Annotated in this window: 100 protein-coding genes; 70 read left to right on the top strand and 30 right to left on the bottom strand. The window is 57.6% G+C overall.

What is annotated here, in order from left to right:
• Together AACR14_RS06830 and AACR14_RS06825 are read left to right on the top strand one after the other, a co-directional pair.
• Positions 1-327, top strand: a 327-nt coding sequence (locus AACR14_RS06830) for an alanine racemase C-terminal domain-containing protein (protein ID WP_019445614.1), incomplete at its 5' end; no start/stop codon positions are given.
• On the top strand, positions 327-746 hold the full coding sequence (locus AACR14_RS06825) for a secondary thiamine-phosphate synthase enzyme YjbQ (RefSeq protein WP_005335267.1): 420 nt from the start codon (positions 327-329) through the stop codon (positions 744-746). The genes AACR14_RS06830 and AACR14_RS06825, both read left to right, overlap by 1 nt.
• 95 nt (positions 747-841) lie before the next feature.
• On the opposite strand, the gene pepE is transcribed toward AACR14_RS06825, so the two are convergent.
• From pepE to AACR14_RS06810, 3 genes are all read right to left on the bottom strand, one after another.
• The gene (gene pepE, locus AACR14_RS06820; protein ID WP_019445613.1) at positions 842-1,567 is read right to left on the bottom strand and encodes a dipeptidase PepE; all 726 of its coding nucleotides are present in this window, start codon (positions 1,565-1,567) and stop codon (positions 842-844) included.
• Positions 1,568-1,800: 233 nt separating this feature from the next.
• The gene (locus AACR14_RS06815; RefSeq protein WP_019445612.1) at positions 1,801-3,171 is read right to left on the bottom strand and encodes an endonuclease/exonuclease/phosphatase family protein; all 1,371 of its coding nucleotides are present in this window, start codon (positions 3,169-3,171) and stop codon (positions 1,801-1,803) included.
• Positions 3,172-3,401: 230 nt separating this feature from the next.
• Positions 3,402-4,190, bottom strand: coding sequence for a heme ABC transporter ATP-binding protein (locus AACR14_RS06810; RefSeq protein ID WP_019445611.1), 789 nt, complete (start codon positions 4,188-4,190; stop codon positions 3,402-3,404).
• A 93-nt stretch (positions 4,191-4,283) separates the two neighbouring features.
• Between AACR14_RS06810 and znuA the strand changes: the two genes are divergently transcribed.
• Together znuA and AACR14_RS06800 are read left to right on the top strand one after the other, a co-directional pair.
• Positions 4,284-5,216 carry a zinc ABC transporter substrate-binding protein ZnuA gene (znuA, locus tag AACR14_RS06805; protein ID WP_019445610.1) on the top strand — a complete coding sequence of 311 codons (933 nt, stop codon included), beginning with the start codon at positions 4,284-4,286 and terminating at the stop codon, positions 5,214-5,216.
• 67 nt (positions 5,217-5,283) lie between these two features.
• Positions 5,284-5,958, top strand: coding sequence for a transglutaminase-like cysteine peptidase (locus AACR14_RS06800; protein WP_005335848.1), 675 nt, complete (start codon positions 5,284-5,286; stop codon positions 5,956-5,958).
• Here AACR14_RS06800 and AACR14_RS06795 read toward each other — a convergent pair.
• A complete protein-coding gene (locus AACR14_RS06795) occupies positions 5,953-6,894 on the bottom strand; it encodes a TAXI family TRAP transporter solute-binding subunit (protein ID WP_019445609.1) in 942 nt (313 codons plus the stop codon). The two genes, AACR14_RS06800 and AACR14_RS06795, sit on opposite strands and share 6 nt — an antisense overlap.
• A complete protein-coding gene (locus AACR14_RS06790) occupies positions 6,891-8,189 on the bottom strand; it encodes a LapD/MoxY N-terminal periplasmic domain-containing protein (protein ID WP_019445608.1) in 1,299 nt (432 codons plus the stop codon). Before AACR14_RS06790 ends, AACR14_RS06795 begins: the two co-directional genes overlap by 4 nt.
• Positions 8,190-8,449: 260 nt before the next feature.
• Here AACR14_RS06790 and mepM point away from each other — a divergent pair, with 260 nt between their 5' ends.
• On the top strand, positions 8,450-9,787 hold the full coding sequence (gene mepM / locus AACR14_RS06785; protein ID WP_019445607.1) for a murein DD-endopeptidase MepM: 1,338 nt from the start codon (positions 8,450-8,452) through the stop codon (positions 9,785-9,787).
• Between the two features lie 71 nt (positions 9,788-9,858).
• Here mepM and AACR14_RS06780 read toward each other — a convergent pair whose 3' ends face one another.
• Positions 9,859-10,803, bottom strand: a complete 945-nt coding sequence (locus AACR14_RS06780) for a D-2-hydroxyacid dehydrogenase (protein ID WP_005363043.1) — start codon at positions 10,801-10,803, stop codon at positions 9,859-9,861.
• Between the two features lie 162 nt (positions 10,804-10,965).
• Here AACR14_RS06780 and AACR14_RS06775 point away from each other — a divergent pair, with 162 nt between their 5' ends.
• From AACR14_RS06775 to AACR14_RS06755, 5 genes are all read left to right on the top strand, one after another.
• Positions 10,966-11,547, top strand: a complete 582-nt coding sequence (locus tag AACR14_RS06775; RefSeq protein WP_005335839.1) for a YjaG family protein — start codon at positions 10,966-10,968, stop codon at positions 11,545-11,547.
• Between the two features lie 139 nt (positions 11,548-11,686).
• Entirely contained in the window at positions 11,687-12,250 is a 564-nt protein-coding gene (locus AACR14_RS06770) for an NnrU family protein (protein WP_005340331.1), read from the top strand.
• 58 nt (positions 12,251-12,308) lie between these two features.
• On the top strand, positions 12,309-12,845 hold the full coding sequence (locus AACR14_RS06765) for a glutathione peroxidase (protein WP_019445606.1): 537 nt from the start codon (positions 12,309-12,311) through the stop codon (positions 12,843-12,845).
• Positions 12,846-12,927: 82 nt separating this feature from the next.
• On the top strand, positions 12,928-13,863 hold the full coding sequence (locus AACR14_RS06760) for a LysR family transcriptional regulator (RefSeq protein ID WP_005340335.1): 936 nt from the start codon (positions 12,928-12,930) through the stop codon (positions 13,861-13,863).
• 182 nt (positions 13,864-14,045) lie between these two features.
• The gene (locus tag AACR14_RS06755; RefSeq protein ID WP_005348874.1) at positions 14,046-15,242 is read left to right on the top strand and encodes a NupC/NupG family nucleoside CNT transporter; all 1,197 of its coding nucleotides are present in this window, start codon (positions 14,046-14,048) and stop codon (positions 15,240-15,242) included.
• 101 nt (positions 15,243-15,343) lie between these two features.
• Here AACR14_RS06755 and AACR14_RS06750 read toward each other — a convergent pair whose 3' ends face one another.
• The 5 genes from AACR14_RS06750 to AACR14_RS06730 form a co-directional block, all read right to left on the bottom strand.
• Positions 15,344-15,763, bottom strand: coding sequence for a DUF4426 domain-containing protein (locus tag AACR14_RS06750; protein WP_019445605.1), 420 nt, complete (start codon positions 15,761-15,763; stop codon positions 15,344-15,346).
• 43 nt (positions 15,764-15,806) lie between these two features.
• Positions 15,807-16,109: a DUF167 family protein YggU gene (gene yggU / locus AACR14_RS06745; protein ID WP_005340341.1), complete on the bottom strand. Its 303-nt coding sequence runs from the start codon at positions 16,107-16,109 to the stop codon at positions 15,807-15,809.
• A complete protein-coding gene (locus tag AACR14_RS06740; protein WP_005341416.1) occupies positions 16,109-16,660 on the bottom strand; it encodes a YggT family protein in 552 nt (183 codons plus the stop codon). The genes yggU and AACR14_RS06740 overlap by 1 nt, the downstream gene beginning before the upstream one ends.
• An 11-nt stretch (positions 16,661-16,671) precedes the next feature.
• Positions 16,672-17,496, bottom strand: coding sequence for a pyrroline-5-carboxylate reductase (proC, locus tag AACR14_RS06735; protein ID WP_019445604.1), 825 nt, complete (start codon positions 17,494-17,496; stop codon positions 16,672-16,674).
• 142 nt (positions 17,497-17,638) lie between these two features.
• Positions 17,639-18,340 (bottom strand): YggS family pyridoxal phosphate-dependent enzyme, encoded by a 702-nt coding sequence (locus AACR14_RS06730; RefSeq protein WP_019445603.1) that lies wholly within the window; start codon positions 18,338-18,340, stop codon positions 17,639-17,641.
• A 39-nt stretch (positions 18,341-18,379) separates the two neighbouring features.
• On the opposite strand from AACR14_RS06730, the gene tapT reads away from it, so the two are divergent.
• The 4 genes from tapT (at position 18,380) to AACR14_RS06710 (ending at position 21,993) form a co-directional block, all read left to right on the top strand.
• Complete coding sequence (tapT, locus tag AACR14_RS06725) at positions 18,380-19,414, top strand: type IVa pilus ATPase TapT (protein WP_005340354.1); 1,035 nt, start codon at positions 18,380-18,382, stop codon at positions 19,412-19,414.
• A gap of 28 nt (positions 19,415-19,442) precedes the next feature.
• Positions 19,443-20,552: a type IVa pilus ATPase TapU gene (tapU, locus tag AACR14_RS06720; RefSeq protein ID WP_005357951.1), complete on the top strand. Its 1,110-nt coding sequence runs from the start codon at positions 19,443-19,445 to the stop codon at positions 20,550-20,552.
• A gap of 47 nt (positions 20,553-20,599) precedes the next feature.
• The gene (gene yaaA, locus AACR14_RS06715) at positions 20,600-21,373 is read left to right on the top strand and encodes a peroxide stress protein YaaA (RefSeq protein WP_019445601.1); all 774 of its coding nucleotides are present in this window, start codon (positions 20,600-20,602) and stop codon (positions 21,371-21,373) included.
• Positions 21,374-21,567: 194 nt separating this feature from the next.
• Positions 21,568-21,993: a hypothetical protein gene (locus tag AACR14_RS06710; protein ID WP_005340360.1), complete on the top strand. Its 426-nt coding sequence runs from the start codon at positions 21,568-21,570 to the stop codon at positions 21,991-21,993.
• A 360-nt stretch (positions 21,994-22,353) separates the two neighbouring features.
• Here AACR14_RS06710 and AACR14_RS06705 read toward each other — a convergent pair whose 3' ends face one another.
• Together AACR14_RS06705 and arfB are read right to left on the bottom strand one after the other, a co-directional pair.
• Positions 22,354-22,845: a methylated-DNA--[protein]-cysteine S-methyltransferase gene (locus AACR14_RS06705; protein ID WP_019445600.1), complete on the bottom strand. Its 492-nt coding sequence runs from the start codon at positions 22,843-22,845 to the stop codon at positions 22,354-22,356.
• Between the two features lie 29 nt (positions 22,846-22,874).
• Entirely contained in the window at positions 22,875-23,291 is a 417-nt protein-coding gene (gene arfB, locus AACR14_RS06700; RefSeq protein WP_019445599.1) for an alternative ribosome rescue aminoacyl-tRNA hydrolase ArfB, read from the bottom strand.
• A gap of 201 nt (positions 23,292-23,492) precedes the next feature.
• Here arfB and glnK point away from each other — a divergent pair, with 201 nt between their 5' ends.
• The 5 genes from glnK (at position 23,493) to AACR14_RS06675 (ending at position 28,889) form a co-directional block, all read left to right on the top strand.
• Entirely contained in the window at positions 23,493-23,831 is a 339-nt protein-coding gene (glnK, locus tag AACR14_RS06695) for a P-II family nitrogen regulator (protein WP_005341406.1), read from the top strand.
• A gap of 258 nt (positions 23,832-24,089) precedes the next feature.
• Positions 24,090-25,097, top strand: a complete 1,008-nt coding sequence (locus AACR14_RS06690; RefSeq protein ID WP_019445598.1) for a Fe(3+) ABC transporter substrate-binding protein — start codon at positions 24,090-24,092, stop codon at positions 25,095-25,097.
• 40 nt (positions 25,098-25,137) lie between these two features.
• On the top strand, positions 25,138-26,763 hold the full coding sequence (locus AACR14_RS06685; RefSeq protein WP_019445597.1) for an ABC transporter permease: 1,626 nt from the start codon (positions 25,138-25,140) through the stop codon (positions 26,761-26,763).
• An 82-nt stretch (positions 26,764-26,845) separates the two neighbouring features.
• Entirely contained in the window at positions 26,846-27,880 is a 1,035-nt protein-coding gene (locus tag AACR14_RS06680; RefSeq protein ID WP_019445596.1) for an ABC transporter ATP-binding protein, read from the top strand.
• A 103-nt stretch (positions 27,881-27,983) separates the two neighbouring features.
• Positions 27,984-28,889 (top strand): Dyp-type peroxidase, encoded by a 906-nt coding sequence (locus AACR14_RS06675; protein WP_019445595.1) that lies wholly within the window; start codon positions 27,984-27,986, stop codon positions 28,887-28,889.
• A 90-nt stretch (positions 28,890-28,979) separates the two neighbouring features.
• Here the strand turns inward: AACR14_RS06675 and argR are convergent, their stop codons facing one another.
• Positions 28,980-29,450, bottom strand: a complete 471-nt coding sequence (gene argR / locus AACR14_RS06670; protein WP_005340378.1) for a transcriptional regulator ArgR — start codon at positions 29,448-29,450, stop codon at positions 28,980-28,982.
• 201 nt (positions 29,451-29,651) lie between these two features.
• On the opposite strand from argR, the gene AACR14_RS06665 reads away from it, so the two are divergent.
• The 6 genes from AACR14_RS06665 (at position 29,652) to AACR14_RS06640 (ending at position 34,611) form a co-directional block, all read left to right on the top strand.
• Positions 29,652-30,392 carry an ATP-binding cassette domain-containing protein gene (locus tag AACR14_RS06665; protein WP_005357971.1) on the top strand — a complete coding sequence of 247 codons (741 nt, stop codon included), beginning with the start codon at positions 29,652-29,654 and terminating at the stop codon, positions 30,390-30,392.
• A gap of 24 nt (positions 30,393-30,416) precedes the next feature.
• A complete protein-coding gene (locus AACR14_RS06660) occupies positions 30,417-31,154 on the top strand; it encodes a transporter substrate-binding domain-containing protein (RefSeq protein WP_019445594.1) in 738 nt (245 codons plus the stop codon).
• A gap of 3 nt (positions 31,155-31,157) precedes the next feature.
• On the top strand, positions 31,158-31,808 hold the full coding sequence (gene artQ, locus AACR14_RS06655; protein ID WP_019445593.1) for an arginine ABC transporter permease ArtQ: 651 nt from the start codon (positions 31,158-31,160) through the stop codon (positions 31,806-31,808).
• A 3-nt stretch (positions 31,809-31,811) separates the two neighbouring features.
• Positions 31,812-32,474, top strand: a complete 663-nt coding sequence (gene artM / locus AACR14_RS06650; protein WP_005348902.1) for an arginine ABC transporter permease ArtM — start codon at positions 31,812-31,814, stop codon at positions 32,472-32,474.
• Positions 32,475-32,695: 221 nt separating this feature from the next.
• The gene (gene mdh / locus AACR14_RS06645; RefSeq protein WP_019445592.1) at positions 32,696-33,631 is read left to right on the top strand and encodes a malate dehydrogenase; all 936 of its coding nucleotides are present in this window, start codon (positions 32,696-32,698) and stop codon (positions 33,629-33,631) included.
• A 395-nt stretch (positions 33,632-34,026) separates the two neighbouring features.
• Positions 34,027-34,611 carry a tetratricopeptide repeat protein gene (locus AACR14_RS06640; protein WP_026034955.1) on the top strand — a complete coding sequence of 195 codons (585 nt, stop codon included), beginning with the start codon at positions 34,027-34,029 and terminating at the stop codon, positions 34,609-34,611.
• A gap of 99 nt (positions 34,612-34,710) precedes the next feature.
• Here the strand turns inward: AACR14_RS06640 and hmpA are convergent, their stop codons facing one another.
• Positions 34,711-35,904 (bottom strand): NO-inducible flavohemoprotein, encoded by a 1,194-nt coding sequence (gene hmpA, locus AACR14_RS06635; protein ID WP_019445590.1) that lies wholly within the window; start codon positions 35,902-35,904, stop codon positions 34,711-34,713.
• A gap of 111 nt (positions 35,905-36,015) precedes the next feature.
• Between hmpA and AACR14_RS06630 the strand changes: the two genes are divergently transcribed.
• Positions 36,016-36,492, top strand: a complete 477-nt coding sequence (locus AACR14_RS06630) for an Rrf2 family transcriptional regulator (RefSeq protein WP_019445589.1) — start codon at positions 36,016-36,018, stop codon at positions 36,490-36,492.
• A gap of 40 nt (positions 36,493-36,532) precedes the next feature.
• Here the strand turns inward: AACR14_RS06630 and AACR14_RS06625 are convergent, their stop codons facing one another.
• Together AACR14_RS06625 and AACR14_RS06620 are read right to left on the bottom strand one after the other, a co-directional pair.
• Positions 36,533-37,813 carry an HlyC/CorC family transporter gene (locus tag AACR14_RS06625; RefSeq protein WP_019445588.1) on the bottom strand — a complete coding sequence of 427 codons (1,281 nt, stop codon included), beginning with the start codon at positions 37,811-37,813 and terminating at the stop codon, positions 36,533-36,535.
• A gap of 42 nt (positions 37,814-37,855) precedes the next feature.
• Positions 37,856-38,644, bottom strand: coding sequence for a cytochrome C assembly family protein (locus AACR14_RS06620; protein ID WP_041201851.1), 789 nt, complete (start codon positions 38,642-38,644; stop codon positions 37,856-37,858).
• Positions 38,645-38,846: 202 nt separating this feature from the next.
• Between AACR14_RS06620 and ffh the strand changes: the two genes are divergently transcribed.
• The 5 genes from ffh (at position 38,847) to rplS (ending at position 42,359) form a co-directional block, all read left to right on the top strand.
• Entirely contained in the window at positions 38,847-40,223 is a 1,377-nt protein-coding gene (gene ffh, locus AACR14_RS06615) for a signal recognition particle protein (protein ID WP_019445586.1), read from the top strand.
• A 177-nt stretch (positions 40,224-40,400) separates the two neighbouring features.
• Positions 40,401-40,649: a 30S ribosomal protein S16 gene (rpsP, locus tag AACR14_RS06610; protein WP_005340392.1), complete on the top strand. Its 249-nt coding sequence runs from the start codon at positions 40,401-40,403 to the stop codon at positions 40,647-40,649.
• A 24-nt stretch (positions 40,650-40,673) separates the two neighbouring features.
• Positions 40,674-41,195 (top strand): ribosome maturation factor RimM, encoded by a 522-nt coding sequence (gene rimM, locus AACR14_RS06605; protein ID WP_019445585.1) that lies wholly within the window; start codon positions 40,674-40,676, stop codon positions 41,193-41,195.
• 34 nt (positions 41,196-41,229) lie between these two features.
• Positions 41,230-41,979 (top strand): tRNA (guanosine(37)-N1)-methyltransferase TrmD, encoded by a 750-nt coding sequence (gene trmD, locus AACR14_RS06600; protein ID WP_005340400.1) that lies wholly within the window; start codon positions 41,230-41,232, stop codon positions 41,977-41,979.
• Positions 41,980-42,011: 32 nt separating this feature from the next.
• Positions 42,012-42,359, top strand: coding sequence for a 50S ribosomal protein L19 (gene rplS / locus AACR14_RS06595; RefSeq protein WP_005313505.1), 348 nt, complete (start codon positions 42,012-42,014; stop codon positions 42,357-42,359).
• A gap of 108 nt (positions 42,360-42,467) precedes the next feature.
• Here rplS and AACR14_RS06590 read toward each other — a convergent pair whose 3' ends face one another.
• Both AACR14_RS06590 and mutH read right to left on the bottom strand, forming a co-directional pair.
• Positions 42,468-42,791, bottom strand: coding sequence for an isoamylase early set domain-containing protein (locus tag AACR14_RS06590; RefSeq protein ID WP_019445584.1), 324 nt, complete (start codon positions 42,789-42,791; stop codon positions 42,468-42,470).
• Positions 42,792-42,871: 80 nt separating this feature from the next.
• Positions 42,872-43,546: a DNA mismatch repair endonuclease MutH gene (gene mutH, locus AACR14_RS06585; RefSeq protein WP_019445583.1), complete on the bottom strand. Its 675-nt coding sequence runs from the start codon at positions 43,544-43,546 to the stop codon at positions 42,872-42,874.
• Between the two features lie 733 nt (positions 43,547-44,279).
• Between mutH and rppH the strand changes: the two genes are divergently transcribed.
• The 8 genes from rppH (at position 44,280) to AACR14_RS06545 (ending at position 51,878) form a co-directional block, all read left to right on the top strand.
• On the top strand, positions 44,280-44,807 hold the full coding sequence (gene rppH, locus AACR14_RS06580; RefSeq protein ID WP_005340421.1) for an RNA pyrophosphohydrolase: 528 nt from the start codon (positions 44,280-44,282) through the stop codon (positions 44,805-44,807).
• 14 nt (positions 44,808-44,821) lie between these two features.
• Positions 44,822-47,101: a phosphoenolpyruvate--protein phosphotransferase gene (gene ptsP, locus AACR14_RS06575; RefSeq protein ID WP_005340422.1), complete on the top strand. Its 2,280-nt coding sequence runs from the start codon at positions 44,822-44,824 to the stop codon at positions 47,099-47,101.
• 67 nt (positions 47,102-47,168) lie between these two features.
• A complete protein-coding gene (lgt, locus tag AACR14_RS06570; protein WP_041201849.1) occupies positions 47,169-47,993 on the top strand; it encodes a prolipoprotein diacylglyceryl transferase in 825 nt (274 codons plus the stop codon).
• A complete protein-coding gene (gene thyA / locus AACR14_RS06565) occupies positions 47,993-48,787 on the top strand; it encodes a thymidylate synthase (protein WP_019445582.1) in 795 nt (264 codons plus the stop codon). Before lgt ends, thyA begins: the two co-directional genes overlap by 1 nt.
• A gap of 223 nt (positions 48,788-49,010) precedes the next feature.
• Entirely contained in the window at positions 49,011-50,201 is a 1,191-nt protein-coding gene (gene nhaA, locus AACR14_RS06560) for a Na+/H+ antiporter NhaA (RefSeq protein WP_005358003.1), read from the top strand.
• A complete protein-coding gene (locus tag AACR14_RS06555; RefSeq protein WP_019445581.1) occupies positions 50,198-50,605 on the top strand; it encodes a hypothetical protein in 408 nt (135 codons plus the stop codon). Before nhaA ends, AACR14_RS06555 begins: the two co-directional genes overlap by 4 nt.
• A complete protein-coding gene (nhaR, locus tag AACR14_RS06550; RefSeq protein ID WP_005340434.1) occupies positions 50,592-51,524 on the top strand; it encodes a transcriptional activator NhaR in 933 nt (310 codons plus the stop codon). The genes AACR14_RS06555 and nhaR overlap by 14 nt, the downstream gene beginning before the upstream one ends.
• 51 nt (positions 51,525-51,575) lie before the next feature.
• A complete protein-coding gene (locus AACR14_RS06545) occupies positions 51,576-51,878 on the top strand; it encodes an ArsR/SmtB family transcription factor (RefSeq protein ID WP_005348924.1) in 303 nt (100 codons plus the stop codon).
• Positions 51,879-51,927: 49 nt separating this feature from the next.
• On the opposite strand, the gene rpsT is transcribed toward AACR14_RS06545, so the two are convergent.
• Positions 51,928-52,191, bottom strand: coding sequence for a 30S ribosomal protein S20 (rpsT, locus tag AACR14_RS06540; protein WP_005308808.1), 264 nt, complete (start codon positions 52,189-52,191; stop codon positions 51,928-51,930).
• A 191-nt stretch (positions 52,192-52,382) separates the two neighbouring features.
• Here rpsT and murJ point away from each other — a divergent pair, with 191 nt between their 5' ends.
• The 12 genes from murJ to tapY2 all read left to right on the top strand — a co-directional run bounded on the left by murJ (position 52,383) and on the right by tapY2 (position 66,277).
• A complete protein-coding gene (gene murJ, locus AACR14_RS06535; RefSeq protein ID WP_026034954.1) occupies positions 52,383-53,945 on the top strand; it encodes a murein biosynthesis integral membrane protein MurJ in 1,563 nt (520 codons plus the stop codon).
• Positions 53,946-54,099: 154 nt separating this feature from the next.
• Positions 54,100-55,074, top strand: coding sequence for a bifunctional riboflavin kinase/FAD synthetase (gene ribF, locus AACR14_RS06530; RefSeq protein ID WP_019445579.1), 975 nt, complete (start codon positions 54,100-54,102; stop codon positions 55,072-55,074).
• On the top strand, positions 55,074-57,935 hold the full coding sequence (gene ileS, locus AACR14_RS06525; RefSeq protein ID WP_019445578.1) for an isoleucine--tRNA ligase: 2,862 nt from the start codon (positions 55,074-55,076) through the stop codon (positions 57,933-57,935). The genes ribF and ileS overlap by 1 nt, the downstream gene beginning before the upstream one ends.
• On the top strand, positions 57,935-58,432 hold the full coding sequence (gene lspA, locus AACR14_RS06520; protein WP_019445577.1) for a signal peptidase II: 498 nt from the start codon (positions 57,935-57,937) through the stop codon (positions 58,430-58,432). Before ileS ends, lspA begins: the two co-directional genes overlap by 1 nt.
• On the top strand, positions 58,429-58,881 hold the full coding sequence (gene fkpB, locus AACR14_RS06515) for an FKBP-type peptidyl-prolyl cis-trans isomerase (RefSeq protein ID WP_005341354.1): 453 nt from the start codon (positions 58,429-58,431) through the stop codon (positions 58,879-58,881). The genes lspA and fkpB overlap by 4 nt, the downstream gene beginning before the upstream one ends.
• Positions 58,881-59,816 (top strand): 4-hydroxy-3-methylbut-2-enyl diphosphate reductase, encoded by a 936-nt coding sequence (ispH, locus tag AACR14_RS06510; RefSeq protein ID WP_019445576.1) that lies wholly within the window; start codon positions 58,881-58,883, stop codon positions 59,814-59,816. Before fkpB ends, ispH begins: the two co-directional genes overlap by 1 nt.
• Positions 59,817-59,926: 110 nt before the next feature.
• The gene (locus AACR14_RS06505; RefSeq protein ID WP_019445575.1) at positions 59,927-60,331 is read left to right on the top strand and encodes a type IV pilin protein; all 405 of its coding nucleotides are present in this window, start codon (positions 59,927-59,929) and stop codon (positions 60,329-60,331) included.
• 2 nt (positions 60,332-60,333) lie between these two features.
• A complete protein-coding gene (gene pilV, locus AACR14_RS06500; RefSeq protein ID WP_005348939.1) occupies positions 60,334-60,903 on the top strand; it encodes a type IV pilus modification protein PilV in 570 nt (189 codons plus the stop codon).
• On the top strand, positions 60,900-61,895 hold the full coding sequence (locus AACR14_RS06495) for a PilW family protein (RefSeq protein ID WP_019445574.1): 996 nt from the start codon (positions 60,900-60,902) through the stop codon (positions 61,893-61,895). Before pilV ends, AACR14_RS06495 begins: the two co-directional genes overlap by 4 nt.
• Complete coding sequence (gene tppD, locus AACR14_RS06490) at positions 61,892-62,326, top strand: type IVa pilus pseudopilin TppD (RefSeq protein ID WP_083851939.1); 435 nt, start codon at positions 61,892-61,894, stop codon at positions 62,324-62,326. Before AACR14_RS06495 ends, tppD begins: the two co-directional genes overlap by 4 nt.
• Positions 62,327-62,336: 10 nt before the next feature.
• Complete coding sequence (locus AACR14_RS06485; protein ID WP_019445573.1) at positions 62,337-65,999, top strand: pilus assembly protein; 3,663 nt, start codon at positions 62,337-62,339, stop codon at positions 65,997-65,999.
• Positions 65,996-66,277, top strand: coding sequence for a type IVa secretion system protein TapY2 (tapY2, locus tag AACR14_RS06480; protein ID WP_019445572.1), 282 nt, complete (start codon positions 65,996-65,998; stop codon positions 66,275-66,277). Before AACR14_RS06485 ends, tapY2 begins: the two co-directional genes overlap by 4 nt.
• Positions 66,278-66,304: 27 nt before the next feature.
• Here tapY2 and AACR14_RS06475 read toward each other — a convergent pair whose 3' ends face one another.
• Together AACR14_RS06475 and AACR14_RS06470 are read right to left on the bottom strand one after the other, a co-directional pair.
• Positions 66,305-66,832, bottom strand: a complete 528-nt coding sequence (locus tag AACR14_RS06475) for a GspH/FimT family protein (protein WP_019445571.1) — start codon at positions 66,830-66,832, stop codon at positions 66,305-66,307.
• A gap of 98 nt (positions 66,833-66,930) precedes the next feature.
• Entirely contained in the window at positions 66,931-67,449 is a 519-nt protein-coding gene (locus AACR14_RS06470; RefSeq protein ID WP_019445570.1) for a GspH/FimT family pseudopilin, read from the bottom strand.
• Positions 67,450-67,595: 146 nt separating this feature from the next.
• Here AACR14_RS06470 and AACR14_RS06465 point away from each other — a divergent pair, with 146 nt between their 5' ends.
• From AACR14_RS06465 to luxS, 4 genes are all read left to right on the top strand, one after another.
• Positions 67,596-69,218: an NAD+ synthase gene (locus tag AACR14_RS06465; RefSeq protein WP_019445569.1), complete on the top strand. Its 1,623-nt coding sequence runs from the start codon at positions 67,596-67,598 to the stop codon at positions 69,216-69,218.
• Positions 69,219-69,227: 9 nt separating this feature from the next.
• The gene (glnB, locus tag AACR14_RS06460) at positions 69,228-69,566 is read left to right on the top strand and encodes a nitrogen regulatory protein P-II (protein WP_005308848.1); all 339 of its coding nucleotides are present in this window, start codon (positions 69,228-69,230) and stop codon (positions 69,564-69,566) included.
• Positions 69,567-69,627: 61 nt separating this feature from the next.
• Positions 69,628-70,221: a transglycosylase SLT domain-containing protein gene (locus tag AACR14_RS06455; RefSeq protein WP_272942506.1), complete on the top strand. Its 594-nt coding sequence runs from the start codon at positions 69,628-69,630 to the stop codon at positions 70,219-70,221.
• An 18-nt stretch (positions 70,222-70,239) separates the two neighbouring features.
• The gene (luxS, locus tag AACR14_RS06450) at positions 70,240-70,749 is read left to right on the top strand and encodes an S-ribosylhomocysteine lyase (RefSeq protein ID WP_011704660.1); all 510 of its coding nucleotides are present in this window, start codon (positions 70,240-70,242) and stop codon (positions 70,747-70,749) included.
• Between the two features lie 325 nt (positions 70,750-71,074).
• Here luxS and tppF read toward each other — a convergent pair whose 3' ends face one another.
• Positions 71,075-71,689: a type IVa pilus pseudopilin TppF gene (gene tppF, locus AACR14_RS06440; protein WP_026034953.1), complete on the bottom strand. Its 615-nt coding sequence runs from the start codon at positions 71,687-71,689 to the stop codon at positions 71,075-71,077.
• A 41-nt stretch (positions 71,690-71,730) separates the two neighbouring features.
• Here tppF and AACR14_RS06435 point away from each other — a divergent pair, with 41 nt between their 5' ends.
• The 7 genes from AACR14_RS06435 (at position 71,731) to deoD (ending at position 78,952) form a co-directional block, all read left to right on the top strand.
• Positions 71,731-72,504 carry a TatD family hydrolase gene (locus AACR14_RS06435; RefSeq protein WP_019445566.1) on the top strand — a complete coding sequence of 258 codons (774 nt, stop codon included), beginning with the start codon at positions 71,731-71,733 and terminating at the stop codon, positions 72,502-72,504.
• Positions 72,505-72,726: 222 nt separating this feature from the next.
• Positions 72,727-74,001, top strand: coding sequence for a NupC/NupG family nucleoside CNT transporter (locus AACR14_RS06430; RefSeq protein ID WP_019445565.1), 1,275 nt, complete (start codon positions 72,727-72,729; stop codon positions 73,999-74,001).
• Between the two features lie 125 nt (positions 74,002-74,126).
• Positions 74,127-74,297 carry a XapX domain-containing protein gene (locus AACR14_RS06425; protein WP_005340467.1) on the top strand — a complete coding sequence of 57 codons (171 nt, stop codon included), beginning with the start codon at positions 74,127-74,129 and terminating at the stop codon, positions 74,295-74,297.
• A 424-nt stretch (positions 74,298-74,721) separates the two neighbouring features.
• The gene (deoC, locus tag AACR14_RS06420) at positions 74,722-75,495 is read left to right on the top strand and encodes a deoxyribose-phosphate aldolase (protein WP_019445564.1); all 774 of its coding nucleotides are present in this window, start codon (positions 74,722-74,724) and stop codon (positions 75,493-75,495) included.
• Positions 75,496-75,604: 109 nt separating this feature from the next.
• On the top strand, positions 75,605-76,936 hold the full coding sequence (gene deoA, locus AACR14_RS06415) for a thymidine phosphorylase (protein WP_019445563.1): 1,332 nt from the start codon (positions 75,605-75,607) through the stop codon (positions 76,934-76,936).
• A 14-nt stretch (positions 76,937-76,950) separates the two neighbouring features.
• Positions 76,951-78,159 carry a phosphopentomutase gene (locus AACR14_RS06410; RefSeq protein WP_019445562.1) on the top strand — a complete coding sequence of 403 codons (1,209 nt, stop codon included), beginning with the start codon at positions 76,951-76,953 and terminating at the stop codon, positions 78,157-78,159.
• Positions 78,160-78,235: 76 nt separating this feature from the next.
• Positions 78,236-78,952: a purine-nucleoside phosphorylase gene (deoD, locus tag AACR14_RS06405; RefSeq protein WP_005340471.1), complete on the top strand. Its 717-nt coding sequence runs from the start codon at positions 78,236-78,238 to the stop codon at positions 78,950-78,952.
• Between the two features lie 67 nt (positions 78,953-79,019).
• Here deoD and AACR14_RS06400 read toward each other — a convergent pair whose 3' ends face one another.
• The gene (locus AACR14_RS06400; RefSeq protein WP_005340472.1) at positions 79,020-79,640 is read right to left on the bottom strand and encodes an AhpA/YtjB family protein; all 621 of its coding nucleotides are present in this window, start codon (positions 79,638-79,640) and stop codon (positions 79,020-79,022) included.
• Positions 79,641-79,760: 120 nt separating this feature from the next.
• Between AACR14_RS06400 and serB the strand changes: the two genes are divergently transcribed.
• Both serB and AACR14_RS06390 read left to right on the top strand, forming a co-directional pair.
• Positions 79,761-80,771, top strand: a complete 1,011-nt coding sequence (gene serB, locus AACR14_RS06395; protein WP_019445561.1) for a phosphoserine phosphatase SerB — start codon at positions 79,761-79,763, stop codon at positions 80,769-80,771.
• Between the two features lie 28 nt (positions 80,772-80,799).
• Positions 80,800-81,705 carry an alpha/beta hydrolase family protein gene (locus AACR14_RS06390; protein WP_019445560.1) on the top strand — a complete coding sequence of 302 codons (906 nt, stop codon included), beginning with the start codon at positions 80,800-80,802 and terminating at the stop codon, positions 81,703-81,705.
• Between the two features lie 55 nt (positions 81,706-81,760).
• Here AACR14_RS06390 and AACR14_RS06385 read toward each other — a convergent pair whose 3' ends face one another.
• Positions 81,761-84,139 (bottom strand): PilZ domain-containing protein, encoded by a 2,379-nt coding sequence (locus AACR14_RS06385; RefSeq protein ID WP_019445559.1) that lies wholly within the window; start codon positions 84,137-84,139, stop codon positions 81,761-81,763.
• Between the two features lie 100 nt (positions 84,140-84,239).
• Here AACR14_RS06385 and radA point away from each other — a divergent pair, with 100 nt between their 5' ends.
• Positions 84,240-85,607, top strand: coding sequence for a DNA repair protein RadA (gene radA / locus AACR14_RS06380; protein ID WP_005340481.1), 1,368 nt, complete (start codon positions 84,240-84,242; stop codon positions 85,605-85,607).
• An 81-nt stretch (positions 85,608-85,688) separates the two neighbouring features.
• Here the strand turns inward: radA and AACR14_RS06375 are convergent, their stop codons facing one another.
• Positions 85,689-86,069 carry a PilZ domain-containing protein gene (locus AACR14_RS06375; RefSeq protein ID WP_005340482.1) on the bottom strand — a complete coding sequence of 127 codons (381 nt, stop codon included), beginning with the start codon at positions 86,067-86,069 and terminating at the stop codon, positions 85,689-85,691.
• Positions 86,070-86,169: 100 nt separating this feature from the next.
• Complete coding sequence (locus AACR14_RS06370; protein WP_005348975.1) at positions 86,170-86,652, bottom strand: Rsd/AlgQ family anti-sigma factor; 483 nt, start codon at positions 86,650-86,652, stop codon at positions 86,170-86,172.
• Between the two features lie 337 nt (positions 86,653-86,989).
• On the opposite strand from AACR14_RS06370, the gene hupA reads away from it, so the two are divergent.
• A complete protein-coding gene (gene hupA / locus AACR14_RS06365) occupies positions 86,990-87,262 on the top strand; it encodes a nucleoid-associated protein HU-alpha (RefSeq protein ID WP_005340484.1) in 273 nt (90 codons plus the stop codon).
• 127 nt (positions 87,263-87,389) lie between these two features.
• Here hupA and AACR14_RS06360 read toward each other — a convergent pair whose 3' ends face one another.
• The 3 genes from AACR14_RS06360 to AACR14_RS06350 all read right to left on the bottom strand — a co-directional run bounded on the left by AACR14_RS06360 (position 87,390) and on the right by AACR14_RS06350 (position 90,190).
• On the bottom strand, positions 87,390-87,833 hold the full coding sequence (locus tag AACR14_RS06360; RefSeq protein WP_019445558.1) for a PACE efflux transporter: 444 nt from the start codon (positions 87,831-87,833) through the stop codon (positions 87,390-87,392).
• A 164-nt stretch (positions 87,834-87,997) separates the two neighbouring features.
• A complete protein-coding gene (locus AACR14_RS06355; protein ID WP_019445557.1) occupies positions 87,998-88,855 on the bottom strand; it encodes a hypothetical protein in 858 nt (285 codons plus the stop codon).
• A 111-nt stretch (positions 88,856-88,966) separates the two neighbouring features.
• Positions 88,967-90,190, bottom strand: coding sequence for an Nramp family divalent metal transporter (locus AACR14_RS06350; protein WP_019445556.1), 1,224 nt, complete (start codon positions 90,188-90,190; stop codon positions 88,967-88,969).
• A gap of 237 nt (positions 90,191-90,427) precedes the next feature.
• Between AACR14_RS06350 and rpsF the strand changes: the two genes are divergently transcribed.
• From rpsF to AACR14_RS06330, 4 genes are all read left to right on the top strand, one after another.
• A complete protein-coding gene (gene rpsF, locus AACR14_RS06345) occupies positions 90,428-90,814 on the top strand; it encodes a 30S ribosomal protein S6 (RefSeq protein WP_005308887.1) in 387 nt (128 codons plus the stop codon).
• 30 nt (positions 90,815-90,844) lie between these two features.
• Positions 90,845-91,075, top strand: a complete 231-nt coding sequence (rpsR, locus tag AACR14_RS06340) for a 30S ribosomal protein S18 (RefSeq protein ID WP_005308890.1) — start codon at positions 90,845-90,847, stop codon at positions 91,073-91,075.
• Between the two features lie 52 nt (positions 91,076-91,127).
• Positions 91,128-91,574: a 50S ribosomal protein L9 gene (gene rplI, locus AACR14_RS06335; protein WP_005340490.1), complete on the top strand. Its 447-nt coding sequence runs from the start codon at positions 91,128-91,130 to the stop codon at positions 91,572-91,574.
• 101 nt (positions 91,575-91,675) lie between these two features.
• Positions 91,676-92,177 (top strand): ferredoxin--NADP reductase (locus AACR14_RS06330; protein WP_019445555.1); only part of this gene is annotated, 502 nt, incomplete at its 3' end.

The following is a 92,177-nucleotide window of genomic DNA, read 5'->3' as shown; positions in this document are numbered from 1 at the left end:
GAGCCGGTGGGCTACGGCGCCAACTGGGTGGCGGATCGCGATACCCGGCTCGGCGTGATTGCCATCGGCTACGGTGACGGCTATCCGCGCATGGCGCCCAATGGCACTTCCGTGCTGATCAACGGCCGCATCGTGCCGCTGGTGGGGCGTGTCTCCATGGATATGAGCACGGTGGATCTGGGGCCCGGCGCCACCGACAAGGCCGGCGACGAGGCGGTACTGTGGGGCGAGGGGTTGCCGGTGGAGCGGGTGGCCGACGAGATTGGCACCATCCCCTACGAGCTCATCACCAAGCTCACCTCCCGCGTCTTTATGGAGTACGTCTGATGTGGCAGCAGTGCCTGCTGACGTTGAAGCCCCGTTCGCGGGGCTTTCATCTGGTGACGGACGAGCTGGTGGCCAAACTGCCGATGCTGGCGGATTACCGAGTCGGCATGGCGCACCTGCTGCTGCAACACACCTCCGCCTCGCTCACCCTCAACGAGAACTGCGACCCCAGCGTGCGCAGCGATATGGAGGCTCATCTGCACCGGCTGGCGCCGGAGGATGCCCCCTACTATCGCCACACCTATGAGGGGGCGGATGACATGCCTGCCCACATCAAATCCTCCCTGCTCGGGGTGAGCCTGCTACTGCCGATCCGTGACGGTCAGCTGGCACTTGGCACCTGGCAGGGGATCTGGCTTGGCGAACATCGCGTCGATGGTGGCGCCCGTAAGGTGCTGGTGACCCTGCAGGGTGAGTAATCAGACTGCAACCAGCTGAAAGATGAAGATAAAAAAGAGGGATGGCGCCGAGCCATCCCTCTTTTGTTTGCCAGTAGTGAAGCGCTCTGCGTGACTCAGCCGACCTTGAAGGGGGTCAACTCGGCCAGCGGGGAGGCGTCCATAAAGGCTTGCGGCTCCTGGCCGTGTTTGAAGATCTTGAAGTCCTGATCGCGGGCGCTCCAGTACTCAACGGTATCGCCGCTGATCTGCAGCAGGCTCGCTTCGCGCAGGGCCACCACATATTCGCTCGGGTTGATGGCGCAGAACTCTGCCAGACGCTCGTCGCGGGTCTCGCCCATGTGGCCGCTGATGCTGGCGTCCAGATAGTGCGGGTTGATCTGCAGCGGGAACAGGCCCAGCGCGGGCAGCACGGCGGCGTTGCAGACCGGCATGTCGTTGGTGGTGCGGATGCTCGGGGTCGCCACATTACAACCTGCGCTCCAGCCCACATAGGGGACGCCACGTTCGCGCACGGCACGCTGAATCGGCACGATCAGGCCGTTTTCATGCAGCATTTGGTTGAGGCGCCAGGTATTGCCGCCGCTGATAAAGATGGCGTCGGCCTGATTGACGGCCGCGACCGGATCGTCGAAGTGGTGAATGCTGATGGTCTCGATCCCGAGGCTCTCGGTAAGTTCGTTGGCGCGGGCATCCCAGTCGCTGCGGATCACCGCGTAGGGGATGAGCAGGATGCGCTTGACCTGTTTGCGAGCCAGCAGGCTTTGAACCCGATCTCGGGCCCAGCCGAGCAGACCCGGAAATTCGTTGGCTTTACCGTTGCTAAGCAGAAGCAGTTCCATCAAATCGTTCCTCAAAAAGTGAAAGCGGAGGAGGGAGGGCCACCGGATCCGCCGTGCGGCCGGATGGCAAGAGCGGGCATGCTACCACCATTGGCGAGGTGGTTCTGTGATCGCGAGGCCCATTCAACTGTTATGGATGGGGGATGCCATGCCAAGCGGTGGATTAATGAGCCGTGGTCAACGCGCCACCCCTCGCCAATAAAAGACCCCGCCGCAGCGGGGTCATGGCAGAGTTAGTCGAGTTTGAGATCGACCCACACCATGCGGTGATCCGAACTGACTCCCTTGGCGATGCCGAGTTTCGCATCATAGACCAGGTGATAACCGGCCTCGAAGCTGGCAGGCCAGAAGACGCCGCTTTTGACCGCGTTGAGGTTGGCGGAGGGGATGACGTGATCCAGCTGCAGCACGCTGGAGTTGGTGATCCGTTCCGGGTTGGGGCGATTGAGGTTGCGTTTGCAGTCGGTCCCCTTGCTGACACACTCCGGACCCCCTTCGCTGACCGGGATCAGGGTGCCATTGGTGATGGCCTGATTCATCAGCGGGTTGTTTAGCAGATCCTGAATGGCGGTCAGGTCACCGTCACCGGTGAGCGGATCGGCGTTGAGATCCCCGGCGATGACGAACTTGGCATTTTTGGCCAGGCCACCCTTGGTGCCCTTGTCATCGGTCATGTAGTTGAGCCCCTTGACGTAGTCGTTCCAGAAGGCGATCTCGGCGCGGTTGTGCTTGATATTGTGGCGAGCCGCATTGTTTCCGATAGGGGGCGTTGGGTGGGAGATCAGGAAGTGGATCACCTCCTCACCCTTTGCAGTCTTGATCCGCAGCGGCACATCGGCGTGGTTCTTGGAAGAGAGTGGGAACTGTTGCCACACCTCATCGGCATACCAGGCATCGCCACATTCACGGTACGGATTTTTGATACCGTTCTTGTCGAAGAGTTTTTTGCAGTCGTCAATAATGGGGTTCTTCTCGCCAGGCATATCCTTCCACTTGAAGTTCTGGAAGGTGCGGATCTGCTTGGTGTCGATAGGGTATTTCGACATCACCGCCATAGCGTACTGACCGTGATATTGGCCATAGCCCCAGGCATCTTCTGGTCCACTGTTGACCTTGCCATCCAGATTGAGGTCATAACCGCTCATCAGGCCGGTGTTGGTGGCGAAATTCTGCATCACCGGATAGCTGATGGCCGTCACCTCTGCGTGCTGGGCGTGAGCCAGATAGTTGTCGTTGAAGGCTTTCAGATCGGCGGTGCTCTCGCCTTTGCCGTCGTTGTCGAACTCGTTGAGCAGGAACACATCCGGGCGAGTGCGCTGGATGATCTCCGCCACGTTGCGGATCTGCTGCACGTTCTTGGCTTTGGTTTCCGTGGCGCCGCTCAGGCTCCCTTCGGCGAGGCGGGCCAGCAGGGCGTCCTGTTCGGTGCGGGTCAAGGCCAGCTCACCGGTCAGCATACCGGCGGCAGTGCGATCAAAAGAGAGGTTGAAGGTGGCAAAACGAACCATGGGATCTGCTGCCTTTGAGTCGTTGTCGCTGTTGCAGCCTGCCAGCATCCCGAGGGAGATGGCAGCGGCCAGTAGGGTCTTGTTGATATTTTTCATTGTAATTGTTCCGTAGCATCAATGAGTTATGCCTTCTGTGAGGCGGCGCCATTATAAGTAGACGGCGATGCTGCGGGGATTTTGCCTGAGTAAAGTGTGAGGATATTCACACCACATATCTGGCGATGATGAATGTTAGCAGGGCGATATGGGGTGTGAAAAACCGGTTTATACACTGCAGTTTCCGGGATGAATGGCGCGCTTCCTGCCGTTACCGCACTCTGAGTTTGTCACACCACCATCGGCAGGCCGCTCTCGGGGTGATGGATCACCTGTGCCGGATAGTCATAGAGACGGGCGATCAGCTCAGGGGTCAGCACCTCGGCAGGCGTGCCATCGGCCATCAGCTTGCCCCGCTCCAGCATCACCAGCCGATCGGCATAGCGCGCCGCCAGATTGAGGTCGTGCAGCACCACCAGCACTGCAGTATTGCGGCTGGCCAGGGCGCGCGCCATGGTGAGCAGCTGGTGCTGGTATTTCAGATCCAGCGCCGAGGTGGGTTCGTCGAGCAGCAGCAGGCGGGGTTGCTCGGCTTGCTCGGTCGGGGAGGGGGCCTGCCAAATCTGCGCCAGCACCCGGGCAAACTGCACCCGCTGCCGCTCGCCGCCAGAGAGCCCGGGATAGAGCCGTTTGGCCAGATGCTCGACCCCGGCATGGGTCATGGCCGCTGCCACAATTTCGTCACGCCGCGCCGCCGGTTCACTGTGGGGCAAGCGCCCCATGGCAACCACTTCCTCGCAGAGAAAGGGGAAGTTGAGGGAGGAGCTTTGCGGCAATACCCCGAGCCGGTGGGCCAGCTGGCTGCTGTCCCACTGCTGGCGATCCGCGCCAAACAGGGTGATGGAACCCTCATATTCCAGCTCGCCGGTCAGGCACTTGAGCAGCGAGCTCTTGCCCGCCCCGTTGGGGCCGACCAAAGTGGTGATTTTGCCTTTATTGAGGGTAAAGGAGACCTTGTCGAGCACAGAGCGTCCATCAAACGAGAGAGAGACCTCTTTCAGCTCTACCAGTTGGCTCATGACAACTCCGGGGTTTACAGCCAGTGAGAGTTATAATATAACAAAAAGCGGCTGTTATATTATCACATACTCACCCCCTGACGAGATTCATCAATGAGAATTATTGCGCTTTTCACTGCCCTGCTGGCGGTGAGTTTGCCTGTTCGTGCCATTGAGGTACTGACCACCATCAAGCCCCTTGGCTTCATTGCCGCGGCGATCACTGACGGGGTGAGCGAGCCCAAGGTATTGCTGCCGACCGGTGCCTCTCCCCACGATTTCTCCCTGCGTCCGTCCGATATTCGCAGCATCAACAGTGCCGATCTGGTGGTGTGGGTTGGCCCCGAACTGGAAGGTTTTATGGCCAAGCCGCTGGCCAACCATCCCCATGCTCTGGCCCTGACTCAGGTTGAGGGGATGCCGCTGTTTAACTACGCGACTCAGGATAGTCACGATTCCCATGACCATGATGATCACGATCATGCCGCCCACGAGCACGGTGACCATGATGAAGGGCATGAGGGACACCATCACGAAGGGGTCGATCCCCATATCTGGCTTGGCCCGACGCAGGCCAAAGTGATTGCCAAGGCGATCGCAAGTGAATTGGGCAAGCTGGATCCGGACAATCAGGCTCGCTATGACGCCAACCTCGCGGCATTTGATACCAAGGTGGATGCCAAAGACAAGGTGATTGCTGGCCAGATGAAGGCGGTGAATGAGAAGGGGTACTTTGTCTTCCATGAGGCGTATGGCTACTGGGAGCGCCACTACGGCATGAGTTCAAAGGGTCACTTTACCGTGAGCCCTGAGCGTCGCCCGGGCGCCAAGACCCTGGTGGATATCCGCAAGGCACTGGAAGAGAAGCAGGCGAGCTGCATTTATGCCGAGCCGCAATTCTCACCGGCTGTGATCGAATCGGTGGCACGCAATACCGGCGCCAAGGTGCTGTTGCTTGATGAGGTGGGTGAACAGGTACCGCTCGGCCCGGATGGTTATCCCCAATTCATGCAGCAACTGGCAGACGCATTCGCCCAGTGTCGCTGATCAGCGGCTGAGCCTCTCATCCGGAGGGGCTATACTGACCTCCAGCATCTGACATGGAGTGTCCGGTATGAAATGGTTGTTGATCCCGGCTTGCACGTTGGCGCTATGTTGCGCCAACGTGCAGGCTTCGCGTCTTTCCGAATATATTGCCAGTCCGGATCTGCGGGCCAAGCTGCAGGAAGTGTATGGTGGCCGCGCCATTCAACGGGCCGAGGCATTCTCTCGCCTGCTCACCCCCAGAGCGGGTACAACCGACCAGCAGAAGATCGAGCTGGTGAACAACTACTTCAACAATCTGACCTACAGCGAGGATCCCAAGCTGTGGGGGGATGAGGATTACTGGGCCAATCCGCTGGAGTTCATCGGTGCCCGGGGTGGGGATTGCGAGGATTACAGCATTTCCAAGTACTATACCCTGATGGAGCTGGGGGTGGATGAGAAGAAGCTGCGGCTGGCCTACGTCAAGGCTGTGCGTTACAACCAGTTCCACATGGTGACGCTCTACTTCCCGACACCCAAGGCTGACCCACTGGTGCTCGACAACATCAACAGCCGGATCCTCCCGGGCAGCAAGCGTACCGATCTCATTCCCGTTTACAGTTTCGATGCCAAAAGCATCTGGATCATGAAGTCACGGCGGGAAGGGACGCTGGCGGGGAGTGCCGATCGGTTGGCGCAGTGGACATCGATGAAGACCCGTTTCTCCAGCGAGCAACTGCGCTCTCCCCGTCGTCAGTTATAGCTTGCCCGCCGCTTTCAGCTCCTCGAAATATTTAGCTGCGCCCGGATGCTGCTCAATACTCAGCACTGGGCCGGTTTTATTGCGTGCCCGGTGAAACATATTGGCGTAGCCATAAGTCTGCTCATTGAACTTGGTCTGCTGGGTCAGCATGGCCTTGGTCAGACGATAGACAGACTCTTCCGGCATGGTGGCATTGGTGACCAGGGTGGCGGCAATGGCAAAGGTGGGGGTCGCCTTCAGATTGCCGGGGTAGATGCGGGCGGGCACCTGACTGCGTTGGTAATATTTGACCCCTTTGAGTAGCTGATCACGGGTGGCCCCATCTATGGGGAGGAAACTGACCGTGCAACGTTTGGCGGTGTCGAGCACAATCCGGTTAGGGTGTCCCATCACCAGTGCAAATGCGTCGATCTGCTTGCTACAGAGCGCATCCGGCAGGTTGGCCATGCTCTTCAGATCGAGATCCTGTTCTTTCGCTCCCAAGATGTTGAACAGGGTCAGCGCCGTCTGGCGGGTTCCCGAGCTCTTCAACCCCATGTCTATGGGGGCGAGCTTGAGCTGTTCCAGTGAAGTGATATCGCCATCGGCACGGATCACTATGGTGAAGGGCTCGGCATGGGTGGCAAACAGGGCGCGCAGCTCAGGTTGCGGCTGCGTGGCAAAAGGGCCCAAGCCCTGGCTTGCCTGATATAGCCAGTCTGACTGCACCATGGCGTAGGAGGTCTCGCCACTCTTCAGCCGCTTCAGGTTTTCTATTGAACCCGATGAACTCTGCAGTGTGCACGCAAGTTGCTCGTCGACCTCATGAGCCAGACGGCAAAACTCTTTGGTTATCTGGTGATAAATCCCCTGCTCACCACCGGTGGTGATAGTGACGGTTTCAGCCATCAGGCCTGATTGCCACAGCAGGGGCAACAGCATGGCGAGCTTCTTCATGATTGCGCCTCCTTGGCATAACCATCGATACCCCAGGTCCGCAGTTTGTCGATGTCGCGACACTCTCCCGATTCTGCCAGTAGGGTATAGCCAGCAGCATGCATGGTTTGGGAGAGCAGATTCCAGTAGAGCGGCTCATCGGTCAGCTGACAGCTGATAAAAATGGGATTGAGCGGGTCAAGTTGATTGAAGGTATCCGCATTGAGGGGAATGGCGCTGAAGGCGAGCTCACACCCCTGTTCCTGCAACGCAGCCAATGTGGCTTGGCCGTGGGCGGGAAAGGTGACCACATCCCAGCGCCAATCCAGAGTTTTTCCTCGCCCCTGGCTTAGCAGAGGGGCGATCTCGGACCATTGCGGGTGATTGAGCAGGGAGAGGGGCAGCAAGATCCCCTCTATATGAGAGTGCTGCCACTGTTGCAGGGCGCTCTGGATGGTTGCGAGATCGCTGTCGGCACCGAGGGGCTGACTGGGCAAGAAACGCTGATAGAGGGCGATCTCCCCTTGTGTGGAGACAAATTTTTGCAGTTGCCCGCCTTCCGGCAGCGGGCTTACTCCTTGCAGCGGCTGTGGGGTCGTCAGTGGCAGCTGTTTTCCCAGCTGGGTGATTTTGAGTCGTTGTTGCAGCAGATCCCGTTTGCGTTCGGAAACCAATTGGTTGATGGAAAGTGCCACTTCTTTAAGGTCTTGCAACCAGGGAGTGGGCAGGGTGCTGTTGAACTGGTGTTTGCGGATACGGATCAGCTGCAGGTTGATCTGCTCCAGGGGCTGCAGCAGGCGTTTGCACACCAGGGAGATGATCAGGGTAAATACGACGAGGCCCGCCAGCAGCGCCAGACCGGTGCGACTGATGGCATTCCACAGATGCTGATAGGCGTAGCCGCTATGTCCTTCAAGGGTCAGAGTGCCCAGCATGCGCCAGCCATCGGTTAATTCTTGCTCAATCTTGACGGGGGGCATGCCGATAACCGAGGGAAGCCAGCCGGGGACATTTTGCTGGGTAGAGTGGAAGACCTTCTGAAACAGCAACTGGCCATCAGGATCGATCAGGGTGACCGAGCTGACGAAGCCGCCATCGAACATGGCATTGACTATGGTCTCGGCCAGCACATTGTCGTCATTGAGCAGGGTTCCTTGCAGCACCAGCCCGAGAGCGGTGATGGCGGTTTCCAGGTTGGCTGACATCTGGTCGAGAATGGATTGGCGGACCGTCGTGACTTCCAGTGCAAACAGCAGCGCTGCACCGATCAGGAACAGGACGACAATTATTCTGATTAACAGTTTTGCTAACGACATATCCACTCCATGGAAAAGTTATCGCAACATTTCAGGTTTCTATTCAGTATCGAATCCGACCCGGTTCTTAAAAATAGGAAAAAATGGTTAAAAAAGACGATCATTTCTGCCCATCCGGGCGGGTTATGCATAAAATGTGAGGTTCATGCAGATTGTGATGAACTATTTGTAACTATTTGTGTCCAACAAACAGTTTTATACGGTTTTGTCACAACTGACATCGCAACTCACACTCTTTAGATCTAAATACAGGATAGCGGATGAAACGTCTCCGTCCCTTGGTAGTACAGGCTGCCAATTGGGAACCACCGGTTCCCCGCAAACACTTTTACGCCATGCTGATGCTGACGGCCATGACCCTGTCAGCAGTAGCATTATTGCCAGCTCCGGGTGACATCCTCGAGCGGCCGCTGCGTCTTGATTTGCCCATTGATACCGCAGGTACGGCAACCAACGAAAACAACACCGACTTTAACGAAATCCCCGATCACGAACTGGTTGATCAAAGTGCGCCGGATGACGACATCCCGGTTGACACCACCCCCCAGTGGCAGGATTACCGGGTCCGCAACGGCGAAAACCTGACCGCCATTTTTAACAATCTCGGTCTCTCCACCACCACCCTTTACAAGGTGCTGGACGCGGACAACAAGAACTATCTGGCGCGCCTCAAGCCGGGCCAGAATATCGAGCTGCTGATCGATCAGGACAACATCCTGCAGCAACTCAAAATCCGCCTGAACATCAAGCAGACGCTGGTGATGGCGCGCAGCGATGATGCCTATACCGCCTCCATGATCAATGAGAAGGTTGAGTGGCAACCGCAGCGTTACAACGGCGTGATCAACGGCAGCTTCTATGTCAGTGCCCGCAATGCGGGGATTCCGGCCAACCATATCCAGAAAATTGCCAACCTGTTCCAGTGGCGAATGAATTTCGCCAAGGATCTGCAGAAGGGCGACAAGTTCAAAGTGCTGGTACGCCAGGAGACGGTGGAAGGCAAGAGCACTGGCAACAGCCAGCTGCTGGGTGTGGAAGTGACCAGCCAGGGCAAGACGGTGTCGGCCTGGCTCTCCGATGACGGCAACTACTACGACGGTCAGGGCAACAGTCTGGAGCGCGGATTCCGCCGCTACCCGACCCACAGCCGCTACCGCATCAGCTCCAACTTCAACCCGGCGCGCAAACATCCGGTAACCGGTATGGTGCGTCCTCACGAGGGCACCGACTTCGCGGTGCCGGTGGGCACGCCAGTGCTGGCGACCGGCGATGGTGTCGTCCAGAAGGCAACCAGCCACCCGCTGGCGGGCACCTATATCGTCATCAAGCATGGTCGCACTCTCTCTACCCGTTATCTGCACCTGAGCAAGCTGTTGGTTAAAACCGGTCAGCGAGTGAAGATGGGCGACAAGATCGGCCTCTCCGGCAACACAGGTCGCTCGACCGGTGCTCACCTGCACTACGAGCTGCGGATCAACAACCGCCCGGTCAATGCCATGACTGCCAAGCTGCCTATGGCTGAACCCCTGAGCGGCAAGGAGCGTCGTCAGTTCCTTGCCAAGGTGAAGAGCTATCGCAAGGAGCTGGCCGCGGGTTGATTCCTGTCGTCACAGCCTGAAATGAAAGGTCCCGCCAGATTGGCGGGGCCTTTTTACATGCGCAGTGAGGGTCAATAACCCTTGTCGAAGTCGATTTTGCCATCCAGTGGCTGGCCATCGATAAAGCGGATGTAGTTGCGCACAAAGATCTGGGCCACATCATCCGGGAAGCTGTAGGCGCTGTTGTGGGGGGTGACGATGAGGTTGGGTTGGCCCCACAGCGGACTGTCGGCGGGCAGCGGCTCCTGCTCGAACACATCCAGCACCGCCATCGCCAGCTTGCCGGTACGCAGTGCGGTGAGCAGATCGCCAGAGTGCACGGCGCTGCCACGGCCAACGTTGAACAGGATGGCGCCCGGTTTGCAGTGTTCGAAGCGGGCGGCATTGAACAGATGACGGGTATCGCGGGTGGCTGGCAGCACGCTGACGATGACATCGGCCTGCGCCAGCATCTTGTTGAGCGCAGGCAGTTGATAAACCTGATCAAACCCGGCCCGCTCCCGACCGCTGCGGCTGATGCCCAGCACCTTCATGCCAAAATGTTTGCCGGTGTGGGCAATATGCTGACCAATGCTGCCGGTCCCCAGGATCAGCATGGTGCGCCCCTTGAGGCCCTGATAGGGGTGGCTTTGCCACAGTCGCTGTTTCTGCTGTTCCCGATAAAGGGGAATTTGGCGCATCAGGCTGAGCAGATGACCAAAGACATACTCGCTCATCAGCGGGCCGAAGATGCCGCGGACATTGGTGAGCTGATAGTCGCGGCGACTATCAGGGTCGAGCAGCACATCGACTCCCGCATAGGTGGACTGGAACCAGCTCAGCTTGTTGGCTTTGGGTAGCAGCGGTTTGGCACGGGCCGGTTCGGCCATCAGAATATGGGCTTCGCCGATCAGCTTCTCGGCATCGCTCTGGTTATCGGCCCGCAGAATGCGCAGATGGGGGAGGTTGGCGGCCTTAAGCAGCCGTTCGTAGTGAGCATTATCCTGGCTGAGCAAAAGAAGGGTACGTTGGCTCATACTCTTGTTCCTTATCAGAATTTGCGGCGCAACAAGATGCCGCTCTCGACCCATCTTACCTGACTTCATATCGCAACATAGCCGACCAGGGCGCTTTTTCGTTTTCGCCGCGCGCCTCGTGGGCTACAATCTGCCCCACATTTTGCAAAGGATCCGACTCCAGTGTTTGGTGACAAGTTTTATAAGCGACTGGCCGAGCTACAGCCTTGGCAACAGACCGTCTACACCCTGGCGCTGGCAGAGCGCATGTACCCCAACTATGCCCTGTTCTGTCAGGCCTCCGGCTTTGGCAATGCTGGCGCTTTCCGGCATGCGCTGGATCAGATGTGGGTCTACCTCACCGTCAAGGGATCCCGGGTCAATCTGGGGGCCATTCTCGAAGAGTTCGAGTCTCACATTCCGGATCCCCGCAAGTTTGAATCCTACGGTGCCTATCCGGCGCTTGATGCCTGTGTTGCGCTGGGCTGCGCCTATAACTCGGTGATCTGCCGGGTTGGCGAAGAGGCCAACGATGCCAGCCATGCGTCAGTCGGTACCGTGGCCGGGTTTATCGAGCTGCTGGAAGAGCGGGATCTGACCGAAGAGGAGCTCTACGAGCACGAGTACATGGAAGCCGAGCTGGAGTTCCAGGTTGAACTGCTCAAGCGGGTCGCCCATGAACGCGACAGCGATCGTATCCTGGCCATCAGAGTATTCGCCTCTCAGGATGGCGTCTCCAATATCGGGATCAGCCTGGAAGAGTAATTCTCTGCGGCCCCTGATCGAAAAAAGCTCCCGTTCGGGAGCTTTTTCATATGAGCTGCAGCTCTGCCTGTCATTGGTTTTTATAGGCGCAAATCTCCCTTTACGGCATAGTGGTCGTACCAAGTACAAGGAGAGACTCATGTTCCTGCTGACCCTGGGGGTTGCGCTGTTTACCCTGATCCATCTCTACCCCTGTTTTGCGGTGGCCCATCGGGCGCGACTGAGAGAACGGCTGGGTGAGAATCGCTACAAGGGGCTCTTCTCCCTGCTGGTGTTTGTCGCCATTGCCTGCATCATCGCCGGTTGGCGCTCGGCCAGCTCGCTGCCGCTCTACTTCCTGCCGGAGTGGGGGCCGATGACCATGACGGTGATGATGCCCTTTGCGCTGATCCTCTTTTTCTCCGGCCAGGGGCCCAACCATCTGCGCCGCTGGCTGGTGCATCCCCAACTGCTCGGTACCCTGCTCTGGGCGGTGGCCCATCTGCTGGTCAACAGCGAGGCGCGATCTCTGGTGCTGTTTGGCGGTATCGGGCTGTGGGCGCTGGTGAGCATGGTCTGGATTTCGGTGCGGGATTGGCAGCGATATCCCCGCCCGGCGGCCAACTGGACGGGCACCGGCATCAGCGTCGGGGCGGGCCTGGTTGCCACCGCGCTGCTGGTGTTCTGGGGCCACGGCTGGCTGACCGGCATTCCATTGCATTGAGAGTGAACTGCGGCTCTGGTAACCGCGTATGATGGACAAAACAAAAGGAGTCTTGGCGATGAAATGGTTCACTCTGTTGCTGTTATTGGGGGCCAACGCGGCCTCTGCGGCGTGCCCCGATTATTTCAATGTGGAGATGCGGGAGCTCAACAATGCCCAGCGCCACAACCTCTGTCAGCTGACCGAGGGCAAGGTGGTGCTGGTGGTCAATACCGCCTCCTACTGCGGCTACAGCGGCCAGTTCCGCGATCTGGAGAAGCTCTACCAGAGCTACAAGGATAAGGGATTGATTATTCTCGGTTTCCCCTCCAACGACTTCTGGCAGGAGGCGGGCAACGAGACCAAGACTGCTGAGGTATGCCGCCGCGACTATGGCGTCACCTTCCCGATGTTCAATCGGGTAGCGGTGCGGGGCTCCGATGCTGTGCCACTGTTCAAGGGGCTGGCGGCGGCCGCTGACGGGGATGAGCCGAACTGGAACTTCCACAAGTATCTGGTGGGGCGCGATGGCAAGCTGATCGCCAGCTACGGCGCCAACCAGAATCCGGCTGACGACCCCCTCAAACTGCAGATCACCCGGGCGCTGGGGCTCTGACCCTACCCCTTGGCGGGCGGCTCTGGAATAATGGGCTCCCGCCACTCAATCCGGTTATCTTGTGCTGCAACGTCTTCCTCAAATGGTGATCTTCGATGCGCTGGTGCGCGAGCAGGGGATCTCTGCCGCCGCCCGTCGTCTCGGGGTCTCCAAATCTCATATCAGCAAGCAGCTGGCGCTGCTGGAGACCACCCTTGGCGCCCAGCTGGTCCAGCGCACCACCCGCCGCTTTGTCCTGACCGAGCTGGGTCAGGAGTATGCCCGTCACTGTCATGCGCTGGTGGCGGTGGCGCAGGAGGCGGACTCCATGATCGCCGAGCGGCGCGGCAAGGTGAGCGGGGTGCTCCATCTCGGGGTGGGCCAATCATTTGGTCGTCTGCACGTGATTCCTCATCTCAAGGCGTTTCAGGATCGCTATCCCGAGCTGGAGCTGGAGGTCTCGCTGTTCGACCACAGAACCAATCTGGTGGATGAGGGGCTGGATCTCTGGCTGACCACCTATGAGGACAAGCCGGAAGGGCTGGTGGGACAGCGGCTGGCCGACATTGGCTTCGTGGTGGCGGCTTCGCCGGATTACCTGCTGAGCCACGGCACGCCGCTTCATCCCAAGGATCTGGCCCAGCACAACTGCATCACTTACCAGAGTCGGGAGCGGCGCTATCACCAGTGGTCGTTTCGCCAGGGCAAGGAGCGCCAGACGGTGCAGGTGGCGGGCAACTATCGGGTGGATATGGCGGAGGCGGTGCGCGATGCGGCACTGGCCGGGCTCGGCATCGCCTATATCGCCAACTACTTGCTGGACAAGGAGTTACAGAGCGGCAAGCTGATCCCTGTGTTGCCAGGGTGGCGACCGAACCAGCAGATGGCGGTACACGCCGTTTATGCCCGGCGCGAACATCTGGATCCCAAGATCCGTCTCTTCATCGATTTCCTTAAGGCCCGCTTTGGCCCCGAACCCTATTGGGAGCAGCGACTGGCCCCCTGGCTCGGGGGTAAATTGTCCGGCGGTGAGGAATGATTGTTTCCATATAAGAACTCTCGATTTCTCCTGATACTAAAATCGAACCAAATCAGCCAGTTGGCGCAACCGATATCGTGCAAACGTTTTTTCTAACAGGCTTGTAACCAAGCGGACTTGCAGTGACTTGGGGAGAGGCGCAGAATCCGCGCCCATCTTTTGCCCCACCTGATGGAGTCCCTATGATTGCCCTGCTCGGCATCCTGAGTATCCTGGCGCTTGCCGTCATCTGCTCTGATAATCGTCGTCGTATCCCGTTGCGAACAGTTGGCCTTGCCCTCTGCCTGCAAATCATGTTTGCCGGTCTGGTGCTCTGGTTGCCTGCTGGTCAGCACGTGCTGAACGGGGTCAGCGAGAGCGTAAGTAGCGTGATCGGTTATGGTCAGGAGGGGATCGCCTTCCTGTTCGGTGATCTGGCCAAGTTCAAGCTGGGCTTCATCTTTGCCTTCAACGTGTTGCCGGTCATCATCTTCTTCTCCGCGGTGATCGCCATCCTCTACCACATCGGCATCATGCCTCGGGTGATCGCCCTGCTGGGTGGTGGCTTGCAGAAATTGCTGGGCACCGGCCGTGCCGAGAGTCTTTCCGCGACCGCCAACATCTTCGTCGGCATGGTAGAAGCACCGCTGGTGGTCAAACCCTACCTCTCCAAGATGTCCGATTCCCAGTTCTTCGCTGTGATGAGCTGTGGTCTCGCCTCCGTCGCCGGTGGCACCCTGGTGGGTTATGCCAGCCTCGGGGTTGAGCTGAAATACCTGATCGCTGCCGCCTTCATGTCAGCCCCTGCCGGTCTGGCGATGGCTAAAATCCTGGTGCCGCCGGGAGCTGAAGAGGTCGATCACCATCAGGATGTAGAGATCCCCCGCGCTACCAACGTGATCGAAGCGGCTGCCGATGGCGCCATGTCCGGCCTCAATATCGCGGTGGCGGTCGGTGCCACCCTGCTGGCCTTCGTTGGCGTGATCGCCATGCTCAATGGCCTGCTCGGCTGGGCTGGTGGTCTGGTGGGGCTGGATCTGAGCTTCCAGATCATTCTGGGCTGGCTGTTTGCCCCCGTCTCCTGGCTGATCGGTGTGCCTTGGGATCAGGCGCAAGCCGCTGGCGCCCTGATCGGTACCAAGATCGTGGTCAACGAGTTCGTCGCCTTCATCGGTCTGGTGCAGGATCAGACCCTGAGCGAGTCGAGCAAGGCCATCGTGACCTTCGCCCTGTGTGGCTTTGCCAACATCTCCTCCATGGCGATCCTGATCGGCGGTCTGGGCTCCATGGTGCCGGAGCGCAAATCCTTCATCGCCCGTTACGGCATGCGCGCCATTCTCTCCGGCGTGCTGGCGAACCTGATGAGCGCCTGTCTGGCCGGTCTGTTCCTCGCCCTTTAATCGCAGCGGTACGGAATAGATGTAACAAGGGCGCCCTGATGGCGCCCTTGTCATATGGATAAAATGAAGCCCCGACCTTGTTCGGGGCTTCATGTAGCTGCTCAGTCGACGTAGAAGGTCTGCTGGAAGCTGAGGTTCTGTTGCTGCCCACCGCCCATGATCTTCAGGGTGAACTGATAGGTATCTTCGTTGCGGTAGGGGAGGGTCGCCAGATAGTAGATGGCATCGCCCTCTTTTATCTCCTGAAAGTTCAGGGTGCGGATGGTACCGGTCAGGTTCTTGGCCTCACCGGTGATCCCCACGGCTTGCGCCACTTTCTGCTTGTCCTGTACCGCGATATTGATGATAGCGTTGTAGCTGCTGCGCTCCAGTCCATACGCCTTGGCGACCTCTGGTGTGAGGAAGCTGGAGTTGAAGGCGTTGTAGTGCACCAGCCAAGGCCCCAGCTCCTTCATCTGTTCTGCCTTGAGCGGCAGGGTCATCAGCAGTGCCAGCAGGCCACTCATCCAGGCTGTTTTCATCTGTCATCCCTCTCATATCTACGGTTGGCGCAGGCCGATTCATTCAGCCTTGCGTGTCATTCAGCAGTGCACTCACTTCTTGCGGCAACTGTTTGGGGCTGTCGATGGCGACGGTTTTGTGTCGCCCCAGCTCGCCCCGCACTATGGTGATCTGTCCCTTGGCCACCTTGAACTGCTTGGCCAGAAACTTGATCAGATGGCTGTTGGCCTGGCCATCAACCGGCGGTGCCGTGATGGCCACTTTCAGCTCTTCGCCATGCAATCCGATGATCTGATCCCGACTCGCCTTGGGCTGGATCACCAGATGCAGTACCAGTTCATCCCCTTGTTGCAGGACGGCTGGCATCAAATCATCCACCACAGCTGGCCAAACAGGTCACCCAGCAGGTAGTTGATGGCTTGCAGGCCGATAAAAGCGACCAGCACTGAGAGATCCAGCCCGCCCAGTGCCGGCAGTACGCGGCGGATAGGGGCGAGGAAGGGCTCGGTCAGCTGATGCATCACGTATTCGATGGGGTTGCGGCCCTGGCTGACCCAGCTCAGGATGGCGCGGATCAGCAGTACCCAGAAGATCATCGAGCCCGCTTTTTTCAGCACAGTCAGCGCGGCGAACAGGCTGATGCTGAGCCAGTCCGCCAGCAGTACGTTCATGCTCTTGAGCAGGGCCAGCTTGGCGAAGGCGATGGCCAGCGCCAGCACCACGGAGGCGAGGTCGATGCCGCCAAAGCCCGGGATAACGCGGCGCAGCGGGATCACCAGCGGATTGGTCAGCTTGACCACCATCTGGCTCATCGGGTTGTAGAAGTCGGCACGGGCCCACTGCAGCCAGACGCGCAGCAGGATCACCATCAGGTAGAGATCGAAAACGGTGTTAATCAGAAAGTAAGCAGTGTTCATCTGGGCTCCTGTTAGAAGAGGGTTTCCATTTCGGTGGCGCGAGCAACGGCCGCCTGCATGGCTTGCGCAGTCAGCGGCATCAGCCCCTGCTGCTGGAATGTCTTGATGGCTTCGGCTGTGGTGCCGCCCTTGCTGGTCACCTGTTCACGCAGGGTTTGCAGCGCCAGCTCGGGGTTTTGCTCCACCATGGCGGCTGCGCCCAGCGCGGTCTGCTGCACCAGCAGGCGTGCCTGATCGGGCGAGAAACCCATCGCCTCCGCCTCTTCGGCGATCGCCTGCATAAAGAGGAAGAAGTAGGCCGGAGCACTGCCCGCTGAGGCGATGACGCCGTTGATGCCAGACTCCTGCTCCACCCAGAGGGTCTTGCCGACCGCCTGCATCATCTGCTCGGCAAAGTCGCGATCCGCGGCGGCAATATGTTCGGGTGCATAGAGACCGGTCATGCCCAGACCCAGCAGAGCAGGGGTATTGGGCATGGTGCGGATGATGCGGTCATGGCCACCGGCCATCTCGCCAAGGCGCGCCACCTTGATACCGGCCGCGATGGAGATGAGCAGCTTGCCCTCAAGGGATCCCAGCTCTTCAACCAGTGCTGACAGCATGCTGGCCATCAGCTGCGGTTTGACCGCCAGCACGATCACCTCTGCGTCGCGGGCCGCCTCGGCATTACTCTGGGTGATGCGAATGCCATGTTCCCTCGCCAGAGCCTCCAGCTTGGGCAGACTGGGGTTGGCAGCCGTGATCTGCCCGGCGGGATAACCCGCCTTGACCAGTCCGGCGATGATGCTGCGGCTCATGTTGCCCGCGCCGATAAAGGCCAGCGTTCTATGCTGCATCAGATGCTCCTGTAGCACATGGGGTCGCGGCGGGGTGTGTGCTGCCTGCACCACCTGATGCCAGAATTCGGTGTTCCATCAAACGCTCCTGTTGATGAAGTCGCGGCAAGAGGCGGACGTATGGGTTATCCGCTGGCCTTGCCTATGAGTAGTCACGGGCGCCGAAGATGGCGGTGCCGACCCGCACCATGGTGCTACCGTGGGCGATCGCCAGTTCGAGATCTTCGGTCATCCCCATCGAGAGGGTATCCACCGTGGGGTATTGTCGCGCAAGCTCGGTGAACAGAGTCTGCATACGGGTCATTTGGGCGGCCAGTACGCCCTCGTCGCTGGTGTGTTCGGGAATGGCCATCAGCCCCCGCAGCACCAGTCGCTCACTGTGGGAGACCAGCTCGGCAAGGCGGAAAATCTCTTGTTCCGACGTTCCGGATTTGCTGCTCTCTCCGCTAATATTGATTTGCAGACAAACATTTAGCGGTGCCATTGTAGTTGGGCGCTGGTTGTTGAGGCGGTCGATCAGCTTGTCCCGATCCACGCTCTGCACCCAGTCAAACCGTTCGGCGACCAGTTTGGATTTGTTCGATTGCAAAGGGCCGATAAAGTGCCACTCTATGTCGCTATATTCCGGCTGCTGGCGCAAGGTATCGATCTTGGCCGCTGCTTCCTGGGCGTAGGATTCGCCAAAGCAGCGCTGACCTGCGGCATGGGCAGCCATGATGGCCTCGACAGGTTTGGTCTTGCTCACGGCCAGCAGGCGGATCTGCTGCAGGTTGCGGCTCGCCCGTTCGGCGGCCTGGGCAATACGTTCCTTTACCTGAAACAGGTGCTGGGCAATCTGGTTCATATTTCGTTAGTGATCTTGTGATGGGAGAATGACAAGTCTATGGATATCACAGAGTTATTGGCTTTCAGTGTAAAGCATAAAGCCTCGGATCTACACCTCTCGGCCGGGGTTCCCCCGATGATCAGGGTTGATGGTGAGGTTCGCAAGATCAATTTGCCCGCCCTGGAACATCGGGAAGTGCATGCCCTCATTTACGACATCATGAACGACCATCAGCGCAAGGAGCTGGAGGAGAACTTCGAGGTCGACTTCTCGTTCGAGGTGCCCAATCTGGCCCGTTTCCGGGTCAACGCCTTCCAGCAGGCGCGCGGTTCGGGCGCGGTATTTCGTACCATCCCCAGCACTGTGCTGAGCCTCGAGGATCTCGATGCGCCGGAGATCTTCCGCAAGATCGCCGAGTTCCCGCGGGGTCTGGTACTGGTGACCGGCCCGACCGGTTCCGGTAAGTCGACCACCCTGGCGGCCATGGTCAACTACATCAACGAGAACTTCCATCACCACATTCTCACCATCGAAGACCCCATCGAATTCGTCCACGAGAACAAGCGCTGTCTGGTGAACCAGCGGGAAGTTCACCGGGATACCAAGAGCTTCAGCAACGCCCTGCGCTCGGCACTGCGGGAAGACCCGGACATCATTCTGGTGGGCGAGATGCGCGACCTTGAGACCATTCGTTTGGCCATGACCGCCGCCGAAACTGGCCATCTGGTGTTTGGCACCCTGCACACCTCGTCGGCGGCCAAGACCATCGACCGTATCATTGACGTCTTCCCCGGCGCGGAGAAGGACATGGTGCGTTCCATGCTCTCCGAATCCCTGCGGGCAGTTATCTCCCAGACCCTGCTCAAGCGTATTGGCGGTGGCCGGGTTGCGGCCCACGAGATCATGATGGGCATTCCGGCGGTGCGTAACCTGATCCGGGAGGACAAGATTGCCCAGCTCTACTCGGTGATCCAGACCGGGATGACCCACGGCATGCAGACCATGGATCAGAGCCTCAAGCAGCTGGTGAGTCGTGGCGTAGTAGCATCCCTCGATGCCAAGGCCAAGGCCGTTGATCCCAACAGCATTTAAGCGACTCGCACCCAGGGAGGGATAGATGATGAATCTGGATGATCTGCTGAGCGAGCTGGTCGAGCGAAAGGGATCGGATCTGTTTGTGACGGTGGGCTCGCCGCCCACCCTCAAGGTGAATGGCCATCTGGTGTCGCTGGGGGGGGAGGCGCTCGACAAGAAGGGGGCGCTGACGCTGGTCAGGGATACCCTCAGCAGCGATCACTTCGAGCGCTATATCCGCACCAAGGAGGCCAACTACGCGATCTATCGCGAGGTGCTTGGTCGTTTTCGGGTCAGCGCCTTCTGGCAGCAGGAGCTGCCCGGCATGGTGGTGCGGCGTATCGAGACCCGCATTCCCACCTTTGAAGATCTGCAGCTACCCAAGATCCTGCAAGAGGTGGCGATGGCCAAGCGGGGACTGGTGCTGTTTGTCGGCGCCACCGGGGCGGGCAAATCGACTACCCAGGCGGCGATGATCGGCTATCGCAACCAGCATGCCGATGGTCACATTCTGACGGTAGAAGATCCGGTGGAGTTCGTTCATCAGCATGGTCGTAGTCTGGTGACCCAGCGAGAGGTGGGGATCGACACCGAGTCGTTCGATGTGGCGCTGAAAAGCTCGCTGCGTCAGGCACCGGACGTGATCCTGATCGGTGAGATCCGCAGTCAGGAGACCATGGAGTTTGCCCTGCAATTCGCCGAGACGGGACACCTTTGTCTCGCCACTTTGCATGCCAACAATGCCAACCAGGCGCTGGATCGCATCCTCCATCTGGTGCCGCAAGACAAACACCGCCAATTCCTGTTCGATCTCTCTTTCAACCTCAAGGCCATCGTCGCCCAGCAGCTGGTGCCGAGTATGGATGGCAAGCGGCGCTGCGCTGCGTTCGAGATCCTGCTCAATACCCCGCTCATCACCGACATTATCCGCAAGGGAGAGATGCATCGCCTCAAGGAGGTGATGACCAAATCCACCGAGCTGGGTATGCAGACCTTCGATCAGGCGCTCTTCAGCCTGTTCTGCGCCGGCCAGATTGGCTACAGTGAGGCTCTTGCCCACGCTGACTCGGCCAACGACCTGCGACTGCTGATCAAGCTCTCCGGTCGCGAGCGGCTCGGCACCGGCACGCTGGACAATGTGACGCTGGATGAATGAATCATGGGGCCGCTCTGCCGTTCGGCCCCTCGCCATAAAGGAACGTTATGCTGATTGTGGTTTCCCCGGCCAAGACGCTGGATTACGAGTCACCGCTGGTGACACCCCGTTTCACCCAACCCGAGCTGCTGGATCACTCCGCCGAACTGATTAGCCGGGCCCGCCAACTGAGCCCTGACCAGATCGCCACTCTGATGAAGATCAGCGACAAGCTGGCCGGTCTCAATGCTGCCCGTTTTGCCGAGTGGCAGCCAGATTTCACCCCTGCCAACGCCCGTCAGGCGCTGCTGACCTTCAAGGGGGATGTCTACACCGGTTTGGCGGTAGAGGATTTCAGCGAGGCCGATTTTGACTTCGCTCAGGCACACCTGCGGATGCTCTCCGGCCTCTATGGCGTGTTGCGTCCCCTCGACCTGATGATGCCCTACCGGCTGGAGATGGGGACCCGGCTCGACAATAGCCGCGGTAAGGATCTCTACCAGTTCTGGGGGGAGGTGATCACTCACCATCTCAACGACGCGCTGGCAGCGCAGGGGGATGAAGTGTTGATCAATCTGGCCTCCGACGAGTATTTCAAGTCGGTACGCCCCAAGAGCCTGAAAGGGCGGATTGTCACACCGGTGTTCAAGGATGAGAAGAACGGCCAGTTCAAGATCATCAGCTTCTACGCCAAGAAGGCGCGCGGCATGATGGCTCGCCACATCATCAAGCACCGTCTGACCGAGGTGGAGCAGCTGACCGGTTTCAACGCCGAGGGCTACTACTTTGTGCCGGAAGAGTCGGACGCCAATACCCTGATGTTTAAACGCGCCGAAAATTAATTACAAAAAGAGGGAACCAATCTTTCGACCCGCGGGTCTGAATATATGAATCCTCTGTTGTAAGCACTTTTTATTCGCCGACGTTTGATACGTCGGCTTTTTTATTGCCGTTTTTATTGTCCATCGATTGCCTTCGCCGGGACTATGTGGTTCAGATAGACTCAAGACAGGGAGCGAGTCGTCGTGAGGTGAATATGGAACAGAAAAATGCCATTCGGCAGGTTGCCGTACCTTGGGCTCCGTCCCGCCAGCTCCCGCCTGGGCTGGTCGTTGCCGAGCTGCATCAGGATCTCTGGAGCGACTCTCTGACCATCATGCTGGGGCGGGCACGCAGCATCGATCTGCCCCCGCAAATCCTCTGCCGGGTCTATTTTCGCCATATCTACGCCCTGCGGGTCATCGAAGATTGCGATCTGGCCGAGGGGAAGGATAGTCACGCTATCGAAGAGCAGATCCAGCTCATCACCCCATCCCGTTTTGCCAGCTGGTTCCATCAGGAGTCGGACGGCCTGCATCTGGATGAAGATCTGCAGCACTATCGCATCTCGACCTGGGATTATTGCGCCGATGTGCTGACCTCCTCGGCGCCTGAACTGCAGTTCCTGCCCCAGAGCGAGTAGCCCGCTGTTACGTCAGAGGCGAAGGATGATCCTTCGCCTCTTGGTTTTTGGGCAGGTGCAGATTTTGTGGCGCTCAGGCCACTCAAGTCGGGTGGTGGCCTGTTGTGTTGGCACAAAAAAAGCGCCTCAGAGGAGGCGCGGGGAAAAAGACAGATTGGAAGCGTCACATGGGTGCTACTTGAATCAGCGAATGAGCCGTGCCATTCAAGTATGGAGCCATCATGCCAAGCTCAATCTGAAGTAGTTCTGAGGCGATTCTTCATTTTCTGTTCATCTTGTCAGCAAAGCGTGGCTACTGGCTGAAAGCCTTTTCATTTTGGCCACGATATTGTCCCGTTCCTTTCCGGGACGGTCATCGTGTCATGGGGCCAGCTCGAATGTTGTGCCTGCCTGTTCCAGTGCCAGCAACCAGCGCTTGATGGGAATGCCGCCAGCATAGCCGGTCAGCTCGCCGCTGCGTCCGATCACCCGATGGCAGGGTACTATGATGCTCAGCGGATTGCGGCCGTTGGCAGCGCCTACCGCCCGCACCGCCTTGGGATTGCCTATCGCCTGGGCAATCTCGAGATAGCTCACGGTCTCGCCATAGGGGATATCGCACAAAGCGTTCCATACCGTTTGCTGAAACGGAGTGCCCTTCGCTGCCATGGGCAGATCGAACTGCTGCAACTTTCCGGCGAAATAGGCGGTGAACTGGGCAAGATAGGGGGCCAGCGCCTTGTCATCCCGTTGCCAGTCAGTTTGCGGCATGACTGGTCGCTCCCCGTGCATGAACTCCACGTGGCGCAGGCCATCCTGATCGATGGCGACCAGCAGGGGGCCGCGGGCGCTGTCGCAAAAACTGTATCTCATCGGCTGACATCCTTTGGGGGCGGGGAGGCTCAGTCCAGAACTGGCTTGCCGCGGGCGGACTTGATATCCCCCTTGCGCTTTTTGGCATCGACCCGTTTGCGCTGGGAGCTGCGGGTCGGCTTGGTGGCATGGCGAGCCTTGGGGCGCCAGGCTGCTTTTTTCAGCAACTCCACCAGACGGCTCATCGCCTCCTTGCGGTTCATGTCCTGGCTGCGATGGCTCTCGACCCGGATCAGGACAAAGCCATCGTGTACCCGGCTGTCGCTCAGCTTGTCGAGACCCTCCTTGTAGAGCGGGGTGAGGCTTGGGGAGTTACGGTAATCGAAGCGCAGCCAGACGGCGGAGTCGGTCTTGTTGACGTGCTGTCCACCGTTGCCCTGTGCCCGCATGGTCTGAAATTGCAGCTCATGCCAGGGAATCGTGACGCTGTTGGAGATAACTAACATGCTGTTTTGCTCTTGTTTGGTGCATACCCGCTGACCGCTGCAGCATGGTGCCTCATTATGGGGCGTGCTGGCCGGTTATGGGGATGTGCCTGGCGAATGGCGCCGGCGTTAAACTCTATCTATATGAAATATAACAATAAAAATACTTGGCATAAGAATTGAAACCCGATTCATGACACACCATGGATTGGGAGCAACCAGATGAAGCTGATTAGTGCGATTATCAAACCGTTCAAGTTGGACGATGTCCGCGAGGCTATTGCCAACCTGGGGGTGGAAGGGCTGACCGTGTCCGAGGTCAAGGGATTTGGCCGCCAGAAGGGACACACCGAATTATACCGGGGAGCCGAGTATCAGGTCGACTTCCTGCCCAAGGTGAAGCTGGAGATTGCTACCGCGGATGATAACGTGGAAGGGGTGATCGAGGCGATCTGCAAGGCGGCCTATACCGGCAAGATCGGCGACGGCAAGATTTTTGTCTACGACTTGCTGCAAGCGGTGCGCATCCGCACCGGCGAGAGTGACGACGAGGCGCTGTGATGAACCGCATCCGTGACGTACAGATCTGTTGACCTCCCGATCTCGGGGAATCCCGATGGAGTGAGCGCTTATTGAAGCCTGATCAACATAACGTTTTGCTCAGAAGAGGCCGAATGGGATTCCATCCGGCCCTTTTCATTTATGGGCGATTAAATATGTGATGTGGCGACGGCGAGCTTTCTTGATCCGCTTATAAGATGTATGCAGAATGCAAACGGAAATCGTTATCACTCTGTATAGCTAATCAAGGAATGGATGATGAAAATGAAGATGTTGGCACTGGCTTTCTCTGCGTTGGCAGCTCAGTCGGCATTGGCGGCCGGGGAAGTGAATGTCTACTCCAACCGGCAGGATGAGCTGATCAAGCCCATCATCCAGCAGTTCGAGAAGGAATCTGGCATCAAGGTGAACGTGGTGTTCGCCAAAGAGGGATTGAACGAGCGTCTGGAGCGGGAAGGCAAGCTCTCTCCGGCCGACTTGATGCTGACCGTCGATATCAGCCGTCTGACCGATCTGGTGGACAAGGGGCTGGTACAGCCGGTGGATAGCAAGATCCTGCAGGAGAACATCCCCGCCAGCTATCGCGATCCGGAGAACCGCTGGTTCGCCCTGACCACCCGGGTGCGTGCCATCTACTCCAGCAAGGATCGCCTCGGCAAGCTCGATACCATCAGCTACGAAGATCTGGCCAAGCCGGAATTCAAAGGGAAAATCTGCACCCGCAGCGGCAAGCATGAGTACAATGTGGCGCTGGTCTCCTCCATGATTGCCCATCACGGCATGGCCGAGACCAAAACCTGGTTGGAAGGGGTCAAGGCCAACCTGGCGCGCAAGCCGCAGGGCAATGACCGGGATCAGGTCAAGGCGATCAAGGATGGTATCTGTGACGTGTCGCTCGGCAACAGCTACTATCTGGGCGCCATGTTGAAAGATCCGGCGCAAAAATCCTGGGCGGATGCGGTCTATATCAACTTCCCGAATCAGGTCGACCGCGGTGCCCATGTCAACGTGAGTGGCGTGGCCATGACCAAGTATGTCAAGAACAAGGCCGAGGCCCAGAAGCTGATGGAGTTTCTGGCTGGCGACACCGCCCAGCACATGTATGCGGACGTGAATGCCGAATATCCGGTCAAGGCCGGAGTCGAGCCTTCCGCCATGGTCAAGTCCTGGGGCAGTTTCAAGTCTGACGCGCTACCGGTCAGCGATTACGCCAAGCACCGCAAGGACGCCTTGCAGTTGCTGGATGAAGTGAAGTTCGACTTGTAATTCAGATGGGGCCAATGGCCCCATCAACCTCTGTGGTCTCATGAAAAATTTTGGATGGATTACCGGCAGCTGGGCCACCGCCCTGCTGCTGGGTTTACCGGTTATAGCCCTGCTTTTCTCTGCCTTTTCGGCTGAGGGGGAGCTGTTTCGCCACCTCACCGATACCGTGCTGCTCGACTATCTGGCCAATACCCTTGGGCTGGTGGTTGGCGTGGTGCTGCTCAGCCTGCTGTTTGGTGTGCCAACCGCCTGGCTGGTGGCCATGTGTCAGGTGCCGGGGCGGCGTGCCCTGCAGTGGGCCTTGATGCTGCCGATGGCGATGCCCTCCTATATCGTCGCCTACGTCTATACCGATCTGCTCGACTATTCGGGCCCGCTGCAGGCCGGGTTGCGCGCCCTCTTTGGCTGGAACAGTCCGGCCGATTACTGGTTTCCGGCCATTCGCTCCCTTGGCGGCGCCGCCTGGGTGCTGGCACTGGTGCTATTCCCCTACGTCTATCTGCTGACCCGCGCCTCCTTTCTGGAGCAGTCGGTCAGCCTCATTCACTCCAGCCGCCTGCTCGGCTGCACCCCGTGGCAGAGCTTTCGTCGCCTCAGTCTGCCGCTGGTGCGCCCGGCCATCATGGTGGCGGTGTCGCTGGTGGCCATGGAGACGTTGGCCGATTTTGCCACTGTCCACTTCTTTGCCATCAACACCCTGACCACGGCGGTCTACGACACTTGGCTCGGCTACGGTAGTCTGGCCACTGCGGCCAAACTCTCCTGCCTGATGCTGCTGGCGGTGGTGCTGCTGATCGCGCTGGAGCGCCGCTCGCGCAGTCGGCAGCAGGTGTTCCAGAAGTCCATGGGCCATGAGCAGCCGCTGAGCTATCCGCTCAAGGGGATGAGTCGTTGGCTGGCCGGTCTCTGGTGCTGGGGGCTGGTGCTGGCCGGTTTCGGCCTGCCGTTTGTCATCCTGCTCGATTACGGGGTGCGCTACTTCGAGTTGTCGTGGACGCCGGAGTTTGTCCGCTTCGCCGGCAACAGTCTGCTTATCTCGGCGTTGACCGCCCTGCTGGCGATGGGGATTGCCCTGCTGCTCGGCTTCTTCCGCCGCCTCGATGGCGGGATCAAGAGCCTGCTGCCGCTGCGCATCGCCGCCATGGGTTACGCCATGCCGGGCACCGTGCTCGCCATCGGGGTGCTGGTGCCGCTCACCGCCCTCGATTTTGCCATCAATGATCTCGCCGAGTGGTTAGGGTGTCAGGGGCCGGGGCTACTGCTGACCGGCACCATCACCGCGATCGTGTTCGGCTATCTGGTACGCTTCGTGGCCATCGCCATCGGCTCGGTGGAGAGCAGCATGGGAAAGATCTCCCCCAGCCTCGATATGGCTGCCCGCTCTCTGGGGCAGGGGGATGGGGCCATGCTGCGGCGGGTTCATCTGCCGCTGGTGCGCCGCGGTCTGTTTGCTGGTGCCATGCTGGTGTTCATCGAATCCATGAAGGAGCTGCCCGCCGCCCTGCTGCTGCGGCCGTTCAACTTCGATACCCTGGCGACCCACGTCTACCAGTTCGTCTCGGACGAGATGCTGGAGCGCGGCGCGCTGGGGGCCATCGTCATCGTGCTGGTGGGGCTGTTGCCGCTGATCTGGGTCAACCGCAATCTGGACACTCCGGGCCACTGAGTCGCCACGTCGACCAATGAAATTGCATGCGGTGTGCTGAACCGAAAGGCAGTGCGCCGCCAGAAACGAGAGGAAGTCAGCCTTGTCCTGTTTGCAGGTTGAAAATGTCAGCTGCCGTTACAACGGCCGCAATGTGCTGGAACAATTGTCCCTGACGGTGGCAGACAACGAGATCGTCTGCCTGCTGGGGGCCAGTGGTTGCGGCAAAACCACGCTGCTCAAGGCCATCGCCGGCCTGCTGCCGCTGGCAGAGGGGTCGATCCGCCTCGGCGATACCCTGCTCGACGGGCCGGGTGCCAGCGTGCCGCCCGAGGCGCGCAATATCGGGATGATCTTTCAGGATTACGCCCTCTTCCCCCACCTGACGGTGGCAGACAACGTCGGTTTTGGTCTGACCAAACTCGATCGCCGCGCCCGCCAGCAGCAGGTGGACGAGGCGCTGGCGCTGGTCAATCTGCAGGGGCTGGGGGATCGCTATCCGCACCAGCTCTCCGGTGGTCAGCAGCAGCGGGTGGCCATCGCCCGGGCGCTAGTGTGCAAGCCGCGGTTGATGCTGCTGGATGAGCCCTTCTCCAACATCGATACCCAGGTACGGATGAAGCTGATCCTCGAGATCCGCGCCTTGCTCAAGCAGCAGGGGATCGGCGCCATCTTCGTCAGCCACAGCAAGGAGGAGGCGTTCGCCTTCGCCGATCGGCTGGCGCTGTTTCGCGCTGGCCACATCGAGCAGGTGGGCCAGCCTGAGCAGCTCTATCGCCGCCCGCAAAACCGCTTCGTGGCGGAGTTTCTCGGTGGGGTCAACTATCTGGCTGCCGAGGTGGTCGACAGCCACTGCGTGCAGACGGCGCTCGGGGTCATTTGTGGCAGCGAGCCTCATGGCCGGGCGGTGGGCGAGCAGTTGCAGCTGATGCTCAGACCCCAGCAGCTGCTGCTGGAGAGCGCCGCAGATGGCGAGCTCAAGGTGGTGGAGCAGCAGTTCCTCGGCCACCACTGCCGGGTGCTGTTCGAGTGTGGAGATCTGCAGCTGGAGGCGAGCATTGGCGAACCCCTTGATGGGATGCGGGCACGGATCAAGGTTGCCCCCCATGGGTTGGTGTTGTTTGACCCTTTGCCCTGAACGCGTGATATCGTCGTGAAATCAAAGAACTGGATCCACTCTGGTTTATAATCGCGCAACGCAAATAGCCCGTAACGCTAACGCCTACTCAGGGGAGAGATATATGAAAGCCCAAGCCGGGATCTGCGCAGAGCCGAATCTGCACGCCCTCTATCTGATGTTCAATCGTACCGGCGATGCCGCCGAACTGGTCGGCCGTCTGGCCAAACTGCCCGCCCTGTGGCAGGCGGTCGCCGCCGATTTCCCCGATGCCGGTTTCAGCGGTCTGGTTGCCGTTGGCGCCGATGCCTGGGATGGTCTCTACCCTGCCGCCCGTCCGCCCCAGTTCCGCAGCTTTATGGCGCAATCCGCCAACGGTCAGGAAGCCCCCAACACCCCGTTTGATCTCTTTATTCAGCTGCGCGCCGATCGGGTGGATGTGCTGCACCACGCCGGTCACCGTGTGATGGCGCTGCTTGCTGGAGTGGTCGAGCTGGCCGAAGAGGTGCGCGGTTTCCGCAATCTGGATTGCCGTGACCTGACCGGTTTCGTCGATGGCACCGAGAACCCGCAGGATGAGCACCGTGCCGAAGTGGCGCTGGTGGCCGATGGCGAGTTTGCCGGTGGCTCCTACATTCATGTCCAGCGCTGGGTCCACGCCATGAGTGACTGGGAGAAGCTGGCGCAAAAAGAGCAGGAAGACATTATCGGTCGCACCAAGCCCGACAACATCGAGTATGAGTCTGCCGCCAAACCGCTGACCGCCCACATCAAGCGGGTCAACCTCAAGACCCCGAAAGGGGAGTCCATGGAGATCCTGCGCCAGAGCATGCCCTGGGGCACCATGACCGAGCAGGGACTCTACTTCATCTCCTGCTGCCGCACTCCGCAGCACTTCAACGCCATGCTGGCCAGCATGTACAAGGGGGAGGGCAGCCACTTCGACCACCTGCTGCGTTTCACCAAGGCGGTGACCGGCGCGGCTTTCTTCGCCCCATCTGAAAGTTTTTTGATGGCGCAGGGTAAATAAGCCCGCCTGACGAATCTGCAGAAAACAAAAATCCCGGCCTTGGCCGGGATTTTTCGTTCTGGCGTGACCGCTATGACGCGGTAGCGGCCATTACGGCGTCTGTTCGAACAACTCGAGGGCGGAGAGGTAGAGCTCTTCGATATCGGTGTCGCTGGTCGGGGTGATGAAGATAGTGTCATCACCGGCGATGGTGCCGAGGATCCCCTCTGCCTTGCCGAGGGAGTCGAGCAGACGGGCGATCAGCTGGGCTGCGCCCGGGCTGGTGTGGATCACCACCAGTGCGCCGTTGTGATCGACGTCCAGTACCAGATTCTTGAGCGGGCTGGAGGTAGTGGGCACGCCCAGTTCCACCGGCAGGCAGTAGACCATCTCCATCTTGGCATTGCGAGTGCGAACGGCGCCGAAGCGGCTCAGCATGCGCGATACCTTGGACTGGTTGATGTTCTCGAAGCCCAGCTCTTGCAGGGCGGTGACGATTTCTGCCTGGGAGCCAAAGCGCTCTTCTTTCAGCAAGGCTTTAAAGGCCTTGGCCAGTTTTTCTTGCTTGTCGTTGTGTTTCATCTTGGTCTCACGAATGAGGAGGTGTGGCGGCCTGTGCGATACAGGCGGCAGATACGAACAGCGGGGCCATTTTGCATTCATATGCCGTTTTTTGCAAGGAAGCGGCGCTTGTTCTGCATATTGATTCAAAAATGGCTTGCATCAACCTTTATTAGGGATAGAATCGGGATGAAATTTTGAAAACTTATTCAATTGGGCTGTATGGGTATTGAATTAATAGGTATCGAGAAGTCCTGGCACAAGGTGCCGGTTCTGCAACAGGTCAGCTTTCGGACATCTCCCGGTGAAACCTTGGTGTTGCTGGGCCCGAGCGGTGCTGGCAAGAGTTCCCTGCTACGGATGATGAACCTGCTGGATACCCCGGATGCGGGTGTTCTGCGGATTGGCGAAAGTGAATTTTCTTTCCCGAACTCCCTCTCTGCTGCCGAATTCAACCGCCAGTCCCAACTGCTGCGTCGCAAGGTGGGCATGGTGTTCCAGCAGTACAATCTCTGGCCACATCTCACTGTGATGGAGAATCTGATTGAAGCGCCGGTCAAGGTGCTCGGCATGAGCAAGGAGGCCGCCATCGAGAAGGGGGCCTACCTGCTGGCCCAGCTGCAACTGGCCGACAAGCGCGATGCCTGGCCTGCCCGTCTCTCTGGCGGTCAGCAGCAGCGGGTGGCCATTGCCCGTACCCTGATGATGGACCCGGAAGTGCTGCTGTTTGACGAGCCGACCGCCGCCCTCGATCCCGAGATCACCAAGGAGGTGGCCGAGATCATCCGTAACCTGAGCCAGACCGGCATTACCCAGGTGGTGGTGACCCACGAGGTCGACTTTGCCCGCAAGGTAGCCAGCCAGGTGATTTATCTGGAGAAGGGGCGGATCATCGAATCCGGCACCGCTGCCATTTTCCAATCCCCGCAAACCAGCCGGTTTGCCGAATTCTTGATGCATTGATATTGAATCGATAAGGAAGCTGTCATGAAAAAGAGTCTGTTGTTGGTTGCTGCCATGGGTCTGTTGAGTACCTCCGTCATGGCCAAAGAGATCAAGTTCGCCACCGAAGCCACCTACGCACCGTTCGAATATCTGGATGACAAGAACGAGTTTCAGGGTTTTGACATCGATCTGGCGCGCGCCATCTGCGAGCAGGCCAAGCTGGAGTGCAGCTTCCACAACCAGGCCTTTGACAGCCTGATCCCCAGCCTCAAATTCCGTCGCTACGATGCCGCCATCGCCGCCATGGACGTGACCCCGGAGCGCTCCGCTCAGGTCGATTTCTCCGACATCTATTACGAGAACTCGGCAGTATTCGTCGCCAAGAAAGGGGCCTTCAAGGGGCCGGAAGAGATGGTCGACAAGACAGTCGGCGTGCAGAACGGCACCTCTCACCAGTCCTATCTGGTGGATAACTGGGTGAGCAAGGGTCTGCTGACCGTGCCGTACGCCAGCTACCAGAGCGCCTTCCTCGACATGATGAATGGCCGTACCGACGGTGTCTTTGCCGATACTGCCGTTGCTGCCGACTGGCTGAAGCAGCACAAGGAGTATGCGGTGGTGGGTGCGCCGGTGACGGATGCCAAGTACTTCGGTACCGGCTTTGGCATCGCGGTCGCCAAGGGCAATCAGGAGCTGCTGACCCAGCTGAACAAGGGGCTGGCCGAGATCAAGGCCAACGGCACCTATCAGAAAATCTTCGACAAATACTTCGCGCAGTAAGCCATGTTGAGCCTGTTGTTGGATGCAGCCTGGATGACCCTCGGGCTGGCCTTGGCATCACTGGTCGGGGGCATGGTATTGGCACTGGCGTTCAGTGCCGCCGAGCTCAGCAAGAAGCGTGTGCTGGTGTGGCCGGTGGCCACCCTGACCACGCTGATCCGTGGCCTGCCCGAGTTGCTGGTGGTGCTGTTCATCTACTTCGGCTCGACCCAGGTGCTGTTCCTCATCACTGGCGAGTATGTGGAGTTCAGTCCGTTCGCCTGTGGCGTGCTGGCGCTCTCCCTGCTGTTCGCCAGCTATGCGACCCAGACCCTGCGGGCGGCGCTCAATGCGGTGCCTTCAGGTCAACGGCTGGCGGCGCTGGCGCTGGGGTTGAGCAAGAGCCACATCTTCTTTCGCATCGTGTTGCCGCAGGCGTGGCGCCATGCCCTGCCGGGCCTCGGCAACCAGTGGCTGGTGTTGCTGAAAGATACCGCGCTGGTGTCGCTTATCGGGGTCAACGAGATGATGCGTCAGGCCCAGATGGCCTCGGCCAGTACCTATGAGCCTTTCACCTGGTATGCCGCCGCCGCCCTCATCTATCTGGCCATCAGTCTGGTGAGTGAATATGGCCTCGGGCTGGCTGCCCGCTACACCCGCCGCTACGGAGGCTAACTGATGCAAGAGTATCTCGTTACGTTGCTGGGCGGTCTTGTCACCACGCTGGAGCTGACCCTGTTCAGCCTGCTGCTGGGGATTGTGTTGGCAGCCCTGATGACCTGGGTGCTGGAGCTGCGCCTGCCGGTGGCGACCCAACTGGTGCAACTGTGGGTGCTGCTCTTTACCGGTACGCCGCTGCTCATTCAGATCTTCCTGATTTACTACGGGCCGGGCCAGTTCGAGTGGCTGAAAGCCAGCCCGCTCTGGCCGCTGCTCAAGCAGCCCTGGTTCTGCGCCGTGCTGGCGCTGGGTCTCAACACCGCGGCCTACTCCACCCGGTTGTTCAAGGGGGCGCTTGATGCCATCCCGGCCGGTGAAGTAGAGGCGTGTCGTGCGCTTGGCTTTAACGGCCGCCAGACCTTGTGGATGAAGGTGCGCCATGCCGCCCGTCATCTGGTGCCTGCCTACTCCAATGAGGTGATCCTGGTGCTCAAGGGGAGCTCCCTCGCCAGTACCATCACCATCATGGACATCATGGGGCTGGCGCAGGGGTTGAACGCCCAGACCTACGATACCCTGGCGGTGTTCGGGGTGGCTGGCGGGCTTTATCTGGCGATGAACGGATTGTTAACAATTGGTTTTCGCTGGTGTGAAAAACGGGCGCTGGCATTCCAATCCTGAGATCCTCAGATCTACCTCTTTATGGTAAGGAGAAGTGCAGAAAAACTGTGCTTCTCCTCCAACTTTTTGTATTTTCCTCCAATTTTTGCTCCCGCATGTTTCGTGGCTCACAGAACCCGTGACTGCAACTGTTATCAGATTGTTTTTTATGGGGGGATCCATTAAGGTTGGGCGCACAACAACAAACAACCTTAAACCTACGCTTAAACATGGAGTTGATCATGAAAGTTGCCGTTCTGGGTGCCGCTGGTGGCATCGGTCAAGCCCTCGCTCTGCTGTTGAAAAACCGTCTGCCGGCCGGCTCCGAGCTGAGCCTGTATGACATCGCCCCGGTTACTCCGGGTGTGGCCGTTGACCTCAGTCATATTCCTACCGACGTCGCCATCAAGGGCTTCTGCGGTGAAGATCCGACTCCTGCGCTGGTTGGGGCCGATGTGGTGCTGATCTCCGCCGGTGTGGCACGCAAGCCGGGGATGGATCGCTCCGACCTGTTCAACATCAACGCCGGTATCGTCAAGAATCTGGTCGAGAAGTGCGCGGCCACTTGCCCGAAAGCACTGATCGGCATCATCACCAACCCGGTCAACACCACTGTGGCTATCGCCGCCGAAGTGCTGAAGAAAGCCGGTGTCTATGACAAGCGTCGTCTGTTCGGTGTCACCACCCTGGACGTGATCCGCGCCGAGACCTTCGTTGCCGCCGCCAAAGGACTGAACGTGGACAAGGTTCGCGTCAACGTGATCGGTGGCCACAGTGGCGTGACTATTCTGCCGCTGCTCTCCCAGATTGAAGGCGCCTCCTTCACTGCTGAAGAAGTGGCTGCCATGACCAAGCGCATCCAGAATGCCGGTACCGAAGTGGTTGAAGCCAAGGCCGGTGGCGGTTCCGCTACCCTCTCCATGGGTCAGGCGGCTTGCCGTTTTGGTCTCTCCCTCATCAAGGGTCTGCAGGGCGAAGCCAACGTTGTCGAGTGCGCCTACGTGGAAGGCAACGGCGAGCACGCCACCTTCTTCGCGCAGCCGGTACTGCTGGGCAAGAATGGCGTCGAAACCGTACTGGATTACGGCAAGCTGAGCGCCTTCGAGCAGGAAGCGATGGAAGGCATGCTGGCTACCCTGAAAGCCGATATCCAGCTGGGTGTCGATTTCGTCAAGTAAGCGGGTCAACCGTGCCAACAAGGGAGCTTCGGCTCCCTTTTGTATTGATGAGATCCGCCCGGCAGGCTAAGGGGATGGGGCTTGGTGCCGATAACAGAGTGCAGCAGGAGATCCTTATGATGAAACCCCTTACCCTTCTCATTCTTGTCGGTACATTCACCGCGCCCCTCTATGGTGCCGAGGCGGTATCGGCTGCCGTATCGAGCGATGTGCCTGCAGCAAGTGCATCGGCACCGACCGCAAGCAGTGCTGCGGTGGCAACGGCCCCTGTCTCTGCTGCTACGCCAGCGCCCTCTGAGGCAGTCCCCGTCTTGCTCCCGGCCGAGCCGGTCACCCCCGTTGCCAGCAGTGGCGAGGGGGCCGCGCCGCTGCCAAAACCGGTGGAACCTGCTGCTGTGGTGGCGCCTCCCGCACCTCTGGCCGCTGGCGAGTTGCAGGCGGTGCCGCTCTATCGTCAGGACGAGCTGCTCAACTGGATTGAGCAGGGGCGCCACCTCACTCAGGTGAAGCAGGATCGCTGTCAGCTGACTCAGGATATCGAAGCACGCGCCTCGGTGATGAAGATCCCGGCCTATCAATTCCTCTGGGGGGATATGCTGGCGTGGGGTGTCTGTACCAAATCCAATGCCGAGCTCGGGGTGCAATATATGTGGGAGGCGGCCAATCAGGGGTTGGCGCCGGCGCTGGAGCAGCTGGGTCGCTACTACTGGAAAGGAACTTTGGTGCAGAAGGATTTGGTGCGAGCCGAGACCCTGATGCGCGAGGCGGCCAGCCTCGGTTTTTTGCGGGCCCGCATCGAGTGGGTCGAGATGCTGCTGCAGGGGATGGGCAGTCCGCTTGATTATGAGGACGCCTATCGCTGGCTCCATGGTTCCGTCATCGGTGACAAGGCGCTGCACCAGAAGGCGGCGAGTCTGCTCAACCGTCTTGGCAACCGGATGCCGGCCAACGTGGTGGCCCGAGCCAAGGCGATGCACTGATCCAAAAAAATGACCCACAGATCTGCACCTGTGGGTCCGGTTCCAGCCGCCGTGCCATGACAGGCCGGAACCTCCCTCTGTTATATGGCTGCCTGCGCCTTAGAGATCTTGGTGGGGGCCAAAAACTTCGTAATGGAGCTGCCCCGCTGGCACCCCAGCCGCCAGCAGCTGCCGCTTGATCTCCTGCATGAAGCCGACAGGGCCACAGAAGTAGTAGTGGGCCTCAGGCGTGATGCGCTCCTTCACGGCAGTCAGATCCATGGTGCCGGCCAGATCGTAATCTTGACCCTGCACATCACTGGCCTCCGGCTCCCTATACCAGATCCGGCTCAGCAAGTTGGGATGCTGGCGGGATTTTTGCTGAATATCCTCCCGGAAGGCGTGTACAGCGGCCTGTTCGCAGGCGTGCAGCCAGGTGACATCAGCCTGATGGCCGTTCGCCAGCAGCTGGTTGAGCATGCTCATCATCGGCGTCACGCCGACACCGGCGGAGAGCAGTACGACCGGGGTCTGGCTGTCGGCTTTCAGGTAGAAATCGCCGGTAGGGGGCATCACCTCGATCTTGTCACCCGCCTGCAGGTGATCGTGCAGCAGGTTGGAGACCTGACCCTGCGGCTCACGCTTGACGCTGATGCGGTAATCCTGCCCGTTGGAGGCATCGGAGAGGGAGTATTGGCGGATTTCCTGATATTCCAGCTCGGGGTGAACCAGCTTGATGCTGAGGTATTGGCCCGGTTTGAAGGTCAGTACCGGCTTGCCATCTTCCGGCGCCAGCAGGAAGGAGGTGATGAGGTCGCTCTCGGCTCGCTTCTCCTTGATGATGAAGGTGCGGGTACCTTGCCAGCCGCCATCCTGATTGGCCTTCTCCTGATAGATCTCCCGCTCGCGGCCGATGAAGATGTCGGCCAGCACGCCATACGCCTTGCCCCATGCCTCCAGCACCTCGTCGGTGACCGCACTTCCGCCCAATTCTTTGAGCGTGGCCAAGAGATGACTACCTACAATGTGATATTGTTCCGGCTGGATCAGGAATCCGGTATGTTTGTGCGCAATCCGCTCGACCGCACCGGCGAGTGCCCCCAGATTGTCGATATTCTTTGCATACGCGGCGACTGCATTGAACAGGGCCAGCGGCTGGCCGCCACTGCGTTGGTGGGCCAGGTTGAAGATATCTTTCAGCTCCGGGTTATGGCTGAACATCCGCTGGTAGAAGTGCTGGGTGAGGGCAGGGCCTGCCGATTCGAGCAGCGGTATAGTGCTTTTGATGACGGCAACGGTGGTTTGATCTAGCATAGGGGCCTCGTTCTAATTGAACATATAAAATGTCATTTAATAAGTGGCATCCTAGATGTTTATTTGATTTGAATCAATACTCCACTTTTCGCATCGCGCTAATCAGGTTTTATGAGACTAACCAGTTATACAGATTTCGGATTGAGAGCCCTGCTCTATCTTGCCACCCTGCCGGAAGGGGAGTTGTCGAGCGTTGCCAAGGTATCGGCCCTGTATGGCGTTTCCCGCAACCACATGGTGAAGGTGGTCAATCAGCTGGTGAAGCTGGGTTATCTGCAATCCCAGCGTGGCAAGAATGGGGGGATCCGCATGGCATGCGATCCCGCCACCATCAACATCGGGCAGGTGATCCGGGCGCTGGAAGGGAATCTGGACGGGATTGATTGCGGCTCGCCCGCCTGTCACATCGTCTCTGTCTGTCTGCTCAAGAATGCGCTGAAAGAGGCGATGGATGCGTTTCTGGCGGTAATGGACAGCTACACCCTGCAGGACTTGCTGGCCAATCGCGACGAGCTGCAGAGGGTGTTTGGCGAGTTGATCCCGACGCTGGTGCTGGTGCTGGAGCCGGATGACGAAGATGAACAGTAAAGAGCTGCAATGAAAAAGGGCTGCCACTGGCAGCCCTTTTTCAATTCTGCGGTGCCGTAGCAGCTCGGTAGGAAGCCGGCATGATCCGCGCCATTTTGACCATGTTGTTCTCTACTTCGAGGATCTCGATGGGGTAGCCCGCCAGCCGGATCCCGATATTGGGCTGGGGGATCTCCTCCAGATATTCGAGGATCAGGCCGTTGAGGGTGCGCGGCCCGTCGATGGGCAGATGCCAGTTCATCTCCTTGTTCAGCTCGCGAATGCTGGCTGACCCCTCCACCAGAAACGAACCGTCCGGCTGGGGATGGATCTCGTCGCTCGGGGTCGGCGTCATGGAGGTGGTGAAGTCGCCCACTATCTCTTCCAGAATGTCGTCCAGGGTGATCAGCCCCTGAATGTCGCCATATTCGTCGACGATCAGGCCAATTCGCTCCTTGTTGCGCTGGAATTTGGCCAGCTGCACGTTGAGCGGCGTACCTTCCGGAATGAAGTAGATCTCGTCCACTTCCCGCAGCAGGCTCGACTTGTTGAACTGATCCCGGGCCATCAACCGCAGAGCGTCGCGGGCGTGGAGAAAGCCCACCACGTCATCGATGCTGTCGCGATAGAGCAGGATCTTGGTGTGGGCACAGTGAGCCAGCTGGCGCTGGATGCTCTTCCAGTCGTCATTGATATCGATGGCGTAGATATCGCTGCGGGGCACCATGATGTCCTCGACCAGCATCTTGTCGAGATCCAGGATGCTCAGCAGCATCTCCTGATGGCGCTGGGGGATCAGGCTGCCCGCCTCGTTGACTATGGTGCGCAGCTCCTCGGTGTTGAGGGAGTCATCCTTGTTTGGCGTGATCTTCAGCATCTTGAGCAGACCGCTGGTGATGCCGTTGATCAGCCAGACCAGCGGGGAGAGCGGCACCATCAGCCCCTTGAGGATCCAGGAGGCGGGATAGGCGATCTTCTCCGGAAACATGGCGGCCAGGGTCTTGGGGGTCACTTCACCGAATACCAGTACCACCAGGGTCAGCCCGAAGGTGGCGATGGCGACCCCGAGATCACCAAACAGCCGGATACAGACGATGGTGGCGATGGCGGAGGCGAGAATATTGACCAGATTGTTGCCGATCAGGATCAGCCCCAGCAGGCGATCGGGGCGGGCGAGCAGTTGCTCGACGCGACGTGCGGCTTTGTGTTTGGTCTGTGCCAGATGCCGCAGTTTGTAGCGGTTGATGGACATCAGGCCGGTTTCGGCACTGGAGAAAAAGGCGGAAAGAAGGATCAAGATAACGAGAACAATCAGTAATGTACTCGTTGAGATGCTGTCCAAAAAGGGCTCCTGTTGGATGGTATGGCTAAAAGAGTATAGGTGTCAGCTCAACAGCACTTCTTTGACGAAGCGGCTGCCAAAGTAGGCAAGAGTCAGGATGAAGCTGCCGATCAGACTGAGCGTGATGACTTTGCGGCCGCGCCAGCCATAGGTGTGATGACCCCACAGCAGCAACACGTAAACACACCATGCCAGGATGGAGAGTACAGCCTTGTGAGACTTGCCCTGGGCGAACATATCTTCGAGGAAGAAGAGGCCGGAGGCGATGGAGAGTGTCAGCAGCAGCACCCCAGCAGAGATCAACTGAAACAGTCGTTTCTCCACCGTCATCAGTGGCGGCATGGTTGGCAGATTACTGATTTTTCTCGATTTAAGCTGCTTGTCCAAACAGGCGAGCTGCAGCGCAAACAGACAGGCGATCATCAATACCGAGTAGGCCATCAGGGCGAGGCCGATGTGCAGCAACAGCTGGGGATGGGCCTCCAGATGGGTTATGTAGCGACCAGGGATCAAGGCGCTGGCAGCCAGCAACAGGGCCGAGAAGCTGTAGACCACCGGCAGCAGGATCCAGCCGTTGAAGCGGCGGGTTACGCAGGTCATGAAGCAACTGATGATGAGGCTGACCAGCGAGGCAACGTTGAGCATGCTCAGGTTCTGGCCGTAACTCTGCAATACCTCTGAACCGAGGGCGCTGGCGTGGGCGATCAGGGCCAATCCGATACAGGCAAACAGGGAGCGCTGTCCCACCGGCTTGGCGCTCAGTAACAGATGCAGGGAGGCGATGATGGCCAGCAGATAAAACGCCAGGGCCAGAACAGAGATGACGATCATAACCAGGTCGTTGTTGCACAAGCTTTTGAGGGTAAGAGGGGCAGTATACCTTGCACGAGAAGTGCTCGCCAGTTGTGCAACGGCCGATCTGCCCATATATAGGGAGAAGGTCCCTGCTGCTGCGGTGCGGTGAATAATCGTCCTCGCGCCCGCTCTGGGTTATAATGCCCCCAATTTATTACGCCAAGAACCGGAATCCGTCATGTTTGAGAATTTGACTGAACGACTCTCGCGCACCTTGCGCAATGTCAGTGGCCGTGGTCGCCTGACCGAAGACAATATCAAGGAAACCCTGCGCGAAGTCCGCATGGCGCTGCTCGAGGCGGATGTCGCCCTGCCGGTCGTGCGTGATTTCGTGGCGCGTGTCAAAGAGCGCGCAGTCGGGCAGGAAGTGGCCAAATCCCTGAGCCCGGGCCAGGCATTCATCAAGATTGTGCACGGTGAACTGGTCACCGTGATGGGGGAGGCCAACGAACAGCTCAACCTGGCTGCCCAGCCGCCAGCGATCATCCTGATGGCCGGTCTGCAGGGGGCCGGTAAGACAACCACGGTTGGCAAACTGGCCAAGCTGCTCAAAGAGCGCAGCAAGAAGAAGGTGCTGGTGGTCAGTGCTGACGTTTATCGTCCGGCGGCGATCAAACAGCTGGAAACCTTGGCCAATGACATCGGTGTCGACTTCTTCCCAAGCGATGCCAGCCAGAAGCCGGTCGATATCGCCACCGCAGCCATCGATCAGGCGCGCAAGAAATTCTATGACGTGGTGATCGTCGATACTGCCGGTCGTCTGCACGTTGATAGCGAGATGATGGCCGAGATCCAGGATCTGCATGCCACCATCAAGCCGGTCGAGACCCTGTTCGTGGTGGATGCCATGACCGGTCAGGATGCTGCCAACACCGCCAAGGCGTTCAATGAAGCGCTGCCGCTCACCGGTGTCATCCTCACCAAGGCGGATGGCGACGCCCGTGGTGGTGCCGCGCTGTCGGTACGTCACATCACCGGCAAGCCGGTCAAGTTTATCGGTATGGGTGAAAAGACCGATGCGCTGGAGCCGTTCCACCCGGATCGTCTCGCCTCCCGCATCCTCGGTATGGGCGATGTGCTCTCTCTTATCGAAGAGGTCGAGCGCAACGTCGATAAAGAGAAAGCGGCCAAGCTGGCCAGCAAGGTCAAGAGCGGCAAGGGCTTCGATCTGGAAGATTTCCGCGAGCAGCTGGCCCAGATGCGCAACATGGGCGGCATGATGGGGATGCTCGACAAGCTGCCCGGCATGTCCAGGCTGCCGGATAACGTGAAAGATCAGATGGATGACAAGCTCACTGTGCGGATGGAGGCGATCATCAGCTCTATGACGCCCAAGGAGCGCGCCCATCCCGATCTCATCAAGGGGTCCCGTAAACGCCGTATCGCAGCAGGTTCCGGCATGCAGGTGCAGGATGTGAACAAGCTGCTCAAGCAGTTCACCGAGATGCAGCGCATGATGAAGAAAATGTCCGGCAAGGGCGGCATGCGCAAGATGATGAGCCAGATGAAGAACATGATGCCCCCCGGTTTCGGTGGCGGTCGCGGCCCGTTCTGATCCGGCCTGCGTGTTGATGGGGGTCTGCAGTGGCAGGCCCCTTTTCATTGCCGCTCTGCGCAAAAAATGGCTGGCTTGGTTGCAATTATTACGAATCCAAGTAGAATTACGCGGCTTATTTTAAGCTAGGGTCCGCGTGTTTGCGGGCCTTGTTCATTAGATGTTAATGAGGACGATATGGTAACCATTCGTTTACAACGTGGTGGCGCGAAAAAGCGTCCGTTCTACCAGGTAGTAGTTTCTGACAGCCGTTGCGCCCGTGACGGTCGCTTCATCGAGCGCGTTGGTTTCTTCAACCCGGTTGCTGCTGGTCAAGCTGAAAAGCTGAACCTGGACCTGGCTCGTATCGAGCATTGGGTTGCTACTGGTGCCGCTGTTTCTGACCGCGTTGCCAAGCTGATCAAAGACGCTAAAAAAGCTGCTTAATCAGCCCAACGGTAAGGAGTTAAGGTGGAAAAACCTGTAGTTCTGGGCACCCTGGGTACCGTTTATGGCATCAAGGGCTGGCTTAAAGTGAACTCCTTCACCGATGTTGCCGAAGCGATTTTCGATTACAACCCCTGGCTGATTAATCAGAACGGGGTGTGGCGTGAAATCCGGGTTTCATCCTGGAAACGTCACAACAAGGGTCTGATTTGCAAACTCGATGGTATTGATGTGCGCGAAGATGCCCTGGCATTGACCAATGTCGAGATTGGCGTACCCGCCGATCTGTTGCCTGCGTTGCCTGAAGGTGAGTTCTACTGGCGTGACCTGATTGGTTGCTCGGTAGTGACCACTAAGGGATACGACTTGGGCAAGGTGACCGAATTGATGGAAACCGGCTCCAACGATGTGTTGGTGGTTGAGGCCAATGTAAAAGATGCCTTTGGTGCAAAGGAGCGGTTGATTCCGTTCCTGGAAGAGCAGGTGATCAAGAATATTGATCTGACTGCTCGAACAATCGAAGTTGATTGGGATCCTGGTTTCTAGTTTCCCGCGCTAACACGGGTGCCGGAGGTTTCTTATGTGGATTGGGGTCATTAGCCTCTTCCCTGAAATGTTCCGAGCCATTACCGAGCACGGGGTAACGGGTCGGGCCGTCAAGAGTGGCCTGCTGCAGATTGAGTGCTGGAACCCCCGGGAGTTTACCCACGATAAACACCGTACGGTCGATGATCGTCCTTATGGTGGTGGGCCCGGCATGTTAATGATGGTTCAGCCGCTGCGTGACGCGATTCATGCAGCCAAGCAAGCGGCGGGAGACGGGGCGAAAGTCATCTATCTCTCTCCTCAGGGACGCAAGCTGACTCAAGCGGGCGTGACCGAGTTGGCGACGAATCAGAAACTGATTCTGGTAGCCGGTCGATACGAAGGTATCGATGAACGCGTGATACAAACCGAAGTCGACGAAGAGTGGTCTATCGGGGATTACGTGTTAAGTGGTGGCGAGTTGCCTGCCATGACCCTGATCGATGCGGTTTCGCGTCTGGTTCCAGGAGTCTTGGGTGATCAGGCCAGTGCCGAGCAAGACTCCTTTACGGATGGCTTGCTGGATCATCCCCACTATACTCGGCCGGAGGTGTTGGATGGATTGGCGGTGCCCGAGGCGCTGACAAGCGGCAATCACGAAGTGATTCGACGCTGGCGTCTCAAGCAGTCGCTCGGACGAACCTGGCAAAGAAGGCCGGAACTTATTAACAACCTAGCTCTGACTGACGAGCAAGAATCACTTCTTGCCGAGTATGTCCGCGAAGTGCGTGACAGCGTTAAGTAGAGTTTTCAGTTTATCCTAGGTAAGGAAAGACAATGAGCAAGATTATTCAGCAGCTTGAACAAGAGCAACTGCGTACCGACATCCCGGCTTTTGCCCAGGGCGACACTGTACGTGTTCAAGTTCGTGTTAAAGAAGGTGGTAAAGAGCGTCTGCAGGCTTTCGAAGGCATCGTTATTGCCAAGCGTAACCGCGGTCTGCACTCTGCTTTCACCGTTCGCAAGATCTCCAACGGCGAAGGTGTTGAGCGTGTATTCCAGACTCACTCTCCGCTGATCCACAGTGTAGAACTGAAGCGTCGTGGTGATGTTCGCCGCGCCAAACTGTACTACCTGCGCAACCTGTCCGGCAAAGCTGCTCGTATCAAAGAGAAGCTCAACTAATTCGATTCGAATTGGTGTCGGTATGTCGGCAAATAGCTCGACAGGTAGTGAAAAGGCTCGCCAATGGCGAGCCTTTTTTGTATCCGTCTATTGGCTCTCTGGTTGCCGTTATTGGATGACCCGTACCACCGAGTTGTCACGCCCGAAAGGGCCAGGCACATAGTCGTCCGCAGCCCAGTCATTCTCGTAGAGGGTCTCACCTTCCGGAGTGATGAGCTGGTAGCAATATTCAAAGTAGCCCGGGCCGTCGGTCGGCAGATTGAGGGTGGCTTTGAACTCGCCGCTCTTCATGCGTTTCAGCTCGACCGGTTGCCACTGGGTGAACTCGCCGATCAGCATCACCTGTTCCGCCCCTGCAGCCGCCTCTTTCTCTACTGCAAAGGTCACCTTGACCTCGGGCTTGGACTTCAAAAACTGTTTGATCAGTGGCATGACGCCTCCTTGTCTGTGAGTTAAAAATGGCTCCTGTCTATTTTTATACCACCATATGACAAAGATGTTGATAAGGCAGATCAAGTCGGCAAGGCAAAATAGCGTTGCAGCAAACTGTGGGTAAAGTCGATCTTGAGATAGAAGCCGCGTGGCAGGGTCATGATGGGTTGACCATCGCGGCCGATGGCGCGAGTCAGCGCCTTGTTGTTGGCCGCCTTGGGCCGCAGTTGCATCACCTGGCCGTGGCGTGCGCTGATCTGCTCCACTTCTCCCAGCACTATCATGTCCATCAGCTCCTCCCAGTCCTGACGCAGTAGCCGATCTTCCTCTTCATTCGGGCTCCACATCAGCGGCATGCCGACCCGCCGCTCGCCAACCGTGATCTCCCGACTGCCTTCCACCGGGATCCAGAGCACCCGGGAGAGCTTGTTACGCACGTTGGACTCCTCCCAGCGCTGGCCGCTGACGCCGATCAGCGGGGCGACGCAGACGAAGGTGGTCTCCAGCGGTTTGCCTTGAGGATCCACGGGGATCGTCTTGAGTTCGATCCCCAGCTCCGGGAAGTCCTGCTCCGGCTTGCTCCCGGCGCTGGCCCCCAGTTGCAGCTCGATCAACTGACCGACCCACCCCTTGTCACGGCGCAGGTCTTTGGGCACAGCGACGCCAGCCTCGGCGGCCAGCTGCGCCAGCGTGAAGCCGGCCATGGCATAGGCGCGGCTCAATAACTCCTGCTCGGATTGGGGATTGCTTGGCATAGTTGGCTCCATCTTGCTCGCCATATTCTAACAGGGGAGGATCCCGAGAAGGATCGCTGTTTTTATAACCGATCCTGAGTGGATAAGATCAAATGCAGAGAATTTGGGGGCTTTTAACTCATCATTATGATTTTAAAGGATTTTGTCTATTTTATCGAGTAGTGATCCTGGTCTGGTTTGACCTCTAAATAGTTGTCCAAGGGTTTGTGCATGATGTTACACACAGTTATCCACAGAAATCTTGGATAAGTGGATGAAAGTGGTTGGAGTCGCTGATATGTTACAAAAAATTGTGAATGCCACCCCATTTTTACAGGCTAAACGGGGTAGATATTGTGCCACTCCTGTGGATAATTTCGCCGCGGTGGATCTTTGAGCAGTTGAACTTGTTCACAATCCGGATCATGGATCAGGCTCTTGGGGGAACATGGATCTAGATCCAGTTGTTTTATCTCAAGATAATGAAAAATAATGATTTTTTATATTTTGTGTCGCGTGGTGATGCGGAGAGGCACTTTTCGCGTACAGTTTAAAAGTACTGTATATACCCGTTTGCTAACAGCTTTATGCACAGCCTGGGTGGGCAACTTGGGGTAGCGGATCCTTGGATTTGTTTATAAGTATGTTTGAAATTGAAAGTTATTCATGAAACAGGGGATTCACTCCTTGTTTGCTGCCACGGAGTGAATGTGGAACAATCTCCTTATAGATTCAGCCTTTATAAGGTGATCACGTGATTGATGGCGACGGATTTCGTCCCAATGTCGGTATCGTGATCTGTAACCGTGAAGGACAAGTGTTGTGGGCTAAACGCTATGGGCAGCACTCCTGGCAGTTTCCGCAGGGGGGGGTTGATGATGGTGAAACGCCAGAGCAGGCCATGTATCGAGAGCTGTATGAGGAGATTGGCCTCAAGCCCGAAGATGTGACCATCATGGCCACCAGTCGTAACTGGCTAAAGTACCGTTTACCCAAACGTCTTGTCCGCTGGGACAGTTCACCGGTCTGTATTGGCCAAAAACAAAAATGGTTCCTGTTACAGCTGAATTCGGGCAAGGAGTCGCGGATCCAGTTCGGTTGTCATGGCCATCCCGAATTTGACGATTGGCGTTGGGTCAGCTTCTGGTACCCGGTGCGTCAGGTCGTCTCGTTCAAGCGGGAGGTTTATCGCCGGGTCATGAAAGAGTTTGCCCCGCTGGCGATGCCAGTGCCGGCAGTGCAGGTCAACAAGAAGGATGGGCGGCGCAACCGCGCCCGTTAAGGAGCACAGATTAGTTGTTAACGGAACTGAGACGCATCGTCGAGAGCATGGCCGAGGCCAATACCCTCGAGCAGGCCTTACAGGCATTGGTGAGCCAGACCCGGCACGCCATGGCAGTGGACTGCTGCTCCGTCTATGTCTCGGAACCCGAGGTGCGCCGCTATCGCCTGGCGGCTACCGACGGCTTGGCCCCGTCCGCGGTCGGCAAGGTGACCCTGCCCTACGAGCAGGGTATCGTTGGTCTGGTGGGTCAGCGGGAAGAGCTGATCAACCTGGCTGATGCCCCCGCGCACCCCAGTTTCAAATTCCTGCCCGATGTTGCCGAAGAGGCGTTCCGCTCCTTCCTCGGTGCCCCCATCATGCACCAGCGTCAGGTGGTCGGCATTCTGGTGGTGCAGCAGAAGGAGAGTCGCCGCTTCGATGAGGGAGAAGAGTCCTTCATGGTCACCCTGGCGGCCCAGCTGGCGGCGCGGATCGCCCAGGCGCAAGCCAAGGGGTGGTTGCAGAAGACCGACTGGAGCAAGCCGCTGCGCGGTATTGCCGGTGCCAGCGGCATCGCCATGGCCAAGGCCTGGGTGTGGCGGCCCCGCAAAGCGCTCTCGTCCATTACCCCGCGCAAGGATGAAGACCATGCCAGCCAGCTGGCGCGGCTGGAGCTGGCGGTTGAGGAGGTGCGGCACGACTTGGAGAGTCTGGCGCTGCGTTTTCGCGAGAGCTACAGCCAGGATTCGGTGGCGATTTTCGATATCTACCTCCATCTGCTGAACGATCCCGGCTACATCAAGCCGATTCGCAACAAGGTGAGCAAGGAGCACTGGACTGCGGTCTCTGCGGTCAAGCTCATCAGTGATCGCTTGATCGAGCAGTTCAAGGGGATGAAGGATCCCTACTTGCAGGAGCGCTCCACCGACGTGAAGGATATTGCCCAGCGGCTGATCAGCCGACTGGTGCAGAATGAACCGGAACATATCTCCATCGGCGAGCCGGTGGTGCTGGTCGCCGACGAGGTGACAGCCACCATTCTGGCGGAAGTGCCCCGCGAGTATCTGACCGGGGTGGTCTCGCTCAAGGGGGGAACCAACTCCCATGCGGCCATTCTGGCCCGCGCCATGGGGGTGGCCGCCATCATGGGGGTAGATCTGCCCCTTGGTGACATCGGTGGTCGCATGCTGGTCGTCGATGGCTACAGCGGCGATCTCTTCATCGAGCCCAATCAGGTGATCCTGACCGAGTATCGTCAGCTGCTGAGCGAAGAGCGGGCGCTCGATACCCTGGTGCGCAGCGTCGACAACCTGCCATCCGAGACGGCCGACGGCACCAAGGTCTCTCTGCTGCTCAACGCCGGGCTCAGTGCCGATACCGAGATCTCCCTCAATCAGCTGGCGGACGGGGTCGGTCTCTATCGCACCGAGATCCCCTTTATGCTGCAGGAGAGCTTCCCCTCCGAGTGGGAGCAGACTGCCCGCTATCGCGGCATTCTGGAGACCTACCGCAACCGGCCGGTCTGCATGCGGACGCTGGATGTGGGCGGCGACAAGCCGTTACCCTATTTCCCCATCGTCGAGGAAAATCCCTTCCTTGGCTGGCGGGGGATCCGGATCACCCTGGATCACCCCGAACTGTTTCTGGTGCAGCTCAAGGCGATGCTGAGGGCCAGTGAAGGGCTGGACAATCTGGCCATCATGCTGCCGATGATCAGCAGCGTCAGCGAAATCAAAGCCTCCCGTCGTCTGCTGGATCAGGCGTGGCGAGAGGTGTCGGAAGAGGCGGCGAGCCGCGATGCAGTGATCCGCTACCCCAGCCTAGGGGTGATGATCGAGGTGCCCTCAGCCCTCTTTATCTTGCCGGAGATGGCGCCGCTCATCGACTTCTGGTCGGTGGGCAGTAACGACCTGACCCAGTACCTGCTGGCGGTAGATCGCAACAATTCCCGGGTTGCCAACATCTATGATGCCTTCCATCCTGCGGTGATCCGCGCCCTGCAACAGCTGGTTGATGCCTCCCATCGCTACCAGAAGCCGGTGTCGGTGTGTGGCGAGTTGGCCGGTGATCCGGTCGGTGTGCTGCTGTTGCTTGCCATGGGCTATCGCCGCTTCAGTATGAACACCCACAACATCGCCCGGATCAAGTACGTGCTGCGTCAATCCACCCTGAGCGAGTTGACCGAACTGATGGCCGATGGCCTCAAACATGACAACCCCCACGTACTGCGCGGCCTGTTTGCCCGCTATCTGGAGGAGCATGGTTTGGGCGGTTTGCTGCGAGCCGGTCATAAATCGAAACAGAGTGATTGATAATCATGCCTTGTCCCTGCTGACGAATGATCGGAAAATGCGGCTTTTATTTTGACTGGGGCCGCATATGCAGCACGATGGATATTGGGTTTTCTCGCAGATTGATCCCGTAGCATTCAGTTTGGGACCACTATCGGTACGCTGGTATGGTCTCATGTACCTGTTCGGTTTCGCGTTTGCCATGTGGCTTGCCGGCCGTCGCGCCGATGCGCCGAACAGCGGCTGGACCCGCAACGAGGTGTCTGATCTGCTGTTTTACGGTTTCCTCGGGGTGATCCTCGGGGGCCGTGTCGGTTACGTGCTGTTCTACAACTTCGATCTCTTCCTCGCGGATCCCACCTACCTGTTCAAGATCTGGACCGGCGGTATGTCGTTCCACGGTGGTCTGATCGGGGTGATCACCGCGATGATCTGGTTTGCCCACAAGACCAAGCGCCACTTCTTCACCGTGGCCGACTTTGTGGCACCGCTCATTCCGTTCGGTCTCGGTGTTGGCCGGATCGGCAACTTCCTCAACGGCGAGCTGTGGGGCCGGGTCACCGATGTACCCTGGGCCATCATCTTCCCGGAGGCCGGCCCCGAGCCGCGTCATCCCTCCCAGCTTTACCAGTTCGCACTGGAAGGGGTGGTGCTGTTCATCATCCTCAACCTGTTCTGGCGCAAGAATCCGCCGCGCGGTGCCATCTCCGGCATGTTCCTGCTGTTCTACGGCCTGTTCCGCTTCCTGGTGGAGTTTGTGCGCCAGCCGGACAGCCAGCTCGGTCTCTACTTCCAGGAGATCAGCATGGGCCAGATCCTCTCCACCCCGATGATTATCGCCGGTGCCCTGATGATCTGGGCCGCCTACAAGCGTCCGCAGTTGTTCGGTAATGCCATGAAGGAGGCGAAATAATGCGAGCTTATCTCGACCTGATGCAGAAAATCCTCGATGAGGGCACCGTCAAGTCAGATCGTACCGGCACCGGTACTGTCTCCCTGTTCGGCCATCAGATGCGCTTCAATCTGGCGGAGGGGTTCCCGCTGGTGACCACCAAGAAGTGCCACCTGCGCTCCATCATTCACGAGCTGCTCTGGTTCCTCAATGGCGATACCAATACCGCTTATCTGAAGGAAAACGGCGTCAGCATCTGGGATGAGTGGGCCGACGAGAATGGCGATCTGGGGCCGGTTTACGGCGCGCAGTGGCGCTCCTGGCCTGCGGCTGACGGGTCTGTCATCGACCAGATCCAGAAGGCGGTGGATGACATCAAGCACAACCCTGATTCGCGCCGCATCATCGTATCCGCCTGGAACGTGGGCGAGCTGGACAAGATGGCGCTGGCTCCCTGCCACGCCTTCTTCCAGTTCTATGTGGCGGACGGCAAGCTCTCCTGCCAGCTTTACCAGCGCAGCTGTGATGTGTTCCTCGGCCTGCCGTTCAACATCGCCAGCTATGCCCTGCTGACCCACATGATGGCCCAGCAGTGCGATCTGGAAGTGGGTGACTTCGTCTGGACCGGTGGTGATGTGCACCTCTACTCCAACCACATGGAGCAGACTGCGCTGCAGCTATCCCGCGAGCCGCGCCCGCTGCCGACCCTGGTGATCAAGCGCAAACCTGACTCCATCTTTGACTACAAGTTCGAGGATTTCGAGATCGAGGGTTATGACCCCCATCCCGGCATCAAGGCGCCCGTCGCCATCTGATAACAAGGCGCCTCAGGGCGCTTTTTTTATGCAGTTAAATAATTGAAAATTCATTTTATTGATTAATAAGACGGTAGCCAGAGACGAGGAAAAACCTGCTTATAGCAGGTATGTTCTATTTTGCTTTCGGTTTTTTCGTTGTATTGAGCAGCAAGAAACGATTTTCCATTGGTTGTTGCAAGGGATAGACTCAAACCAAAGCAATACGGTGGAAAATTTAACCATGAGTGACGTAATCAAAAAGTTCCTGAAGCTGGAGGCCGCCTCCGGAATTATTCTGATCATGGCTGCCATGCTGGCAATGATTTTGGCCAATACCGCGCTGGCTGGCGGGTATCAGGCGTTTCTCGACACGCCGGTGCAGGTGCGCATCGCGGCTCTCGACATCAACAAGCCGCTGCTGCTCTGGATCAACGATGGCTTTATGGCGATCTTCTTCCTGCTGGTTGGTCTGGAAGTGAAGCGTGAAATGCTTGAGGGGGCGCTCTCCTCTCGGGTGCAAGCGACTTTTCCGGCTATTGCGGCGGTTGGCGGCATGCTGGCTCCGGCCTTGATCTACGCCTTTTTCAACTATTCGGACGAAGTGGCGCGCGCTGGCTGGGCAATTCCGGCTGCGACCGACATCGCCTTTGCCCTCGGGGTGATGGCGCTGCTCGGCAAGCGGGTGCCGGTGAGCCTCAAGGTATTCCTGCTGGCGTTGGCCATCATGGATGACCTCGGCGTCATCATCATCATCGCGCTCTTCTATACCCAGCAGTTGTCGCTGGAGGCGCTGGCCATCGGTATTCTGGCAACCCTCACCCTGCTTTGGATGAATCGTCGTGGTGAGGACAGGATCAGCCTCTACATGCTGGTTGGCCTGGTGCTCTGGGTTGCGGTGCTGAAGTCTGGCGTCCATGCGACCCTGGCCGGTGTGGTAGTCGGTTTTATGGTCCCGCTTAACGGCAAGCGTTACGCCTCGCCGCTCAAGTATCTGGAGCACAAGTTGCACCCCTGGAGTGCCTATCTGATCCTGCCGCTGTTTGCCTTTGCCAACGCGGGGGTATCGCTGGAAGGGATTGGTCTCTCCTCCCTGCTGAGTCCGGTGCCTATGGGGATCATGCTGGGGCTGTTTATCGGCAAGCCGCTCGGGGTGTTCACCATCAGCTGGCTGTCGGTCAAGCTGGGCATTGCCCAGTTGCCGCCCGGGGTCAACTTCAAGCAGATTTTTGCGGTCAGCATCCTCTGTGGCATCGGGTTCACCATGTCGATGTTTATCGCGTCGCTCGCCTTCGAGCACGGTGGGCTGGATTACGGCAGCTATTCTCGCCTCGGGATCCTGGTGGGCTCCACCATGGCGGCGGTAGTCGGCTATCTGGCCTTGCGCATGGCCCTTCCCAAGGGTGAAGGGGAACAGAGTACGGAGGGACTATGAAGCTGCATACAGGGTTGTTGATGCTGTTGTTGAGCCCCGCGGCCTGGGCCGGCGGGCTGGAGGATTGCAAGCAGGACGCCGCTTCGGCGAACTGCTCTGCCTATCTGAACGGGGTGGTAGACAGTGCCCTGCTGCTGGGGGACAAGCAGGCCAAGGCGCGCTTTGGCGAAACCTTCTCCGAGCGGGCGCTAAGCAGCAGGGCTGGCGAGATGGTCAAGCGCTCCAACAAGCGTTATTGCGCTGACCGGATGCCTGACAAGGCACGCCTCAAGGCAAGTCTGATGGAGCAGTTTGGCGCGAACAAGGTTGACTCGGTTAGCGACATGTATGACATTCTGGCGGTTGAACTCAGCTGCTACCGGAGTCCGCGTCAAGCGGGAACCCCATCGGATGTCACACCTTAACTACAACCATCTCTACTATTTCTGGATGACTCAGAAGAAGGGCTCCGTTACCCAGGCAGCGGAAGCCCTTTTTTTGACCCCGCAAACCGTCACCGGCCAGATCAAGCTGCTGGAGCAGCGCCTCGGTGGCAAGCTGCTCAAACGCAAGGGGCGCTCCCTAGAGGCGACCGAGCTGGGTCAACTGGTGTTTCGCTATGCCGACAAGATGTTCAGCCTCTCCTACGAGATGCTCGATATCGTCAACTACCGCAAGGAGAGCCAGATCCTGTTCGACGTCGGCATCGCCGATGCCCTCTCCAAGCGCCTTGCCAGCCGCGTGCTGCTCTCTGTCATCCCCAATGATGGTTCCATTCATCTGCGCTGTTTCGAATCGACCCACGAACTGCTGCTGGAGCAGCTGAGCGAGCACAAGCTCGATATGATCCTCTCCGACTGTCCAGTGGACTCCAGCCAGCATGCGGGGCTGCTCTCCAAGCGGTTGGGCGGCTGTGGCGTCAGCTTCTTCTGCAAGGCGCCGCTGCCTGAAAAACCCTTTCCTGCCTGTCTGGAAGAGCGCAAGCTGCTGATCCCCGGTCGCCGTACCGCCATGGGGCGTCAGCTGACCCAGTGGTTCGAACAGCAAGGTGTCTCCCCCAGCATTCTTGGCGAGTTTGATGATGCCGCCTTGATGAAGGCGTTTGGCTTCTTCAATCAGGGGATTTTCATGGCTCCCACCATCTATCGGGAGGAGATCCTTGAGGGGGAGGGGGTGATGCTGATCGGGGAAACCCAGGATCTGATGGAGGAGTATTACGTCATCTTCGCCGAGCGGATGATCCAGCATCCGGCGGTGAAGCGGGTCTGCGAGAGCGATTTTACCTTTCTCTTTTCCGGCCAGGAGAATTTCTCCGCCATCCAGCCGGCCACCCTGTCGTTTTAAAACGACCCGTCACCACGTATCATCGGCGATGAGTGGTAGAGGAGAGATGTGATGCAACTTGAAGAGATGGAAGCCAATGCGAGTAAAGCGGTGGCCTTGCTCAAGGCGCTGGCCAACGAACGGCGGCTGTTTATTCTGTGCCAGTTGCTGGAGCGCGAACTGTCAGTGGGGGAGCTCAACGAGCGATTGGGATTGAGTCAGTCGGCCTTGTCACAGCATCTTGCGCTGCTGCGGCGGGATGAGCTGGTGACGACGCGCAAAGAGGCCCAGACGGTCTACTATTCGCTGCGCAGCCATGAGGTGCGTGAAATGATCAGTTTGCTGCATCGACTTTATTGCAGCTCAGATAAATAAAAAACCGGCACTAAGGCCGGTTTTTTCAGCTTTGATCAGCAGAAGCTGATTAAGCCATAGCTTTGATCTGGGCAGACAGGCGGCTCTTGTGACGAGCAGCTTTGTTCTTGTGGATCAGGCCTTTGGTCGCCATACGATCCATGATCGGCTGAGCAACAGCGAAAGCGGCAGTCGCAGCAGCTTTGTCGCCAGAGGCGATAGCAGCAATGACTTTCTTCAGGTAGGTACGGGTCATGGAACGACGGCTGGCGTTGTGCTGACGGCGTTTTTCTGACTGAAGAGCGCGCTTCTTAGCAGATTTGATGTTAGCCAAGGTAAAACTCCTAAAACTGTCTTAGCGAGTGTATTGAAAAGGCCCGGAAATATGCCCTTCCAACCACATATTGTCAAATGATTTGTGCAAATAAACACCGCCTCCCGGTGGTGTGTCAGTAGGGAGACGGTTAAACTGTCGGCCGATTCTAGCAGCATTCTTTTCATTCTGACAGTTCCAGAGGCCTCGTCTTGAGTAAGAAATTGATCAAATCCGGCATGATAGTGTCCGGAATGACGCTGGCATCCCGCGTAATGGGCTTGGTTCGCGATGTAGTCATCGCAAATCTGCTCGGTGCCGGGGTGGCCGCCGACGTCTTCTTTTTTGCCAATCGCATTCCCAACTTTCTGCGTCGTCTGTTCGCCGAAGGTGCCTTCAACCAGGCCTTTGTTCCCGTGATGACGGAGTACAAGAAAAATGGCGACGAGGGGGAAGTGCGTGAATTGCTGGCGGCGGTGGCGGGCACGCTGGGGGGGATCGTGACTGTGGTCACCCTGCTCGGTGTGCTGGGGTCGGGTGTGCTGACCGCGCTGTTTGGCTGGGGCTGGTTCTGGGACTGGCTGCATGGCGGCCCTGCGGCCGAGAAGTTCGAGCTCGCCAGTCTGATGCTCAAAATCACCTTCCCTTACCTATGGTTCATCACCTTTACCGCCATGGCGGGGGCTATCCTCAACACCTTCGGCCGCTTTGCGGTCTCGTCGTTTACGCCGGTGTTTCTCAACATCACCATGATTGCGGCGGCCTGGTGGATTGCACCGCTGATGGACAAACCTGAGATCTCGCTGGCGATTGGTGTCTTTTTGGGCGGTTTGGTGCAGTTTTTGTTTCAGTACCCCTTTTTGCGCCAAATCAACATGCTGGTATGGCCCAAGTGGGGATGGAATCACCCTGGGGTGGTGAAGATCCGCACCCTGATGATCCCGGCCCTGTTCGGGGTCTCGGTCAGCCAGATCAACCTGCTGGTCAACACCATGCTGGCTTCGTTCCTGGCGACCGGTGCCATCAGTTATCTCTACTACTCTGATCGCCTGCTGGAGTTCCCCCTCGGGCTGTTTGCGGTAGCCATCAGTACCGTGATCCTGCCTGCGCTGGCGAAGAAGCATGTGGATGCCGATCCGGCCGACTTCTCCCGCACCATGGATTGGGGGGTGCGGATGGTGATGCTGCTCGGCCTGCCCGCCATGATAGGTATTGCGGTCATGCGCGAGCCCATTTTGCGAGTGCTGTTCATGCGCGGCGAATTTGGCCTGCATGAAGTGGCCATGTCGAGCGCCAGCCTGCTGGCCTCCACTACCGGTCTGCTTTCCCTGATGCTGATCAAGGTGCTGGCGCCCGGTTACTACGCCCGTCAGGACACCAAGACGCCGGTGCGGATCGGGGTGATGTCGATGATTGCTAACATGGTCTGCAACCTCATCTTCATCTACCCGCTCGGTTACGTGGGGCTGGCGCTCTCGACCGCCTGCTCGGGTACCCTGAATGCGGCTTTGCTGTTCAAAGGGTTGTACCAGCAGAGCGTCTATCGTCCTTCCCGCCATACCGGCGTGTTCTGCCTCAAGCTGCTGGTCGCCAGCGTGCTGATGGGCGGCGTGCTCGCCTATCTGTCGCCAGACTTGGCCCAGTGGGGCGCATGGAGCATGGGCAAGGCCAGTTTGCAGCTGACCATGCTGCTATCGCTGGGGGCTGCGGTCTATGCCGTGGTGTTGCTGCTGCTGGGCATTCGGCCGCGTCACCTTAAATCGGGGCAGCAGTAGTCGTGATCCTGCGGCGCCATGGGGATAGTGCCTCATGGCGCCGCAGGGGGCGTGATTGGGCCCGGATAGTTGAAATCAGGCTATGAGGGCTGACCCTGCCTGCTGCCTGATATATAATCCGCCGATTTCCATGGCAGCAACGCACAAGGCACTGATGGAGCTTATTCGCGGCATTCACAATCTCAAGCCCCGTCACCGGGGATGTGTATTAACCATTGGCAACTTTGATGGGGTTCATCAGGGTCACCATGCGGTATTGGCACGTCTCAAGGAGAAAGCGGCCCAGCTGGGATTGCCCGCCTGCGTCATGCTGTTTGAGCCGCAGCCGCTGGAGCTGTTTGCCGGCACAGCTGCGCCCGCCCGGCTGAGCCGGTTGCGCGAGAAGTATGAAGCGCTGCAGGGGCTGCATATCGACCGCATGCTCTGTGTGCGCTTCAGCCACCGCTTTGCCGAGCAGGCGGCCTCGACCTTCATCGAGCAGTTGCTGGTGGAGAAGCTCGGAGTGCGCTATCTGGTGGTCGGCGATGATTTTCGCTTCGGCAAGGGGCGGGAAGGGGATTTCCACCTGCTGGAGGAGGCGGGCCATCGCTTCGGCTTCGAGGTGATCAGTACCCAGAGCTTCCAGCTCGAACGGCAGCGGGTCAGCAGCACCCTGGTGCGTGAAGCCCTCAAGGCGGGCCGGATGGCGGAAGTGGAGCTGATGCTTGGCCGTCCCTACACCATCAGCGGCCGGGTGGCCCACGGCGACAAGCTGGGGCGCACCATAGGTTTTCCCACTGCCAATCTGGCCCTCAAGCGTCAGGTGATCCCGGTCGGTGGCGTGTTTGCGGTGGAAGTGATATGTTCCGGCAAGACCTTCCCCGGTGTAGCCAATGTGGGTGTACGGCCGACCTTGAGCGGTACACAAGCCAGATTGGAAGTACATCTATTTGATTTTTCTGGTGATCTATATGGTCAGCAGGTCAAGGTGCTGCTTCGCCACAAGCTGCGCGAAGAGCAGAAGTTTGCCTCTTTCACTGCCTTGAAAGAGCAGATCGAACGAGATGCCCTGGCGGCCCGAGCCTGGTTCGGGCTGCCACAATTCAATTTACCCAGCACTCTTTTAGAAAAGAAGGGAACCCAGGACTGATGAGCGACTATAAACACACCCTGAATCTTCCGGAAACCGAGTTTCCGATGCGTGGCGATCTGGCCAAGCGCGAACCCAACATGCTGAAACGTTGGTACGATCAGGATCTCTACGGCGCTATTCGCCGCGCCAAAGCGGGCAAGCCTTCTTTCATTCTGCATGATGGCCCCCCCTATGCGAACGGCAACATTCACATCGGTCACTCGGTCAACAAGATCCTCAAAGACATCATCATCAAGTCCAAGGGCCTCTCCGGTTTCGATTCCCCCTATGTGCCGGGTTGGGATTGCCACGGTCTGCCTATCGAACTGAAAGTGGAAGGCATGGTCGGCAAGCCGGGCGAGAAGGTTTCCGCTGCCGAATTCCGTGCCGAGTGCCGCAAATACGCCAAGACCCAGATCGAAGCGCAGAAGACCGACTTCATCCGTCTGGGTGTGCTGGGTGACTGGGAACACCCCTACCTGACCATGGATTTTGGCACCGAAGCCAACATCATCCGCTCCATGGCCAAGATCGTTGAAAACGGCCACTTGCACAAAGGCTCCAAGCCGGTGCACTGGTGTACCGATTGCGGCTCCGCGCTGGCTGAAGCCGAAGTGGAGTACTACGACAAGAACTCCCCCTCCATCGATGTGCGCTTCAAGGCTGTTGATGAGGCGACCGTTGCCGCCAAGTTTGACTGTGCCGAAGGCCACACCGGCAAGGGCCCGATCTCTGCGGTGATCTGGACCACCACTCCGTGGACCCTGCCAGCCAACCGCGCCATCGCTATGCACGCCGATCTGGATTACGCACTGGTGCAGGTTGAAGGTGAGCATCCCGAGCGTCTGATCCTGGCCGCAGAGCTGGTCAAGGACGTGATGGATCGCGCCGGTATCGAGAAGTTCCACAATCTGGGCTATGCCAAGGGTGCCGCGCTCGAGCTGCTGCGCTTCAACCACCCTTTCTACAGCTTAGACGTGCCTGTGGTACTGGGCGATCACGTGACTCTGGATGCCGGTACCGGCGCCGTACACACCGCCCCTGGCCACGGTCAGGAAGACTTCGTGGTCGGCCAGAAATACGGTCTGGAAGTGGCCAACCCGGTTGGCAGCAACGGCGTTTACCTGCCGGATACCGAACTGTTTGCCGGTCAGCATGTGTTCAAGGCCAACGCCTCCGTGATCGAAGTGCTGACCGAGCGCGGTGCCCTGCTGCATCACAAGGTGTTCAACCACTCCTATCCGCACTGCTGGCGTCACAAGACCCCGATCATCTTCCGTGCTACCCCGCAGTGGTTCATCAGCATGGAGCAGAAGGGTCTGCGCAAGCGCGCGCTGGAAGAGATCGAGCGCATCGAGAAGGATGGTATTGCCCAGCAAGGCCAGAGCGGCTGGGTACCGGCTTGGGGTAAAAACCGTATTCAGGCGATGGTCGAGAACCGTCCTGACTGGTGTATCTCCCGTCAGCGCACCTGGGGTGTGCCTATCTCCCTGTTCGTCCATAAAGAGACCCAGGAACTGCACCCGGAATCCGTGCGCCTGATGCACGAAGTAGCCAAGCGGGTCGAGCAGTCCGGCATTCAGGCATGGTGGGATCTGGACAAGGCCGAGCTGCTGGGTAGCGACGCCGACATGTACGACAAGGTGCCTGACACCCTCGACGTCTGGTTTGACTCCGGTTCTACCCACGCCTCCGTGGTCGATGCCCGTCCCGAGTTCAACGGTAAGCCAGCCGACATGTATCTGGAAGGTTCTGACCAGCACCGTGGCTGGTTCATGTCCTCCCTGATGATCGGTGTGGCCATGAAAGACAAAGCTCCCTACAACCAGGTGCTGACTCACGGCTTCACCGTGGATGGTCAGGGTCGCAAGATGTCCAAGTCCATCGGCAACGTAGTGAGCCCGCAGGACGTAATGAACAAGCTGGGTGCAGACATCCTGCGTCTGTGGGTAGCGAGCACTGACTACACCGGCGAGATGACTGTCTCCGACGAGATCCTCAAGCGCTCTGCCGATGCTTATCGTCGTATTCGCAATACTGCCCGCTTCCTGCTGGCCAACCTGAACGGCTTCAATCCGGCGACCGACATGGTGGCGCCTGCCGACATGGTGGTGGTGGATCGCTGGGCTGTGGGTCGTGCCAAAGCGGTACAGGCCGAGATCATGGCGGCATTCGACGAGTACAACTTCCACGGTGTAACCCAGAAGCTGATGCAGTTCTGCTCCATCGAGATGGGCTCCTTCTATCTGGACGTCATCAAGGATCGCCAGTACACCGCCAAGGCTGACAGCCTGGCCCGTCGCTCCTGCCAGACCGCCCTCTATCACATTGCCGAGGCCATGGTGCGCTGGATGGCGCCGATCATGAGCTTCACCGCTGATGAAATCTGGGCCCTGCTGCCGGGTGAGCGCGGCGAGTTCGTCTTCACCGAAGAGTGGTACGACGGCCTGTTCGGTCTGGAAGCGGGTGAATCCCTCAATGACGATTTCTGGGCCGAGATCCTCACCGTGCGTGGTGAAGTGAACAAGGCGCTGGAAGTGGCCCGTGGCGAGAAGCGTATCGGCGGTTCCCTGCAGGCCGAACTGACCCTGTTCGCCAAGCCGGAGCTGGCTGCACGCCTGAATGCCCTGGCTGATGAGCTGTGCTTCGTGCTGCTCACCTCCAAAGCCAAGGTGGTTGTGGCTGACACTGCGCCGGAAGGCTCTGTGGCGACCGAGCGTGATGACCTGTGGCTGAGCGTGGCCCAGTCTGCCGCCGCCAAGTGCGACCGCTGCTGGCACCATGTGGAAGATGTGGGCACCATCGCGGGTCACGAAGAGATCTGTGGTCGCTGTGTGACCAACGTTGAGGGTGACGGCGAAACTCGTCAATTTGCCTGATGAACATGACTCAACATAAAAGCGGCCTGCGTTGGCTGTGGCTGGCAGTGCTGGCCTTTGTACTGGACCAGGCGAGCAAGCTCGCCGTGGTCAAGTTGCTGCCATTTGGTTACCCGGGGGTGGAGATCACCCCCTTCTTCAATCTGGTTCACGTCTACAACAAGGGTGCCGCATTCAGCTTCCTGGCTGATCAGGGGGGCTGGCAGCGCTGGTTCTTCGCGGTGCTGGCTTTTGCCATTTGTGGATTGCTGATCCACTGGCTACGCAAGCAGTCGGTGGCCCAGCGTTGGAGCGGTATCGCCTATTCACTCATCATCGGCGGCGCCCTCGGCAACGTCTTTGATCGACTGGTGTTGGGCCATGTGGTCGATTTTCTCGACTTCTACTGGCAGCGTGCGCATTGGCCGGCATTCAATCTGGCCGACAGCTTTATCTTTATCGGGGCCGCCATGATTGTGCTGGACGGTTTCCGTGGTGAGAAAAAGGAGCAGGCATGAGCCAGCAGATCACCGCTAACAGCAGCGTGCTGTTCCACTTCTCCATCAAGCTGGAAGATGGCTCGGTTGCCGACAGCACGGCGCTGCACGGCAAACCGGCCCGCCTGCGGATGGGCGATGGCAGCCTGACCCCCACCTTCGAGCAATGCCTGTTGGGGCTGAGCGAAGGGGAGAGCAAGAGTTTTACTCTGGCGCCGGAAGAGGCCTTTGGCCTCTCCAACCCCGACAACATCTACCATCTCGACCGTGCCAAATTTGGCGCCGATGTGGAGCCAAAAGTCGGCACCATCATCCTGTTCGATCAGCCCAATGGCAGCGAGCTGCCGGGCATTATCCGGGCGGTAGCCGGGATGTCGGTCACGGTCGATTTCAACCACCCGCTGGCCGGTCATACCGTCACCTTCGAGGTGGAGATCCTGGGCGTTGATGATGAGGAGAAGGTGCATTAATGGATATTCTGCTCGCTAACCCTCGCGGTTTTTGCGCCGGTGTCGATCGCGCCATCAGTATTGTCGAGAGCGCGCTGGAGAAGTTCGGTGCCCCCATCTATGTCCGCCACGAAGTGGTGCATAACCGGTATGTGGTGAACAAGTTGAAAGATGCGGGCGCTGTCTTCGTCGAGGAGCTGGACGAGGTGCCGGATGACAGCATCGTCATCTTCTCTGCTCACGGCGTGGCCAAAACAGTGCGTGAGATGGCCAAGTCCCGCGCCCTCAAGGTATTTGATGCCACCTGTCCGCTGGTGACCAAGGTTCACATGGAAGTCCATCGCGCCAGTCGCAAGGGCTCCGAAGCTGTGCTTATCGGTCATGCTGGCCACCCCGAGGTGATCGGGACCATGGGGCAATACGAGAATCGCGAAGGCGGCATGTATCTGGTGGAGACACCGGAAGATGTGGCCAAGCTCCAGGTGAAGAATCCGGATGATCTCTGCTTCGTTACCCAGACCACCCTGAGCGTGGATGAGACCTCTGACGTGATCGATGCGCTGCGCAAGCACTTTCCCAAGATCCAGGGGCCGCGCAAGGACGATATCTGCTACGCCACCCAGAACCGTCAGGATGCGGTGCGGGAGATGGCTGGGCTGGTGGACGCTATGCTGGTGGTGGGGTCTCGCAACTCCTCCAACTCCAACCGTCTGCGCGAGCTGGCCGAGAAGGTGGGCGCCAGAGCCTATCTTATCGACGATGCGTCGATGATTGAGGCGAGCTGGCTGGAAGGGGTGAAGGCGATCGGCGTCACTGCAGGTGCATCCGCCCCCGAGGTGCTGGTGCAAAACGTGATTGCCCGCCTGCGGGAGCTGGGAGGCAAGGTGGTTGCCGAGCATCCTGGCCGTGAAGAGAACGTAGTCTTTGAGGTTCCTCCCGAACTTAGAATAATTTGAGTGCAGCCAGGAAGGCTTAAGAATAAAGTGTGTTGATAATGACGCCGGGTTTGTTCAAGAGACAGGCTCGGCGTTAAACTTATGAAGCAGTCTGTCACCAAGGATGGGATATGATTGGATACTTTCGTGGCTTTTCTCTTATTGAGTTGATGATTGTCATCGCTATCGTGGCGATTCTTGGCACCATCGCTTATCCCGCCTATCAGCAATATGTGCTGACCAGTCATCGTGTCGAAGCCAAGAGCATGCTGCTCAATGCGGCCAATCGGCAAGAAACCTATTTTATGGATTTCAATCAGTATGCATCCTCTGCTGCTGCTCTTGGTATCAGTAGTGCATCTGAGAATGGCCTGTATCAATTATCCATTGCCGTATCAGGCAACACCTACACCTTGTCAGCCAGTGCTGGCGCGACGACAGCCCAAGCCAAAGATACCGATTGCACGGTGTTTTCCATTAATCAGTTGGGTGTCAAAAGTGCCTCTGGTGCAGCTAGCAATAGCTGTTGGGAATAGCCATGGCCATTCATGTTTCATCACATGAGAGAGGATTCAGCCTGCTGGAGGTGATGATCACCGCTGTCATCCTGTCGCTGGGGCTGCTTGGTCTGGTTGCTTTGCAAACCCATTCCAAATTTGCCAGTTATGAAGCTCGTCAGCGTACTATCGCCAGTTGGTTGGCTAACGATATGGTTGAACGAGTACGGATAAATCGCGATAGCTGGACTGCATCCGGTGCAGTGACCGTCAATCTTGCCGCCAACTTGCCACGCCCTACATGCGCCGCTGCTGATGGCACAATCAGCGCGTGCAGTGCTGCAGATTTACGTAATGCCGACCTTCACTACTGGCAACAAGCCCTGCTTGGGGCAAGTGTTTCGGGTGCTGCATCCTCCTTGAATTCACCGATAGGCTGCGTGGTTCGGCGGGCCAATAATGTATTGGCTGTCGGAATATTTTGGGCTGGCAAACAAGAGATATCTGATGGGGGGGCTGCCGCCGCCGCGGCAACGCTGATCAATGAGTGTCAACTCTCGACAGCAAATAATCTTTCGAGGCGCCAGTTTATTCTGACGACGACTTTATGATCTCTCGCGGTTTCACGCTGGTAGAGTGGCTGGTCGCTATGCTGCTCGGTCTATTTTTGTTGGCGGGGGTATTCACTGTTTTTGTGATGTCTCGCTCCAGCTCTCAAGATGCCTTTGATCAAAGTGAATTACAGGAAAATGGTCGATTGGCCATTCGGTTGATTAGCCAGGATATCAAATGGGCTGGCTTTTTTGGAGCTTATACTGGTCAGTCAACACAAGTTGGTTCTTCTCTGAGCCTCAGTGCTGGCAGCATTGTTCCTGCCAGTAGCGATTGTCTGGATGAGCGCTCTGTCGGTAGTTTGCCATCACCTCTTGGGCCAATTCGCGGACTTTGGGTTTCACGGGTTTCCGCAAGCAAAGGACTGAGTGGTTTTACTTGTATTGATGCCAACGATCGAGTGGCAAACTCCGATGTAATCAGTATCAAGCGACTGGTAGGGCGTCCTATACCAGGATCAGAGGGATTGGATACAAACCGCTTTTATATGGCAACCAATAGTCAGGAGGCGAGAGTCATCAAGGGAAGCGAAACCAGACCACTCTTTGGTGCCAATAATGAGAGCCAGATCTGGGAATACCAGCACTACATTTATTACCTATCACAAGAAGATGGTATTCCTGTTTTACGCAAGCGCTATTTGACCGTCAATGGTGGCTCTGCTCTGATTGGTGGCGCTATGGCTGAGGGCGTTGAACATATGGTGCTGATGTATGGTGTTGACGATTCCTTGATCCCTGATGGACGCATAGACAGATATATGTCAACGGACCAAATGACAACACAGCGCTGGAATGAGGGGCGAGTATTGGGGGCTCGGCTTTTCTTACTGATTAGAGCCGCTCGGGAATCAAGTCGCTATAAGAATAACAATAGCTATCAACTCGGTAATATTACGGTTAATGGTGGTGGTGATGGTTATCGCCGTCTGCTCTTGGAAAGCAGTATTGCATTACGCAATCAACAAATAACCACCCGAGGTGGAACATGAGATTGGTTAAAAAAAACCAGGGTGTAGCATTGATTGTTGCACTGGTTATTCTGGTTCCCTTGACTCTGATTGCGGTAGTCGTCATGCAATCCAGTGGTATGAGTCTGAAGATGGCGGGTTCTAGTGCCAGTTTGCAACGAGCGGAGCACGAAGTTGAAGGTGCTCTGGAGTCTGCATTGAGCGATACTTCTCTCTCAACACAAATTGCAACGCAGGCAATTGGTACTTCGGCGGCAATAGGCACTACCACTCCTACTACTTTGACAGTCAATACAGAAAGTGTATGCAAACGAAAATTTGAAGCCAGTAGCCAGAATGTAACGCCAGCTTGTCGTTATGCTGAAGCCACCACATCCAGTGCTTATGGCAAGGTGAATAGCCAAATGACCTTTACTGCCGGGGTAGAACAACCCTTGCTCAGTGCCAATTAGGGAGCGGGTGATGAACATAAGGAACTGTTTGTTTACAAGCTTGCTGGTATTGTGTTGCGGAATATCAGGGGGATCTTTGGCGGTAGGTACTGGTTATTCCGATGATACCGAGTTGTTTATTTATGACTTTGCCAAGGCGGGGGACTTCCGCCCTAAGGTGCTCTTTATTTTCGATAACTCGGGGAGTATGAAAAATACAACCGAAGTTGCTAAAGAGCCTTATGACTCATCGATAAGTTATCCATCATTGGCTAATGATCCAGATGTTAATAATAGTAATCGCTTCATCTATTTCTCCAGTGATGGAAAAGTTCCCACTATCAACAGTACCAAACGTTTTAGTGAGAATTTAAATGCATGTGCGACATCTAAAGGCCCTCTAAATAATGTGGGCCGATTTCAGTCACGAGTTTGGGGATATGAAATATATGATAAAAATAGAAAGGGGCGTTGGCGTTCTCTAAATGATTTTGATATTTACAGTATAATAATTGCAGATTGCCAGCAAGATATTGATGAGCAAAACGCAAACAATCAATATTCAGGTCCATATTCAACATATATTGTTGATGGTTATCCCGTTGACAAGCCAAATCGCACAACGGGAAGCTGGTTTTACACATCAAATGTAGCCAATGCTCTTGCTAGTGGTAGTTCTACCCAGATCTCATTATTTACGGCAAATTATGTCCGTTGGTATTACGGTAGTACAGGTGTGTCAACACAAACTCGATTGAAAGTTGCTCAGGATGCAGTCAAAGAACTGGTTTTGGCTACGCCAGCTGTCGATTTTGGTCTGGCTGTTTTTAACTACAATGATGGCAATGAACCAGGTAGTAGAAATGGCGGAAGAATAATCCGCAATATTGTAGGTAACGATGCCATCCTCACCTCTGGTAAAAGCGGTGCGCAGGATTTGATTGACAAGGTAAATAGTTTGAGCTCTGACACTTGGACTCCCTTATGTGAAACACTATATGAATCATATAGATACTTTGGCGGTTTGGGGGTGTACTTTGGTGACGATGATGTAAATCGTACTCCAAAGCGGGATAGCAATGCTGAAGTAACATCGGGTATATATAAAACCCCCTATGATAAATGTTCCAATAATGGTTATATCATCTATATGACAGATGGTGAACCAACCAATGATAAAGCAGCAGATTCCCTTGTCGCCAACCTGATCAGCACGTTATCTACAGAGGAGAAGGTTGCTTATGGCGGCTTGGTTAGTTATGGGTCTTCTGGTGAAAAAAGCTATCTTGCTGCACTTGCCGGATATATGAAAAACAATGATGTAAACACCTCGGCTATAGGCAAACAAACAGTCACAACATTCACCGTGGGTTTTGGAGATGAAGCAATTAAGGGGGCCGGTGCATTATTGGCAGAGACCGCTCGTCGTGGTGGGGGTAAATACTATCCAGCAACCGATGCAACCCAACTTAACGAAGCATTAAAATCATCATTACTAGCTATCTTGAAAATGAATACCTCGTTGGTCTCTCCCGCCATTGCCACTAATAACTTTGACCGTACTCGCAGTCTGAATAATATTTATTATGCAATGTTTGAGCCTGGTTCTGGTCCACGATGGAAGGGCAATCTTAAAAAGCTGGTTCTGAATCCAGATAAGGGTTATGTAGTCGATCAGAGTGGCTTACCTGCGATATCCAGTGATGGAACAATTCTTGAGTCAGCAAGAACCTATTGGTCATCCACCAGTGATGGTAACAAGGTTGCCGAGGGTGGGGTACAAGAGATGCTGGCAGCTAAAACCAATCGCAATCTTTATGTTATTCCCCCTTCCACTAATACATTAACTCCCTTTAGCAAGTCTGCTCTTGAGGGCATGGCAGGCGGGGCGACGCAGCTACGCACTGTCATGAAGCTTGATAGTGCTGATAGCATGGATGACCTGCTTAATTGGACCAAGGGGATTGATGCGTTTGATGAGAATCAGGATGGTGATAGAACAGATAATCGGGAGCATATTCTTGGTGACCCGTTGCATTCACGGCCATTAGTGATCAACTACGGTTGTACAACGTCGACAGGACAGACTACATGTACACCTGACTTGCGCATTGTGATGGGAAGTAATGCCGGCTTCTTGCATATGTTTAAAGACAGCGGCACCACGGTTGATGAAAGCTGGGCCGTTATGCCTTATCAATTTATCGCGAATCAGAAAGCGCTGCGAGAGAACCTGGACTCATCAGTGCATCTCTATGGTGTGGATGCATCGCCTACAGTGCTGGTCAATGAGCAAGTAAAAGATGGTCATATCAAGTCGTCACAAGGTGACAAGGTGTGGTTATTTACTGGGCTGCGGGGTGGTGGCAAGGCCTATTATGCGTTGAATATATCCAATCCGGACTCCCCTTCGCTGATGTGGCGGTTGGATAAAAACAGCGCCGGTTTCAGCAAACTGGGCGAGACCTGGTCGATCCCCGAGGTTGCGTTTATTCCCGGTTATTACACAGAAACCAATGGTAAAAAAACCTATAAGCCAGTCCTGATATTCTCTGGAGGTTATGATCAGGCCAAGAGCTATTTGGGCCAGGGGGCTGAAGACAGTGAAGGGTTGGGTATTTATATCGTGGATGCTGAGGCCGGCACGCTGTTGTTCAGCTTTACCCCGGATGCGGCCAGTGCAACCAACAAACAAGTTGCAGGCATGGTTTATAGCATGCCTGGCTCTGTCTCCGTGCTGGATAGTGATGGAGATGGTATTTCAGACCGAATCTATGCAGGAGATACCGGTGGCCAGATCTGGCGCATCGACATGAAGGGGACAGAAAAATCTAAATGGACGGCCATCAAATTTGCCAGTTTGGGTAATGCCCATTTAAGTGAGGGTGATAAGAAACTGGCAGACGACCGTCGCTTCTTTACTCAGCCCGTATTGGTGCGCACCATCAATAAAGGTTGGAAGTATGATGGTACAAATTATCTTTACAGTGAGCGTCCGTTTGATGCCGTATTGATAGGCAGTGGTGATAGAAATCGTCCTTCCTCAGAAGCGACAACCCAAAATGTGTATGTGATGCTACGTGACTACAATGTTAATCCAACCTTGTTTGGGGAAACGTCTGAACCAGCGGTGCCATCAAGTATCACACTGAACGATCTCTACGATGTGACCAGCGATCCCTTTACGGGTTTGAATGAAGAGCAGATTGTAAACACCACCAAGGCGTTGACCAGCAAGTTGGGATGGAAATTCTGGCTCAATGAAAGCGGTGAAAAATCAATGGGGGCTGGTTTGGTGTTGCAAGGCAAGCTCTATTTCACCTCCTTCTTACCTCAGGTACAGGACTTCCAACAATGTACGATTCAATCGATCGGTGCCATGCGCCAATATATGATTGATATGCACTATGGCACTTCGTTCAAATATGTACTGGATAGCAACAATCAGGAAGTTATTCAGCGTTACGTAGAGGTGCAAAATAAGGTTGCTGATGATCTGGTTATTCATGGTGGGGATGATGGCCGGATCAGGATTATAGGTGGTGCTCCGGGCAAGGAGGTCATCCTCAAAGATGATGGGAAGGGAGAGCCTGAGCGCTGTACCGGTGAAGGAGAATGCTCACAAGGTGCGGAAGAGGCAAAAATGGATATGTCCCCCAAGAAAATCTATCTCTATGAAGGAGAACAGGGATGAAACGCATGCTGCTCTGGTGTGTGGGCTTACCCTTGTTGGTTCATGCTCAAACGGAAGACATGAAATGTTATGTCACTCTGGAAGGTGGCGTGCAGATGGTGTTGCAGCAACCGGTTGCTGATACGAGCAAGGCAAATCTGGTCAGGGTGTTTAAACAGAAAGGTTATGAGATTGATGGGGTGGTGCATCTTGTCACAGAGGTAATCGAGTGCGTTCCTTTGGCGGCTACCTTTTCGCTGGCTGATGCAAAAAAACAAGATGAAATCCAACCCAGATAACGTTGGTTATTGAGTAGGGTAAAGGGGCTAAGAACAACTCAGCCCCTTTTTTTCGCTTCTGCTTCTGCCGGATGGGGAAACGATGATATCGACTCGAGGTGCCTGGTCGATACAAAACCGGAGTGTCATGTTGGTGCCAATCGCAGTGCCATCTGGACTAAATCGCACAAATTGTCGATTGGCCGTCACGGTATGTTTTTCAAGAAAGGGTTCTGTTGCTGATAACAAGATATCGCCATTTGCAATATCGAATTGGCGATCCTGATTGGTGTCGATAAAGACAAGCATGCGCTGAGCGCCGGTTTGATTTGCGAGTACACAACCTTCTTTTGTGGAGTTTCTGACAGGCATGGCAAGACATGCTGTGACGGGTTGCTGCTGTGTGATGGCTTGCCGTTGGCCGAAGATCAGGTGGTCCTGCAGGTTTCTTGTGTAGATGTCGCTGTTGGTAGATGTCAGCAGATTTGCCAATGACGGCAGTCCCAAGGTCAACAGGATGGTTGTCAGGCTTGCAGATATTAAAAACTCAAGCAGGGTAAATCCATTTCGTGCCATAGCGTATGAGTCCTTGTTCAAAGGAGACTCTAAGCATAGCTATTGGATTGAAATGGATCCTTTTGTGCTCGTGTGTGTTTCGCAGTAGTTAACGCAGGTCATGGACATACAGCACCACTTGCCTGGCTATGGGCACGCCCGGCAGGCATAACTGCAATCTCAATGCCCTTTTCACCGCTTACACAGAGTGAAAAGATGACCTCGCTATCAGACGTAATGGTGCCATCAGGGGTGAAGCGCAGCGCCTGTGCATCTGCAGAAATGGCCAGTTCTGCAGGAAACTCGGGACTTGCCGTCAGAGTTGTTTCGCTGCCATTGAGCTTCTGATCGCTATTAGTATCGATAAAAGCGATCTGCCGGGTCGCTCCATTTTGATTGGCAGTAACGCACTCTTCTACAGAATTATTGATAGTGGTCAGGCAGAGAGTAACCGTTTGCTGGTTAGAGATAGCCTGTTGTCTGGCATAGTTTAAGTGGTTGAGAAGACTTTTTTCCTGGGTCGCCAAATTATTGCTGCCAAGCAGGTTAGAGAGGGAAGGAATACCAATCCCCAACAGAATGACGCCCAGTGCAATGGCTATCATCAACTCCATCAGGGTAAATCCGGCGTTTTTCATATCTGCGAAGGCCTGTCGTTCCGTGACTATCTACAGCTTATCCTTCCCGCATGTTGCTGTCACACGGTTACGCCTGTCTTGAACTGGCAGATTGCCCCCCTTTTCTTTATCATTCCCCATCATTTTCGAATTCAAGATGCATCGCCATGGCAAAAGCCCTCTCTCTGATGCTTGCCCAGTTGAATCTGACGGTAGGCGCCATCGAAGATAACTGTGACAAGGTGCTGGCGGCAGCCGCCGAGGCCGATCGGCAAGGTGCCGATCTGCTGGTCTGCTCCGAACTGGCTCTGACCGGCTATCCGCCGGAAGATCTGCTGCTGCGCGCCGATCTGATGATCCGGGTGGAGGCCGCCCTGGCCCGCATCGCGGCATGGCAGGGGGCTTGCGCCATTCTGGTGGGTCACCCCTGGCGCGACGGGGAGGCACTCTACAACGCCGCCTCCCTCTACGAGCAAGGCAAGCTGGTCGCACGCTACTTCAAGCAGGATTTGCCCAACTATGGGGTATTCGACGAGAAGCGCTACTTCACTGCGGCAACCGAGACCTGTGTGGTCCCCTTCCGTGGTCATCAGCTGGGGTTGCTCATCTGTGAAGACCTCTGGCAGCCGGGTCCGGCGCTGGCCGCCAAGGCGGCGGGAGCCGAGCTGCTGCTCACCATCAATGCTTCGCCCTATGATCAGGAGAAACCCTGGATCCGCCGCGAGCTGATGGCCGAGCGCTGCGATCAGACCGGTCTGCCGTTGGTCTACCTCAATCAGGTATGTGGTCAGGACGAGCTGATCTTCGACGGTTGCTCCAAGGTGTTCAACAGCCAGGGCGAGCTGACCCACAAGCTGGCTCCGTTTGCCGAAGAGCTGGCGCTGGTGCGCTTTGCCGATGGCCAGCCGGTGAAAGAGCGGGAACCGGCTGCCCCGCTCGATCCTTTGGCCGAGACCTATCAGGCGCTGGTGCTGGCGGTACGCGACTATGTCACCAAAAACGGCTTCCACGGCGCCGTGCTGGGCCTCTCCGGCGGCATCGACTCGGCACTGACCCTGGCCATCGCGGCCGATGCCATCGGCGCCGACAAGGTGCAGGCGGTGATGATGCCATTCCGCTACACCGCCCAGATGAGCGTGGAAGATGCCAAGGAGCAGGCCGAGCGGATGGGGGTGGAGTTCAATATCATCTCCATCGAGCCGATGTTCGAAGGCTTTATGGCCCAGCTGGCGCCGCTGTTTGAAGGGACTGCCCGCGACACCACCGAAGAGAACCTGCAGGCGCGCTGCCGTGGCGTGCTGTTGATGGCGCTCTCCAACAAGCGTCGCCGTATCGTGCTGACCACCGGCAACAAGAGTGAGATGGCGGTGGGCTACGCCACCCTGTACGGCGACATGGCCGGTGGCTTCGATGTGCTGAAAGATGTCCCCAAGACACTGGTCTTCAAATTGTGCGAATACCGCAATACCGTCGATTATGTGATCCCGCAGCGGGTCATCGACCGTCCCCCTTCGGCAGAATTGGCGCCGGACCAGGTGGATCAGGACAGCCTGCCGCCCTATGACATCCTGGATGCCATCCTCAAGCGCTACGTGGAAGAGGATGCCTCTGTGGCCGACATGGTGGCGGAGGGCTTCGAAGAGGCGGTGGTGCGCAAGGTGATCCGGCTGGTGGATCTCAACGAATACAAGCGCCGTCAGGCGGCGGTCGGGCCCCGCATCACGGCCCGCAACTTTGGTAAGGATCGCCGTTACCCCATCACGTCCGGGTTTGGCAAACAGAACTGGTAAGGAGTCACCATGAAGAAGATTGAAGCCATCATCAAACCGTTCAAGCTGGACGATGTGCGCGAGGCCCTGGCCGAGATCGGCATCAACGGCATGACAGTGTCCGAGGTCAAGGGCTTCGGCCGTCAGAAAGGCCACACCGAGCTCTATCGCGGCGCCGAGTACATGGTCGACTTCCTGCCCAAGGTGAAGGTGGAGCTGGTGGTGCAGGACGAGGATCTGGATGCCTGCCTGGAAGCGATCCAGAACACCGCCCGCACCGGCAAGATTGGTGACGGCAAGATCTTCGTCTGCGAGGTGGAGCGCGTCATTCGTATCCGTACCGGCGAAGAGAACGAAGACGCCATCTGATGAGATGGCAGAGCCTCGTGATGAGCCAACGAATGGAGACTCGATCCCGCTGATGTCCTGGATGCGCCTCGTTGCGGTGGCCGGCCTGCTGGCCGGTCTGACCGCCTGCAGTACCCGGCCGCCGGCCCAGCCGGAAAACCTGTGCCAGATCTTTCGCGAGAAACCGGACTGGCACAAGGCGGCGCTCAAGATGAACGAGAAGTGGGGAACCCCGATCCACGTGGTGATGGCCATGATGTATCAGGAGTCCTCCTTCGTGCACGATGCCCAGCCGCCGATGCAGTATTTCCTCTTCATCCCGACCGGGCGGGCCAGTTCGGCCTACGGCTATGCCCAAGTCAAAGATGAAACCTGGGCTGACTACCAGCGGGAAACCGGCAACGGCTGGAGCGATCGCGACGACTTTGCCGACGCCATCGACTTCATGGGCTGGTACACTCACAAGGCCCAGCGGCTGAACGGCACCTCCAAGTGGGATGCGTATGGCCAGTATCTCAACTATCACGAAGGGTGGGGTGGCTATCGGCGTGGCAGCTACCGCAGCAAGGGATGGCTGATGAAGACATCCCGCAAGGTGGAGGCCCGCGCCCAGCGCTACGGCGCCCAGTATCGACAATGCAAGGATCAGCTCTCCAGCGGGGGCTGGTTCTGGTAACCAAATCAGGAGTCAGAAATGCCGTTATTGGACAGTTTTACCGTTGACCACACCCGCATGGCTGCGCCGGCGGTGCGTGTGGCCAAGACCATGCAGACCCCGAACAAGGACACCATTACCGTGTTCGACCTGCGTTTCTGCGTGCCGAACCAGGAGATCCTCTCCGAGCGCGGCATCCACACCCTCGAGCACCTGTTTGCCGGTTTCATGCGTGATCACCTGAACGGCAATGGGGTGGAGATCATCGACATCTCCCCCATGGGCTGCCGGACCGGCTTCTACATGAGCCTGATCGGTGCACCGGACGAAGCCCGGGTTGGCGCCGCCTGGCAGGCCGCCATGAGCGACGTGCTGACCGTGCAGGAGCAGGGCAAGATCCCCGAGCTGAACGAATACCAGTGCGGTACCTACAGCATGCACTCGCTGGAAGAGGCCCATGCCATCGCCCGTCACGTGCTGGAGCGCGGCATCGGCGTCAACCGCAATGACGAGCTGGCCCTGCCGGAAGAGAAGCTGAAGAGTCTGTGAGGCTGATGAGCTGTCGCTCATCGGATAACCTCTTCAGGGAATGTTAAAAGAGCCGGTCAGCCATGCTGACCGGCTCTTTTTTATTCCGCCTGATCGCGGTTATGGGGATGACTTGCTCCCCTTGCCGACTCTGATTAGGATGGTTTTTGACCTGAACCTGTTGGCGGAGGTGCGACGATGAAGGGGATATTGCTGCGTTGGCTGGCCCGTTACGACGCGTGGTGCGAGGAGTGGGGCCTCACCCAGGAGAACCGGCGCTGCTGTACGCCGGTTCGTTATGATGATGATTCAAGCAAAGAGCGAGCTTGCGCAGAAGAGGCTGAGCTCAATCAAAATTGCGGGTCACGGCACCGGTAACGCTGTTGTACTCGAAGCCGAGGCCGTTGGGGTGATCCGGGAGGCGGCCGATAGAATCGCGAAGAATATAACGGCAGTTATCGTGACGTAGCCCCCCGTCAATTTGGTCATCTGCAGCAATGATCTCAGAGGTGTAGTCTGTGTCCGTATTTTTGTCTGCTAGGTCAGGAACGGTTTGATTGGTATCAAGTAATCCAGTGAAAAGTAGTTTGCAGTCATCCGGGCTACTGACCGATATCTGGTCACTTGTGCCTCCGGGGAAAACAATATCAACACCTTGATTACCCTGATCCTCTTTTGTCCCCACAGGCCAGCCGTAGTGGTTGATATCCAAATCTTTATTGCCCATCCCACTGAAGTTATACAGTGCGAGGTCTTGTCCCTGCACTTTCACCGCCCAGCCAGCATGAGCCAGCTGAACTGCGCTTGCAAAGCTGCCAGCGGTCGCCGAGACCGTGCTTTTCAGGGCATCATCCTTGATATTGATAAAGCGGGGCAGGGCGGTGACGGCCAGGATCCCCAGCACTATGATCACCAGCACCAGTTCAATCAGGGTAAAGCCGTTGTTTCTGTTGTTCATCATGTTCAATGACCCATTAAATACCGCAAACAGGTGTGAGTGATATGCAGCTGATAGATACCCATTGCCATCTCGACTTTCCGGTGTTCGACCAGGACAGGGAGGCGCTGCTGGCCCGTTGTCGGGCATTAGGGGTGACGGAGTATATCATTCCTGCCATCGCAGAGGATAACTGGACTCGTGTGATGGCACTGGCAGAGCAACATGACGGCCTCTTTTATGGTCTGGGCATTCATCCCTGGTATGCCGGTGAACAGCGGGAGGGGGTGATGGAGCGGTTGCGAATGCTGGTGATGAGCCAGCCTGCCGGGCTGGTGGCCATTGGCGAGTGCGGGCTGGACCTCCGTTCTCACGTGCCGCAGGAGGGGCAGCTTGCGCTGTTTGAGGCTCAGATCCGGCTGGCTGCCGATGTCGGGCTTCCCCTGATGATCCACTCGGTGCGCGCCAATGACACTGTGACCAAGCTGTTGCGCCGCTTCAAGCCGCCTCGTGGCGGGGTGATCCATGCTTTCAGCGGTTCATTGCAGCAGGCGGAGGCTTTCTGGCAACAGGGCTTTCGACTCGGGGTGGGCGGGGTAATCAGTTTTGAACGTGCGAACAAGACGCGAGAGGTATTTCGGGCTATGCCGCTCGAGGCTCTGGTGCTGGAAACCGATTCGCCCGATATGCCGTTACAAGGTGAGCAAGGCACCCGGAATACCCCGGAAGCGCTGCCGAAAATAGCGGAAATATTGATGACTTTGCGGGATGAACCATCGGCAGATGTTGCCAAGGTGTTATTTGAAACTGCCCGACATATTTTCCATCACGACCAATAGCCATGAAACAAATTCGCAACACCTGATTTAGTTGTCAGGAAAAAAAATGAGCGTAAAAATCGTTTGCTGTCTAATTTTGTGACACTTGGACATTTTGATAACGATAAAATGTGACCAGCATTCTATTTTATCGGACTTTAATTAGTATAATGCGCTCCCCTTGATTAGTTGGGTTTAATAACAACTCGCTAACAAGCCAGGTGCTACTAGAGGAAGATAATAATGAATTTGTTCATGGGTCTGGTAGGGATGGCGACGCTCGTCCTTATCGCGGTGCTGTTCTCCAGCAATCGCAAGGCAATCAACGTCCGTACCGTTGTCGGTGCGTTCGCAATTCAAGCCGGTCTGGGGGCGTTTGTTCTCTATGTTCCGGTTGGTCGCGATATCCTGGTCGGCGTGTCCGACGCGGTATCCAGCGTGATCAGCTACGGCCAGAACGGGATCGACTTCCTGTTTGGCGGTCTGGTCAGCAACAAGATGTTTGAAGTGTTCGGTGGCGGCGGCTTTGTCTTTGCCTTCCGTGTTCTGCCGGTCATCATCTTCTTCTCTTCCCTGATTGCAGTGCTCTACTACCTGGGCATCATGCAGATGGTCATCAAGTTGCTGGGCGGCGGTCTGCAGAAAGTACTGGGTACTTCTCGCACCGAATCCCTGTCTGCAACTGCCAACATTTTCGTCGGTCAGACCGAAGCGCCGCTGGTGGTTCGTCCTTACATCTCCAAGATGACTGACTCCGAGCTGTTCGCCGTCATGTGTGGTGGTCTGGCTTCCGTTGCCGGTTCCGTACTGGCCGGTTACGCCTCCATGGGCGTGAAGATGGAATACCTGATTGCTGCCTCCTTCATGGCTGCACCGGGTGGTCTGCTGTTCGCCAAGCTGCTGGTTCCCGAGACCGAGACCCCGAACTACGACGAAAGCTCTGCCGATGCCGAGCTGGATGACAAGCCTGCCAACGTCATTGACGCTGCTGCTGCTGGCGCCTCTGCCGGTATGCAACTGGCTCTGAACGTCGGCGCCATGCTGCTGGCCTTCATCGGTCTGATCGCCATGATCAACGGCATCTTCTCCGGTGTGGGTGGCTGGTTCGGTTATCCGCAACTCTCTCTGGAACTGCTGCTGGGCTGGATCTTCTCCCCGCTGGCCTTCCTGATCGGTGTGCCCTGGAATGAAGCAGTGGTTGCCGGTTCCTTCATCGGTCAGAAGCTGGTAGTGAACGAGTTCGTGGCTTACCTGAACTTCGCTCCGTACCTGAAAGACGAAGTGCTGATCAACGGTGTGGCCATGTCCGATCACACCAAGGCGATCATCTCCTTCGCGCTGTGTGGTTTTGCCAACCTCTCCTCTGTTGCCATCCTGCTGGGTGGTCTGGGGTCCATGGCGCCGAACCGCCGCGGCACCATTGCACGCTTTGGCCTGAAAGCCGTATTGGCTGGCTCTCTGTCCAACCTGATGTCTGCCACTATCGCAGGCTTCTTCCTGGCACTGTCCGGCATGTAATCGCCGCCTGACTGACAGGGTATAAACACGAACGCCACGGCATCTGCCGTGGCGTTCGCGTATGGAGCGGTGACAACCGTTTTCCTATCTAAACTAATAATAAAATGAGTCAAATCGGAGGTTATATGAATGAAGTGCTACTGGCGATGGTGGCCGGCTTTATAGTTGGTTTGTTGTTTTCTTTCCTCAAATTGCCGATCCCGGCGCCTCCCGTTTTGTCCGGGGTAATGGGGATCGTCGGGGTCTATCTGGGGGGATTGGCCTACTCCTGGATCCTGACCCGTTTCTTTTCGTAAGGCTTTTTTAGACCTGGATTTGCCAGATGTGAGGTACCTCTGAAATTGGCAAATCCGGCTTGCAAACAGGGGGTATCTCGGCTGAAATAGGCATTGCCAGCAGGGTGCTGGCAATGACTAATACTCGATGAAATCGGGTGTTGGCGGTCAAATGGAATTGATTGGGAAGTCGGGTCAGATGTTGTCGGCCTTTCTCAAGTCTTCATGGAACCAAGTCCGCACTTTTGTAAGAAAGTGACAGGGCTCTTGCCTTATTTACAGTCGCAGTGCCTGCAGGGTGTTTTGAATAGCATCCCGATAGTGCCGGTGCCTTCGCACTGTAATTCCATTCCCGTATAGCTGGGGATTACTGCCTGTGCATCCATTGCTGGATGGTATGGTGGCGCCCGGTTATCTGGATTAAATCGAGACTTTGGAGAACAGAATGACTGATCTGAAAGTGGCCGCTCAGCGCGCCCTGAACCTGATGGACCTGACCACCCTGAACGATGACGACACCGATCAGAAGGTGATCGACCTGTGCCATAAGGCCAAGTCACCGGCTGGCCTGACTGCCGCCGTCTGCATCTATCCCCGTTTTATTCCTATCGCTCGCAAGACCCTGCGTGAGATCGGCGCTGCCGATGTACGCATTGCGACCGTGACCAACTTCCCGCACGGCAACGACGACATCGAGATCGCCGTGGCCGAGACCCGTGCCGCTGTCGCCTACGGTGCTGACGAAGTGGACGTGGTGTTCCCGTATCGCGCCTTCATGGCTGGCAATGAACAGATCGGTTTTGATCTGGTCAAAGCCTGTAAAGAGGCCTGTGGTGCCAACGTGCTGCTGAAAGTGATCATCGAAACCGGCGAGCTGAAAGAAGAGGCGCTGATCCGTCGCGCTTCCGAAATCTCCATCGATGCCGGTGCCGACTTCATCAAGACCTCCACCGGCAAGGTGCCGGTCAATGCGACACCGGAAGCGGCGCGGATCATGATGGAAGTGATCAAGGCCAAGAATCCGAAAGTTGGCTTCAAGCCTGCTGGTGGCGTGAAAGATGCCGCCGTTGCCGGTCAGTATCTGGCCATGGCCGAAGAGATCCTCGGCAACGACTGGGTATCCGCCCGTACCTTCCGCTTTGGTGCATCCAGCCTGCTGGCCAGTCTGCTGGCCACTCTGGGGCATGGCGACAAGCCGGCCAACACCAGCGGTTACTAATAGGTTGATGAGAGGGCGGACCGCTGTCCGCCCTGTTAGCCCCCACCATGCGGTGTGCGGGCAAGGATTCAGGCTTGTGTAACGCCAGCAATGGCGGAGGGAATGAAAGATGTTTTTGCCTCAAGAAATTATTCGCAAGAAGCGCAACGGTGAAGCGCTCAGTACCCAAGAAATTCAATTCTTCGTTCAGGGCATTACCAATAACACCATCGGCGAGGGGCAGATCGCCGCGCTGGCGATGGCGGTCTACTTCAAAGACATGACCATGGATGAGCGGGTTGCCCTGACCTGCGCCATGCGCGACTCCGGCATGGTGCTGACCTGGGATCACCTCAATCTGGGTGGCCCGATTGTCGACAAACACTCCACCGGCGGTGTGGGTGACGTTGTCTCCCTGATGCTTGGCCCGATGGTCGCTGCCTGCGGCGGTTTCGTGCCGATGATCTCCGGCCGTGGTCTGGGCCACACCGGCGGTACCCTCGACAAGCTGGACGCCATTCCCGGCTACCAGACCTCGGTCGACAACGATCGTTTCCTGAAAGTGGTGAAAGAGGCGGGTGTCGCCATCATCGGCCAGACCGGCGATCTCGCCCCCGCTGACAAGCGTATCTATGCAGTACGGGACATCACCGCCACCGTCGAATCTGTCGCCATGATCACCGGCTCCATTCTCTCCAAGAAGCTCGCCTCCGGGCTCGAAGCGCTGGTGATGGATGTGAAAGTGGGCTCCGGCGCCTTTATGCCGACCTTCGAAGCGTCCGAAGAGCTGGCCAAGAGCATTGTGGCCGTGGCCAACGGTGCCGGTTGCCGCACCTCTGCGCTCTTGACCGATATGAACCAGGTGCTGGCCTCCAGCGCCGGTAACGCGGTGGAAGTGCGTGAAGCGGTGCGCTACCTGACCGGTGAATATCGCAACCCGCGCATCCACGAAGTGACCATGGCGCTGTGCGCCGAGATGCTGATCTCCGCCGGTCTGGCCAGCGACGAGCGCGATGCCCGCACCAAGCTGCAGGCGGTGCTGGATAACGGTAAGGCGGCCGAGATCTTCGGTCGCATGGTGACAGGTCTCGGTGGCCCGGCCGATTTTATGGAGCGTTATGACGCTTACCTGCCCAAGGCTGCCATCGTGCGCCCGGTCTACGCGGCCAACAGCGGTTTTGTGACAGCCATGGATACCCGCGAACTGGGTCTGGCTGTGGTCGCCATGGGCGGTGGTCGGCGCGCTGCCGGTGACAAACTTGATTATGCGGTCGGTCTGACCGACTTTATCCGCCTGGGTCAAAGCGTCGATGCTGACAAGCCGATCGCGATGATCCACGCTCAGACTGAAGAGCAATATGCTCAGGCTGCCAGCATGGTGCAGGCGGCTGTCCGGATTGGTGGCGAGCGGCCGGAAGCACTGCCTGAAGTGTACCGCCGTATCACCCTGGCCGATTTGTAACAAGGGGAAGACCCATGAAACGTACCTTTATTCTGATGATGGACTCTTTCGGTATTGGCGCTGCTGCCGATGCCGACAAGTTCGGAGATGTGGGCGCCAACACCCTTGGCCATATCGCCAAGGCGTGTGCGGCAGGTGAAATTGAAGGCCGCGGTGCCCTCAATCTGCCCAACCTCAACAAGCTGGGTCTGGGCCACGCCTGCGAGCAGGCCTCCGGCTACTTCCCGGAAGGGCTGAAGAAAGATATCGAGGTGGTCGGTGCCTACGGCTTTGCTCAGGAGCTCTCCTCCGGCAAGGACACCCCGTCCGGTCACTGGGAGATCGCCGGCGTGCCCGTGCTGTTCGAGTGGGGCTACTTCAAGGATCACCACAACAGCTTCCCGCAGGAGCTGCTGGACGCCATAGTCGAGAAGGCAGGTCTGCCGGGTTATCTCGGCAACTGCCACGCCTCCGGTACCCAGGTGCTGGATGATCTGGGCGAAGAGCACATGAAGACCGGCAAACCGATCCTCTACACCTCTGCCGACTCCGTGTTCCAGATTGCCTGCCACGAAGAGACCTACGGCCTCGAGAAGCTCTATGAGCTGTGCCACATCGTGCGCGAGCTGCTGGAGCCCTACAACATCGGCCGCGTGATTGCGCGTCCGTTCGTGGGTACTGGCAAGGGCAACTTCAAGCGTACCGGCAACCGTCACGACTACTCAGTGCTGCCGCCGGCGCCGACTGTGCTGGATTACATGAAAGATGCGGGTGGTCAGGTGGTCTCCATCGGCAAGATTGCCGACATCTATGCCCAGCAGGGTATCTCCAAGCAGGTGAAAGGGACCGGTCTGACCGAGCTGTGGGATCGCACGCTGGAAGAGGTGAAAGCGGCCGGTGACAACACCATCGTCTTCACCAACTTTGTGGACTTCGACTCCTCCTACGGCCACCGCCGTGATGTTGCCGGTTATGCCGGTGCGCTGGAGTATTTCGATTCCCGCCTGCCGGAGCTGTTTGAGCTGCTGCAAGATGGCGACGTGGTGGTGCTGACTGCCGATCACGGCTGCGACCCGACCTGGGGTGGCACCGACCACACCCGCGAATACATTCCGGTGCTGTTCTTCGGCAAGCCGGTCAAGGCTGGCTCCGTTGGTCGTCGCGAGACCTTTGCCGATATCGGCCAGAGCATCGCGGCTTACCACGGTCTGCCGAAACTGGCATACGGTACCAGCTTCCTGTAATTTACCCGCCCGCCACTTCGGCGGCGGGCAATTTATAAAACAATAAAACTCAACCTAGTGTGAAGGAATCAAGAGAATGGCAACTCCTCATATCAATGCGAAAGATGGCGCCTTTGCTGATACCGTGCTGATGCCGGGCGACCCCCTGCGCGCCAAGTACATCGCTGAAACTTTCCTGGAGAACGTCGAGCAGATCTGCGACGTGCGCAACATGTTCGGTTTCACCGGTACCTACAAGGGCCGTCGTATCTCCGTCATGGGTCACGGCATGGGTATTCCATCCTGCTCCATCTATGCAAAAGAGCTGATCACCGATTACGGTGTGAAGACTCTGATCCGCGTGGGCTCCTGTGGCGCTGTGCGTGAAGACGTGAAACTGCGTGACGTGGTGATCGGTATGGGTGCCTGCACCGATTCCAAAGTAAACCGTCTGCGCTTCAAGGATCACGACTTCGCTGCCATCGCCGACTTCGACCTGGTTGCCAATGCCGTACAGGCCGCCAAGAACAAGGGCGTTGCCGTGCGCGTCGGTAACATCTTCTCCGCCGACCTGTTCTACACCCCGGACCCCTCCATGTTCGACGTCATGGAAAAATACGGCATCCTGGGTGTCGAGATGGAAGCCGCCGGTATCTACGGCGTGGCCGCAGAGTACGGTGCCAAGGCACTGACCATCTGCACCGTCTCCGACCATATCCGTACCGGTGAGCAGACCACCTCTGAAGAGCGTCAGCTGACCTTCAACGACATGATCGAAATCGCGCTGGATTCCGTCCTGCTGGGCGACAAGTAATTCCCTTGCGAATAATAAACGGCGGCCTTCTGGCCGCCGTTTTTGTATCTGCTCTCTGGTTGCGCCATCAGTTTTCCGGTGGCGGCGAGGGTGGGGTACTCTTTTTCTTGTGCTTGCGTACCCGCATGTAGTTGCGGCGCACGCCGTAGGAGATGAGCACCCCGGCCAGCAGGGCGACCAGCAGCATCAGCCGCTGTTTCTCCTGCACCACCTTGAGCCGGGTGTCCTTGTCTGCCAGCATCTGCTGCTCTTCCAGGGTGATTCGCAGGAAGCCGATGGTCTGCTCGCCATCCCGGATCTCCTGTACGAACTGGATCCGCCCCTTGCCCTGCTCCGGCAGTGACTTGTTATCGCTGCCGATGGGCAGCAGGCTCTCCAGCGGCACCGCCTGCTCAGACTGGGCGAGGGGAATGCCGCGTCCGTCGTAGAGGGTGGCATCGAGGATCTCCGGCTCCGCCGCCAGATCCCGCGCCAGCCGCTCCAGTTCGCTGCTCTTCTCCTCCTTGATCCAGCGTTTCATGTCGCGGGCGGCATAGGCGACCAGCGCCTGTGCCCGGTTGCGCGCTTCGCTGTGCAGCGAGGCCTGGCTTTCACCCTGCATATGGATGAGCACACCGAGCACCCAGCATCCGAGCAGGATACCGGCACCCAGGCTGAGAACACGTTTGATGGGAAGATGACGCTGCAAGCGCGAGACCTCATGGTAACAAGGAGTGGCGGGATCTTGGCGCTTGCCTGTACAAAAAGCAATACGCTACTCTGGGCCTGCACTGTTAACCCCCTGATCACCAAGGAAGGCGTATCCCTTATGTTGTTGTCCCGGCTCCCCCCTCTGTTATCCGATTGGCCCGCGTTGTTGTCCGGCTCACCCTGTTGGCAGCTCCACGCAGATGCGTTGCAACCGACAGAGACTCCGCAGGCTGGCGGCTGGTTGGTGCTGTTTGGCAAGGGGCTGGGCGCCTCCCATCTGGCGCGTCTGTCGCTACTGTTGGCTGCGCAGGAGTTGGCGGCCACCCTCTATCCTCCCATCGAGGTGGCGGGCGTGCCGTTGCTGCTGCTTGGCTGCGATCGCTTCTCTTCCGAGCTGGTGGCCGAGCTCAAGAGCGGTGAGTGGGAGATCGATCTCTGCCATCTGCCAGCGCTACCGACCCTGAACGAGCCCGGCCTGCTGGTGATGGACATGGACTCCACCGCGATCCGCATCGAGTGTATAGACGAGATTGCCCGGCTTGCCGGGGTTGGCGAGCAGGTAGCTGCAGTGACGGCCGCGGCGATGCAGGGCAAGCTGGAGTTTTCCGACAGCCTGCGCAATCGGGTTGCCCTGCTGGCAGGGGCGCCGGTCACCATTCTCGACGAGGTGGCGGCATGGATGCCCTGGATGCCGGGCTTGCAGCTGATGGTCGATACCCTCAAACAGGCGGGGTGGCGTGTTGCCATCGCCTCCGGCGGTTTTACCCGTTTTGCTGGCCAGTTGCAGCGCGAGCTGGGGCTCGATGCCATCTTCGCCAACGAGCTGGCGGTGGAGGGGGGCCAGCTGACCGGCAAGGTGAGCGGGCGCATCGTTGATGCCAGCGTCAAGGCCGAGGTGTTGCAGCAGCTGGCTCAGGAGTACGGCATTGCTGCCGACCAGACCGTGGCCATCGGCGATGGTGCCAACGATCTCAAAATGATGGGGGTCGCGGGCCTTGGCATCGCCATTCACGCCAAACCGCTGGTGCGGGCGCAGGCGGCGGCCACCCTCAATCATCACGATCTGGAGGGGGTGATCTGCCTGCTGGCGGCGCGGGCCTGCAGCGAGCAACGCTGGGACAAGCGCTAACAGTGTTTCAAGGAGGAAACCAATAAAAATGGAATTGTTGCAGCAGTCTCTGTTTATCCCCTGTGGTGGCCATCAATTGCATGTTCGCCACATCAAACCCCGGGTCGCCGTGCATGGCGAGCCGATCCTGATGGTGCACGGCGCCATCGAGAACGGGCGGATCTTCTATACCGAATCGGGCAAGGGGCTGGCCTGCTTTCTGGCCCGCCACGGCTATCAGGTCTATGTGGCTGATTTGCGGGGGCGGGGGCTCAGCACTCCGGCCATCGCCGAGCAGGCGGAGCACGGTCAGCATGAGCTGATCACCGAGGATCTGCCCGCCCTGCATCGCTGGATTGCCGAGCGCCATCATGGCTTCAAGGTGCACTGGGTGGCCCACTCCTGGGGCGGTGTCATCATGGCCTCGACCCTGGTGCGCTTCCCCGAGCTGGCGGAGCAGGTGGCCAGTCTGCTGTTTTTTGGCACCAAGCGCGGCGTGTCGGTGCACAATCCCGAGCGTTGGCTGAAGGTGGATCTGATCTGGAATCGGCTGGCCCCCTGGCTGGCCCGCCGCCGTGGTTTTCTGGCTGCTCGCACTCTGAAGATCGGTGCTGACGACGAGCCGCTGCGCTATCTGCAGGAGACCATCCCCTGGGTCAAGTGCGGCCCTTGGCAGGATCCTCACGACGGTTTTGCCTATGACGAGGCGGCGGCACGGGTCAACTGGCCACCGCTCTGGATGATTTCGGCCAAAGCGGACAAGGTGCTGGGTCACCCGACCGATGTGCGCCGCTTCAGCGACGAGATGGGGTCGGTCACGCGTCACACCCGATTGGGGCGGGACAATGGCAACCGCCTCGATTATGACCACATCAATATGCTGACCGCCCCGCAGGCACAGGAGGATCACTTTCCCCAGATCCTCGACTGGCTGCTCAACCCGCAGGCGGCATGATAAAAAACAGGGCGCCTCGAGCGCCCTGTTTCATTTCTGTCTGTTTCCGGATCAATCAGTTCAGTGGCGGCGTGATGCCAAAGCGGAACAGGGTGGCCTGGGTGGTATCGGTCAGTTCTCCTACCCCCACCACGCTCCAGAGCTCCTCTTCCAGCTTGCGCGCCTTGTGGATGGCGAACTTGGCGATGTAGTCCAGCTCGTTGGCGATGAAGTTGGTGTCGGGCCGTCCGGTACGGGAGATGCCGACCAGCACCGAGTAGAACTCCCCCTGTTGCTGCGCCAGCTCGATGAACTGACGCTTCTCTTTGACGTTGGCAAAGCTGCTGGCCAGCCGGCTGCTGAAGATGGGCAGGCCGGCCTTGGTCTGGATGCTAGCGATATAGACCTCATCTTCTCTCGGTTTGTCCTCCCGCTCGATGGCGCGCAGCGGGTTCATCAGCAGCTCCTTGAGCAGCTCCCCCTGAAACAGCGGATAGAGGTTCTCCTGCTCCGGCAGCTCGGCACAGGCTTGCAGCAGGCGCTGCAGACTGCGCGGTTGCAGAGACTTGCCGATGGAGGCCGGTTTGGGGGCGCCCTTCAGCTTGTTGACGTAGACCGGCGAGTTGAACAGGTGGTGGGTATAGATGTTGCGCAGTGCCCGCGCCAGCCCACGATAGCGGCGCTGCTCCTGCGCCGCCTTGAGCTTGTTCTGGTTGCTCTCGATCAGCAGGCTGAAGAACTGGCGGCCGGTATGGCGATCCGAATCCCCTTCGATGCAGAGGTGCAGCACGGTGCGGGTCATGTTGAGGCTGACCAGCCGGTAGGAGAGGCGCTGCAGATCCATGCTCTTGGAGAGCTCCTGCAAACGGGGCAGGGCGATGGTCACCACATCGTTTTTCTCGCCGATAAAGGCATCTTCCAGCTCGATTTGCAGGCCGTGAGTCGAGATGTCGCGGGTCCAGCCGATCCAGGATTTGCCGTTGTGATGGATGGCGACCGCGGTCTTGTGGATGTAGCGCGACTCCTTGCGCAGCTGAACATAGTGCAGGGTCTCAATCTCGAACGGGGCAACCCCCTGCTCGTGACCAAAGCGTTGCAGCTCGTTGGCGTTGTTGCTGACCCCCTCCTGATGGAACTCTTCCCGCTGGGACTCCAGGCCGATCTCCTGCAGCAGGCCGCAATAGCCGATCTGCTTGAGCCGCTCGAGCAGCAGGATATCTTGCAACTGCGGGTTGTCTTGCCCCTGCAGTTGTCCCACATCCGCCTCGACCAGATCGCATGCCTCCAGCGTGAACTTGTAGACACGCCAGCTGGGGCGGCGCGAGCCCACCTGGAAGAAGAGGGCGGTGAGGCCACTCTGGCGCAGCTCCTCGGCGGTGGCGGAGAAGAAGTAGATATGGCTGCGCACCGTGTGGGTAAAGCAATAGATGATGGTCTCTGTGGTGGTACCGGGGGCCGGGCAGAGCCGTTTCATCCGCTCTGCGCTGAAAAGCCCCGCGAGGGCATCGCGGTTTTTCTCATCGCGCCAATACTCCAGCAGGTGCTGGTTGTTTTCCGTACGCAGGGCAATCTCGAGATTGGGGCTGTCGCCAGTGCCGAAGAAGAGCGGCATGCCGGTCATCCGCGGCAGGTAGAACTGCTCATACCCCTTGATGATGGCGGCGGAGAGCAGATAGTCGACGCTGACCCGATAGCGGATCTTGTTGGCATCGATAAAGTCGCTGAGGAAGGCATCAAAGGCGGGCTGTTCGCCGGAGCGCACCAGCCGCAGCCAGTATTTCCCTTCTTTGCTCTCTTCGCCAAGGATCTGATAGCCGACCGGCTGGTGCAGCACCGGATTAGGGGTGTCCCGCTCCAGTCCGGTAAAGAAGACCTCCACTTGGGCGCCGGTGTGATAATTCGGCAGATAGGGAACCGAGACCCGCATGCCACCCAGCGAGAGATCGGAACTCTTGGCGAACAGCTTCTCACCATCCTGAAACTTGATCAGCACCGGCGAGCTGAAGTGCATCCGCTCCTGACGGCGGCCGTAGTAACTGGCAAAGGCAATGGTGTTGACATCATATTGCCGGAAGGGGCTGGCCGGCGGCGACAGCTGACCATCCACGCGGGCGTTGTGGTGCTGTTTTTGCCACTGTTGCAGCGCCTCGTAGACACCGAGGGTATAGATATCGCGGTAGAGATAGCACTGGGACTGGAACAGGGCAATCGCATCGGCGGGCATGAAGTGAGTGATGCCGTCGAACTCATGCACCAGGCACTCATCCTCCAGCTCATCGCGCATGTCGATGACCCTGCGGCAGGGGGAGCACTTGCGCTTGAGCTCCATCTTGATCAGAAAACGGCTGTTGCTGTTTTCCTCCTGGGTCATGCGGTTGAAGATCTCCTCGAAATCTTTCTCCCGCAGCAAGGGGACGAGTTGTTCAATCAGATGTTGCTGGTGTTCTGAATCCATTTGTTCCTGCCACGGAAAGTCACTTTTCCGATTCTGGGTTTGATCTGTCGGTCGCAAACAAGTATATCAAGCAGGAATTCATCCTGTCCCCGAGTTATCAATGGCCAAAAATAAAACTGCTTATGTTTGTTCCGAATGTGGTGCCGACTTCACACGCTGGCAAGGTCAATGCAGCGAGTGCAAGGAGTGGAATACCATTACCGAGGTGCGCCTCGGCTCGGTGAGCCCCGCTGGCAAGAGTGCCCGTTACACCGGTTATGCCGGCGCGGTCGGCAGTCAGGTACAGACACTGGCAGAGATCGCCACTACCGAAATTCCCCGTTTTACCTCAGGTTTCAAGGAGTTGGATCGGGTGCTTGGTGGCGGTGTGGTGCCCGGATCGGCCATTCTGATCGGCGGCAACCCGGGGGCGGGCAAGTCGACCTTGCTGCTGCAGACCATGTGTGGTCTCGCTGAACGGATGAAAACCCTCTATGTCACCGGCGAGGAGTCGCTCCAGCAAGTCGCGATGCGGGCCAACCGCCTTGGGCTACCCACCGACAAGCTGCGGATGCTCTCCGAGACCAGCGTCGAGCAGATCTGCCTGATTGCCCAGCAGGAGCAGCCGCAGATCATGGTGATTGACTCCATTCAGGTGATGCATGTGGCGGATGTGCAATCGTCCCCCGGTTCTGTCTCACAGGTGCGCGAAGCGGCTGCGTTGCTGACCCGCTACGCCAAGCAGAATCATGTGGCCATCTTCATGGTGGGCCATGTGACCAAGGATGGCAGTCTGGCGGGCCCCAAGGTGCTTGAGCATTGCATCGACTGCTCTGTGCTGCTCGATGGCGGTCATGACTCCCGTTTTCGGACTCTGCGCTCTCACAAGAACCGCTTCGGTGCGGTCAACGAGCTGGGGGTCTTTGCCATGACTGAACAGGGGATGCGCGAGGTGAGCAACCCCTCCGCCATCTTCCTCAGCCGGGGGCAGGAGCAGGCGCCCGGTTCCATCGTCATGGTGATCTGGGAGGGCACCCGACCGCTGCTGGTGGAGTTGCAGGCGCTGGTGGACTACTCCCAGCTCTCCAACCCGCGCAGGGTGGCGGTGGGGATGGATCACAACAGGCTCGCCATGTTGCTGGCGGTGCTGCACCGTCACGGCGGGTTGCAGATGGCAGATCAGGATGTCTTCATCAACGTGGTTGGCGGGGTCAAGGTCGAGGAGACCAGCGCGGATCTGGCGCTGCTGCTGGCGATGGTCTCCAGCTTCCGGGATCAGGCGCTGCCCAAGGATCTGGTGGTCTTTGGCGAAGTGGGCCTTTCCGGTGAGATTCGTCCGGTGCCGTCCGGTCAGGAGCGGTTGCAGGAGGCGGCCAAGCACGGTTTTCGTCGCGCCATCGTGCCGCACGCCAATGCCCCCAAGCATCCCATCGAAGGGATGGAAGTGGTGCCGGTCAAGAAGCTGTCCGAGGCACTCGAGGCGCTGTAATCCCTCAGCATTGCAATCGATACAACAGCACAACGGAAAAAGAGCGCCTCGGCGCTCTTTTTTATGGGCTGGAACCTGCCATCAGGGCTGGCTATGTTCCAGATGTTCGCTCAGCAGTTGTTCCAGCTCGCGGTGGAGCAGCTCTTCGTCGCCGACGTTAAGCTCGATCATCCGCTTGAGATGGGTGGCGCTGTCGATATCGATGTGGTGGCAGTAGAAACCCAGCTTCTTGCTTGCTTCGTGGGTCAGCTCGACCTGCATTTTGATCTCGATATCGCTACCGCTCAGGATAAAGCTGAGCTGGTACTCCTTGTTGTCACGGCTCTCCCAGTCGTCAGGGCGGATCAGCAGGGCTCCCTGCAAGGAGACGTCGACAAGCTGGGTCTGCCACTTCTGTTCCCCCTGGGTGAGTTCTGCCATGGTCAAGTAGAGGATCCGTGCAAAACGGCGGCGCTCAGACATGCTCATCTCCTGTATGCAATAAGTGTGGACGCTAGGGTCATTGCTCTGAGTGTAATCCACCTTGGTTGCCAGTATCTTGAACTTGCTCCGAAAATGGCATTCAGGCTTGCTGGGTACTCAAGGATTCCACCACATGAAGCGCCTTAACCAGGCGGTCTTCCTGTTTGAACCGCTCTTCAAGAACCGGACCCAACTCGTTGAGATCATCATCCAGTAGCAGTAATTGGGCCTCGTCGGCATCACTGTATTTGTCGTTGAACTCGAGGGCGAATTCAGTGCTGTTACGAATATGGGGATAGATGCGCTTGGCCAGCTCCAGTGTTTCGCCGCTGGCTTGCTCGAAGGCGGTGACGACGTGGTGGTAGATCTCGAAATGGCCTGCACTGACATAGTCGACCAGGCGGTCGCAAAACTGATGCAGCTCTTCTGTTTTGGGCAGGCTGCGTTGCTTGGTCCGCGCCGGAGTGAGGCCTGCCAGCTGCATGTATCCAACCAGCAACGCTTGCCTTGCATCCAGCCAGTCGTCGATAGCCTTATGCTTGCCTGCCAGCGCCTGCTTGGTCTGTTCCAGTTTCGTCAACATAATCCCTATCCCTCCGTGGGGCAAAGGCTGGCCGATTGTTCGGTATTCCGAGCCGTTTGAGCAGTGACACAACCTATAACTAGGGAAAATCTGGGCAAGCGTCAATAGCCATGGGGGGATAATGTTAAGTGGCGAAGAAATAGCCAGCGGATTGTGTCTGCGTGCTAGCAGGTTTCAGGACTGCTCACGGTTTTTCGCGTGTGGAATGTGACTATTTCCGCAGATCTTGATGAAAACCCCAGCGTTTGACGCGTTCGGCTCGATAAAGGCTTTGCCTGTGCGTTTTTTTTTGCATAGAGTGACCCAGCGCTAAATGCCCGATCATAAAGGAAATGTTATGAACAAAGCTCAACTTGTCGATGCGATTGCCGCCAAAGCAGATCTGAGCAAAGCTCAGGCCAAAGTGGCTCTGGAAGAGATCATCAATGGTATTACCCAGAGCTTGAAAGAAGGCGATGCTGTGCAACTGGTCGGTTTTGGCACCTTCAAGGTCACCCACCGCGCAGGCCGCACCGGTCGTAACCCGCAAACTGGTAAAGAGATCCAGATTGCTGCTGCCAACGTGCCTTCATTCGTGGCTGGCAAGGCTCTGAAAGACGCCGTCAAGTAAGTCCGAAAGTCTGTTTTGTCCAATGCCAGTCAGCTCGCTGACTGGCATTGTTTTTATGGGATTCTCCCATCCTTCCTATTAGTCCTTCCTGACTTTTCCTTCTGTCGGCCTCGTTGTGGCTGAGGCCTTATGTCGTCTGCGGGTTGGATGGCAGCGGCCAGATCCGCTCATAGGCCCAGGTAAAGACCATGATGTAGACGAGGTAGAAGGCGACGAAGCCGAGATCCAGCATCAGGGCGTCCCACACCCCCAAATCGAGCCAGAACATGACGCAGGGGAGGGAGAGCATCATAAAGCTTGCCTCATAGCCAAACGCGTGCAGGAAGCGGTCCAGTGGTCGCTTGTTGGTGCGCCCGCAAAGTTTGAGCAACCCCTTGTCGAACAACAGGTTCCAGCCATAGGTCCAGGCGGTGGCGACGATGGAGAAGAAGATGGCCAGCGAACCGACCTCGGCGACGCCCTGACCGAACAGCTGGCTGATCAGCGGTGCGACCAGTGCCAGCCCGATGCCTTCGTAGAGAACCAGATAACGAAGTCGATCCGGGGTGGTGCGTAGTTGGGTACTACTCATGGGTGATGTGCCTCCTGTGGGAGGCGCATTCTAATCAGGGAGTGGTTAAAAGAGAAGCATCGGCCCGTCATGACTGGCGTTGGGGGGCATGATGATGCCCCCTCATTTGCGATACTTCTCTATTGCCAATTTGGGCGTTAGCCCTGAGTGGTCAAGTCTGCGACTCAGGCGCCGGTTGGTGTGACCCGGGTCAGCATGGCAAAGCCCTCTTCCACCAGAGTGAGCTCTACCTTGACCTCCCCCAACTCGGCGAGCGAGGCAACATGGGTGCCACCACAGGGAATGGTCACCTCCTGGCCTTCCAGCATGCAGTGCCAGTAACGGGAATCGATGATCGCCTCGCCAGCGCGGCTGCGGCGGATCTCGCCTCCGGCTGCAATCCAGTCGGCCAGTTGCTGGTTGGCTTTCTCTTCAATCAGCGCCAGATCTGCCAGCAGCGCCTCGCTGTTGACCCCTTTCTTGCGCAGGCTCTTGCCGATGCGGTACTGCTCCCGCGATCCGCAAGGCTCGACCCGCGAGCTTTGAATAGCAAGACGATCGAAGTCGGGCTGGCCCAGTGCATCGCGCTCGCTTACCTCCTTGCGCCAGTAGGGGGTGAGTACTCGATTGAGCGCCAGTGCCGCCAGATGGCAGCCACTATGGCCCAGACTCAACGCGTGGCGGGCAGCGCTATCTACTTGCAATTCGACCTGGCTGCCAACGGCTAGCGCGTGGTCACCGGTCAGCGGATGGACCACCACGAAACGCCACCCCTCAGCGCCCCGTTTGACCGGAATGGCAGTATCGACAAACAGCTCGCCATCCGGGCTGATGGCCCCCATCCGGCAAGGGCCAATGGCGGCTTCTCCCCCTTCCCAGCGAGCATGTCCCACATCCCCCGGCTGATCGGGCCAGAGGTGGCTCTGGGGATGAAAGGGGGTGAGGTCGGTGACCAGCAGTGTGGTATCACCGCGCTGGCAGCAGACCACGCTGGCCTGCTCCTGATGATGGCCCAGTACGAAGCTGGCTCGGGTGTGTTCCATGGCAAGGCTCCCGCAATGATAAATGAGAAGAGAAAGCGGCAGCATACGCCAAAGTGCGAAGAGGCTCATTAACCAGAGTTAATGAGCCTCTCTTCTCGGTTTTACGGTTCGCTAGATCATGGCGACCAACAGATAGGCATTGAGCCCGATCACCAGCGCAACGATAAGGCGGCCGACGGCTTGTGTGACCGGATGGTTGCGATGTTGCCCCATCAGCGCCCGATCGCCGGTCAGCATCAACAGCGGGATCAGGGCCAGCGCGATGCCAAAGCTCAGGATTACCTGACTCAACACCAGAATTTCGGTGGTGTTGAGACCCATGGCGATTACCACGAAGGCGGGAGCCATGGTGATGGCGCGACGCAGCCAGAGCGGGATGGTAAAGCGGACAAAGCCCTGCATCACCACTTGCCCGGCCAGGGTGCCCACCACGGTAGAGCTGATGCCGGAGGCGACCAGCGAGAGGCCAAACAGGGTGGCGGCAGCCTGACCCAGCAGCGGAGTGAGGGTCTGGTAGGCGGATTCCAGCTCCGCTACCTGCTGGTGGCCCGAGCTGTGGAACGCGGCGGCCGCCATCGCCATCATCGCCAGATTGACGAAGCCGGCGATGGTCATGGCAATCGCCACATCGACCCGGGTGGTGTGCAGCCGCTGGCTGACCGATCCTTGATCCTGTGTGTGCTGGGTCAGCGCCGAGTGCAGGTAGATAACGTGGGGCATCACGGTTGCACCGAGCACACCGGCGGCCAGATAGACGGCATCGCTGTTGGGCAGACCGGGGAAGATAGCCCCTTCCAGCAGACTCGGCAGATGGGGGCGGGAAAAGATCAGCTCGACGATGTAGGCCGCCGCGACAAACAGCAACAGGCCACCGACCACGAACTCCAGCGGTTTCTGGCCACGGGATTGCAACATCAGGATCCCCCAGGTGACCACGGCGGTGATACAGGCTCCTTCAAGCAAGGTCACGCCAAGCAGCAGCTTGAAGCCGACGGCGGCACCGATAAATTCGGCGAGATCGGTGGCCATGGCGATGATCTCGGCCTGTACCCAATATGCCCAGACCGCCGGTTTCGGCAGTCGGTCGCGGATATGCTCAGCCAGATTCTTGCCGGTGACGATGCCGAGCTTGGCCGAGAGGGTCTGCACCACCATGGCCATCAGGTTGGCCCATACCACCACCCAGAGCAGCTGGTAGCCGAAAGTAGAGCCGGCTTGAATATTGGTAGCGAAGTTGCCCGGATCTATGTAGCCAATGGCAGCGATAAAGGCGGGCCCGAGCAGGGTCAGTTTGAATTTGCGGCTTGGAATCGTTGTAGTCAGTGCGGGTTGCATGGCATCACCCTCCATCAGGATATGGAGAGAGAATAGATCTAAATGATAATTGTTATCAATTGGTCTTTTGTATCATATCCATCGGGAAAAACTTTTGAGGTCGTCAGTTGCAGTGAGGGATGCGATTTCGTACAATACGCCGCCCTAGAAAAGCAGCGACTAAACACCATTATGTTCCTTGCCTCCGAGGTCTGGCTGCACCTGGGCGGAGGCTGAATTAATCCGTAAGGAGCTAAAATGCGTCATTACGAAATCGTCTTCATGGTTCATCCGGACCAGAGCGAGCAAGTTCCCGGCATGATCGAGCGTTACACCGGCGCCATCACCACTTCCGGTGGTACCATTCATCGCCTGGAAGATTGGGGCCGTCGTCAGCTGGCTTACCCGATCGACAAACTGCACAAAGCCCACTACGTTCTGATGAACGTAGAAGCAGAGCAAGCCGTTATCGATGAGCTGGAAACCAACTTCCGCTTCAACGATGCCGTTATCCGCAACATGATCATGCGCACCAAGCACGCCGTGACTGAAGTTTCTCCGATGGCCAAGGCCAAAGAAGAGCGCTTCACCCGTCGTGACGACGAGCGCCGCGAAGAAGCTACTGAAGCTGCTTCCGAAGAGTAATTCTGGATCACTGACTAGAGGATAAAGGCCATGGCACGTTATTTCCGTCGTCGTAAGTTCTGCCGCTTCACCGCCGAGAACGTTACCGAGATCGACTACAAAGATATCGTTACTCTGAAAAACTACATCACTGAATCTGGCAAGATCGTACCGAGCCGTATCACCGGTACCCGCGCCAAGTATCAGCGTCAGCTGGCACGCGCCATCAAGCGTGCTCGTTACCTGGCTCTGCTGCCGTACACCGATCTGCACAACAAGTAAGAATCGGTCCGGCACTTAAGCCTAACTCAACGAAATTTATAGAGGAAAGGTAATGCAAGTTATCCTGCTCGACAAAATCGCCAAACTGGGCGGTCTGGGTGACCAAGTTTCCGTGAAATCTGGTTATGCCCGTAACTACCTGATCCCGCAAGGCAAAGCTGTTATGGCCACCAAGGCCAACATCGAAGCTTTCGGTGCTCGTCGCGCTGAGCTGGAAGCCAAACTGGCTGCCAACAAAGCTGCTGCTGAAGAGCGTGCTGCCAAGCTGGCCGAACTGGCTACCGTGGTTATCGCTTCCAAGTCTGGCGACGAAGGCAAGCTGTTTGGTTCCATCGGTACCCGTGACGTGGCTGAAGCCATCACTGCTGCCGGCGTAGCCGTTGCCAAGAGCGAAGTCCGCATGGGCAACGTTCTGCGTAACACCGGTGACTACGAAGTTGCTGTTCAGCTGCACGCTGACGTTAAAGCAACCGTACAGATCCAGGTTGTTGCCCTGTAATAGCGATTCGCTTTTGCAGAAAAAACCCGCGCACTTGCGCGGGTTTTTTATTTTCAGGCCCGGGGGTAGAGTGAAGCTCTGTTCCTCTGGAGGAGATCTCTATGGCCTGGGTCGAAGGTCGCGTCATCGAACGCATTGAATGGACACCCACTCTGTTCTCCCTGCGGGTAGCGGCCGATCTGGCCCCCTACAAGGCAGGTCAATTCACCAAACTGGCCCTTGAGCAGGGCGAGCGGCGCATTCAGCGCGCCTACTCCTTCGTCAATCCTCCCTCTGCGCCATACCACGAGTTCTATCTGGTCGAGATCCCAAGCGGTGAGCTGACCCCTTCCCTCGGCTCGCTGCAAGCGGGCGACACTCTGCTGGTGCAGTCTCTGGCCACCGGCTTTCTGACACTGGATGAGGTTCCGGCCGGACGCGATCTCTGGCTGCTCTCGACCGGTACCGCCATCGGCCCCTTCCTCTCCATGCTGGCTGATGGAGAGGCCTTCAACCGTTTCGAGAATCTGGTGCTGGTACACGGGGTGCGTAAAGGCGAAGAGCTGAGCTACCAGGAGCTTATCGCAGGTTTTGCCGCCCGCTACGGCGGGCGTTTTCGCTATG

This window comes from Aeromonas sp. 159 (genome assembly GCF_963862045.1).
Lineage (GTDB): Bacteria > Pseudomonadota > Gammaproteobacteria > Enterobacterales > Aeromonadaceae > Aeromonas > Aeromonas veronii.
This window is presented reverse-complemented; position numbering and strand designations above follow the sequence as displayed.

Bases quoted from the DNA above. Each gene is read 5' to 3' on its own strand.
- arfB (WP_019445599.1), bottom strand. From the start codon at position 23,291: ATGTTAGTTATCTCCAACAGCGTCACGATTCCCTGGCATGAGCTGCAA.
- AACR14_RS06800 (WP_005335848.1), top strand. From the start codon at position 5,284: ATGAAATGGTTGTTGATCCCGGCTTGCACGTTGGCGCTATGTTGCGCC.
- AACR14_RS06390 (WP_019445560.1), top strand. From the start codon at position 80,800: ATGGAATTGTTGCAGCAGTCTCTGTTTATCCCCTGTGGTGGCCATCAA.
- AACR14_RS06755 (WP_005348874.1), top strand. From the start codon at position 14,046: ATGATTGCCCTGCTCGGCATCCTGAGTATCCTGGCGCTTGCCGTCATC.
- AACR14_RS06545 (WP_005348924.1), top strand. From the start codon at position 51,576: ATGCAACTTGAAGAGATGGAAGCCAATGCGAGTAAAGCGGTGGCCTTG.
- yaaA (WP_019445601.1), top strand. From the start codon at position 20,600: ATGCTGATTGTGGTTTCCCCGGCCAAGACGCTGGATTACGAGTCACCG.
- radA (WP_005340481.1), top strand. From the start codon at position 84,240: ATGGCCAAAAATAAAACTGCTTATGTTTGTTCCGAATGTGGTGCCGAC.
- rpsR (WP_005308890.1), top strand. From the start codon at position 90,845: ATGGCACGTTATTTCCGTCGTCGTAAGTTCTGCCGCTTCACCGCCGAG.
- pepE (WP_019445613.1), bottom strand. From the start codon at position 1,567: ATGGAACTGCTTCTGCTTAGCAACGGTAAAGCCAACGAATTTCCGGGT.
- AACR14_RS06730 (WP_019445603.1), bottom strand. From the start codon at position 18,340: ATGAACCAGATTGCCCAGCACCTGTTTCAGGTAAAGGAACGTATTGCC.
- lgt (WP_041201849.1), top strand. From the start codon at position 47,169: ATGCAGCACGATGGATATTGGGTTTTCTCGCAGATTGATCCCGTAGCA.
- glnB (WP_005308848.1), top strand. From the start codon at position 69,228: ATGAAGAAGATTGAAGCCATCATCAAACCGTTCAAGCTGGACGATGTG.
- AACR14_RS06375 (WP_005340482.1), bottom strand. From the start codon at position 86,069: ATGTCTGAGCGCCGCCGTTTTGCACGGATCCTCTACTTGACCATGGCA.
- AACR14_RS06660 (WP_019445594.1), top strand. From the start codon at position 30,417: ATGAAAAAGAGTCTGTTGTTGGTTGCTGCCATGGGTCTGTTGAGTACC.
- mdh (WP_019445592.1), top strand. From the start codon at position 32,696: ATGAAAGTTGCCGTTCTGGGTGCCGCTGGTGGCATCGGTCAAGCCCTC.
- AACR14_RS06740 (WP_005341416.1), bottom strand. From the start codon at position 16,660: ATGAACACTGCTTACTTTCTGATTAACACCGTTTTCGATCTCTACCTG.
- fkpB (WP_005341354.1), top strand. From the start codon at position 58,429: ATGAGCCAGCAGATCACCGCTAACAGCAGCGTGCTGTTCCACTTCTCC.
- AACR14_RS06505 (WP_019445575.1), top strand. From the start codon at position 59,927: ATGATTGGATACTTTCGTGGCTTTTCTCTTATTGAGTTGATGATTGTC.
- nhaR (WP_005340434.1), top strand. From the start codon at position 50,592: ATGTCACACCTTAACTACAACCATCTCTACTATTTCTGGATGACTCAG.
- hmpA (WP_019445590.1), bottom strand. From the start codon at position 35,904: ATGCTAGATCAAACCACCGTTGCCGTCATCAAAAGCACTATACCGCTG.
- ffh (WP_019445586.1), top strand. From the start codon at position 38,847: ATGTTTGAGAATTTGACTGAACGACTCTCGCGCACCTTGCGCAATGTC.
- AACR14_RS06630 (WP_019445589.1), top strand. From the start codon at position 36,016: ATGAGACTAACCAGTTATACAGATTTCGGATTGAGAGCCCTGCTCTAT.
- AACR14_RS06485 (WP_019445573.1), top strand. From the start codon at position 62,337: ATGAACATAAGGAACTGTTTGTTTACAAGCTTGCTGGTATTGTGTTGC.
- ileS (WP_019445578.1), top strand. From the start codon at position 55,074: ATGAGCGACTATAAACACACCCTGAATCTTCCGGAAACCGAGTTTCCG.
- rplS (WP_005313505.1), top strand. From the start codon at position 42,012: ATGAGCAAGATTATTCAGCAGCTTGAACAAGAGCAACTGCGTACCGAC.
- AACR14_RS06810 (WP_019445611.1), bottom strand. From the start codon at position 4,190: ATGAGCCAACTGGTAGAGCTGAAAGAGGTCTCTCTCTCGTTTGATGGA.
- yggU (WP_005340341.1), bottom strand. From the start codon at position 16,109: ATGCCAGCCGTCCTGCAACAAGGGGATGAACTGGTACTGCATCTGGTG.
- rplI (WP_005340490.1), top strand. From the start codon at position 91,128: ATGCAAGTTATCCTGCTCGACAAAATCGCCAAACTGGGCGGTCTGGGT.
- mepM (WP_019445607.1), top strand. From the start codon at position 8,450: ATGAAACGTCTCCGTCCCTTGGTAGTACAGGCTGCCAATTGGGAACCA.
- AACR14_RS06705 (WP_019445600.1), bottom strand. From the start codon at position 22,845: ATGAGATACAGTTTTTGCGACAGCGCCCGCGGCCCCCTGCTGGTCGCC.
- proC (WP_019445604.1), bottom strand. From the start codon at position 17,496: ATGCAGCATAGAACGCTGGCCTTTATCGGCGCGGGCAACATGAGCCGC.
- ispH (WP_019445576.1), top strand. From the start codon at position 58,881: ATGGATATTCTGCTCGCTAACCCTCGCGGTTTTTGCGCCGGTGTCGAT.
- AACR14_RS06750 (WP_019445605.1), bottom strand. From the start codon at position 15,763: ATGAAAACAGCCTGGATGAGTGGCCTGCTGGCACTGCTGATGACCCTG.
- AACR14_RS06360 (WP_019445558.1), bottom strand. From the start codon at position 87,833: ATGAGTAGTACCCAACTACGCACCACCCCGGATCGACTTCGTTATCTG.
- luxS (WP_011704660.1), top strand. From the start codon at position 70,240: ATGCCGTTATTGGACAGTTTTACCGTTGACCACACCCGCATGGCTGCG.
- AACR14_RS06465 (WP_019445569.1), top strand. From the start codon at position 67,596: ATGGCAAAAGCCCTCTCTCTGATGCTTGCCCAGTTGAATCTGACGGTA.
- AACR14_RS06790 (WP_019445608.1), bottom strand. From the start codon at position 8,189: ATGTCGTTAGCAAAACTGTTAATCAGAATAATTGTCGTCCTGTTCCTG.
- AACR14_RS06760 (WP_005340335.1), top strand. From the start codon at position 12,928: ATGGTGATCTTCGATGCGCTGGTGCGCGAGCAGGGGATCTCTGCCGCC.
- tppD (WP_083851939.1), top strand. From the start codon at position 61,892: ATGAGATTGGTTAAAAAAAACCAGGGTGTAGCATTGATTGTTGCACTG.
- tapT (WP_005340354.1), top strand. From the start codon at position 18,380: ATGGATATCACAGAGTTATTGGCTTTCAGTGTAAAGCATAAAGCCTCG.
- deoC (WP_019445564.1), top strand. From the start codon at position 74,722: ATGACTGATCTGAAAGTGGCCGCTCAGCGCGCCCTGAACCTGATGGAC.
- nhaA (WP_005358003.1), top strand. From the start codon at position 49,011: ATGAGTGACGTAATCAAAAAGTTCCTGAAGCTGGAGGCCGCCTCCGGA.
- rpsP (WP_005340392.1), top strand. From the start codon at position 40,401: ATGGTAACCATTCGTTTACAACGTGGTGGCGCGAAAAAGCGTCCGTTC.
- tppF (WP_026034953.1), bottom strand. From the start codon at position 71,689: ATGATGAACAACAGAAACAACGGCTTTACCCTGATTGAACTGGTGCTG.
- AACR14_RS06370 (WP_005348975.1), bottom strand. From the start codon at position 86,652: ATGTTGACGAAACTGGAACAGACCAAGCAGGCGCTGGCAGGCAAGCAT.
- serB (WP_019445561.1), top strand. From the start codon at position 79,761: ATGTTGTTGTCCCGGCTCCCCCCTCTGTTATCCGATTGGCCCGCGTTG.
- tapU (WP_005357951.1), top strand. From the start codon at position 19,443: ATGAATCTGGATGATCTGCTGAGCGAGCTGGTCGAGCGAAAGGGATCG.
- AACR14_RS06555 (WP_019445581.1), top strand. From the start codon at position 50,198: ATGAAGCTGCATACAGGGTTGTTGATGCTGTTGTTGAGCCCCGCGGCC.
- AACR14_RS06780 (WP_005363043.1), bottom strand. From the start codon at position 10,803: ATGAGCCAACGTACCCTTCTTTTGCTCAGCCAGGATAATGCTCACTAC.
- mutH (WP_019445583.1), bottom strand. From the start codon at position 43,546: ATGCCAAGCAATCCCCAATCCGAGCAGGAGTTATTGAGCCGCGCCTAT.
- deoA (WP_019445563.1), top strand. From the start codon at position 75,605: ATGTTTTTGCCTCAAGAAATTATTCGCAAGAAGCGCAACGGTGAAGCG.
- deoD (WP_005340471.1), top strand. From the start codon at position 78,236: ATGGCAACTCCTCATATCAATGCGAAAGATGGCGCCTTTGCTGATACC.
- AACR14_RS06685 (WP_019445597.1), top strand. From the start codon at position 25,138: ATGAAAAATTTTGGATGGATTACCGGCAGCTGGGCCACCGCCCTGCTG.
- AACR14_RS06425 (WP_005340467.1), top strand. From the start codon at position 74,127: ATGAATGAAGTGCTACTGGCGATGGTGGCCGGCTTTATAGTTGGTTTG.
- AACR14_RS06770 (WP_005340331.1), top strand. From the start codon at position 11,687: ATGTTCCTGCTGACCCTGGGGGTTGCGCTGTTTACCCTGATCCATCTC.
- AACR14_RS06675 (WP_019445595.1), top strand. From the start codon at position 27,984: ATGAAAGCCCAAGCCGGGATCTGCGCAGAGCCGAATCTGCACGCCCTC.
- AACR14_RS06495 (WP_019445574.1), top strand. From the start codon at position 60,900: ATGATCTCTCGCGGTTTCACGCTGGTAGAGTGGCTGGTCGCTATGCTG.
- AACR14_RS06765 (WP_019445606.1), top strand. From the start codon at position 12,309: ATGAAATGGTTCACTCTGTTGCTGTTATTGGGGGCCAACGCGGCCTCT.
- glnK (WP_005341406.1), top strand. From the start codon at position 23,493: ATGAAGCTGATTAGTGCGATTATCAAACCGTTCAAGTTGGACGATGTC.
- znuA (WP_019445610.1), top strand. From the start codon at position 4,284: ATGAGAATTATTGCGCTTTTCACTGCCCTGCTGGCGGTGAGTTTGCCT.
- lspA (WP_019445577.1), top strand. From the start codon at position 57,935: ATGAACATGACTCAACATAAAAGCGGCCTGCGTTGGCTGTGGCTGGCA.
- rpsF (WP_005308887.1), top strand. From the start codon at position 90,428: ATGCGTCATTACGAAATCGTCTTCATGGTTCATCCGGACCAGAGCGAG.
- AACR14_RS06620 (WP_041201851.1), bottom strand. From the start codon at position 38,644: ATGATCGTCATCTCTGTTCTGGCCCTGGCGTTTTATCTGCTGGCCATC.
- AACR14_RS06455 (WP_272942506.1), top strand. From the start codon at position 69,628: ATGCGCCTCGTTGCGGTGGCCGGCCTGCTGGCCGGTCTGACCGCCTGC.
- artM (WP_005348902.1), top strand. From the start codon at position 31,812: ATGCAAGAGTATCTCGTTACGTTGCTGGGCGGTCTTGTCACCACGCTG.
- AACR14_RS06435 (WP_019445566.1), top strand. From the start codon at position 71,731: ATGCAGCTGATAGATACCCATTGCCATCTCGACTTTCCGGTGTTCGAC.
- ribF (WP_019445579.1), top strand. From the start codon at position 54,100: ATGGAGCTTATTCGCGGCATTCACAATCTCAAGCCCCGTCACCGGGGA.
- AACR14_RS06475 (WP_019445571.1), bottom strand. From the start codon at position 66,832: ATGGCACGAAATGGATTTACCCTGCTTGAGTTTTTAATATCTGCAAGC.
- trmD (WP_005340400.1), top strand. From the start codon at position 41,230: ATGTGGATTGGGGTCATTAGCCTCTTCCCTGAAATGTTCCGAGCCATT.
- AACR14_RS06665 (WP_005357971.1), top strand. From the start codon at position 29,652: ATGGGTATTGAATTAATAGGTATCGAGAAGTCCTGGCACAAGGTGCCG.
- hupA (WP_005340484.1), top strand. From the start codon at position 86,990: ATGAACAAAGCTCAACTTGTCGATGCGATTGCCGCCAAAGCAGATCTG.
- AACR14_RS06590 (WP_019445584.1), bottom strand. From the start codon at position 42,791: ATGCCACTGATCAAACAGTTTTTGAAGTCCAAGCCCGAGGTCAAGGTG.
- artQ (WP_019445593.1), top strand. From the start codon at position 31,158: ATGTTGAGCCTGTTGTTGGATGCAGCCTGGATGACCCTCGGGCTGGCC.
- AACR14_RS06795 (WP_019445609.1), bottom strand. From the start codon at position 6,894: ATGAAGAAGCTCGCCATGCTGTTGCCCCTGCTGTGGCAATCAGGCCTG.
- AACR14_RS06690 (WP_019445598.1), top strand. From the start codon at position 24,090: ATGAAAATGAAGATGTTGGCACTGGCTTTCTCTGCGTTGGCAGCTCAG.
- argR (WP_005340378.1), bottom strand. From the start codon at position 29,450: ATGAAACACAACGACAAGCAAGAAAAACTGGCCAAGGCCTTTAAAGCC.
- AACR14_RS06430 (WP_019445565.1), top strand. From the start codon at position 72,727: ATGAATTTGTTCATGGGTCTGGTAGGGATGGCGACGCTCGTCCTTATC.
- AACR14_RS06410 (WP_019445562.1), top strand. From the start codon at position 76,951: ATGAAACGTACCTTTATTCTGATGATGGACTCTTTCGGTATTGGCGCT.
- AACR14_RS06385 (WP_019445559.1), bottom strand. From the start codon at position 84,139: ATGGATTCAGAACACCAGCAACATCTGATTGAACAACTCGTCCCCTTG.
- AACR14_RS06470 (WP_019445570.1), bottom strand. From the start codon at position 67,449: ATGAAAAACGCCGGATTTACCCTGATGGAGTTGATGATAGCCATTGCA.
- AACR14_RS06355 (WP_019445557.1), bottom strand. From the start codon at position 88,855: ATGGAACACACCCGAGCCAGCTTCGTACTGGGCCATCATCAGGAGCAG.
- thyA (WP_019445582.1), top strand. From the start codon at position 47,993: ATGCGAGCTTATCTCGACCTGATGCAGAAAATCCTCGATGAGGGCACC.
- AACR14_RS06710 (WP_005340360.1), top strand. From the start codon at position 21,568: ATGGAACAGAAAAATGCCATTCGGCAGGTTGCCGTACCTTGGGCTCCG.
- AACR14_RS06815 (WP_019445612.1), bottom strand. From the start codon at position 3,171: ATGAAAAATATCAACAAGACCCTACTGGCCGCTGCCATCTCCCTCGGG.
- tapY2 (WP_019445572.1), top strand. From the start codon at position 65,996: ATGAAACGCATGCTGCTCTGGTGTGTGGGCTTACCCTTGTTGGTTCAT.
- AACR14_RS06350 (WP_019445556.1), bottom strand. From the start codon at position 90,190: ATGCAACCCGCACTGACTACAACGATTCCAAGCCGCAAATTCAAACTG.
- pilV (WP_005348939.1), top strand. From the start codon at position 60,334: ATGGCCATTCATGTTTCATCACATGAGAGAGGATTCAGCCTGCTGGAG.
- AACR14_RS06825 (WP_005335267.1), top strand. From the start codon at position 327: ATGTGGCAGCAGTGCCTGCTGACGTTGAAGCCCCGTTCGCGGGGCTTT.